Origin of the sequence: Amycolatopsis orientalis, from assembly GCF_000943515.2 — a bacterium.
Taxonomy (GTDB): Bacteria; Actinomycetota; Actinomycetes; order Mycobacteriales; family Pseudonocardiaceae; genus Amycolatopsis; species Amycolatopsis orientalis.
In genome coordinates this window covers 3,362,257-3,477,599 of record NZ_CP016174.1, presented here as the reverse complement: position 1 = coordinate 3,477,599, position 115,343 = coordinate 3,362,257, and the positions used below count along the sequence as shown (strand labels likewise).

Genomic DNA, 115,343 nt, shown 5'->3' with positions numbered 1-115,343 from the left:
TCGGCGACATGTACACCGTCGAGGAACGCGCGCGGGTGCAGGGCTATCTCGCCAGCGTGTGGGCGATCTCGTCGGTGGTCGGGCCGACGCTGGGCGGGGTGTTCGCCGAGTACCTCGACTGGCGCTGGATCTTCTTCATCAACCTGCCGCTGGGCGCGCTGGCTGCGTGGATGCTGTTCCGGAACTTCCGCGAGCGCGTCGAACGCCGGTCCCACCGCATCGACTACCCGGGCGCCACGCTGCTCACCCTCGGCTGCTCGCTGCTGATCCTCGGCCTGCTGGAGGGCGGGGTCGCCTGGGGCTGGGCGTCCGCGCCGAGCCTGGTGATCTTCGCCGCCGCCGTGCTGCTGCTGGCCGCGTTCGTGCTCGTGGAACGCAAGGCCGAGGAACCGGTTCTGCCGCTGTGGATCTTCACCAAGCGGACGTTGATCGGCGGGAACCTGGTCGCCGTCGTGGTCGGCATGCTGCTGATGGGCCTGACCTCGTATCTGCCGACCTACGCGCAAGGGGTGCTCGGCACCGGCGCGCTCGTCGCCGGATTCGCGCTGGCTGCGCTGACCGTCGGCTGGCCGATCTCCGCGTCGCTGGCGGGCCGGGTCTACATGCGGATCGGGTTCCGGGACACCGCGCTGATCGGCAGCGGGATCATCATCGCGGGCGCGGCGATCACGGTGTTCCTGGCGACGGGGACGTCGATCTGGCTGGCGGCCGCGGCCGCGTTCGTTCTGGGGATCGGGCTGGGCCTCGCGTCGAGCCCGACGCTGATCGCCGTGCAGTCGACCATCGGCTGGGAACGCCGCGGCGTCGTCACCGCGACCAACATGTTCAGCCGTTCACTGGGCAGCGCGGTCGGTGTGGCGATGTTCGGCGCGATCGCGAACGCGACCCTGGCGAACCGTTTCGCGAACCCGCCCGCCGGTGTCACGGGCCTGCCGTCCGGCGTCGACGCGACCAGCGTCGTCCTGGAAGGCCACGGTGAGCCGACGCCGACGACGACGTTCGTGCGTGACGCCCTCGCGGACGCCACGCACCACGTCTTCCTGGCGATGCTGGTGGTCGCCGTGCTCAGCGTCGGCGCGCTGCTGCTGATGCCGCGCCGGACCGAGGAACTGAAGTTCGACTAGTCCTGGGCTAGTTCTGCAGCGGGACGGCGTGCTCGGCGAAGTTCTCGACGAACCGTTCGATCGGCTCGGGCCCGGCCGGGTAGAGCACGAATTTGCTGAGCCCGGCGTCGATGTACTCGGCGACCAGGTCGCGGGCGGCGCTCCAGCTGCCCGCGATCAGCCGGGACGGGTCGGCGTCGGACCGTGCCGCGACCGAGGCCGCGAGCGCGTCCGGGATCCCGTCCTCGGCGACGATGAGGCTGATCCCGAAGTGGTCGGCCTCGACCTCGCGCTCCGCTTCGGCGGCCGCCTTCTGGATCGCCTCGCGCCCGGCGCGGGCCTCCTCCGGCGTGAGGAAACTGGCCAGCCAGCCGTCCGCGAGCCTGCCGACGCGCCGCAGCGCGCCCGGCGCCTTCCCGCCGAGCCAGAGGTCGAGCCGCTTGACCGGGCGCATGCCCAGCCCGGCACCCTCGACGCGGAAGAACTCGCCCTCGAAGGTCACTTCCTCCTGTTCCAGCAAGGCCCTGATCAGCCGCAACGACTCGTCGAACACCGCGGCGCGGCGGCCTTGCGGCACCGGGAAGAGCGACAGTTCCGCGTCGCGTGCGGGCTTCAGGCCGAAGACCGGGAGGACCCTTTTCGGCGCGAGCGCGGCGAGTGAGGCGAGCTGTTTGGCGACCAGCACCGGGTCACGGCCGGGCAGCACCATCACGCCGGTGCCGACCTTCAGCTTCGAGGTGCGGGCGAGCGCGTGCGTCAGCCCGACGACCGGGTCGATCCTGGCCGAGTACACCGCCTCGGGCAGCCAGAGCGAATCGATACCCGCCCGCTCCAGCAGGTCGACCGCGGCGCCGAACTCCTCCGCCGGCGTTCCGCTCCCCAGCCCGACGCCGAGCCGGATCTTCAGGTCCTCCGCCACACTCGCTCCCTTCCGCCGGGCCCGGACTCGGGCCGGAGTCCAGTGTTCCCACCTCGCACCGGCGTGAACAACCCCGCACAAGCATGGACTCGCCCCGCGAATTCCCCGTACATTCCGGTGTTGGGCGGGCCATTCCCGCGCGGATTGGGGGAATATCGATGGCAGGGCAGGGTCTATCCGGCTGGACGCGTTGCTTCCACCCGGCACCGGCGGCCGAGATGAGGCTCGTCGCCTTTCCGCACGCCGGCGGATCGGCGAGCGCGTACCGCGCGCTTTCGTCGCTCCTCTCCCCCGCCGTCGAGGTGCACTCCGCCCAGTACCCGGGACGCCAGGACCGCCTCGGCGAGCCGGTCATCGACGATCTGCACGTCCTCGCCGACAGGCTGGTCGACGTCGTTTCCGCGCTCCCCAAGCCTTTCGCCCTCTTCGGCCACAGCATGGGCGCCATCGTCGCGTTCGAGGTCACCCGGCGGCTCGAAGCGCGTGGCCTCGTCCCGGCGGCGCTGTTCGTCTCGGCCCGTCGCGGTCCGGACCTGTACAAGGAGAATGCGCACCACCTCGCCGACGACACCACGTTCCTCGCCGAGGTCGGCAGGCTCGGCGGCACGGCCGCGATGGTCCTCGACGACCCGGACATCCGCGCCCTCGCGTTGCCCGCGCTGCGCGGCGACTACAAGGCCGTCGAGACCTACCGCTACCGGCCCGGTCCCGACGTGTCCTGCCCGGTGGTGGCGCTCGCCGGTGACGCGGACCCGGTCCTGGACGTCCAGGATCTCGAAAACTGGCGCGAGCACACCACGGGCACCTTCGAGACGGAACTCTTCGAGGGCGGGCATTTCTACCTCGACGACAATCTGGACGCCGTCGCTGCCCGCATCCTCGGCAAGCTGACCGTCAGCCCCTGACGCCCGCTCAGGCCCAGGCGGAGAGTTCCTTGGCCAGCGCGGTCGGTCCGCCCGCGGTGCGCAGCGTCGGCGGGCCGGGCCAGCAGTCCTGGTGATCGCCGGTGCGCAGGGTCTCGGCGAAGCGGGCGACCCGGCGAGGCTGCGGCGCCACCGTCCGGCCGCCGAGGTAGCCGACGACGACGTGGTGATCGTCGCCCGTATGCGTCGCGACGGCCGCGGACCAGCCGTGCTCCTCGTGCCACAACAGGTCGACGTCGCGCTCGGGAAAACCGGGAAGCCGCCAGTTCAGCCGCATCCTGGCGGTGACCGGGCCGGTGAGGTCGGCCGTGCACGAATCCATCCGTATCCCCAAGGCCGAAGCCACGTCCTCCAGATACGCGTTCAGCCTGGTCGTCAGATCCAGACCTGCTTCCGAGGGGGCGGGGGTCGAGGTGGTCACGGTCCCTCATCTTCCTGTCATCTTGAGTTGGCGTGACAGGAATTACCCACCCGAACGCGGCTTCACACCCTCATTTCGTCACACCCCGGTTTCGGTCCGCTCAAGCCGTGGCCTCGATGACGCGAGTCAGCGCCTTGTGCAGCGCCTCCAGCTCCGAGACCTCCATCCCGAGCTTCTCCACGACGCGATACGGGATCTTTTCCGCCTCCGCCCGCAACGCGCGACCCGATTCCGTCAGCTCGACCGTCAGCAGCCGCTCGTCCTCGGCGCTGCGTTTGCGGGTGACGTAACCGATCGACTCCAGCCGCTTGAGCAACGGCGACAGCGTCGCGGGTTCGGCGCGCAGGGCGATGCTCAGGTCCTTCACCGCCTGAGGTCCCCGCTCCCACAGCGCCAGCATGACCAGGTACTGCGGATGGGTGAGCCCGTGCGGCTCCAGCAGCGGGCGGTAAATGGCGATGACACTGCGCGAAGCCACCGAGAGCGCGAAACACACCTGACGCTCCAGCGCGAGCGGGTCCTCGCCCAGGTCGATCGACTTCATCTCCGGCCCCTCCGAACTCATGCCGCCGATCCTAGCCGTGGTCTCGGCAACACTATTGATTAGTGCACTAACGATTAGTGTACTGTTTCGGTTGTCGAAGGAAGGGAGCCATCCGATGCCCCGCAAGCGCCCGGATCCGATCCGCTGGCTCTGGTACTCACTCGGCGGCAGGCTGCCCGAGCGCTACCACGACTGGATCCTCCACGACGCGACCACCGGAAGCTGGCGCTGGCGGCACGTCGCCCGCAGCACGGTGATGATCGCGCCGCTCTGCGCGGTGTGGCTGCTCCTGCCCGGCCCGCTCACGCTGCGGCTGGCGATCGTGCTGATGGCCGCGCTCGTGGCGTACTTCTACTCGATGGCCTACATGGAGGAGAGCATCGAGCACCGGCTCGCCAAGAACGGCTTCGAGCCGGGCATCGGCCGCCGGACCCGCGCCGAAGCCACCGCGATCGCCGAAGCCGACATCACCGAGCGCTATCTGGCCCGCTACCGGGATCAGGCCCCGTCCTGACGTTGTGAAAGCCACGTTCGCAACCTTCAGCGTTGCGAACGTGGCTTTCACAACCTCCTGCCGCTGAGTCAGGCGGCTCGGCGGCGGGCGAGGGCGGCTCGATGAGCCGCGCGAAGTTCGGCGGCCACCTGCTTCGGCTCCGTTCGCAGTCGGCTGGGCAGGGTTTGGAGCACCGCGATGCCCGCGGCCGCGTACCTGGCGTTTCTCGCGACTGTCGCGGCGTACTGTTGCTTGCCGAAGTGGAAGTCGTAGGAATCGATCTCCCAGGCCAGTTCGGCCGCCACGAAATAGCCGTCAGGAGTCGCGATGTACTCGCCGCTTCCGTCCCGCAGTTCGTGATTCCACCGGGGTTCGGGCAACCCGCTCATCCGCCAGACCCGCATCGCGTCGACCTCCGCGGCCGATCGGACACCGTCAGCGATCTGCCGTGAGCCGAGACGACGACATTCGTCGAGAACCGACCGGACCAAGGGCGCCAGCGGTACCCCGCCCTTGACGATCGGCTCCGGCAGCCGGATCGTCCGCTCGACGATCACGTGGCCGGAACCGCTTATCTTGTGTTCGTTCGGAATGAGCACATGGACGCGGAACGGATGGTCCGGCAAGGCCGCCAGGCCCTGCCGCCGACACGAAGCTGCTCCCGTCACCATCGCGTCCGGCCCGGCATACAGGAGCGCGGCATCGACCAACTGACGTCGCGTCGGCGTCCCGGAGTGCAGCAACACGACACCCGGCAGCAGACGTTGCCACGGCTTTCCCGGTCGGCATCGGCGATAGCAGGTCATGGAGGGGACGCCGAGTTCGCCCAGCCGTGCGACCGTGATCACGCCACCACGGCTGTGTCGATAGAGCCACTCGGGATCACGGGCCCACTCGCCGATGTTCATTTCCCGATCGTCCGCTGCTCGATCGGCCCCGCGCCAGCGTCTTCCGCCGACCCGTGGACAACTCGCCACACCAGCCCCACTGTGGACAACCCTCCAGGCGACCCTTACCGCGACCAGGCTCCATGAATCTTCACGTCTAGAGTGCGCGGTGATGAGACGCAAGCTCCGCCCGCCGCTCCCGCCCCGCCACGGGCTCGATCCCGCGAGGCTCAAGATGCCCGCCGAGGGACCGTGGACGACGTTGCGGGAGCATCTCGTCGAGCGGCTCCCCCGGGTCGCGCCCGAGCGGATCGAGGAGATGCTCCGCGAGGAGCGCATCGTCGGGCTCGACGGGCCGCTGGGTGTGGACGCGCCGTTCGTGCCGGACTCGTTCATCTGGTTCCACCGCGACCTGCCCGACGAGGTCGAAGTGCCGTTCGAGGTCTCGGTCGTCCATCGCGACGAGCACATCCTGGTCGCCGACAAACCGCATTTCCTCGCGACGATCCCGCGCGGACGGCACATCCTGCAGACCGCGCTCGTCCGCCTCCGCCGCGAACTCGGCCTCCCCACGCTCAGCCCCGCGCATCGGCTCGACCGGGTCACGGCCGGGCTCATCCTGTTCGTGATCACCCCCGAACTCCGCGGCGGTTATCAGACGATGTTCCGGGATCGCTTGGTACACAAGGAATACGAGGCGATCGCACGCTACGATCCCGCCGTCGTGCTGCCGAGGGAGATCAGCAGCCGCATCGTCAAGGAGCGCGGGGTCATCGCCGCGCAGGAGGTCGACGGGCCGCCCAACGCGGAGACCCGCGTCGAACTGATCGAGCACCGCGACGGCCTCGGCCGCTACCGCCTACTCCCCGCGACCGGCCGCACCCATCAGCTCCGGCTGCACATGAGCGGGCTCGGCTTGCCGATTCTCGGCGACGACTTCTATCCGGAGCTGACCGAGACCCCGCTCGACGATTTCACGGAACCCCTGCAGCTGCTGGCGAAGGTCCTGGAGTTCACCGATCCGGTCACCAAGGAACGGCGTCGCTTCGAAAGCCGGCGGACCCTCGAAGCGTGGACGGACCTCGACGCGTGGCGCCGAGGTCCGTGACACCGCCTCATTTCCGCCAGAACCTGATACCGCTCCAGGTCACCTTGACCGGCCCCGCGCCGCTGGCCGTGCGGTAGGCGCCGAACTTGTCGTAGTAGCTGCCGGCGCTGCTGCTCACGGTCTGCTTCAGCGACCCGTTGAGGTACACCTTGTGCGTACTCCCGACCTGATGCACGGTGTTGACCCGCACCGAGGTCCCGACGGTCGCCCCGCTGCCCAGTGTCTCCCCGCCGTGGACGGCGTAGAGCCGACCGCCGCGTTCGACCGCGAGCATGAAGTACGGCCCGGCGGTCGGTGCGTCGCGGAAGGTCTGTTTCAGGCTGATCCGGGACCCCGCCATGCTGGTGATCCGGAACGAACCCTCGAACTGCCTGGTCCCGCCGGTGTAGGTCGCGTAGCGCCGTTCCGCCCGCTGATCCCCGCTCGCGGTGGAGCAGGTCAGGGCGAAGTCGAGCCCGTCGACGGTGCCGCATCCGCGTTCCTGGACGGTGAACGACGGGTTCTCCGCCGTCCACGGCCCGGTTCCGACCTGGGCGCTCGCCGGCATCGCCGACGCCACCAGGCCGAGAACGGCCGTCGCGACCAGCCCGGCGGTCCGAAGTCGTCTTCGCATCCTGCCTCCTGCGCAGTCAGGGCGGCGGTGGTCCAGACCAGGACCAGGCTGCGACTGTACGAGCACGAACCGTCATCGGACAAGGACCGGGCAGCCCGGTGTCCCGCTGACCGGACAGCGGTTTTCTCACGCCCCGCGGTAGAACGCGCCGAGTTCCGGAGCCAGCCGTCCGGCCGGTACGTCGTGGAACTCGCCATCCAGCTGAACGTGCTTCGCGCCGGGGATCGCTTTGGCGGTCACTGCGGCGGCGATCTTCAGCCAGTCGGTGCTGCCGTTGCTGTTCACGACGAGAACGGGAATCGCGATCGACGCCAGCCGCTCCGCGGGCACCTTCGAGTCGCCCATCACGAAGGCGTCGTACACGAGCGTCGGCGCGAACGACCGGAGTTCGGCCCACATCGCCGTCGCCTTGGCCTCCTCCACCGCCGCCGCGGGTGAGCCGACGGCCGCGGTCATGAACAGCGCGGCGGCGTCGTCCCATCGGTCCGCCGCGACCAGGTCGCGCATCTCGGCGGCGTATCCCTCGGGGACTTCTTCCGCCTCGCCGCGATACGGCGCCTCGAAGACCGACAGCCGCGCCATCGGCACCCCGGACGCTGCGGCCAGCAACGCGAGGGCGCCACCGGAGGAGATGCCGTGCACGAGCACCGGTTCACCGATCGAGGCGACCACCGCGGCGAGGTCGTCGATCTCGCGCTCGACCGCGTACGGCGCGGTGTCCCCGCTCTCGCCCCGCCCCCGGCGGTCGTAGGTCACCACGGAGAACTCGGCCGCCAGCTCGGCGACCAGCGGTTCGTCACCGTGCCGGTCGTTCGCGGCACCGGCCACGACGACGACCACGGGACCCGTGCCGCGGCGTTCGAGGACGATCGGCGTTCCGTCTTCGGACCTGACTGTGTCGATCATGCGGACTATCGTGCCAGGCGCCGGAGTTGCCCTTCGTGCACGTCACTCACCCACTCCCAGCCGGGCTTGGCCGACGGGCCGATCCGCGGGTCGCCGGAAGCGCGGGCGTCCCGCAGGGCATGCACATACGCCCGATCCTGGTCGATCCTCGCGCGTATCCCGTCACCTCTGCCGACGGACCCGTGGCCGGGGACGAGGACGTCGACCTCGTCCGCCGCGCCTTCGATCAGCCGCAGTCCGACGAGGTAGTCGTCGATCGGCTTCGCGGCGCCCAGGTCCAGCATCGGCACCAGGACATCGGAAAGCATGTCACCGGCGACGAGGACCCCGCGTTCCTCGATCACCAGCGCCGCATGACCTTGGGCATGCGCGGGATGCTCGATGATCCGGACTCTGGGGCCGTCCCAGGGAACGTACTCGGTTCCGGCGGGCAGACCCGTGACGAGGCCGAACAAAGCCAACGGTGTCTCCTCGGCGATCTCCGGCGGCAGCCCCTGGGCGACGTCGGCCATCCAGCCCTCGTTCGACCGCAGTTCCTCCAGGAAAGCCGCGCACCGGGCCGTCCCGTAACGAGGCGCTTCGCCGAGTTCCGCATGCCAGAGCACGTGATCCCAATCCGGATGGGTCGAAAAACCCGCGGACACGGGCTTGCCCAGCGCGCGGAGATCGTTCGCCAGACAGGCCATCTCATCGCCGGTTGTCCCGGCGTCGACGACCAGCACGCCACTCCCGCCCTGCACCACGACGGTGTTGTTCTGGAGCAACTCGCTCTGGTGGACCAGCACATCCTCCGCGATCTGCTTCAGCATGAGGTTCCTCCCGCTTGTGGTCCGCCCATCTATACCTGCTCGAACACGCGTTCGACAAATGCCGGGAGCCGGGGTAGGTTCGGTCGCCATGACCCCCGCGCTTCAAGCCTCGCTGTTCGACGAGTGCGCCGCCCTCGGGCTCGGCTCGCTCGGCGCGCTCCGGCGCACCGAGCTGACCAGGGGTGCCTGGATCGACGTGCTCCCCGGCTGGCTCACCGGCGCGGACGAGCTGTTCACCCGGCTCGCCGAGGAGGTGCCGTGGCACGCCGAAAAACGGCAGATGTACGACCGTGTCGTCGCCGTGCCCCGGTTGCTGAGCTACTACCGCGAAGGGATGCCGCTCCCCCATCCGATCCTCACCGAAGCACGGGAGGCGCTTTCGGCGCACTACGCGGACGAGCTGGGCGAGCCGTTCGTGACCTCCGGTCTGTGCTTCTACCGGGACGGGCGCGACAGTGTCGCCTGGCACGGCGACGACACCGGCCGCTCCCGCACCGAGGACACCATGGTCGCGATCGTCTCGGTCGGCGCGGCCCGGCAGCTCGCCCTGCGCCCGCGTGGCGGGGGCGAAACGATCCGGCACGCGCTCGGCCACGGCGACCTGATCGTCATGGGCGGAAGCTGCCAGCGGACCTGGGAACACGCGATCCCCAAGACCGCCAAGCCGGTCGGGCCCAGGATCAGCATCCAGTTCCGGCCGCGGGGAGTCTCCTGATACTCAGTCCAGCAGCACGGGGAGCGCGTCGACGCCGTAGACGATCGAGACCTTCCGGAACTCCAGCGCGTCTTCTTCGATCGCCAGCCGCATCTCCGGGAAGCGGCGCACCAGCGCGGGATAGGCGGCGCGGAGTTCCATTCTGGCCAGCTCGGCGCCGATGCAGCGGTGGATGCCCCATCCGAAGGCGAGATGCGACGTCGGCTCCCGGGTCGCGTCGAACTTCTCCATGTCGTCACCGAGGACGCCGTCACGGTTCGCGACGCTGAGCGAGCACAGCACGATGTCACCCTTCGCGATCCGCACGCCGGCGACCTCCATGTCCTCCTTGGCGAAACGCGGGAAGGCCATCTGCACGACGGTCAGGTACCGCAGCAGTTCCTCGACGAACTTGTGGACGGCGTCGTCGTCACCGCGGACGGTCTCGAACAGCGAGCGGTCCTTCAGCAGCACGAGCGCGCCGAGCGCGAGCATGCTCGCCGTGGTCTCCAGCCCGCCGGTGAGCACGCCGTCGGCGAGGCCGGCCAGTTCGCGGTCGTCGATCTCGTCGCCGTGCTCCTTGATGAGCATGCCGAGCAGGCCGTCGCCCGGATTCTCGCGCTGTTTCTTGACGATGTCGTCCAAATAGGACAGTGACTCGGTGATCGCGCCGAGCGACGCGCCCGCGCCGCCGAAGAGGTCGAACCGCGCGGTGCTCAACCGCTGGAAGTCGTCACGGTCCTCGTACGGGACGCCCAAGAGCTCGCAGATCGTCAGCGACGGGATCGGCAGCGCGAAGGCCTGCCAGAGATCGACCGGCCCGTCCGCCTTCTCCATCGCGTCGAGCTGGTCGGCGATGATCTCGTCGATCCGCGGCGTGAGCCGCGCCAGCCGCCGCATGGTGAACTCCGGCGTGAGCAGCCGCCGGAGCCTGGTGTGCACCGGCGGATCGGCGAACCCGAGCCCGCCGGGGTTCTGGTCCTCGGTCACGCCCGCGTTGCCGACAAGGTTCGTGAAGTCGCTGCTGAACTCGGTCACCTTGCCGAGGACCGCCTTGGCCTCGTCATAGCCCGTGACCAGCCAGGCGTTCATGCCGAACGGCAGATCCAGCTTGCTGATCGGCGCTTCGGCGCGCAGGCGGCCCAGGTCGGCGACCGGGTCCAGACCGTCGCGTTTGAGCGGCTTCAGCGCGTTGTCCGGGAGGATCGACATCTTGGACAGGTCGAAGCCGTTTTTCTGCTGACGCGCGAGGTAACGGCGACCGATCCAGGCCAGAACGCGCGAGCGAATGCTCCCCATGGATCCCACCCTACTCCTGCCGCGTAGCGCCTGACCTGGCACAACAGGCCGCGGTCCCACTCGATTCGTCACGTTCAGGAGGTCGCGCGCGGACCGCGCGGGGTTCCCGGCCGGTGGGAGACGTCGATCACCAGCCCTCCGTGCCCACGGGCCTCGTGAGTGGCAATGACGGTTCTAACCCTCATTACCACTCACGAGCCGCTGGCCATCCGAGTCGCTCAGGAAGTCCGGGCACAGACGGCCGAAGGTGTCGCGAAGGCCCCCCTTTGCGACGCTCACCGTCGCAAAGGGGGCCTTCAGGACAGCGCCGCGGTGGCCGCCGGAGCACGTGCGTCGTGAGTGGCAAGTGTCGTTCTAACAGCACTCACCACTCACGAGGCCTGACAGCAGGCGGGCGTCGTGAGATTGTCGGACCCTACTGGGAGGATTCGGACATGTCAGCCGTGCTCATCGGACGCGACCATCCCGCGGGGGTACTCCGCGCGGAGATCGCGCGCGCCACCGAAAGCCACGGCGGGCTGGTCCTGGTCACCGGCGAGGCCGGGATCGGCAAGACCACGCTCGTCACCGGCGCCGCCGAAGAGGCGAAGCGCCTCGGCGCGCTGGTGCTCAACGGCTCCTGCTGGGACTCCGCCAGCGCACCCGGCTACTGGCCGTGGACGCAGGTGGTCCGCGGGCTGCGGCGCTCGGTCGGGCCGGGCCGCTGGGCCGCGATGGCCGACAGCGAACTGGACGTCCTGCTCGGCGAAGCCCGCGGGGACGGCGCGCCCGACGGCTTCCGCCTCTACGACGCGGTGACGAGCGTGCTGGTGTCCGCTTCCCAGGACCAGCCGGTCGTGGTGGTGCTCGACGACCTGCACTGGGCCGACACCGCGTCGCTCCGGCTGCTCGAGTTCGCCGCCCAGCACACCTGGTTCGAACGGCTGCTGCTGATCGGCACGTACCGGGACGTCGAGGTCGAGACGACCGGCCACCCGCTCCGTTCGCTGATGCTGCCGCTGCTCGCGAAGGCCACGTCGGTCACGCTCACCGGCCTCGAACCGGACGAGGTCGGCGCGCTCATGGCCAGGACGGCGGGCGCGGAACCGGACGAGGAACTGGTCGCCGAGGTCCATCGCCGCACCGGCGGCAACCCGTTCTTCGTCGAGCAGACGGCGCGGCTGTGGCACAGCGGCGGCTCCGCGGAGACGATCGCACCCGGCGTCGCCGACGCCCTGCAGCGGCGGCTTTCCCTGCTCCCCCAACCGGTTCTCGATCTGCTGACCACCGCGTCCGTGCTCGGCCGGGAATTCCACCGCAGACTGCTCGCGGTGGTGGCGCCGGCACCCGTGCCGCAGGTGGACAGGCTCCTCGACCAGGCCGTCGCGGCGCGGCTGGTCGTGGTGCGGGGGCAGGGTCGCTTCGCGTTCGCCCACGACCTCGTGCGCGAGACGTTGTACGCGAGCCTGTCCGATTCGGAGCGACAGAAGCTGCATGCCGCCGTCGTCGACGCCGTCCGCGAGCCGACGGCGTCGCCGGACCGGCTCTTCCCCGCGGATCTGGCCCGCCATGCCCTGCTCGCCGGTCAGGAACTCGATCCGGACCGGGCCGTCGGCCTGATGTTGGCCGCGGCGGCCGACGCCACCGGCCGGATGGCCGTCGAGGAGACGGCCACGCATTACCGGCGGGCGATGGAGACCGTCCGGGATCGGCGGCGCCGCGCGGTGATCGCCCTCGAACTGGGCGCGCATCTGACCCGCCACCACGACTCCGAAGAGGGCAGGCAGGTCCTCGACGCGGCCGCGGCCATCGTCCGCGAACTCGACGACGACGATCTGCTCGCCCGGCTCGCGCTGACCCTGATCCGCACCGACCACAAGGGACTGCGCGCCGGCGAGACCGCCGTGCTGCTCGCCGAGGCGCATCAGCGGCTCTGCGGACGCGCGCCAGGCGAAACCCTTTCCGCCGACCGGATGACGCAGGAACTGACAGCGCGCATCATGGTGACCGCACGCGACGATCAGGACGACTCGGCGCTGCAGTTCGGTTTGTGGGCCCGGCACGACGCGATCTCGGGCCCCGGCACCGCGGCCGAGCGGCAACGGCTCACCGACGAATTGATCGCGCTCGGCCGCCGCACCGCGAACGCGGAACTGGAGCATTTCGCGTCCTCGTTCAAATGGGTGGCGCTGCTGGAACAGGGCGACCCGCGCTATCTCGGGCAGTACCAGGACTTCGTCGCCATGGCGGACCTCGGCCGGGTGCCGAGTTCCCATCTCGCCGCCATGATCGACCAGAGCATCATCGCCACGATCCAGGGCCGGTTCGACGAAGCCGAAGCACACCTTCAGCGCGCGATCTCCGGCGACAAGAACCAGGACCAGCCGCATTTCTGCGATCTCACCCGGCTGCAGCGGTGGTCTCAATGGTGCCTGCAGGGCCGGTTCGACGACCTCGCCGTGCTGCACCGCGAGAGTACCCACGACGGCGGTCATTCCTATGGCAGGCTGCTGGAGGCGATCACCGCCGCACAGCGGGAGGACGCCGCGGAAGCCGTGCGGCTCACCGATCTCGCGGCCGAAGCGAAGCCGTACTCCCGCGACCTGGAGGCGATGTGGCTACGCTGCCGGGCGCAGACAGCGGCGGTCTCCCGCGATCCCGAACGCTGCGAGGCGGCCCGTGCGCTCCTCTCGCCCTACCAAGGGGAATGGCTGGTTTCCCTGCACGGCTGCGAGATCTCCGGCCCGGTCGATCTCTGGCTCGGCAGGCTCGATCTGGCGCAGGAGCGCTGGAACGACGCCGTGGAGAACCTGACCGGGGCCGCGCACTCGGCCGAAAGTCTGCGGGCCGCGGCCTGGGCCACCGAGGCCAAGTCCTGGCTGGCGCAGGCACTGCTCGGGCGGAACCTCGAAGACGACGCGGCCACCGCGGCGACCATCCTGTCCGAAGTGGACAGAGAAGCCGCCGCGCTCGGCATGCGACAGGTCGCGGCCAGGGCGAAGGAAACCCGCGAAGGCGCGCGGACCCCGGCGGCGCGTCCGGCCGAGTTCCGCCGCGACGAAGCCGTGTGGACCCTGTGTTTCGACGGCGTCACCGCCCGCCTGCCGGACTCGAAAGGCTTGCGGGATCTGCATTTCCTGCTCGGCAGGCCGGGTTCGGAGGTCCCGGCCGTCCGGCTGCTCGCCCCGGAAGGCGGTGAGGTCGTGGTCGCCGCCAAGAGCGTCGGCGGTGACGCCGTCCTGGACGACGAGGCGAAGGCCCGTTATCGCGCGCGGCTGGCCGAACTCGACGACCTGATCGACACCGCGACCGGACTGGGCAAAGACGCCAGGGCCGCGGCACTGGACCGGGAGCGCGACGCGCTGCTGGCGGAACTGCGGTCCGCGGCCGGGCTCGGCGGCCGCACCCGGCGCTTCGGCGACGAGGCCGAACGCGCCCGCAAGACGGTGACCGCCCGGATCCGGGACACGCTGCGCAAACTCGACGACCTCCACCCCGCGCTGGCCGCGCATCTGCGCGCGTCGGTCACCACCGGGTCGTCTTGCCGCTACGCACCACAGGACAAGGTTCCCTGGCGGCTGTGAGCCGCCAGGGAACCCCGGGTCATTTCCTGTTGTAGAGCCGCATCGTCAGCGTGCCGAAGATCGCCAGGATGGCGCCGCCCGCGATGAGCACCCAGGTGATCTCGCCGCCGTCCCAGTCGCCGTCCATCATGGACCGGACGGCGCCGACCACGTGGGTCACCGGGTTGACGTCGACGAAGGCCTGCAGCCAGCCCGGCATCGTCGCCGGGTCGACGTAGATGTTGCTGAGGAAGGTCAGCGGGAACAGCACCATCATGCTGACCCCCATCACCGACTTCTCGCTGCGCAGCAGCAGGCCGAACATCGTCCAGATCCACGAGAACGCGAACGAGAACGCCAGCAGCAGCAGGATCGCCGCGGCCACGCCGCCGAATCCGCCGCCGGGCCGGAAGCCCATGATCAGCCCGACCCCGAGGATCACCAGCGACGCGATGAGATAGCGCAGCATGTCGCCGAGCAGGTAGCCGACCATCGCCGACGGCCGCCAGATCGGCAGCGTGCGGAACCGGTCGAAGACGCCCTTCGCGATGTCGGTGTTCACCGCGACCCCGGTGTACATGGTGATCATCAGGATGCTGCTCGCCATGATGCCCGGCAGCACGAACTGCAGGTACTGCGTCGGCGAACCGGACAGCGCGCCGCCGAACAGGTAGGTGAACATCAGCGTCATCATGACCGGGAACGCGGTGACGTCGAACAACTGCTCGGGCACGTGCTTGATCTTCACCATGGCGCGCCACCCGAAGGTGATCGAGGCCGACAACGCGCTCGGGCGCCGCGGGCGGTTCTTCGCGATCAGGACGGCGGCGAGGTCTTCGGGCTTCGGTACCGCGAGGACCGGTTCGGTTTCCTTGACTGCCGTGGTGCTCAAGCTGCACTCTCCTCAGGCGTGGCGGTGCGGTCGGTGAGGGCCAGGAAGACCTCGTCGAGGCTCGGCTGGCCGAGGGAGAACGTGTCGACGACGATTCCCGCGCGGGCGAGTTCCGCCAGTGCGCGCGCGGCGTGCTCGGCGGCGCCCTGTTCGGTGCTCTCCCCCGAAAGCCGGGCGGTCAGCGCGACCGGATCCGGTTCCAGCTGCACCCGCGCCTCCAGGATCCGGTTCAGCAGTGCCTCGGCCTCGGGGCGCTGATCGGCCTCGCGCAGCCGGACGTGGACGGCGCCCGCGCCGACCGAGGCCTTCAGCTGCCCCTTGGTGCCTTCGGCGATGACCTTGCCGTGGTCGATGACCGCGATCCGGGACGCCAGCTGATCGGCCTCGTCGAGGTACTGCGTGGTCAGCAGGACGGTGGTGCCGTGCCCCACGATCGCGCGCACGATGTCCCAGACCTGGTTGCGGCTGCGGGGATCGAGCCCGGTCGTCGGCTCGTCGAGGAAGAGCACGTCCGGGGGGTTGAGGATGCTCGCGGCGATGTCGATCCGCCGCCGCATCCCGCCGGAGTAGTTCTTCACCTGCCGCCCCGCGGCTTCGGTCAGGCCGAACGCCGCCAGCAGTTCCGCCGCCCGCGCGCGGGCGGCGGGGTTGCGGTGCCCGGTCAGCCTGCCGATCAGCACCAGGTTCTCGGTCCCGGTCAGCTCCTCATCGACCGAGGCGTACTGCCCGGTCAGGCTCACCATGGACCGGACGGCGTCGGCCTCGCGGACGACGTCCTTGCCGAAGACGCGGGCCTCGCCGCCGTCGGGGCGCAGCAGGGTCGCGAGCATCTTCACCGCGGTGGTCTTGCCCGCGCCGTTCGGCCCGAGGACGCCGTACACGGTGCCCGCGGGGACTTCGAGATCGAGCCCGTCGACCGCCCGTTTCTCCCCGAACACCTTGACCAGCCCCGAGGCTTCGATGGCCAGTTCACTCATTTTCCTTGTTCCTTCCCGGATTTTTCAGCAGACGTACGGACGGGCGGCCCGTGCCTCGCGCAAGGCGAGGCCCCACCAGAGGAGTTCGTCGAGCAAGGTGGTCACGGCCTGGCCCTGCCCGTCGGAGTCGAAGGGAGTGCCGTCGCGGGCGAAGGTGCCGTCGAGGAGGTTGAAGGCGACCGTGTCCCGCATGGTCGCGGTGTGCAGCTCAGTGAAGATCGAGCGAAGCTGCTCCACGGCGTAGAGCCCCTGTGACCGGTACCCGTAGGAGACGAAGCCGACCGGTTTCGCGCGCCACTCGTCGTAGGCGCAGTCGATCGCCTGTTTGAGCGACGCCGGGAAGCTGCGGTTGTACTCGGGGGTGACGACGACGAACGCCTCCGCCGCGTCGATCCGCCCGGCGAACCGCTTCATCTCCCGCGTCGCCTGCTCCGGCAGCCCGGAAGGCAGGTCGAAGTCGACCAGGTCGAGCACGTCGAGCACGAGACCGTCCCGGTCTCCAGCACGTGCGATGAACCACTGGGCGACGGCGTCCCCCACCCGCCCTTCGCGGGTACTGCCGATGATCACCGCGACCCGCAGCGGACCGTTGCCCATGACCACCCTCCCTCGCCTCACCCCTCAGGCGCGAGAAAGCCGCCAGGCTTTCGCTAGATCGGATCTAGCGAAAGCCTGGCGGCTTCGGTCGGTGATCTCGCCTTCCGCCGCTACGCGTCCAGCGCGATCGCGATCGCGCCCAGCAGGGAGGCGTCCTGGTCGAATTTCGCCGACACCAGTTCGGGCGGGAACGGCACGGCCTGCGCCAGCCGCTCACGCAGCGCGGGCAGCAGGACGTCGGCCGAGCGCACCAGTCCCCCGCCGACGGCGATGCACTGCGGATCGAGCGCGATGGCGAGGTTCGCGACGTGCATCGACAGTTCGTCGAGCGCCGCGGTGACCAGTTCCTTCGCCTGCGCGTTCTCCCTGGCGAGGGCGAACAGCTCCCCCGCGGTGACCGGGCGGCCGAGCAGCACACTCGCCCGGCCGCCCAGCCCTCGTCCACCGACGACCTCCTCCAACGGCGCCGCTCCGCCGGCGAACCCATCGGTGTCCTGCGGCGAGCGAAGGTTGTACCCGATCTCGCCCGCGGCTCCGTTGGCGCCGGTCAGCAGCCGGCCGCCGACCAGGACCGCCGCCGCGATCCCGGTCCCCAGTGACAGGAACACCGCCGGATCGGTGCCGGCCAGCGCTCCCCATCGCCATTCCGCGAGCGCCGCCGCCTTGGCGTCGGTGCCCACTTCGATGCCGACGTCGCCGAACTCGTCCGCGACCAGTTCCCGCAGCCGCAGTTCCTCCCAGCCCGGCACGTTGGGTGCCAGCAGGATGCGGTCCTCCAGCACGATGCCGGGGCTGACGACACCGATCGCCGCGAGGCGGTCGGCGGCGCCTTCGTCGGCGAGCAGTTTCCGCGCGGCGGCGAGCGCACGGCTCACCACCTGTCCGGCGCCCGCCTGCGCGTCGGTGTCGAGCCGCCGGGTGACCAGCAGGCTCCCGGTTCTGTCCGCCAGCCCGATCGCGACCTTCGTCCCGCCGAAGTCGATCCCCAGGATCAGGTCTTCCCCCGTCACTTCCCCGTCCCCTCTGCCGCCCCCGCGAACAATTCCTGGATCCCCTTCGGCCCGAACGGCCACACGCGCTCCGCCTTCGCGTAGGCGAGGAACGCCGCCACGCCGAGCGCGATCCACCCCACCGAAAGCCCGATCGAAAGCCAGGTGGCCGAGAAGTAGATGTAGACCCAGCCGAGCAGCGCGATCACCGTCGGGATCGGGTACAGCCACTGACGGTACGGCCGGTCCAGCTCCGGCCGTCGTCGCCGCAGCACCACGATCGCCGCCACCTGGGCGAGCGACTGGACGATCACCAGCACCGTCACCGCCGCGTTGATCACCGCGGTCAGCGTGAACAGCGAGCCGATCGCGGTGATGAGGCCCATCGTCAGCACGCCGGCGGTCGGCAGGTTCAGCTTCGGGTGCAGCTTGGCGAACACCGGCAGGAACACCTTGTCGCGAGCGGCCTCGAACGGGACCCGCGAGCCGCCGAGCAGCCCGGCGAACACCGAACCGATCGCGGCGATCACGATGAACACGGTGATGACCTTGGCCGTGCCCGTGCCCCACGCCTGTTCCAGCACGGTCGAGGCGACCGACGTGGCGGTCTTCAGTTCCTCCAGCGGGACCGAGCCGAGCACTCCGAGCTGCAGCAGGAAGTACAGGCTCATGATGCCGAGGATCGAGAAGATGATCGACCGCGGCAGCGTCCGGCCGGGATCGCGGACCTCGCCGCCGAGATAGGCGCTGGTGTTGTAGCCGAGATAGTCGTAGATGGCGATGACCAGGCCCGCGCCGAGCCCGGCCCAGAACGCGCCACCGCCGAACGAGAACGCGCCCGGCGTGAAGGCGAACGCTTGCGCGCCGTCGAAACGCGTGAAGGCCGCGACGATCACCGACAGCGCGGCGAACAGCATGACCGCGAACAGGACGGTGGTCAGCTTCCCGATCTCGCCGATCCGCCGGAACAGCGCGAGCACCACGAGCGCGATGACGCCGAGCCCGATGACCTTGCCGAGTCCGGTGGTCCCGCCCTCGTCCGCCACGCCGGGGATCAGGTACCCGAGGTACTGGACGAGGCCGATGACACCGGTGGACATGATCAGCGGGATGAACAGGACCGCGCTCCAGGCGAACAGGAACGGCATGAGCCTGCCGGTGCGGAAGCCGAACGCCTCGCGCAGGTAGACGTAGGTACCGCCGGCGCCCGGGAGGGCGGCGCCGAGTTCGGCCCAGATCAGGCCGTCGGCCAGCGCGATGACCGCGCCGATGAGCCAGCCGAACATGGCCTGTGGACCGCCGAGGGTCGCCACCATCGCGGGGATGGTGACGAACGGGCCGATCCCGCACATCTGGGTCATGTTGATGGCGGTCGCCTGCAGCGGCCCGATCTTCCGCTCGAGCCCCGGCTGCGGGGGTGAACTCAAAACGCGCCTCCCTATTAGTTAGTAAAGTTTCTTAACATAATTTCCGGCGTGTCGGAAGGCCAGGCGGCGAAGTTGTCGCACGCCGGTCCACCCGGATCTGCCCGAACGGGCGGAATCCGCGAAATACGCCCGAATGGACCAAGCCGGCACGTATCAGGGGCCTGCCGTTCCGCGTCCTTATCCGAAAGGGCGTCTTCCCAGGACGGTGAGGTCCATGAAACGGCTGCTCAGCACGGCGATGGCGATCGCCGCCCTCGGATTCACGGCGGGCTGCGACGGAACCTCCGCGCCCCGGGACACGGCCCCGGCCGACATGACCACGGACAGCGGGGTGACGACGGAGATCGCGCCGACGGCGTCGTCGGATACGGCTCCGCCCGGGCCGGGCGGCGGCCGCACCCGGGAGCCCGCTCCGCCCGGCGTACCCGGGAGCCCGATCGTCTACGACCACACCCGGCTGGGCGCTTCTCCCCCGATCGCCCGTTCGGACATCGAGGGCGACATCAGGAAGGTCTGCGGGCCGAACCTGTGCGGCGTCAAGGTCGTGATCACCGGCTCCGGCGAATGCGTCAGCAGCATCACGCACTCCCCGGTCAAACCCGGCGGAACCGTCACGATCAAGGCCGTCGCGTGCAAACCCGAGGTCACCGAGGAGACCACGACCTCGGAAAGCCCGGCTTCGGCCAGCGAACAGCCCACCGAGACCACCTCCGGATGACCGCGCGGCGCGGACTGCGCAGGCCCGAGACGAAAGCACCCGAGCCCGACCCGGGTCCTCCGCAGGCACTCAAGCTCGTCGGCACCGTGCTGGCCAACACGACCCTGCTCACCGCGCTTCTCTACTTCTTCGGCCTGGTGGAGACGCAGGTGTTCTTCGCGTACTTCCGCGTGCACTACACGCTGCTGGGGCAGACCCCGGACGAGATCTTCGCGCGCGGTGTCGACGGCGTCCTCCTGCCCCTGGCGGGCACGGCGGGTTCGGTGCTCGGTTTCCTGATGCTGGCCCGCTTCCTCCGGATCCGGCTTTCCGAGGACGGCTGGGCGCGACTGCTCCGGATCGGGACCCCCGTCGCGGCCGGGCTGGGTGCGGCGTTGATCGTCGCGGCCGTGCTGATAGCGCTGGATCCGCTACCGTTCCGCCCCTATCCCGGGCTACCCGGACTCGGCTTCGCGCTCGGCGTGCTGATGGTGCTTTTCGCCTGGCGCCGCTGGGCTTCGGCGCACCGGTCGAACCTGCTGGAACTCGTACTGGGGTACCTGCTGGTCAGCATCGGGCTGTTCTGGGCCGTCAGCGACTATTCGGCCTCCGTCGGCGTCCGGCGCGGTTTCGAAGTCGCGGCACAGATCCCGACGCGGCCCGCCGCGACGATCTACAGCGCCGAAAGCCTCAACCTCACCGCGGGCGGTGTCCTGCAGGTGAAATGCGCGGACCCCGACGCCGCCTACAAATACCGGTACACCGGCCTCAGGCTGCTGTTGCAGTCCGGCGGCCAGTACGTCTTCGTTCCCTGGACGTGGCGGGCGGGGACCGACGTCGCGTTCGTCCTCCCGAAGAGCGACAAGCTGCGGCTCGAATTCGGCCCCGCCCGGTCGGTCCCACCCGCCGCCTGTTAGCGCAGGTGACGCTCCAACCATGCGGTGACCGCGTCGTCGACCACCTTCGCGATCGGCAGTTGCGGCGCCGGTGCGATACCCGGCTCTTCGGCCAGCGGATGCGCCAGCCCGGCGATCCGGTCCAGGCGGACGTCGTCCGGTGTGGCGTACTGCCCGCGCAAGGCGGAGACGAGTTCACCGGCGTCTTCGCGGAACGACGGGAAATCGTCCTCGCCGCTGACGACCAGCAGCGGAACTTGGGTTTCCCTCGCCGAAATTTCACCCGATCGTGCGACGAAGTCGAGCTGATCCGCCGCCTTGTCCGCTTCGTCGTTCCATGGATAAGGCTGCTCCAGCATGCCTTCCACCAGGCCGACCACCGAACGCGCGCGGACCGCGGGGTTGACCAGCGCCGCGGCGCGGACCGGGATCTCGCGCGTGGCCAGGATCGTCAGCGCCACGGCGCCACCCAGCGAACCACCGGCGACGGCCATCCGGGAAGTGTCGAAGCCGAAGCGTTCCCGCAGGACGGCCAGCGCGGCGGGGAACTCCAGCGCCGCCTGCCGGACGAACGGGTCGAGGTAGGCGAGCATCGCGTCACGGCGGGCCCGCTCGATGACGGCGTCCATCCCGCCGTCGACCATTCTGGCGCCGCACAACGGCATTCCGAGGTAGACGCGCCACGCCGGCACTCCCGCCAGCGGCAACGCGGCCGCGAACGCGGCGTCCGAACGGGGCGCGTCGATCATATGCCAGGCGATGACCACCGGCGCGGGGCCGCTGACCTCGGCCGATGGCGGCAAGGCGGTGAACGGTACCCCCGCGGCGGTGCCCGTGACCGGTTCTCCCACCACTGTCCTTCCTGGTGCGCTGTCGATCTCCACGATATCCAGGACGCATCGGAGGTGGACCTCGTTCCGCCACAAGCGAAACAGTATGCCCGCGAGGTCACCCCGACGCGCCGCGGAGGTGGTTGCGGACGACCGGCGGCGGCCGAATAGTGTTGCGGCCCGGCCCTTTGGAGGTGAACCGCCCGTGCCCGATGTCGATTACTACGAGGTGCTCGGCGTGGGCAAGGCCGCCTCGGCCAACGAGATCAAGACCGCCTACCGGCGCCTCGCGAAGTCCCATCACCCGGACACCGGGGGTTCCGCTCTCACGTTCCAGCTGGTCCGCGAGGCTTACGACACGCTCAGCGACCCGATGCGGCGCGCGGGCTACGACGCGGGCGGGCGCTCCGTGCGCGTGCCGGTCCGGCCGCGGCCGAGACGGCGCTTCGGCGACGAACCGGGCTACGAGCCCGCGCAGGTCGTGATCGATCCGGAAGACCTCGAATGGTGGGAATTCGCCGCGCAGGACGACCGCGTGCGGCACGGACGGCGGCGCGGCCCCGGGCATACCCCGGTCGTGGCGGCGGTCGGCGGGATGGTGCTGGTCCTGCTGCCGGTGCTGACCGGCGTCGGGTTCTCGGCGCCCACGCTGATCGTCTGGCTGATCCTGACCGCCGGAACGGCCCTGCTGGTGCAGCGGCTCGCCCGCGGCTACCTCGCCGCTTCCCGCGCCAGGACCCGGTTCGCCGCCGAATTCGGCGGGAAACGCGTCTTCGGCACCCCCGGCACCGAGACCGACGAACTCGCCGAGCGGCTCACCGCCGACCTGCTGGAGCGTTATCTGACCCGGCTGCCCGGCGCGCGGATCTTCCACGGCCTCTCCTGGCCGGACTCGGTGTTCGCCGACGTCGACCACGCGGTGCTGTGCGGCAAGCGGCTCGTGCTCATCGAATCGAAGCTGTGGCTGCCCGGGCATTACGAAACCAGTGACGACGACAGGCTGCTGCGCAACGGCCGCGCCTTCCGCGGCGGCGGCAGCAGGCTGGCCGAAAGTGTCGCCGAATACCGGCGGATCCTGCCCGGCGTCGCGTTGCGCGGCGCGATGATCGTCTACCCGAGCCGGACCGGCGAGGTCACCACGGACCTCGACGACCGCTCCCCCACGCCACCGATGACGCCGGAGCAGTTCCTGCACGAGATCGGCGGCTGGCTGGCGGCGGAGCCGTCCACTGTGGACTCGGCGACGATGCGGACCGTCCGCGACCGCGTCGTCGGCGCTCGTGAGTGGTAATGACGGTTCTCACCGTCATTACCACTCACGAGGCTTCTTGCTTACCGGACCGAGCGCTCCTTCGAGGCGCGCGCGGAGCGGGTGCAGACCTCACCGACGTCGACCGTCTGGCCGCGGTCGATGTAGACGTCCGCGAGCCCGACGAGCTTGCCCTTCGGCGACGTACAGGTCAGCTGGTACGCCTCCTTGGGGCCGTAGGTCGGCGGGATCGGCGACTGGAACGACACGCCGCCGGTCCAATCATCCACAGTGGACGGGCTCGCCTGCGCGTAGTTCACCAGCACGGCCCGGTAGTCCCCGGCGGGCGGGTCGTACAGGATCGCGTGCTCTTCCGTGGTCGAACCGTTCGCCGACGACGACACCATGTTGCCCGCAGCGTCGAAGACGTACAGGTCCCAGTCGCTGTCCTGGCTGGCCCACTTGACGTCGACGCTGAACTTCCCGTTGTCCACCTTCGGTAGCCCGTCGACGTGGAACGTGAAGCTCTCCGACGTCGGGTCGGTCGGGTAGTTCGTGTTGATCGCCGGGACCCCGGCCGGGTTGGTCACCGCGATGTTCGCCTGCGCCGGTCCCTGCGGCTCGCGGCCGTAGCGGCCCGCGACGTAGGGCCGGGTCGACGGGTTGACCGACCACGCGAACCGGCCGCCGGTCGAGGCCAGCGACGAGTTCAGGGTGTCGGTCACGTAGATCGGCGGCTTCGTCGAGCCGTCCGGCTGCACCACCGGCGAGGTCGGCGTCTGGAAGGTCTTGTGCAGCTTCAGCTGGTAGCCCTTCGGTGCCGTGCCGATCAGTGTCGAATGCGCCGCCGGGTCCGCGGTGTTGGCCAGCATGTCCACGAAGGCCTGCCGGTTACCGCCCTTGCCGGCACCCGCCGCGGGGGCGACGCCGGTGTACTCGGCGACGACACCGTCGGAGAACGGCGGGTGGAACTCGTTGGGGCCGACCTCGAACGTGAAGCCCCAGCCACCGGTGGCCCAGTACGACCAGTCCTCGGTCGAACCGGTCGTGTCGTAGAGCGCCCACGACGGCTGGCTGGTGTATCCGTTGCGCGAGGCCATCTTGTCGCCGAGCGCCTTGTACGCCGGCTCGTCGAGCGGCGGGCGGACGGCGGCGACACCCGGGACACGCAGCACCAGGTTGGAGAAGGTGTGCAGCGTGATCAGGTTGGTCACCTGGCGGTTGGACACGATCGAGCGGATGTTCTGCGTCTCGGGCTCGGAGAACGGGCCGGAGCCGCGGAACGTGTCGCTGCGCCACAGGGTCGACGCGCCGGCGCCGCCCCAGAAGCCCGCGTAGTTGCGGTTCGGGTCGGTGCCGCGTTCACGGCCGGCGGGGTTGGCCTTGCAGACGCCGGTCGCGAACTCCTTGGGCGAGTCGTTGACGTTGCAGTTCTTGCGCTTCATCTCGTAGTCGAAGCGCGAGAAGTCGCCCTTGGGCTCGGCTTCACGGGAGATTTCGAAGCCGTCGGCGTTGACGATCGGCACAATGATGTTGCGGGTCCGGCCGACCAGGCCACGGATCTCGGCGTTGCCGCCGGTGTAGCCCTTGATCAGTTCGTGGGCCCATTCCATGGCGTGCTCGCCGGCGGGCCACTCCCGGGCGTGGTGCACACCCATGGTGAAGTTGACGGGCTTGCCGTCGGCGATGTTCTTGACGTCGGTCGCGATCTCGAGGCCGACGACGTCACGGCCTTCCCAGGTCGGCTGCGGCAGGGTGAACGCCGTGACGAGCTTGGGGTTCTTGCGGGCCAGTTCCTTGACCTCGAACTGGTAGTCGTACAGGTGCCGGTAGCTGGTGCGACCGGACGGCAGGGTCGAGCCGGGCGTCTTCGCGGCGTACTCGCGGTCGGCCTTGGCGTTGTTGATCGACCTCCCCGAGAGATCGGCGTCGACCACCTTCGACTTGAAGCCGCTGTCGGCCAGCGTCTTGCGGTCGGCGTCGTTGGCGAGGACGACCTCGACGCCGGTCGCGTCGGCCTTCTCGGTGACGTCCAGGCCGAGCCGGAGGAGCTTGTCCTTGTCCTTCTTCGCCGGGGTCTCGACGCGGACCAGTTCGGCGCGCTGCGGCGCGGGCGCGGCGCCGGTCGGTGTGCCCTGCGGCGTGAGCGCCAGGAAGTCGACGCCCAGCAGCGCGTCGCGTGTCTGCCCGTCGTACCGGCAGGTCTGCACGACCAGCTTCTGGTCCTTCTTCACGAAGCCTTCGGCGAGCTCGTGGCTGCGCAACGCGGCGGACGCGGCGACCACGGCACCGGTGGCCTGGTCGAAGACCGCGAGATCCCAGTCGCCCTCGGTGCCGCCACGAGGCGCGAGCCGCGCCTGCAGCAGCCCGTCCACTGTGGACGTGAACTCTCGGCGATCGGTGCCGGACGTACCCGGCTTCTGCAACGCGGCGAAACAGGACCGCGGTACGGCCTGATTGGCCCGCACCACGTTGTCCGCGGCCCCCGCCGTCGTGGCCGACGGAAGTGCCACGAAAGCGCCGGCGAGCACCAGTGTCGCCGCCGTCCATCCCGCTCTTCGCCGGTTTGGTGAATACCCCACAGACTGACCTCCTTGGACAGTCCGGTGACCGGGTGAGGTCACCGGTAGCGAGACCCTAGACCCGAGACCCCGTCCGGGGGACCCGCCACAAGTCGCGTACACCCCTTTCGGCCCAACGATCTCACCGACCGTGCCGGAACGATCACCACCGACCGCGCCGCGGAATGGGACTTTCCTGTCGATTCCGACAGGTCGGCCTAAGAAAACCTTCAGGATCGCGTGGTTACCTTTCCACCATGACGACGCCCCAGGTCACCACGAGGTCACCGCTGGCCCTGCTGGCCGCCGTGGTCTCGGTCGCCGGCGGAGCGCTGCTGATCCTGCTGCTGCAGGTGCTTCCCGCCACCAGCGACATCAGCCCGGTCCGCCGCACCATCAGCGAATACGCGCTGAGCGAGCACAAGTGGATCTTCGACGTCGCGGTCCTGCTGGTCGCGTTCGGCTCGGCGATCGGTTTCGGCGCGCTGATCCGCCGCAAGCACCTTCCCGCCCTGTCCGCGGCCTCGCTCTTCTGCGCGCTATGGACGGTGAGCCTGGTCGTGATCGTGGCGTTCCCGAAGAACAACTGGGCGATCGGCCCGAGCACCGGCGGCACCGTGCACCGCATCGCGAGCGTCGTCGCCTTCATCGCGCTGCCACTGGCCGTGTGGTTCGCCGCGAAGGCCGTCTTCTCCACCTCCCCCGCCCGCCGTGCGGTGACGCGGGTGCTCGCGGTGGCGGCGCTGGCCTGGCTCGGCGTGATCCTCGGGGCGATCGTGGTCTCGATGAACGGCGGCAGGCCGTGGTGGCAGGCGATCCCGCTGGGGCTCGTCGAACGCGCGATGGCGCTGACCGGGCTGATCGCGCTGGCGTCACTGCTCATTCCGGCGCGCGTGGTCACCTGAGTCTCGTGAGTGGCAATGACGGTTCTAACCGTCATTACCACTCACGAGGGTAGGGGCAGGCATTCGTCGAGCAGGCCGACGATGTCGCGCCACGCTCGCCGCGCGTGCACCGGATGGTGGCCGACGCCGGGGAGCACGGTCTGCTCGACCGGCGGATGGTGGAAGGCGTGCAACGCGCCGCCGTAGACGACAAGACGCCAGTCCACGCCCGCTTCCTGCATTTCCGCGGTGAACGCCTCCCGTTGCGACGGCGGCATGATCGGATCTTCCGAACCGACCCCGGCCCACACCGGGCAGCGGATACGCGCAGCCTCGCCAGGACGGCCCGTGGTCAGTCCGTTGACCGTGCCGATCGCGCGCAGGTCGACGCCGTCGCGGCCGAGTTCCAGCGCGATCGCGCCGCCGGTTCCGTAGCCGATGGCGGCGATCCGATCGGGGTCCGTCCGCGGTTCGGCGCGCACCACATCGAGGGCCGCGTGGCCGATCTCCCGCATCCGGCCGGGGTCGGCGAGCAGCGGCATCACGTACGCCAGCATCTCCTCGGGGTCGGTGAACCAGCGTCCGCCGTTGAAGTCGAAAGCCAGCGCCACATACCCCAGTTCGGCCAACGCGTCGGCCCGCCGTCGCTGAAAATCGTTCAGCCCTGTCCCCTCGGGGCCGATCAGGACGGCGGGCCGCCGTCCGCCACCCGCCGGGAGCGCGAGATGCCCCACCATCGTCAGGCCATCGGCCGGGTACTCGACCGTGCGCGTCGCAACCGTCGTCATGAAATCGGACTTTAGCGATCGTCGGTCCCCACGAGGCCGGTGTTCACCTCGGGCGGAACACCGGCGCGGCGAGGTGACGCCAGTCACACCCACAAATGTCCCTGGGTGTCTCTACAAACCGACCGCTCAGTACGGCAGACTCGACGGCACTTCCACTCGACGACGAGGAGTCACCCGTGACCGAACACCCCTCCCGCGTAGCGATCGTCACCGGTGCCGGCCGTGGCATCGGCGCCGCCGTGGCCAAGCGGCTCGCCTCCGACGGATTCGCCGTCGGCCTGCTGGACCTCGACGAGGCGGGCGTCAAGCAGGGAGCCGAAGCGATTGTCGCCGAGGGCGGCAAGGCCGTCGGTGTCGCGCTGGACGTGGTCGACGCCGCGCAGGTCGAAGCCGCGGTGACCCGGGTGGCCGAGGAACTCGGCGCGCCGACCGTGCTGATCAACAACGCCGGCATCACCCGCGACAACCTGCTGTTCAAGATGACCGAACAGGACTGGGACTCGGTGCTGGGCGTGCACCTGAAGGGCTCGTTCCTGATGACCCGCGAGGTGCAGAAGTACCAGACGCAGGAGAAGTGGGGCCGCATCGTCAACCTGTCCAGCACCTCGGCGCTGGGCAACCGCGGGCAGGTCAACTACTCCGCGGCCAAGGCGGGCATGCAGGGCTTCACCAAGACCCTCGCCATCGAACTGGGCAAGTTCAACGTCACCGCGAACGCCATCGCCCCCGGCTTCATCGCCACCGACATGACCGCGGCGACCGCCGAACGGCTCGGCATGTCGTTCGAGGACTTCAAGGCGGCGGCCGCGTCGCAGATCCCGGTGCAGCGCGTCGGCACCCCCGACGACATCGCCAACCTCGCGTCGTTCCTGGTGAGCGACGGCGCCGGATTCATCTCCGGCCAGGTCATCTACGTCGCCGGCGGACCGAAGGACTGAGCCATGCGCGAATTCGCCTCCCTGCAGGACTTCGAGAACGCCGTCGGCGAGCACTTCGGCTACAGCGAATGGATGACGCTCACCCAGGAGCGGGTCAACCTGTTCGCCGACGCCACCGACGACCACCAGTGGATCCACGTCGACGTCGAGAAGGCCGCCGAGGGCCCGTTCGGGGCGCCGATCGCCCACGGTTTCCTGACGCTGTCGCTCATCTCGGGCTTCGTCGGGAAGATCTACCGGGTCCACGGGCTCAAGATGGGCATCAACTACGGCCTCAACAAGGTCCGCTTCCCCCAGCCGGTCAAGGTGGGCTCGAAGATCCGCGCGGGCGCCGAACTGGTCGAGGTCACCGACGTCCCCGGTGGCAAACAGGCCGTCGTGCGGTGGACGATCGAGATCGACGGCGAGCCGAAACCGGCGTGCGTCGCGGAGATGGTCGCCCGGCTCATCGCCTGAGGAAGTGACCTCCGGCACCCGGCCGGACCACCACTTCCCGACATACCGACTGGTCGGTACTGTAATCGGAAAGCCAGACGCTGGAGGCGCGATGAACCAGACCGACCTGCCGGGCCTCGACCTGGCCAGGCTCAAGGCCCACCTGGACGAGCACCGGCCGGGCCTCGTCCAGGGCGACCTGAGCGGCCGGATCGTGGAAGGGGGCCGGTCCAACCTCACCTACGTGGTGGGCGACGGCCGGTCCCGCTGGGTGGTCCGCCGCCCGCCGCTCGGGCATGTCCTGCCGACGGCGCACGACATGGGCCGCGAGTACCGGGTGATCTCCGGCCTGCACGGCACGGCGGTCCCGGTGCCGGAAACCGTGCTGCTGTGCGAGGACACCGACGTCATCGGCTCGCGGTTCTACGTGATGGAGTTCGTCGAGGGCACGCCCTTCCGCACGGACACCGAACTGGCCGCGCTCGGCCCCGCCCGGACGAAGGCCATCGCGGACGCGCTCGTCGACACCCTCGTCGATCTGCACGCCGTCGACCCGGAATCGTTGGGGCTGGGCGACTTCGGCCGTCCGGAGGGCTTCCTCGAACGCCAGTTGCGGCGCTGGAAGAAGCAGCTCGACGGCAACCGCAGCCGCGAGCTGCCCGGCGTCGACGAACTGCACGACCGGCTCGCGTCGTCGGTGCCGGAATCGGGCAGGCCGTCGATCGTCCACGGCGACTACCGGCTGGACAACGTGCTGGTGAACGCCGACGACCGGATCACCGCGGTACTGGACTGGGAGATGTCCACCCTCGGTGACCCGCTGACCGACCTGGCCCTGCTGGTGGCCTACGCCGAACGCGACAAGGTCTCGCTGCAGTTCGTGTCCAACGCCAGTTCGGCGCCGGGTTATCCGAGCAACGACGAGGTCGTCGCGCGCTACGCCGAGCGTTCGGGCCGTGATGTGTCGCGGCTGAACTGGTACGTGGGCTTCGCCTTCTTCAAACTCGCGGTGATCCTGGAAGGCATCCACCTCCGCTACAGCCAGGGCAAGACCGTCGGCGCCGGATTCGACGGCATCGGCGCGGGCGTCGTCCCGTTGATCGCGCACGGCAATGAGACTCTCAAGGAAGAGGGATAAGGATGGACTTCGCCTTCGACGCGAAAACCGAGGAACTACGGGGGAAACTCCTCGAGTTCATGGATTCGCACATCTACCCCGCCGAAGCCGTCTTCGAACGGCAACTCGCCGAACGCGACAGTGAATGGTCGCAGCCTCCGATCGTCGAAGAACTGAAGGCCGAGGCGCGCAAACGCGGTCTGTGGAACTTCTTCCTCCCCGGCGACCACGGCGCGGGGCTGACGAACCTCCAGTACGCGCCGCTCGCCGAGATCACCGGCCGCAGCCTCCGGCTCGCCCCGACCGCGCTCAACTGCGCCGCCCCGGACACCGGCAACATGGAAGTCCTCACCATGTTCGGCTCCGAGCAGCAGCAGAAGCAGTGGCTCCAGCCCCTGCTGGAGGGCGAGATCCGGTCCGCCTTCGCGATGACCGAGCCCGACGTCGCCTCCTCCGACGCGCGCAACATCGCCACCAGCATCCGCCGTGACGGCGACGAGTACGTCATCAACGGCCGTAAGTGGTACATCTCCGGCGCGATGAACCCGAACTGCAAGATCTTCATCGTGATGGGCAAGACCGATCCGGACGCGCCCGCGCACAAGCAGCAGAGCATGATCCTGGTCCCCCGCGACACCCCCGGTATGACCGTGAAACGCGGCATGCACGTGTTCGGCTACACCGACGGCGACCACGGCGGGCACGCCGAGGTGATCTTCGACGACGTCCGCGTGCCCGCCGAGAACCTCATCGCCGGTGAAGGCGACGGGTTCGCCATCGCCCAGGCCCGCCTCGGCCCCGGCCGGATCCACCATTGCATGCGCGCCATCGGGATGGCCGAACGCGCGCTGGAACTGATGTGCCGCCGGGCGCTTTCGCGTGAGACCTTCGGCAAGCCGATCGCCGAACAGGGCGTGGTGCAGGACTGGATCGCCGAGTCGCGGGTCAAGATCGAGCAGCAGCGGCTGCTGGTGCTCAAGACCGCGTGGCTGATGGACACCGTCGGGAACCAGGGCGCGCACACCGAGATCCAGGCGATCAAGATCTCCACGCCGATCACCGTCGAGTGGATCCTCGACAAGGCCGTGCAGCTGTTCGGCGCGGGCGGGGTCAGCCAGGACTTCCCGATCGCCGAGATGTGGGCGCAGGTGCGGACGCTGCGGCTGGCCGACGGCCCGGACGAGGTGCACAAGCGCTCGCTGGCGCACCGTGAACTGAAGAAGTACCGCGGGGAGGCCTCGAAGTGACCACCGTAGAGGAACTCAAGCGGCGCGTGGCCGAGCTACTGGCCGCGTATCCGCCGGAAAGCACGCCACGCCAGGACTTCCTCGACGCCCGGTTCGACGCCGGGCTCGCCTGGATCCACTTCCCCGAAGGACTCGGCGGACTCGGCGCGCCGCGTTCTCTCCAGTCCGTTGTGGACAGAGAACTCGCCGCGGCCGGCGCGCCGGACAACGACAAACGGCGCATCGGCATCGGCCTCGGCATGGCCGCGCCGACCATCCTCGCCTTCGGCACACCGGAGCAGCATCGGCGCTTTCTTCGTCCACTGTGGACCGAGCGGGAGGTGTGGTGCCAGCTGTTCAGCGAGCCCGGCGCCGGATCCGACCTCGCCGCGCTGGGCACCCGCGCGGTACGCGACGGCGACGACTGGGTGGTGACCGGGCAGAAGGTCTGGACGTCGGGCGCGCACAAGTCGCAATGGGCCATCCTGGTCACCCGCACCGATCCCGACGTGCCGAAGCACCGTGGCATGACGTACTTCCTGTGCGACATGACCGCCCCGGGGGTCGAAGTCCGGCCGCTGCGCCAGATCACCGGTGAGGCCGAGTTCAACGAGGTCTTCCTCAGCGAGGTCCGCATCCCCGACGCGCACCGCCTCGGCGCGGTCGGCGAGGGCTGGAAGGTCGCGCAGACCACGCTGATGAACGAACGGGTCGCCATCGGCGGGACCGAGTTCCCGCGCGACGGCGGGATGGTCGGTGTCGTCACGAAAACCTGGCGCGAGCGCCCGGAACTGCGGACCTCGGACCTCCACGATCGCCTGCTGAAACTGTGGGTGGAGGGCGAGAGCCTGCGCCTGGTCGCCTCGCGGCTGCGGCAGCAACTGGCCGCCGGGGCACCGGGGCCGGAGGGTTCGGCGGTCAAGGTCGCGTTCTCCGAGCTGAACCAGGCCGCGTCCGGGCTGGAGATCGAACTGCTCGGCGACGAGGGCCTGCGCTACGACGACTGGACGATGCGGCGTCCCGACGGCGTGAACTTCCTCGGCCGCGAAGCCGGCTACCGCTACCTGCGCGCGAAGGGGAACTCCATCGAGGGCGGCACCTCGGAGGTCCTGCGCAACATCATCGCCGAACGCGTGCTGGGGCTGCCGTCCGAGCCGCGGATCGACAAGGACGTCGCCTGGAAGGACCTGCCCCGATGAGCGACCTGCTGTATTCCGAGGTCGAAGAGGACCTTCGCGCGAGTGTCCGCGACCTGCTCAAGGACCGCGCCGAACCGGCGTCGCTGATCGCCAGGACCGAGACGGCGGAACCGTACGACCTGAAGCTGTGGCGCACCCTCGCCGCCGATCTCGGCGCGGCGGGCCTCGCCGTCCCGGAGGCGCTGGGCGGGCACGGCGCTTCGGCGCGTGAAGTCGCCGTCGTGATGGAGGAACTCGGGCGCAGCGTCGCCCCCGTCCCCTATCTCGGCAGTGCCGTACTGGCGACGACGGCCTTGCTGGCGACCGACACCTCGCAGCCGGAAGTGGCCGAACGACTCGGGAAGCTGGCCGGGGGCACGCTCATCGGCGCGCTGGCCGTCCCGCTGTCGACCGCACCCGGCGCCGAGTTCCCCGCGACGGTCACCGCGGCCGCGGAAGGCACGCTCAGCGGTCAGGTTCGCAGTGTCGCCGACGCCTCGGTGGCCGAACTGATCGTCGTCCCGGCGGTGGGCCCCGACGGCCCCGGGCTCTACACGGTCGACGCCGCTTCGCCGGGCGTGACGGTCACCGAGGCGATCTCGCTGGACCTGACCCGGCGCATTTCCGACGTCACGCTGGAGAACGTGGTCGCGAAGCGGGTCGCCGATCCCGCCACCGCACCGTCCGCTTTGGACACCGCGCTCGTGACCGCGGCGGGGCTGCTCGCTTCGGAACAGCTCGGGATCGCCGAATGGGCGCTGACCGAAACGGTGCGCTACCTCAAGGAGCGCTACCAGTTCGGCCGTCAGGTCGGCTCCTTCCAGTCGCTGAAGCACCGGCTGGCGAATCTGTACACGGACCTGGTCAACGCCAGGGCGACGGCCCGCTACGCCGCCGACTGCCTGGCTTCCGGTGACGACATCGCGATCGCCGTCGCGGTGGCGCAGGCGCGCAACTCCCTCATCGCCGTGCACGCCACCGAAGAGGCGATCCAGTTGCACGGCGGGATCGGCATGACCTGGGAGCACCCCGCGCATCTGTACCTGAAGCGCGCGAAGAGCGATGAGATCGCATTGGGCACTGCTGGGCGGCATCGCGCGGCCCTCGCACCACTGATCGACCTGCCCGCCTGATCCTCCCGGCGGGGTCCGCCCCGGAAAGTGTCGGACCCCGCCGGTAAAACCTGTTCGAACATCAGAGCGAACAGGGAGTCATCATGAAACTACTCGTGGCCACCTCGAAGACCCAGGGTGCGCGGGAGAACGACTTCAACCACTGCGTCGAGGGCGAACTGATCTGGATCGCCCCGTGCTGCGACGAAGGCGACACTTCGCCGGATTCCGCCTGCGGCTGCGGCCGGTCGTTCTGCGGGCTGAACTCGCACGAAGGGACGACGACGGCGCTCGTCGCCGAACTGCCCGGCTTCACCTACTCCGACTATGCCGAAGCGATGCGGTCGAGTCTGGCCGCCCAGGGGTGGCCACCGGAAGCCGCCGACGAAGTGGCGAGAGGCCTGGTGGCCTTCACCACCGGATGGGAGGTGGGAACAGTGCTCGAACGCCGCTGCGACTGGTTCGCCGAACGTCTCGTACCCGCGCCGCCAGGCTGACCACCCGGCGGGGTCACCGCGCTATTCGGGGCGCAGCGCGGCCAGCAGGAGATCGGCGTAGTGGTCGCCGATCTGGCGGGCCGAGAGCGCGCCGCCGCGCCGGTACCAGGAACCGAGGTGGTGCACCGAACCGAAGAAGAAGTCGACGATCACGTCGGCCGGTTTGTCCGCGCGGAATTCGCCGGACGCCTGGCCCTCCTCGATCAGCGTGCGGAACCGCTCGTGGTACTTGCGGCGTTCCGCGCGGACGGCCTTCTGCTTCTCCACGCTGAGCTGGTGCATGGACTGCATGAAGATCGTGTTGTCGTCGAGGTTGTCGATCGTGCTGACGACGACGTCGGAGGCGGCCGAACGCAGCCGCTCCCGCAGCGGCGCCTCGCTCGAAGCGACCTTTTCCAGTTGCTCGGTCTGCGCACGCAGCACCCGGGCGTAGATCTCGTAAAGGAGGTCGTCCTTGGAGCCGAAGTAGTGGTACATCGCGCCCTTGGTGACCCCGGCCGCCTCCACGATCTCCTGCACGGAGGTGCGGTCGAAACCCTTCTTGGCGAAGAGTTTCGTGGCGTGCGACAACAGCCGTCGCGGTACGGCGGCCTGGTCGTCGCCGCTCGCCTCGGCCGTCCCCGCCTTGCGGGTGGTCGCTCGTGTCATGGCCGGCTCCTTCTCGTGCGGACATTCAGCATACCGGCCGGTTTGTCGAGGTCCGGGGAGCGGGACAGCTGACGGTTCCGCTCCTGCTCACCGGCTCAGCCTCTGGCCCGGAGTTCGCGGCGGAGGATCTTGCCGCTCACCGTCTTCGGCAGTTCGTCCAGCACCTCGATCATCCTCGGGTACTTGTACGCGGCGAGGCGCTCCTTGCAGAACGCGACGAGATCCCCCGGATCGGGCGTGCTGCCCGGCGCCGGGCTGATGTAGGCCTTCACGGTCTCGCCGCGATAGTCGTCCGGGACGCCGACGACGGCCGCTTCGCGCACCGCCGGATGCGTGTACAGGACGTCCTCGACCTCGCGGGGCCACACCTTGAACCCGGAGGCGTTGATCATGTCCTTCTTGCGGTCGACGACGTAGACCCAGCCGCGTGGATCCATGAAGCCGATGTCGCCGGTCAGGAGCCTGCCGCCGGGCAGCGCCGCTTCGGTCGCCTCAGGCCGGTTCCAGTAGCCGGGGATCACCATCGGTCCTTCGACGGCGATCTCGCCCGCCTCGCCGAACGGCAGCTCCTCGCCGTCCTCGCCGAGGATGCGCACGACGGTGCCGGGGACGGGCAGGCCGATCGAGATCGTCCCCGACTCCTCGTCGATCGGCGCCTCCAGGCTGCCCGGCACGACGATGCAGCCGGCGGTCGTCTCGGTGAGGCCGTAGCCGTTGTGGATGTAGTGCCCGAACCGCTCGCGGAACACGTCGACGACCGCCGGCGGCAGCGCGGCCCCGCCGGAGTACAGCAGCTGGAACGACTCGAAATGCCGGCGGCCGACATCGGGCTGTGCCATCAGCGCCATGTACGCCGTCGACGGGCCGACCGTGTACGCGGGCTTGTGCTCCAGGAAGGCGTCGAGCAGGACACCGGGCTCGAACCGGTACGCGAGCGCGAGCGTGCCGCCGATGTCGATGGCGGAGGCGATTTCGCAGACCATGCCGGTGATGTGGAAGAGCGGCGCCAGGCCGAACAGCGTGGCGCCTTCACCGAGACCGCTGAAGGTGCTGAGGACGGCCGCGTTCGCGCCGAGGTTGCCATGGGTGTTCATGGCGCCCTTCGGGGTTCCGCTGGTGCCCGAGGTGTAGCTGATCAGCGCGACGTCGTCCATGCCGGGCGCGAGATCCGGTGGCGGTTCCCCGGTGGCGGCCCGCGCCACCTTGAGCAGATCGGCCGCGCCGGGAGTGGGCTCCCGGACGGACTTGCCGAACACGCGCGGGTCGTCGCGCGTCTGCAGGTCGAGTTCACTGGTGGTCAGCGCGATCTTCACGCCGCTGCCGGGGACGAGCGGCGCGACGCGGCGGTTCCACCCGCTCTGCGAGCACACGACCGCGCGCACCCCGGCGTCATCGAAGACGTGTCGCAGTTCCCGCTCGCGGTACATCGGGTTGACCGGGACGACGATCCCGCCCGCCTTCCACGCGCCGAGCAGGGCCAGCACGAACTGCGGGATGTTCTGCAGGATCAGCGCGAGCCTGTCCCCCGGGGCGAAGCCGGACGCGATCAGATGCCGCGCGATGCCGTCGGAAAGCTCGTCGACCTCGCGGTAGCTCAGCCTGCCGTCGAAATAGGCGATCGCGGTGGCGTGCGGGGAGCGCCGGACAGTCCGCCGGAAGGCCGACGGCACGGTGGTCGCCTCCGGGATTTCCGCGGCCTTCATCCGGTCGTCGTAAGCGGCAAGCCACGGCTTCGCGTCGTAAGGGCTCATGCAGGTGTCCTCCTTGACCATCCCCACACCGACCAGTCGGTACGACCGACCGTAAGAGCAGCCCCGGAACGCGTCAAGGCCTCGACGAACACCTAAGCGTCCGCTTAGTATGACTACAAGGCAAGGAGGCCCGACGTGACTCAGTCCGATGTGGACACTGTCCGATTCGCCGTCGACGGCGCCGTCGCCACGATCACCTTCGACAAACCCGGACGCGGCAACGCGATGGATCCCCAGATGCAGGTCCACTACGGAGACCTGCTGGGCAAGGCGTCGGCCGACCCCCGCGTGCGCGCCGTCGTCGTCACCGGGAGCGGGCGCTCGTTCTGCCCCGGCGCGGATCTGGGCCTGCTGGCGGACGTCTCGTCGAGCACCACGGCCCCGCCGGAGCACGAAGGCTTCCGGAACGTCCTGGCCGCCACCTATGCCGACGTGCCCGTCGTCGCGGCCATCAACGGCGGCTGCGCCGGACTCGGCTTCGTGATCGCCTGCGCCGCCGACGTCCGATTCGCCGCCGCGGGCGCGAAGTTCACCACCGCGTTCGCCCGGCGTGGCCTCATCGCCGAATACGGGATCGCGAAACTCCTTCCGGAACTCGTCGGCCGAGGCCGGGCACTCGACCTGCTACTGTCCGGCCGAACCTTCACCGCCGAACAGGCGCACGAATACGGCTTGGTCCAGGAGGTCGTCCCAGCGGAGGAACTCCCGCTGCGCGCACACGCCTACGCCACCGAACTCGCCACCTACAGCGCACCCCGCTCGATGGCGCTGATGAAACGCCAGGTCGCCCGGGAAGCCGGGCTCTCCCTGGAAGAAGCCGCACGCGAAGCCACCGCACTGATGCTCGATTCCTTCGGCCGCCCGGAACTCCCCGAAGGCCTGGCCAGCTGGGAGGAGCGCCGGGCGCCGGACTTCCCGCCGTACCAAGGGGATTCCTGACCGCGCGGATGGTTCAGCACGGCCTGAGGTCGGCCAGGGTTCGCGTCCTGGTCGCTGTCGACTGGCCCAGGAAGCCGCCCCGATGTTGGATGGACGCGTGGCAGAGCTGATCAGGGAAAGACGTTCCAGCTTGGGCAGACTGCAGGTGACCATCAGCGACATTGAGGCGCTTTTGGCCAAACTGCGCAAGGCCTATCCTGCGGAGAGCGTGGTACTCCACGCCGGAACGGCCATCGATTCTCCCGATGACCTCGTCGTCCACCTGGCATCGACGACGCGTTCGCCGTCGGCATCGAACCGCTGGTGTACCTGGTCGAAGACTGGGCAAGACCTCGCCAGTTCACCGGGCTGCCGCCACGCACCGTATTGGCACATACGGAGAGGACCTCCCGGAGTGAGCGCGTCGGGACGACGCTCTTGGTACTCGCGCAGGTATTGGCGTGGCTGGGAGTGGTTCGGAGCGACTCCACCAGAAGTACGGTTGTCTCAGCGGGATTCGGCCTATTCTCCTTGCTGCTCCTCACGTGGCTGCGGATTCACGGCACCGAAGCGGGTCGGCCATTTCACCGCTTTTGTGATCGTGCTGATCCGCATTTAGGTGGGGTTTCGAGGCACGCCTAGGCGCCCGTCCCCGACGTGGCAGGCGGGCTCCTCGGGTTCAGCGCGTATTCCGGCGAGGTGCCTGTAGCGGGTCCAGATACTGGGGTGGAATGAACTCCGGCCGCCCATCCGCCGCCATCCTGACCTGCCAGCCGGACCGCCCATGGATCACCATGTGGTGATACCGGCACAACAGGCACAGATTGCCGAGATCCGTGTCCCCGAGGCTGCCCCACGGCAGCACATGGTGGGCCTCGCAATGCTTCGGCCGCCGTCGGCACCCGGGAAACGCACAACCACGGTCCCGGACATTGAGCGCCCGGCGTTGCCCGGGGGTGACCGTCCGGGCGGCACGCCCGATGTCGAGCGGTTCACTCTCCGAGCCCAGCACTACGGGAATGATCTTGGCATCGCAGGCCAGCATCCTGGCATGGCGGGCGGTGATCCGGGTGACTCCGTCCACGCACGCGCTCCCCAATCCCGAGGACAACGTCTCCAACGGGATGGTGACCACCACGGTGGTCCGATCCCCGGACAGGGTCGGGGCTTTGTCGTTGGTCATCGCGTAATGGATCGCGTCGAACAAGGCGTCACCGTTGCGTTCGGCGGGGCCGCGCAGGTCGTGGTTGCCATCCTCGTCGACCGGTCTTCGCTGCCCCCAGGTTTCGAACAGAGCGTTGGCCCTGGCACCGAATTCCGGATCGAGGAGGCCGTTGAGCCGCCACCAGCCGTCATCGCGTTTACGCAGGAACACCTCGCGTGACGGCGGTTTGAGGTCTTCGTCTTTGGGCTCGTCGCCGTCGGGATCCAGGTGAGCCAGGAGGTCCGCGCCGGCGATGATGATCTCTCGCGGGCCCGCGTGGCGGGCGAGAGTCACCAGCGTTTGCTCCGCGCCGGAACGTTCTTCAGGGGAGATCTCGGCCGGGATCTTCTTCAGCACCTTCAGAAGCGGATCCAGCTGTTGAGGACCGAGGTCGCCCTCCGCCGCGGCGGCACCGGCGAGGGGAGCGAACGCGGCGGCCGGGGTGCCGTCGAGGTTACGGCCCTCGTTCAACGCCAGTGCCCGCGCCACGGTGTCGCGCGCCTCCTTGGGCGTGATCCGCGCCGTTTCGGCGAACCAGCCCGCGGTCGAACCGTGACCGAACAATTCCATCGGTCCCCGCGACTCGATCTCCGCCAGAAACTGCCCGACCTCCGCCAACGCCTGACGTGCCAGCGAGAGACGCTCGACCACGCCGTGCGCGAGTTCCCGCGCACCAGCACGCCACAGCTCCTGTGGTGGTTCGAGGGTTCGTCTGCCGGACACCTCTCCAGAATACCCGAAGAAATCGAACATGTGTTCGTTTTAATACTTGTGGGTGAGGCTGATTCAAAAGTCAGTAAATCGCCCGAATTCAGTTCGTCTTACCTCGCGCCTCATCGTTCCCTTGCCCGCAGGACACGCCATAGTCCGGTTCGCGCGATCTATCAGCCGTTGTTACATGGTCGAGCGATGCTTCAACCAGCTCAAACAATCCCGAGGCCTGGTACCCCGTTTCGCCAAACGAGCACCTACCACCGTGCCGAGATCATCCTCGCCTGCATCGTCCTTCATCTCCGATGAAGATGCTCAGGTCAATACACCTAAGCACTGAGCCTTTTCCAACTTGGTTGTGGCCCGGGACTGAAGGGCGCTTGAGATAAGGGGGAAGACCCCTTCAGCCCCTCCCGCCCGACGCCAGGTTGCGAGGGAGCGGGGTCGTGAGTGGTAAGTGTCGTTCTAACGACACTTACCACTCACGACTCCCCACCTCGGAACCCCAGGATGGAAAAGGCCAGGCCTGTGATCGCTAGCGAACCGGCAGCGGCAGCGTCGTGTCACGCTGGACGAATTCCCACTGCCAACCACGCGCCCGCACCAGGTCGAAGACAGCTTGCGAGTCCTCCGAGGCGTCCGGGACGAACACGTCAGGTCAAGATCGAAGAGGCTCCTGACCTGATCCCAGTGAAGATCCGACACGGGACCCCGTGATCCCGGCAGCCCAATTACATGAAGGCCCCTTCCTCACCCCAAACGCAAAGAAGGGGACCACCATGCACGCCAGTCAGGCAAGCCCCACCGAAATCACTCCCCGACGACCTGCTCCACCTTGCGCTGCAGTTTGTTCATCCCGCCGAGCCACCGGTCGGTTTGCGTGGCCCGCGCCGCGTAATACTCCGCGACCTCGGGATGCGGAAGTACCAGGAACCGCTTTTCGGCGATGGCCTCGAACAACGCGTCCGCGACCTGATCCGGCTGGATCGCCGAGGCACCCATGAGCAGTTCGCCCGCGGGGCCGGAGTTCTCCAGCATCGCCGTCCGCACGCCCTGCGGGCAGATCGCCTGCACGGTGAGGCCGCGGTGCCGATAGGTCGCCGAAAGCCATTCGGCGAAGGCGAGTGCGCCGTGTTTGGTCACCGAGTACGACGCCGAACCGAGACTGGTCAGCAATCCCGCCGCCGACACCGTCGAGATGAAGTGCCCGCGGCCACGTTCGAGCCACGGCGGCAGCAACAGCCGTGCCGCGCGGACGTGCGCCATCACGTTGACGTCCCAGATCCGCGCCCAGTCCTCCTCGGGCGCGTCGACGCCGCCCATCGGCGCGATCCCGGCGTTGGCGCAGAAGATGTCGATCTCGCCGAGGGTTTCGCGCGCCGTCTCGATCAACGACGCGACGCCCGCCTCGCTCGCGGCGTCGCCCGCGACGGCGGTGCCGCCGATCTCCTTGGCGACTTCGGCCGCGGCATCCCCGTTCAGATCGCCGACGACGACCCGGGCGCCCTCGGCGGCGAACCGGCGGGCGAGGACGGCACCGATGCCACCGCCGCCCCCGGTGACGACGACACCGGATCCGGTGAACGACCCGGTCACAGGCCACCCGCCAGTGTCACGCCGCCGTCGAGCACGATGGTCTGCCCGGTGATCCAGCCCGCCTCTTCCGACAGCAGGAACGAGACCGCGCCGGCGATGTCGGCCGGGACGCCGAGGCGCTTCATCGGGTAGGACGCCGAGACCTCTTCCTCGCGGCCTTCGTACAGCGCGGTCGCGAACTTGGTCTTCACCACGGCCGGCGCGACGGCGTTCACGCGGATCTTCGGGCCCAGTTCGAAGCCGAGTTCCTTGGTGAGCCGGATCAGCGCCGCCTTGCTGACGCCGTACATGCCGATCCCGGGTGACGCGCCGAGCCCGGCGACGGACGCGACGTTCACCACCGCGCCACCGTGCTCCCCCATCCACGCGTCCCGCGCCCGGCGGGTCCACGAAAGCGGCGCCAGCACGTTGACGGCGAAGATCTTGGCGGCGGCTTCGGGGTCGATGTCGAGCGTGGGCCCGTACACCGGGTTGATGCCGGTGTTGTTGACCAGCATGTCCAGCCGCCCGAAGGCCTCGATGGTCTTGGCCACCGCCTCGTCCTGGTGCGCGGTGTCGTCGGCCTTGCCGGGGACGGCGATGGCCACGCCGGGACCGCCCAGTTCGTTGACCGCCTCGGCCAGCGGTTCCGGCTTGCGCGCGGTGATGCACACCTTCGCGCCGCGCTCGACCAGGTCCTTGGCGATCCCGAGGCCGATACCCCGGCTCGCGCCGGTGACGATCGCGACGCGATCCTTGAACGAGTTCACTCTTCGATCTCCTCTGTAGTTCACTGGCGAGCGCGGTCACTAAGCGAGCGCTCACTTACAATGGGAAGCGCCGGAACCGGTGTCAAGCCCACCATCCGGCATGAGCCTCTGGGAGGATCTGCGGATGACCATGTCGCTGTCGGCCGAACTGTGGCCCGACGTCCAGCCGGAGACGGCACGACGGCTGATGCTGGCCGGGGTCGAATCCTTCGCACGGCGCGGCTATCACGCGACCACCACCCGGGACATCGCCTCGGCGGCGGGCATGAGCCCCGCGGCGCTGTACGTGCACTTCCCGTCCAAGGCCGCACTGCTGTTCGCGATCTCCAAATATGGCCACGAGCAGACCCTCGCACTCGTCGAAAGCGTCGTGGCGCGCGAGACCGATCCGGTCGAGCGGATCCGGCTGCTGGTCGAGGACTTCGTGGCCTGGCACGCCCGGCGGCACACCGTGGCACGGGTGGTGCAGTACGAACTCCACGCGCTGCCGGACGAGGAGTTCGAGGTCGTCGCGAAACTGCGGCGACGCATCGAGCAGGTCGTGCGGGAGGTCATCACCGAAGGCATGAACGCGGGCGTGTTCCATGTCGGCGATCCGCACACCGCCGCGCGGGCCGTGCTCTCGCTCGGCGTCGACGTCGCCCGCTGGTACACCGAGCGCGCCCGCCAGACACCGAAGCAGCTGGGCCAGGAGTACAGCGAGCTGGTGCTCCGCATGCTCGGCACGAAACTCTCCTGACCAGTATTGATCGACCTCCGTCGGCGATACCGCCACCAGAGTGACATACCAACCGGTCGGTATCGAGATTTACCCGATGAGACGTTGACCACATACTAAGCGGTTGTTAATTTGCCCGGACTGCGTCGCCGCAGCAGCGCCGAGCGAAGGGCACACCGATGGCCGACAGTGCACAGAACGCCCCCGAAACAGCCCCCGAGCCCGTCACCGAACCGACGATCACCGTGTCCCAGCGCAGAAGGGCCGCGACCGCCGCGGCCCTCGCCTCGTCCGTCGAGTGGTACGACTACTTCGTCTTCGGGATCGCGGCCGCCCTGGTCTTCGGGAAGACCTTCTTCCCCACCGCCAACGCCGCGGCCGGCGTCCTCGCCTCGTTCGCCACCTTCGCGGTCGGCTTCCTCGCCCGGCCGCTCGGCGGGATCATCGCGGGCAGCCTCGGCGACAAACGCGGGCGGAAACCCGTACTGGTCATGGCGATCGCGCTGATGGGGGCGGCGACCACGCTGATCGGCCTGCTGCCGACCTACGACACGATCGGCATCGCCGCGCCGATCATCCTGGTGCTGCTGCGGCTCGTGCAGGGTGTCGCCGTCGGTGCCCAGTGGGGCGGCGCGATGCTGCTCGCCACCGAATACGCGCCACCCGGCAAACGCGGTCTCTACGGCAGCCTGGTGCAGCTCGGCGTCCCGATCGGCGTGGTACTGGCGAACACGGTGTTCCTGATCGCCGCGCAAGTCGCGCCGCCTTCGGACTTCCTCACCTGGGCGTGGCGGATCCCGTTCCTGGTCGGCATCCTCGTGCTCGCGCTGGCCTGGTACATGCACGTCAAGATCGACGAGACGCCGGAATACCGCCGTGCCGAAGCGAAACTCGCGGCCGAGGAACGCGGCCGGGGGAAGTCGCCGCTGCGTGAGGTGCTGCGCCACCACAAGGGCACCGTCCTGCTGGCGGGCGGCTCGTTCATGGTCAACACCGCCACGTTCTACATTCTGCTCAACGGCGTCCTCGACTACGCCACCCGCCATCTGGGGATGTCGCGGACCACCGTGCTCGTCGCGACCCTGCTGATCAGCACGCTGCAACTGGCGATCATCCCGCTCTCGGCGAAGCTGTCCGACCGCATCGGCAGGCTCAAGATCTACACCTTCGGTGCGGCGGGCGGCGCGCTCTGGGCGATCCCGATGTTCCTGCTGATCGACACGGCTTCGCTGCCGCTGTTCGTGGTCGCCTCGTTCGTCGGATCGCTGTTCCTCGGCATCATGTACGGCCCGCAGGCGGCGCTCTTCGCCGAACTGTTCACCGCCGAGATGCGCTACACCGGCGCCTCGCTCGGCTACCAGATCAGCGCGGTCGTCGGCGGCGGGCTCGCACCGTTCATCATGGTGCTGCTGCTGGAATCCACCGGGACGTCGATGTCGGTTTCGCTCTACATCATCGTGCTGGCCCTGATCTCGCTCGGCTCGATCGGCCTGCTGGCCAAACGCGCGCGCCGGGCGGCGCAGTCCATTCCGGACTCAGTCGACCGACCGCGCGAAGCGGTCGGCGACCAGCCGTAGCCGCTCTTTGACCTCGTCCGGCGCCTCCTCCACCACGAAGTCGACGTCCCAATGGGCGAGGTAGTAGGGCATCACGGAGAGGTCGTTGGAGCCGACCCTGACCCGGCAGGTGTGCTCGTCGATGGCTTCGATCGTCCCGACGGTCGGGGACACGTATTCGGCGAGCGCTTCCGCCGGCGTGTTCACCCGCAGCACCATCTGGTGCGGATACGGCGAGGAGGTGATCCCGCGGGAGACGTACGCCGCGAGGTCCTCGGCGGGCGGTTCCCTCGGTGTGAACCGGAAACTGATGTCCGGGACGCCGTCGATACGGTCGACGCGGAAGGTCCGCCAGTCGTCCCGGTCGAGGTCGAACGCGACCAGGTACCACCGGCGCCCGGTGTGCACCAGGCGCAACGGCTCGATGTAGCGCTCGCTGACGTCGCCGTGGTGACTGCGGTAGCCGAACCGGAGCCGCTGGTGGTCGCGGCACGCGGACGCGATGACGGTGAGCGCCTCCGCGTCGATGACCGGGACGACGCCGCCGAGCGGGATCATGGCGGTGTTCAGCGCGGTCACCCGGTGCCGCAGCCGGGCGGGCAGCACCTGCTCCAGTTTCGCGAGCGCGCGGACCGAGGTCTCCTCGATCCCCGACACCGTCCCGTTCGCCGCCGTCCGGAGCCCGACGGCGACCGCGACGGCCTCGTCGTCGTCCAGCAGCAGCGGCGGCAGCGCGGCCCCGGCGCCGAGCCGGTAGCCGCCCGCGACACCGGGGGTGGCGTGCACCGGGTAGCCCAGTTCCCGCAGCCGCTCGACGTCGCGCCGGACCGTGCGGACGTCCACCTGCAGCCGGTCGGCCAGATCCGCGCCCGGCCAGTCGCGCCGCGCCTGCAGCAGGGAAAGCAACCTCAGCAGCCGTGCCGACGTGGCCGTGGTCATCGGTTCGCTCGCTTCATGGGAAGGAGTCTGGCAGAGATCGAGGACAGCTCCGGTCCGCGATCGGCTCGTGAGTGGTAATGACGGTTAGAACCGTCATCACCACTCACGAGACCGTAAGGTGGCCGGGTGATCGATCCCGTGCACCTGCTGTCCGTCGCCCGCGAGGAGGCCGAACTCGGCAAGGCCGAGGGCGGGGTCCCGATCGGCGCCGCGTTGTTCGACACCGACGGCGTCCTGCTCGGCCGCGGGCACAACCGCCGGGTCCAGGACGGCGACCCGTCGATGCACGCCGAGACCTCCGCGTTCCGGAACGCGGGCAGGCGGCCGCACTACCGGGACACGATCATGGTCACCACGCTGTCCCCGTGCTGGTACTGCAGCGGGCTCGTGCGCCAGTTCGGCATCGGCCGGGTGATCATCGGCGAAGCGGCGACCTTCGAGGGCGGGCATGGCTGGCTCGAGGAGAACGGCGTCGAGATCACCCTCCTCGACGACCCGGCCTGCACCGCGCTGATGACCGAGTTCATTCGGGATCATCCGGAACTGTGGTTCGAGGACATCGGGGTCCCGACAGAGCGCTAGAGCGATTCCTCGGCCTCGAAGACGACGGTCCGGTTGCGGCCCGCCGACTTCGCCGCGCGCAGCGCCTGATCCGCCGCGCCGACGAGCCGGTCGAGCGTGTCGCCGTCGGCGGGATGCGAGGAGACGCCGATCGAAACGGTCACCCCGGCGAACAGCGGGTCACCCGGCGACGTCCCACCCAATGAGACAGACGTCGACGCGATCCGCAGCCGGATGCGCTCGGCGATGGCGTGCGCGTCGAACCGGCTCGTGCCGGGGAGGAGGACGACGAACTCCTCGCCGCCGAACCGGCCGACCAGATCCGCGGCGCGGACCTCGGCGCGCAATGTGTCCGCGACGGCGCGCAGGACGTCGTCGCCGACGTGCCTGCCGTGCTCGTCGTTCAGCCGCGCGAAGCGGTCCAAATCGAGCATCAGCAGCGAAAGATCGGTGCCACCGCCGCGAAGCAGCTCGAACTGCGTGCGGGCACCGTCCAACCAGGACGACGCGGTGAGCAGCCCGGTTCCGGCGTCCGTGCCGGCGTGGCCGCGCAGGGCGCGCATCGTCCCCGCCCGGTGCAGTACCACGAGCGCCCCGGCGAGTACCACAGTGACGAACGGCCAATCCACCGCCGACCACGCGAGTAACAGTCCGAACGCGACCATTGCCGCGTCGAAGGCGAATCCCGACGGTTCCGCCCCGAATTCGGCCGCCGGGGCGGCGAGGGCGGCGTCGACGGAGAGGAACACCAGACCGGTGGCGAAGGCCAGCGCGAAGCCCTGGAAATCCCTTTCCGCTTCGGCGAACGGCGCGGCCCCGACCAGGATGGGCACCAGTGCGGCCGCGACGGCGGACAACATGGTGGCGCAGGCCGCGAAGACCTGGCGATGCGGGATCCCGCGCCGGATCCGCAACCAGCGGTACCCCGCCGAGACGACGACGAGCACGGCGGCCAGCGCAGGCGGCAGCAGCAGCGCGCCCGCGAAGATCCAGGCGGCGTCCAGGCCGGCGCCGAGCCGGGTGTCGGCGCGGGACCGCTCGACGGGACGCGAGAACTCCGAACTCAGGATCATTCCCGCCAGCAGAGCGGAAAACGGGAGCAGCGACGACGACGCGGGCGGCCGCAGCGCGAAGAGGTAGGCGGTGGCGGCCAGCGCGGCCGCGTCGATGAGAAGCAGGTACCCGATCAGGCCCCGCCTGGGTAGTTCCCACAGGCTCCAGGTCCCCAGCAGGCGCCGCGGCGCGGCGAGCCGGTCTCTTCGGCCGCGGCTTCCGGTCGCCATCAGGGAGTCCCCCACCATTTCGGCAAACTAGCCGGTAATCGCGATGCTGTCGATCCGCTTTCCGGGTCATGACCCCCTACTAAGGTCGGTCGTTCCCGCCGGGAAACCCGGTGAATTCTTGACAGTCCTCAATGGTCTAGTCCACCGTGAGTGAGCACACAGTGGCCTCCTGGTTGATACGCCGCGTCAAGACGGAGGTGCTCCACACCTGCGCGTCTCGTCACGCGCGTACCAGTTGGAGGACCTATGAAATCCCTACGACGCTGGGCGACACTGGCCACCACCGTCGGCGCCGCTCTCGCCACGGCCGTCGGCCTCGCCCCCGTCGCCTCGGCGGCCCCGGACGCGGTGCTCGCCTCGCCGTATCTGTACCAGTGGTCGGGACAGACGGACCCGATCGCCGCGATGAACGCCACCGGGGTCAAGGCCTTCACCCTCGCGTTCATCCTCTCCGACGGCGGCTGCAACCCGAAATGGGACGGCAGCCGTTCGCTCACCGGCTCCGACGCCACGATGATCGCCAACATCCGGGCCAAGGGCGGGGACGTCATCCCGTCGTTCGGCGGCTGGTCCGGCACGAAGCTGGGCTCGAAATGCGGCACCGCCACGGCACTCGCCGGCGCGTACCAGAAGGTCATCGACGCCTACAAGCTCAAGGCGATCGACCTCGACATCGAGAACACCGACGAGTTCGAGAATTACACCGTCCAGGACCGGATCCTGAACGCCATCAAGATCACGAAGCAGAAGAATCCCGGCCTGCGCGTGGTCATCACCATCCCGACCGAGGTCGGCGGCCCCAACGCGACCGGCAAACGGCTGATCAACCAGTCGAAGGTGCTCGGCGCGGGCGTCGACGCGTGGTCGGTCATGCCGTTCGACTTCTCCAGCGGTGGTGACATGGCCGGCAAGACCCGCAGTGCCGTGGACGGACTGAAGAACGTCGTGAAATCCACCTTCGGCCTGAGCGACGACGCGGCCTACCGGCGCAGCGGGCTCTCGTCGATGAACGGGAAGACCGACGTGGCAGGCGAGACCGTCAGCGTCGCCGACTTCCGCGCGATCCGCGACTACGCGGCGAGCAAACATCTCGCCCGGCTGTCGTTCTGGGCGGTGAACCGCGATTGCAACAACTGCGCGGGAATCGCACAGGGCAAGTACGACTACACCAAGATCGTGGCGGGGTACACCGGCTGACGAAAAGGCCTCGTGAGTGGGGATGACGGTTAGAACCGTCATCACCACGCACGAGCCGGTACACGTTCTTTAACGGCCACAGTCCGGGGCGGTGTTCAACGGACGTCCTCGCGACCACACGAGGTCGACCGGATGCACGGATCCGTCCGGCGCGATGGACAGGATCGGCAGCGCCTTGTCGAGCTGGTTCCCGGTCGCCTGGTCGAAGGCGACGAATCCGGTGGCGCCGGGCACCGAGGAGTTGCAGTCGATGCCGCGCAGCACGTTCGGCACCGAAACCGGATCCGCCGACACGTTCTGCACCGCCGCCTCGACCGCCGCAGCGACCGCGTCGTGTTCGATCATCGCGGCGCCGTCCCATAGTTCCCCCTTGGGGAAACCATGGGTACCGGTGAATTCGGCGATGAAGTTGTCGTAGTTCTTCTTGTACGTCGGATAGGCCGGATCGGCGGTGAACATGTCCCACTGGTCGGGATAGGCCAGCGCCGTGTAGCGGAGCCGGACGGCGATGTCCTTGTCCAGCGGCAACGGATTGCCGGCGAGGGTGCTCGCGTCGTCCCCGGTCATCACGGTGACCGAGTCGAGCCCTTCGCAGGCGCCGTCCCCGGCGAGCGCCGCCACGAGGGCGCCGAGATCGAGTCCTCGCCCGGCGAAGTAGATCAGATCGGGTTTGGCCCCGCAGATGTCGTTGTGCCATCTGCTGAACAGTCCCCGCAGATAGGCCTCGCGCGAGGTGTCGGCGAGCGGTTTGACGTCGTAGGTCTTCGTGAAGATGACAGGGACCTTCGACGCGCTCTTGAAGGCCTCGGCGAGCGTGGTCGCGTAGGTGTCCTCCTTGCTGACACCCTGGATCATCATCACGCGACGGAAGCCGTGCGCCGAGATGTACCCCGCGGCGGCGCGCGCCTCGTCGGTGTTGGTCGGGCCCACGCGGAAGAAGTTGTCGATCCGCGAGCCCTTCGGGTCGGTGTTCATGTTGTCCGCGGTGACCGTGGCGCCGATGGAGGCGATGCCGTGCTGGGACAGTTCGGCCACCAACGCCCGGCTGTTCTCCGAACTGGTGCCGATATCGGTCACCGCCACGATCCGCTGGGCGGCGGCCGCGGCGATGATCTCGTCGGCGACGACGCGCCAGTGGTCGGCGTTGCTCCCGTAGTTGGCCAGCAGGAGCTTGATCCCCGGCGGTCCGTTCTTCGGCCAGGCGGCGGTGATCGCGCCCTGGATCTCGCGCCGGACGAACAGGAACGGCTGGCTGTCGACTTTCGGATCCGGGGCGAGGTTCTCCAGCACCACGATGGTCTTGAAGTTCTCGCCCGCCGCGTCGTTGCGGGCCTTGATGAGCTTTTCCAGCGGGTCGAGCGGATCGTCGTCCCGCAACGGACCGGAATCGAGGTTCAGTCCGACGCAGACGTACGACGAGCCGACCGACTCCTCGTCCGCGTCCACCGCGCTCAGCCCGGTGCCACAGGACTCCCACGGTTTGAGTCCCACCAGCACGGCGCCCACCAGCACGACCACGACCGCGATCAGCAGCGCGCGGTGACGGTGTGCCCAGCCGCGGGGGCGCACCGGCGGGCCCGTCGCCGCGCGTTCGCGGGCACGGGACATACGGGTTCTCAACGCGTCGAGCCAGGACATGACGGTATTCCGTTCGGGTTCAGGGGAATTCGCCGCGACGGGCGAGGTCTTTGGCCGACACGAGCGCGCCGACGTCGGGACGATGCGAGGTCGTGGCCAGCGCGGCGAAGGCGTTCGCGATCACCTGGTGCTGGTCCTGCCCGCGGACCGCGAACGGGTTGGCGGCCAGCCGGCCCGCCGCGATGAGCCGGGCGACGTTGTTGCGGATCTCGGACCGGCCGGTGGGATGGAGTTCGGCGTCGACGTTGACCAGCTCGTCGTACAGCTCCGCGTGGTACCGCTCGGGCGGCAGATCGTCCGGCGCGTTCAGGACCAGTTCGAGTTTCGCGACCCACTCCGCATGCGGGATCCGGTTGAACTCGTGCTCGAAGAAGGTGACCACCTCGCTGATGTCGCCCAGCGCGAGGTTGCAGTAGGCCAGGCGCACCGGGTCCTGCGCGGTGTCCGGATCGTCGCGCAGGGCCTTGAACTGGCCGGTGTAGGTCGGCCCGTCCCCGTCCCCTCGCCGGGCCAGCGCGGACACCAGGTTCGCCGCGATCCACGGATGCAGGGCCGCCTGGTCGTCGGTCGTTCCGGCCGAGTTCTTCGCCGTCACCCACAGCGCGGTGCGCAGTTCGGTCAGGATCCGCCCGACGTGCGGCTGGGCGATCCGGCTCTGCGCGGCGTCCGGGATCAGCCAGGGCGCGGTCGCGAACGGGGCCGCGGTCACGAAATCGTCGATGTGGACGTCGTCGAGATGCTCGGTCAGCTTCAGTTCGGTCAGCCTGCGATAGCAAGGATCCTGCCCGCCACGGGGATCGGTGGTGAGCACGCCGCGGTCGCCTTCCCGCACGTCGCTCGTCCGCAACTGTCCGGCGAGCTGCTCGACCGCCGAGGGCAGTCCACCGGTCGCCCGGTGCGCGAGCCCGACCTTCGGGGTCCCCGCGCCGGAATCGAGGACGCGCGCGATCAGCCCGATCGGCTGAGCCGCGAGCCGGACCGGGTAGTAGGGCGATTCGAGCACACCAGGCCCCGGATTCGCCCAGGCGTCATACGAGGCTTCCTCGCAGTCCGCCACCGGCCGGACCGTGGGCGGCGCGCCGGACACGGGTTTCCACGGCGCCAGCCAGGCGATGCCCCAGTCGTCGTGCCATCGCCCGCTGGTGGCGATGACCAGCAGCGCGTCGTGCGCCTCGCGGTCGTTCGGATGCTGGACGGCGAAGCGTTCCCGTGCCGTGATCAGGTCGGCGAGGAATTCGGTCCCGCCGGCGTGGTCGACGTCGTCGAGCGCGATCACCCAGTTGTGCCAGTGCCTGCGCCGCGGCGAGATGTCGCAGGCGCAGGGGCTCTTCTCCTCCGGCTTGGCCATCCGTGGATGGTTCTCCCGGACGTCGCCGAGGAACGCCGCCATCAGCCACTCGGTGACCGCCTTCGCGTCACGGGCACTGCCGTGCGCGAGCCGGTTGAGTTCGAGCAGCGCGTCGAACGGCGTCCTGCCCTCGGCGTTCGGGAAGTCGGCGAGTGACCGCAGTGCCTTGCCGAGCCTCGGCCGGATGTTGCGGACCAGATGCGGGAACGTCTGGCGGAACACCGCCGCGTACGACGGCTCGACGAGACCGGTCGCCTTCGCCGTCTCGGTCAGCGTGTCGAGCACCGCGTCCATCGACGGCGTCCAGCGGATCCCGTGGAAACTGTTGATCAACACCTTCAGTTGACTCAGATCTTCGTCACGATTCCGGCCGGAAAGTTCCGCCTGAACTGCGATCAACGCAATAGTGAAACGAACGAACTGCGGTTTCGGGCGATTCCGCCATTTATTCGACAACGAGTAGGCCAGTTTCGTGAGCACGTCGATCGTGCTCGCCCGGCCGCCGTGCCCGAAATCGAATCCCGCGTGCACGACACCCCAGCCCAGGTCGCGGCGGATCGCCTCCAGCGCCGTGGTCTTCCCCGAACCGACCGGTCCGAGCAGCACCGTCACCGGCTGCGGGCGGGACGGATCCCCCGTCTCGCGGTTGATCAGCATTCTCCGGGCGAGCTGCACCGCGGGAGAATGTCGGCCCACACTCATTTTTCCTGTTCAGCCCCTAGCAGTGATCCGGAAGGGAAAGAGAGTGCGGACCATCGTAGGTACTTGATCGGGGCCGGAACACCGGAAAAGTCAGAGCAGACACGAAAGGACGAAATCCGGCATGAACTGTAATTCTTGATCGACGGTCAGCGATAGCGCCGATCACCCGAATGGCGCTACCCGCCCCATTGCGGCTGACGGCCGCCCGGATGACCACCGCGATATCCGCCGTAGTACCAGTCGCGGTACCAGTCGTAGTACCCATCGTTGTCGTGACGGCCGGCGCGCGGATCCTGCCGTTCTTCGGAAGGCGCGGGCGCCGGGGTGGGAGACGGCGTCTCCGTGCCGTGCATCGACGCGGTCAGCGGCGGCGGGGGCGCGACACTGCCACCCGACGGTCCCGACGGGACAGGCGAAGGCACCGCGTCGTCCGGGAATTCGACCGCCTGCGGGGCGATGGTCAACGACGGCGGCGGGAGCGGCGCACCGGGAATGACCTCGGCCGGATCCCCCGGGGTGAGCCACACGGCGAGCAGGCCACAGACGACGACACCGCCCGCCGAAAGCGCGGAGATCCGCCGGACCTTCCGGCTACCGGGACCGGTGGTGTCCGGAGCCCGGTGTTTCGGCCCGCGCGGCCCCCGGCGACGGGGTGCCGCACCGGCTTCCCGCATCAACTCGCTCAGGGCGTCCCCACCGTCATCGCGGCGAGCCGTGCGTGCCATCGGCACCTCCCAACCCGGTCCGTCGCGTAGCGCGACGGCCTCATCCCGGGGTGGATCCTAGGAACGCGGCAGCCGGTTGTAAACGGGTGTGGTCCACACCGGACGGACGGGGACGAGGAGATCGTCAGGCGGCGACCGTGACGGCCAGCGCCGCCTCGCCCGCCTCGGTCAGTTCGGCGGGCACGCGGCCGGTGACGGCGGAGAGGCCGGTGGACTCGGCGGGGCGGATGTAGCCGCCGTGCGCGAGGGCGTGCGCGGTCATCTGGTCACAACAGGCGAAACCGTCGATGAAGAGATCCGGCTCGCAGCTGCACGACATCTGGGCGCGGCGGGCCGCGACCGCTCGCAGCATCGCCATGGCTCGATGGGACAGTTCGACCTCTGAACCGGACACCGGACTGGACCTCTCTCGATCAGCCACCTGAATCGGCAGCACTCACACCGTGTTATCGGCCGCTGCTCCATCAGTGTTAACAAGATCTCAGACGTTGTCGGTGACTTCTCGGTTCCGTGAGTTTTCCGTGCTTTTCGCGGGCGCCAGCGTCGGTTCCAGCACCCGCGCCCACTGGGCGACGATCTGCTTGCGGCGCTTCGTGTCATCGGTCAGCAGATTCGCCAGGCCCAGCCCGCGGGCAAGATCGAGAGTGGCCTGGACCAGCTCACGAACGCCCTGGTGGGACTCGTCGACGCCGAGAAGCTCGACGGTCACCCGGTGTGCCTCCCGGCCGACCCGCGCCTCCAGGGGCACCAGGGTCGCGCGCAGCGCCTCGTCGGTCGACGCCGCGACCCACAGGTGGAGCGCGGCGCGGAACATCGGCCCGCTGTAGAGATTGAGCACCATGTCGACGGCCCGTTCGATCCGCGACCGCCCGGAGGGCAGCTCGGCCGCGCGGGAGCGCAGTTCCACGATCTGGATCTCCCCGACGTGCTCGACCGCGGCCGCGACCAGGTCCTCCCTCGTCGGGAAGTGGTGCTGCGCGGCACCGCGCGAGACCCCGGCGCGTTCGGCGATCAGCGCGACGGTGGTCCCGTTCCAGCCCAGCTCGCCGATGGTCTCGACGGCGGCCTCGACGAGCCGCCGCCGCGTGGTGCGGCTGCGTTCCTGCTGCGGTTCGCGGATCATGGCCCTGATTCCGGGGTACGGCCTTCGACCCAGAAATCGAGCTGCAGGTCTTCCTCCCGCTCACCGATGCGGTACTTCGAGAAGTCCGTGACCCCTTCGGCGGCGAGCACCTCGTCGTCGAGGTAGAAGTTCCCCGTCGCCTCGCGGCTCGGTTTGGTGAGGATCGCGTGCGCCGCGTCCGCCATGATCTCCGGCGTCCGCGACTTCGCCGCCAGTTCGCTGCCGACGACGTTGCGGATCGCCGCGGTGTCGATCGTGGTCCTCGGCCACAGCGAGTTCGCCGCGATCCCGTACTGCCGCAGTTCCGCGGCGAGCCCGACGGTCACCAGGCTCATCGAGTACTTCGCGATGCTGTACGCGAGATGCCCGGCCTGGAACCACTTCTCGTCGAGGCTGATCGGCGGCGACAGGGTCAGGATGTGCGCGTTCTCCGCCAGTTTCAGGTATGGGATGGCGAGTTTCGACAGCAGGAACGAGCCGCGTGCGTTGATGTCCTGCATCAGGTCGTAGCGCTTCATGCTGACCGATTCGGTCGGGGTCAGGTCGATCGCGCTGGCGTTGTTGAGCACGATGTCGATGCCGCCGAACTGCTCCGCGGTCCGGGCGACCGCCGCCTCGACCGAGGTGTCGTCGCGGACGTCGCCGACGATCGGCAGCGCCTGACCGCCGGCGTCCTCGATCGCCTTGGCCGCGGTGTAGAGCGTGCCCGGCAGCTTCGGATGCGGCTCGGCGGTCTTGGCCAGCAGGGCGATGTTCGCCCCGTCGCGGGCGGCGCGGACCGCGATGGCCTCGCCGATCCCGCGGCTGCCACCGGAGATGATGATCGTCTTGCCGTGGAGCGTGCTCATGGTTCGCGGCCTCTCAGTAGGACCGGGGCAGGCCGAGGCTGTGCTGGCCGACGAAGTTGAGCACCATCTCGCGGCTCACCGGCGCGATCCGGCCGAGGCGGACGGCCGTGACCAGCGTGCCCAGCCCGTATTCGCTGGCGAGGCCGTTGCCGCCGTGGGTCTGCACGGCCTGGTCGACCGCGCGGATGGCGACCTCGGCCGCGGCGTACTTCGCCATGTTCGCCGACTCGCCCGCGCCGAAATCGTCACCGGAGTCGTAGAGCGACGCCGCCTTCTGCGTCATCAGCTTGGCCAGTTCCAGCTCGATCTTGATCTCGGCCAGCGGATGCGCGAGGCCCTGGTGGGTGCCGATCGGCGCGCCCCACACCTTGCGTTCGTTGGCGTAGGAGACGGCCTTGCCCAGCGCGTAGCGGGCGATACCGAGCGAGAACGACGCGCCCATGATGCGTTCGGGGTTGAGCCCGGCGAACAGCTGCGCGATCGCCGCGTCCTCCTCACCGACCAGCGCGTCGGCGGGCAGGTGGACGTCGTCGAGGAACAGGCCGAACTGCTTCTCCGGCGAGATGATGTCCATCTCGATCTGCTTGTACTCGAAACCGGGCGCGTCGGTCGGGACGGTGAACAAGGCGGGCTTGAGCTTGCCGGTCTTCGCGTCCTCGGTGCGGCCGACGACCAGGACGGCGTCCGCCTCGTCGACGCCGGAGATGTAGACCTTCCGTCCACTGAGGACCCAGCCGTCGGCGTCACGTTTCGCGGTGGTGGTGATCTTGTGCGAGTTCGACCCGGCGTCGGGTTCGGTGATCGCGAAGACCATCCGCCGGGTGCCGTCGGCGATCCCGGGCAGCCAGCGCTTCTTCTGCTCGTCGGTGCCGAAGCGCGAGATGACCGTGCCGCAGATCGCCGGCGAGACGACCATGAGCAGCAGCGGGCAGCCCGCCGCGGCCAGTTCTTCGAGCACCGCGGCGAGATCCGCGATCCCCGCTCCCCCGCCACCGTACTCCTCCGGCAGGTTCACACCGAGGTAGCCCAGCCGCCCGGCCTCGGCCCAGAGTTCCTCGGTCTTGAGCCCGGCGCGGGCTTGTTTGGCGTAGTACTCGTGCCCGTACTTCTTGCCGAGTTCGGCGACCGCCGCCCGCAGCGCGACGCGCTCCTCGGGTTCGGTGAAGTTCATCGCGTTCATTCGTTCTCTCCTACCACCGCGAGGATCGTGCCCACTTCGACCTGTTGTCCGACGACCACCGGGAGTTCCGTCACGACGCCGTCGGCGGGCGCCGCGATCCGGTGTTCCATCTTCATCGCTTCCAGCCACAGCAACGGATCGCCGGTCTTGACGGTGTCCCCGGCCTCGACCGCGAGCCGGACGACCGTGCCCGGCATCGGCGCCACGAGCGAACCGGCAGCGAGCGCCGCGTCGGGATCGGTGTACCTCGGCACCACGCCCAGTTCGACGGTGCCTTCCGGCGAATCGACGTACACCGTGTCGCCGTACCGGGCGACGGCGAACTTCCGCCGCACCCCGGAGACCTCCAGGACCACGCCGTCGTTCCCGGCCGAAACCAGCTCCACGCCTTCGAAACCCTCGGCGCGCAGGCCGTCCCGGCCCAGACTGTAAACGACCTCGATCTCGTCGTCCCCTTGACGGAAACGTTTGCGCTGCCCTTGCGAGCGGACATTCCGCCATCCGCTCGGCAGTCGTCCCTGCACCCGGGCGGCCGAGCGGTTCGCGGCCGCGCCTGCCAGCGCGGCGGCGAGCGCGGAAATCCGTACACTGTCCACTGTGGCCAGTGGCCGGGCCAAGGTTTCGAGCCCGTGGCGATCGAAGAACGCCGTGTCGGTCTCGCCCGCGAGGAAAGCCTCGTGCCGGAGTACGTTCACCAGCAGGTCCCGGTTGGTGACCACGCCGTGGATCTCGGCACCGGCCAAGGCCCCGGCCAGAGCGCGAGCCGCGCTCCGGCGATCCGGGGCGTAGGCGATCACCTTGGCGAGCATCGGGTCGTAGTGCACGCCGACGGTCTGGCCGCTGACGAACCCGGAGTCGAGCCGGACGCCCGGACCGACTTCGAATTCCCGCTGTGCCGTGGGAACCTCGAACCGGTGCAGGGTGCCGCTCTGCGGCTGCCAGCCCGCCGACGGGTCCTCGGCGTAGAGCCGGACCTCGATCGCGTGCCCCCGTGTCTCCGGCTCCTCGATCGGCAGGTGCGCACCCTCGGCGATCCGCAGCTGCAGCGCGACGAGGTCGAGTCCGGTCGTGGCCTCGGTGACCGGATGCTCCACCTGGAGCCGGGTGTTCATCTCCAGGAAGTAGAACCGCCCGTCCGGACCGGCGAGGAACTCGACCGTGCCCGCGCCGACGTAGTCGATCGCCTGCGCCGCCTTGCGCGCGGCGTCGAACAGCGCCTCCCGCATGGGTTCGTCGACGAACGGGGACGGCGCCTCTTCGACCACCTTCTGGTGGCGGCGCTGGATCGAGCACTCCCGCTCCCCCACCGCCCACACCGTGCCGTGGGTGTCGGCGAGCACCTGGACCTCGATATGGCGCCCGGTTTCCAGGTACCGCTCGCAGAACACCGTCGGGTCGCCGAACGCCGACGCCGCTTCGGCACTGGCCCCTTCGACGGCTTCGGCGAGTTCGCCGAGCGAGCGCACGACACGCATACCGCGGCCGCCACCTCCGGCGGAGGCCTTGACCAGCAAGGGAAGGTCGGCTTCGGTGACCTCGGCCGGGTCCAATTCGGACAGGACCGGGACACCGGCTTCGGCCATCATCCGCTTGGACTCGACCTTGGAGCCCATACTCTCGATGGCCTCCGGCGGCGGCCCGATCCAGGTGAGTCCGGCGTCGAGGACGGCGCGGGCGAACGCGGCGTTTTCCGAAAGGAAACCGTAGCCGGGGTGGATCGCGTCGGCGCCGGTCTCGACGGCCGCCTTGATCAGCAGTTCGGCGCGGAGATAAGTGTCGGACGGCGCGTTCCCCGGCAGCCGGACGGCGACATCCGCCTCGGCGGTGTGCGGAGCGTCCGCGTCCGCGTCGGAGAACACCGCGACCGTCCCGATCCCGGCGTCGCGGCAGGTGCGGAACACGCGGCGCGCGATCTCCCCGCGGTTGGCGACCAGAAGTTTCTCGATCATGCCGCTCACATCCTGAAGACGCCGAAGCCTTCGGCGCCCTTCACTGGTCCATTGTGGATCACGGACAGGCTGAGCCCGAGCACCGTGCGGGTGTCGCGGGGATCGATGATCCCGTCGTCGTAGAGCATCCCGGAGAGGAACATCGGCATCGACTCCGCTTCGATCTGGCCCTCCACCATGGCGCGCATGGCCGCGTCGTGCTCCTCGTTGTAGTCCTGCCCGCGCGAAGCCGCGGCGGCACGGGCCACGATGGACAGCACGCCCGCCAGCTGCTGCGGACCCATGACCGCGGATTTCGCGCTGGGCCAGGCGAAAAGGAAGCGGGGATCGTAGGCACGGCCGCACATGCCGTAATGCCCAGCGCCGTACGAGGCGCCCATGAGCACCGACAGATGCGGGACCTTCGAATTCGACACGGCGTTGATCATCATCGCGCCGTGTTTGATGATGCCGCTCTGTTCGTACTCCTTGCCGACCATGTAGCCGGTGGTGTTGTGCAGGAAGACCAGCGGCGTGTCGATCTGGTTGGCCAGCTGGATGAACTGCGCCGCCTTCTGCGACTCCTCACCGAAGAGCACGCCTTGGGCGTTGGCGAGGATACCGACCGGGTAACCGTGGATGCTCGCCCAGCCGGTGGCGAGACTGCTGCCGTACAAGGGTTTGAACTCGTCGAAGTCGGAACCGTCGGCGACCCTGGCGATCACCTCGCGCGGGTCGAACGGCACCTTGAGGTCGGTGGGCACGATGCCGAGCAGGTCTTCGGCGGAGTACAGCGGCTCGGCGTAGTCCGGCTTCGGCGTCGGCCCCTGCTTGGTCCAGTTGAGCCGTTTGACGATGCTGCGGCCAAGCCGGATCGCGTCCTCTTCGTCCGCCGCGAGGTAGTCGGCGAGGCCGGAGGTCCGGGCGTGCATCTCGGCGCCGCCGAGCGATTCGTCGTCGGACTCCTCACCGGTGGCCATCTTGACCAGCGGGGGGCCGCCGAGGAACACCTTCGCGCGCTCCTTGACCATCACGACGTAGTCCGACATGCCGGGCAGGTACGCCCCGCCCGCGGTGGAGTTGCCGAACACCAGCGCGATCGTGGGCACCTTCGCCGCCGAAGACCGCGTGAGGTCGCGGAAGATCCGGCCGCCGGGGATGAAGATCTCCTTCTGCGTCGGCAGATCCGCGCCGCCGGACTCGACGAGGTTGATCACCGGCAGGCGGTTCTGCGCGGCGATGTCCGCGGCACGGTAGCTCTTCTTGGCCGTCCACGGATTGCTCGCGCCGCCTTTGACCGTGGGGTCGCTCGCCGAGATCATGCACTCGACGCCTTCGACCACACCGATCCCGGTGATCACACTGGCGCCCACCTGGTAGTCCGAACCCCAGGCGGCCAGCGGCGAGAGTTCCAGGAACGGCGAATCCTCGTCGAGGAGGAGTTCGATCCGCTCACGGGCGAGCAGCTTGCCGCGTTTGCGGTGCCGGGCGACGTACTTCTCGCCGCCGCCCGCGATCGCCTTGGCGTGCTCCCCGTCGATCTCGGCGAGCTTGCCGAGCATGGACTCGCGGTTGGCGGCGAACTCCTCGCTCCGCGTGTCCACGCCTGCCCTGATGGTGCTCATGCGGTGTATCCCAATCGCTTCGCGGCCAAGCCGGTGAGGATCTCGTTGGTGCCGCCGCCGATACCGAGGATGCGCACGTCACGGTAGTGACGCTCCACTTCGGACTCCCGCATGTAGCCGAGTCCGCCGTGCAGCTGCACGGCCTCGTTGACCACCCATTCGGCGGTCTCGACGGCGGTGTTCTTCGCGAAACAAGCTTCGGCGATGACCTCTTCACCCGCGACGTGCCGCTGCGCGACCTGCCTGGTGTAGCTCCGGGCGACGTCGATCTTGCGGGCCATCTCGGTGAGCTTGTGCTGTACCAGCTGACGCGAGATCAGCGGACGGCCGAACGTCTCCCGCAGACGGCACCAGTCCAGCGTCAGATCGAGCGCGCGTTGTGCGTGCGCGTACCCCTGCACGGCGAGCGAAACCCGCTCGGTGACGAACTGCGTCGCCACCTGGGCGAAACCGCTGTTCTCGGCGCCGATCAGGTTCTCGGCGGGCACGCGGACGTCCACATAGGACAATTCGGCGGTGTCCGAGCAGAGCCAGCCCATCTTCTCCAGCTTGCGGGACACGGTGAACCCGGGTGTCCCGCGTTCGACCACGATGAGCGAGAGCCCGTGGGCGCCGGATTCGCCGGTGCGGACCACGGTGGTCACGAAATCGGCGCGGCAGCCCGAGGTGATGAAGGTTTTGGCGCCGTTGATGACGTACTCGTCGCCCTCGCGCACCGCGGTGGTGCGGATCCCGGCGACGTCGGAGCCGCCGTCGGGTTCGGTGACCGCGAGCGAGCCGATCTTGGCGCCTTCCAGCGTCGGCCGGACCCAGCGTTCGATCTGCACCGGATCCCCGGCGGCCGCGATATGCGGGACGGCGATGCCGCAGGTGAACAGCGAGGCGAACAACCCACCGGATCCACCCGCGTAGTGCAGTTCCTCGGCGATGACGACGGCGTCGAGGTAGTCGCCACCCCCGCCGCCGACCTCCTCGGGGAAGCCGACACCGAGCAACCCGAGTTCCCCGGCCTTGCGGTGCAGCTCGCGCGGCAGCTCGCCCGCGCGTTCCCAGTCGTCGAGGTGCGGCAGGATCTCGGTTTCGGTGAAGCGCCGGACGGTCTTGCGCAGCTCGACGCGCTCCGGCGTGGTGAAGAGGTCGGTCACAGCAGGGCCTCCGGGATGTCGATCTCGCGGGAGCGCAACCATTCCCCGAGTGCCTTCGCCTGCGGGTCGAACCGCGCCTGCGACGCGACGCCCTCGCCGAGGATGCCTTCGACGACGAAGTTGATCGCCCGCAGGTTCGGCAGGAGATGCCGCCGGACCTCCAGCTCCGCCGTCTCCGGGAGGAGCAGCTTGAACTCGGTGACGGTGAGCCGGTGCGCGAGCCAGCGCCATGCCTCGTCCGACCGCGTCCAGACGCCGACGTTCGCGCTGCCGCCCTTGTCCCCGCTGCGGGCGCCGATCACCTTGCCCAGCGGCGCCCGGCGGATCCTGTCCTGGGTGAAGGGAGCGGGCGGTCCCGGTTCGTCCACTTCGGACAGAACCTGGGTTTCGGCGGCCTGGGCGATTTCCCGGCGCGTGCCGTCGGGGAGGACGGCGACGTGGGGGACTTCCCGCGCGTCGACGAAAGCGGCCCGGTAGACGCCGTAGGGCGAGGCCGCCGCGGGCGGGGCGGTGACATGGAAGCCGGGATAGCTCGCCAGCGCGAGTTCGATCGCCGCGCCGCTGAAGGCCCGCCCGGCGATCTCCGGATCGGCGTCCTTCACCGCGACGTGCAGCAACGCGCTCGCCCGCTGCTCGGTCTCGGCGTCCGGGTGGTCGGTCCGCGCCAAGGTCCACCGGACGTCGGCGGGCGGCCTGGCCTTGAGCGCGCCTTCGAGTTGTTCCTTGACCAGCGCGGCTTTCGCTTCGATGTCGAGTCCGGTGAGGACGAACGTCGTCTCGTTGCGGAAGCCGCCGAGACCGTTCAGACAGACCTTGAGTGTCGGCGGCGGGGGTTCGCCGGTGACGCCGCTGATCCGGACGCGGTCGGGGCCGTCCTCGGTCAGGGTCAGCGTGTCGAACCGCGCCGTGACGTCGGGGCCCGCGTACCGGGCTCCGGTGATTTCGTAGAGCAGTTGCGCGGTGACGGTTCCGGTGTTCACCACTCCGCCGGTGCCGGGGTGTTTCGTGATCACGCTGGAACCGTCGGCGGAGATCTCGGCGATGGGAAATCCCGGGACGCCGATCTCATGTTCGGTGAAGAAGGCGTAGTTGCCTCCGGTGGCCTGCGCGCCGCATTCGATCACGTGCCCGGCCACCACGGCACCGGCCAGCGCGTCGTAGTCGTCACGTGCCCAGCCGAAGTGCGCGGCGGCGGGGCCGACGATCACCGACGCGTCGGTGACCCGGCCGGTCACCACGATGTCGGCGCCGGCGTTCAGGCATTCCGCGATCCCCCACGCGCCGAGATAGGCGTTGGCGGTCAGCGTCTTCCCGAAACCGAGTTCTTCCGCACGCTGGATCAGATCGTCACCCTCGACATGCGCAACCGCGACGTCGACACCGAGTTTCCCGGCCAGTTCACGCAGCGCGTCCGCGAGCCCGGCGGGATTGAGCCCACCGGCGTTCGCGACGATCTTGACGCCCTTTTCCTTCGCCAGCGCGAGATTCTCCTCCATCTGGCGGAGGAACGTCTTGGCGTAGCCGCGGTTCGGGTCCTTCATCCGGTCGCGGCCGAGGATGAGCATGGTCAGCTCGGCCAGGTAGTCGCCGGTCAGCACGTCGAGCGGGCCACCGGCGAGCATCTCGCGGACGGCGGAGAAGCGGTCGCCGTAGAACCCGGACGCGTTGCCGATCCTGATCGGGGCCGCCGTCATGCGAACTGCCCCGGCCGCCGCCCCGCACCGGGAGGACCGGCGAAGGCCTGCGCGATCCCGAGCCATTCCTCGACGTCCTTGCCGGTGGCGACCAGGTCGGTGTCGTCGGGATGACGGCGCTGGGTGACGACGAGGCAGAAGTCGACCGCGCTCCCGGTGAGCCGCTGCCCGGCGTCCTCGGGCCCGAACGCCCAGGTGGTGCCGTCGGGCGCGGCCAGCTCGACGCGGAACTCCTCGGCGGGCGGGGCGAGCGAGTTGAGCTTGTAGGCGAAGTCGCGCGTGCGGGTCCCGAACCGGGCGATATGCCAGATCCTGGCCGTGTTCTCGTGCGGGAGACCGAGCGCGTCGAAGATGTCCTGGCCGTGGGCCCAGACCTCCATGAGCCGCGCGGTCACCATGGAGGCCGCGCTCATCGGGGGTCCGTACCAGGGGATCTTCTGGCCGTCGGGCACCGCGGCCAGCGCCTCGGCGAGTTCCGCGCGGCCCGCACGCCATTCGGCCAGCAACTCGCGGGGCGGTTTCTTCGCCCCCTCTTCGGCGCCCTTGTCGACGTAGGTCTCCCCCGTCGCGAGCAACCCTTCGATCTCGGCCTGCCAGTCGGCCTCGGAGCCGCGCGCCGCGATCAGCGCCTTCCTGTCCGTCCAGGCCAGATGGGCTATCTGATGGGCGATCGTCCAGCCTTCGGCCGGGGTCTGCCGCGCCCAGTCCGACGCGGGCAGTTCCGCCACCACGTCGTCGATGGCCTGTGATTCCGCCGCGAGATCCCCAAGGATCACGCCAAGGTCAGCCATGCCCGCCTCCTCGCGTCCTCCCCAGGCTGGCACCCACGCCCGAAAAAAGCAAGCACGCCTGATTGTTTTACTCGCCCACCCGGCCGCTCGCTCGCCCCCTCCGCGTTCAGTCCTCTGGATGCGCGGACAGCCCTACGCATCCAGAGGACTGAACGCGTAGGGCTGAGCACGTCACTGGCCCGGGCGGCACCGTCCTGAAGGCCCCCTGCCTGGGCCCAGACCTCGCGTGGGTCGTGAGTGGCAAGTGCCGTTAGAACGACACTTGCCACTCACGACCCACGCGACCCACCCGGAACGGGCGGCTTCAGCCATCGTGTCCGTCTTACGTCACTGGCCCGGGCGGCTGAACTCTTCGATCAGCACCGGGTACTGCTCCCCGCCGTGCCCGGCGGCGATCGCGCGATCGGCCATCGCCTTCAGCAGCTTCGGCAGTTCGGCGTTGACGCCGAGCGCCTCGCTCTCCTCGACCAGATGCGCCATCGCCCGCGCGTCGGTCTCCAAGGCCGACACCTCCGCGGGGAACGCGCCCGCGTCGACCTGCTCGGCGTACCCGGGCAGCCAGCCGGCGACGCCGACGGCGATCTGTTGCGCGAAGGGCGCGTACGTCGCGGCGTCGATGCCCGCCGTCTTGAGCATCGCGGTGCCCTGGAGCCACGCGTTCAGAATGCTCCACATCATGGCCAGACCGGCGACGTCGTAGAGGGAAGCCAGCCCCGGATCCTCGCCGAGATGGCTGATCGTGCCGAGCGCGCCGATCTCGAAGTCCGGCCGCGGCCCGCTGAGCAGGATCACCGCCTCGTCGGTCCCGATCGCCGACGGGACGGCCATGATCGCGCCGTCCAAGTACCGGGCACCCTGTTTTTCGGCCCAGGTGGCCGTTTCCCGGGCCTGGGCGGAGTCACCCGAGGTCAGGTTGAGCAGGGTGGTGCCCGCCAGCTCGGCGCCGCCGAGCAGTTCGCGGACAGCCGGATAGTCGGTGAGGCACAGGATCGTCACACCGCCCGAACCGAGCGCGTCGCCGATCGTGGGCGCGAGCCGGGCGCCGTCGGCCACGAGCGCGTCCGCTTTGGCGGCGGTCCGGTTCCACACGGTCGTGGGATGCCCGGCCGTCAGGAACGCGCGGGCGAGCGCGGTGCCCATGAGACCGAGGCCGATGATCGATACCGGGGTTTTCGCGTCGTCTGTCATGGCACGATCGTCAACGTTGATACCGGTATGAAGGTCAAGTGGGGAAAACGATGAAGATCGGTGAACTGAGTCACCGGACGGGCGTCAACGCCCATCAGTTGCGCTACTACGAGGCCCAAGGTCTCCTGGAGGCGGACCGCGCCACGAACGGCTACCGCGAGTACGACGAGAGCGCCTTGCTGCGGGTCAAGCAGATCCGCCACCTGCTCGCCGCCGGCCTGTCGTCCGAGGACATCGCGTACCTCCTGCCCTGCGCGATCGGCGAGGAGCCCGAACTGATCGGCTGTCCCGAACTGCTGGCCGCGATGCGAGAGCGCCTCGGACGCCTGGACGAGCAGATGGCCAAGCTGGCGCGTTCGCGTGACGCGCTGGCCGAATACATCGTCGTGGCCGAGCGTGTCGGCGGCGAAAGCTATCCGCCGTTCGACGGTGCTGCCGCATGAGCGACGCACAGGAAGCGATCCGGCTCAGGGAGCACGGCACCGACGAGGCCCGCCTGCGGCTGATCGAACTGACGGAACAGCACCCGCGGGACGCCGTGATCGCCTACCAGACGGCGTGGGCACACGATTCTGCCGGCCTGGAGGCCGAAGCCGCCCCCTTCTACGAAAGGGCACTGACGGGCGAAGGGTTGTCCATAGAGGACAGACACGGCGTGTTCCTCGGACTCGGCAGCACGTATCGCGTACTCGGCCGCTACGACGAAGCGCTCAAAACCCTGCGCCGTGGCCTGGACGAGTTCCCGGACGACGCGGCACTGAGGACGTTCCTCGCGATGGCGCTCTACAACGTCGGCGAAGCACGCGAGGCCGCGGGAACGCTGCTGAAGGTGCTCGCCGCGACCAGCGCCGACGCCGGGGTCCAGCGGTACCGGCGGGCGGTCGAGTACTACGCCGACCACCTGGACGACGTCGAATGAAGCCTTATTGACATCTTGTCAACACACTCGGGTTGGCTTACCTTCACGTCATGAGCGCGTACGCCGAAATCACCTACGAGGTCGCCGATCGCGTCGCGACGGTCACGCTCGACCGGCCAGAAGCCCGCAACGGCTACACCATCCGCATGGCCGACGAACTCGGCGACGCGATGGACCGGGCCGACCGCGACGAAGACGTCCGGGTGGTGATCCTGACCGGCAACGGCAAGGACTTCTCGGTGGGCGCCGACCTCTCCCAGGGCGGTTTCGACTTCGACCCGGAGACCGGCCCGGACGCGGCCTGGCAGGAGCCGGCGGGACGCTGCTCGAAGCGGATCTTCACGATGAACAAACCGGTGATCGCGGCCCTGCGGGGCGCGGCCGTCGGCGGCGGCATCACGATCACGCTGTCGTGCGACTACCGGCTGGCGTCCACCGATTCCCGGTTCGGGTTCGTGTTCGTCCGCCGCGGGATCTACCCCGAAGGCGCGTCCGCGTGGTTCCTGCCCCGGCTGGTCGGGATGGGCACGGCACTCGATTGGATGATCAGCGGCCGGGTCTTCGGCGCCGAGGAGGCGAAGAGCGCCGGACTGGTCCACAGTGTTCACGAGCCGGGGGAAGTACTCGGCAAGGCCCGCGAACTGGCTCACGAGATAGCCACGAGCACGGCACCCGTGTCGGTCGCGGTGACCCGCCAGCTGCTGTACCGGATGGCGAGCGCCGCGTCGCCGTTCCCCGTGCACGAACTGGACTCACGGCTGATCGGCGGCCTGGGCGCCAGCCCGGACGCCGTCGAGGGGGGCATGTCCTTCCTTCAGAAACGACCACCGGAGTTCTCCATGCGTGTCGACACCGACCAGCCCGCCTACCTGCCGTGGCGGAACGCGTGACCGCCTATCCCCCGGAACCGTGGAACCTGGCGGGCCAGGCGTACCTGTCGGTCTGGCGTGTCCCGGTGAGCGAACTTCCCGACCTGCCCGACGGTGCGGAGCCGGTCGTGGTCGGCGGCCGCGCCCAGGTCTTCACGGCCTGGATCGACTACCAGGAGCCCGGTCAGCTCCAGTACCACGAGCTACTGGCGACGGTGGCCGTCCGCGGCACACGTCTCTCCAGTTCCATCACCGACATCTGGGTCGACAGCGAGGTCTCGCTCGCCGGCGGGCGCGCGCTGTGGGGCATCCCGAAGGACCTCGCCGCGCTCGACTTCACCCACGGACGGACCTTCACCGCCTCGGCGGCCACTCACGAGGACTGGATCGCGACGGCCGCCTTCACCGCCCGCCCGAGCCTTCCGGTGAAGCTGCCCGCCGCCTTCGACGTCGTCCAGATGCTGGACGGCCGTCTCAAACGCAGCCCCGTCCGTGCGACGGCGCGGCCGCGTCCGGCGGCCGCCGACTGGAAGATCAACGAGGCCGGTCCACTCGGCTTCCTGGCCGGTCAGCGGCCCGTCCTGAGCGCCGGCCTGCGTGATTTCACGATCGTTTTCGGCGGCTGACCAGCCGCTGAGCGTGATCGTCTAACCCGGCAGGGTGAGCCAGCGACACGCCACCCATTGGGGCACGTGCAGCCTCCGACCCCTACATGTAGTCTCTGGGAACCGACATCGCCCAGCGACGGGGAGACCGCTCGGGAGCGGTTGTCGGACAGCTTGGTGAACCCGCAGCGCACGGCCTCGTGAGGCCTTGTGGTGCTTCAACGCGCCCTTTTCAAGAGACACAGTTTTTCGAGAGACACAGTTGGAGTGACGCATGTCAGTGGAAACCGGTCAGCGGCCGCCTTCGTCTTCGGACACGACGCCCGCGACCGTGCGAGTCATCCGGCGGGACGGCAGCGTGTCCCCCTTCGACGCGAACAAGATCTCGGTCGCCGTGACCAAGGCCTTCCTCGCCGTCGAGGGCGGTGACGCGGCCGCTTCGTCGCGGATCCACCACCTGGTCAAGGAACTGACCGAGCAGATCGAGACCACCCTGCTCCGCCACGCCGGTCCGGAGACCGCGCTGCACATCGAGCAGATCCAGGACATCGTCGAACTCGCGCTGATGCGCGGCGAGCACCACAAGGTCGCCCGCGCCTACGTCCTGTACCGCGATGAGCGGGCGAAGGCCCGCGAGGCCGAGAAGCCCGCCTCCTCCGACGTCGCCATCAGCGTCAAGGCGGCCGACGGCACGCTCCGCCCGCTCGACTGGGCCCGCGTCTCGCACGTGGTCGGCGAGGCCGTCGCCGGTCTCGAGGACGTCTCGGCCGAGCCGGTGCTGGCCGAGGCCAAGCGCAACCTCTACGACGGCATCAGCGCCGACGAACTCGCCCTCGCCCAGATCATGGCCGCGCGCGTGCTCGTCGAGCAGGAGCCGAACTACTCCTACGTCAGCGCCCGGCTGCTGGCGGACAAGCTCCGCGGCGAGGCGCTCAGCTACCTCGCGGGCGTTCCGCAGCAGGCCAGCCAGGACGAGATGACCGCGCGGTACCCGCAGTACTTCCGGGACTACCTCAAGCGCGCCATCGAGCTGGAGCTGGTCAACCCCGAGCTGCAGACCTTCGATCTGGACAAGATCACCTCGGCCATCCGCGCCGAACGTGACCTCGACTTCGGCTTCCTCGGCCTGCAGACGCTGTACGACCGGTACTTCCAGCACCACAACGGCATCCGTTTCGAGCTGCCGCAGGCGTTCTTCATGCGCGTCGCGATGGGGCTGGCGATCCGCGAGGACAACCGCGAAGACCGCGCCATCGAGTTCTACGAACTGCTGTCGTCGTTCCACTTCATGGCGTCCACCCCGACGCTGTTCAACTCGGGCACCACCCGCCCGCAGCTGTCGTCCTGCTTCCTGACCACCGTGGACGACGACCTGGACTCGATCTTCCAGGCGTACAAGAACAACGCGCTGCTGGCGAAGTACTCGGGCGGGCTCGGCAACGACTGGACCCCGGTCCGCGGCCTCGGCGCGCACATCAAGGGCACCAACGGCCAGTCGCAGGGCGTCGTGCCGTTCCTCAAGATCGCCAACGACACCGCCGTCGCGGTGAACCAGGGAGGCAAGCGCAAGGGCGCGGCCTGCGCGTACCTCGAGACCTGGCACGTGGACATCGAGGAATTCCTCGACCTGCGCAAGAACACCGGTGACGACCGTCGTCGTACGCACGACATGAACACCGCGAACTGGGTGCCGGACGAGTTCCTCCGCCGCGTCGAGGCCGACGCGCAGTGGACCCTGTTCTCGCCGAACGAGACCCCGGATCTGCACGACCTCTACGGCACCGCCTTCGCCGAGCGCTACCGCGAGTACGAGGCCGCCGCCGAACGCGGCGAGATGAAGGTGTTCCGCAAGGTCCGTGCGGTCGACCTGTGGCGCCGCATGCTGACCATGCTGTTCGAGACCGGCCACCCGTGGATCACCTTCAAGGACCCGTGCAACCTGCGTTCGCCGCAGCAGCACGTGGGTGTCGTGCACTCGTCCAACCTGTGCACCGAAATCACCCTGAACACCACCACCGACGAGGTCGCGGTCTGCAACCTCGGTTCGGTGAACCTGCTCAAGCACGTCACCCCCGAGGGCCTCGACACGAAGCGCCTCGAGAAGACCGTGCGCACCGCGGTCCGCATGCTCGACAACGTGATCGACATCAACTTCTACACGATCCCGGAGGCGCGCCGCTCCAACCTGCGCCACCGCCCGATCGGGCTGGGCCTGATGGGCTTCCAGGACGCGCTGTTCGAGATCGGCGTGCCGCTGTCCTCGGACGAGGCCGTCCAGTTCGCGGACACCAGCATGGAGCACATCAGCTACTACGCGATCTCGGCTTCGACCGACCTCGCCGAGGAGCGCGGCCAGTACCAGACGTTCGAGGGTTCCTTGTGGAGCAAGGGAATCCTGCCGATCGACTCGCTGCAGCTGTTGATCGACGCCCGGCAGGGCGACGCGCTCGACGTCGACACCTCGTCCACTTTGGACTGGGCGCCGCTGCGTGAGCGGGTCAAGACCGTCGGCATGCGCAACTCCAACGTGATGGCGATCGCGCCGACCGCGACGATCTCCAACATCTGCGGGGTCGGGCAGTCGATCGAGCCGCTGTTCCAGAACCTGTTCGTCAAGTCGAACATGTCCGGCGACTTCACCGTGGTGAACCCGCACCTGGTCCGCTCGCTCAAGGAGCGCGGGCTGTGGGACGAGGTCATGGTGTCGGACCTGAAGTACTTCGACGGCAGCCTCGGCCAGATCGACCGCGTGCCCGACGACCTGAAGGCGCTGTACGCCACCGCTTTCGAGATCGAGTCGAAGTGGCTGGTGGACGCCGGTTCGCGGCGCCAGAAGTGGATCGACCAGGCGCAGTCGCTGAACCTGTACATCGCGGCGCCCAGCGGCCGCAAGCTCGACGAGCTGTACCGCTACGCCTGGCACAAGGGCCTCAAGACCACGTACTACCTGCGGGCGCGGTCCGCGACGCACGTGGAGAAGAGCACCCTGCGCGGTACCGACGGCAAGCTGAACGCGGTCTCGGCCACCCCGGCCCCGGCCACACCTTCGGCACCCAAGCCCGCCGCCGCTCCGGCGCCCGCCGCTCCGTCGGCTTCCGCCGCGGTCTCGCCGTCGCCCGCCGCCGCGGTCCCGGCCGTGCCGGTGACCGCTCCGGCACCGGCCGCCAAGCCGGAGCCCAAGGAGATGCCGAAGGTCTCGGACGTCGACTTCGTCGCCACCGACGGCGCGGCCTGCCGCATCGACGACCCCGACTGCGAAGCCTGCCAGTGACCGCCCGGTCGTGAATGGCGATTCGTGTTCTAACCCGAATCGCCACTCACGACCCACCCGACCACCTCGTGAAGTGAGCCTTGATGACCACCTTTGACGCTTCCGCCGACGCCACCGGCCTCGGCGAGATCGAAGTCGGCGCCGCCCGGATCAACGTCGACGACAAGCGGATGATCAACGCCCGCGCCGACGTCAACCAGCTGCTCCCGATGAAGTACACCTGGGCCTGGGAGAAGTACCTCGCCGGCTGCAACAACCACTGGATGCCGACCGAGGTCGCCATGCAGGCCGACATCGCGCTGTGGAAGTCGCCCGACGGCCTCACCGAGGACGAGCGCACCATGCTCAAGCGCAACCTCGGCTTCTTCGCCACCGCGGAATCGCTGGTGGCCAACAACATCGTGCTCGCGGTGTACCGCCAGATCACCAACCCCGAATGCCGCCAGTACCTGCTGCGCCAGGCCTTCGAGGAGGCCGTGCACACGCACACCTTCCAGTACATCTGCGAAAGCCTCGGCCTGGTCGAGGGCGAGCTGTTCAACATGTACCGCGAGGTCCCGTCCATCTCGGACAAGGACGCGTGGGCGCTGAAGTACACGCAGAACCTGGAGAACCCGGACTTCGAGACCGGCACCCCCGAGGCCGACCAGAACTTCCTGCGGGACCTGGTCGCGTTCTACGTGATCTTCGAAGGCATGTGGTTCTACACCGGCTTCGCGCAGATCCTCTCGCTCGGCCGCCGGAACAAGATGATCGGTATCGCCGAGCAGTACCAGTACATCCTGCGCGACGAGTCGATCCACCTGAACTTCGGCATCGACTGCATCAACCAGATCAAGATCGAGAACCCGCACCTGTGGACCGAGGAGTTCCAGGCGGAGATCCGGACGATGCTGACCGAGGCGTGCGAGCTCGAGGTCGCCTACGCCCGCGACACCATGCCGCGCGGCATGCTCGGGCTCTCGGCCGAGCTGATCGAGCAGTACATGCACTTCATCACCGACCGGCGGGCGCAGCAGATCGGCCTCGCGCCGATCTTCGGCGAGACGGAGAACCCGTTCCCGTGGATGTCGGAGGCGATGGACCTCAAGAAGGAGAAGAACTTCTTCGAGACCCGCGTCATCGAGTACCAGTCCGGTGGCGCCCTCGACTGGGACTGATCACCTGAGCTGACGAGAAGGCCCGCCCCGCGCACTCGCACGGGGCGGGCCTTTTCGTGTCCGCCTGCGAGGCTGAAGGCCGGGCCGTGAAGGACTCCTTGAGGGACTCAGAGTTCCTCAAAGTTCCCCTCACTCGCCCCGGGCGGCCGTCACGAGCCTCAGCAGCAGCACCAGTCACAACGGCTGCGCGTGAAGGCCCCCTTCCCTCGGCTGAGCCGAGGGAAGGGGGCCTTCACGCGCAGCCAGTACATGCCGCAGCCCACCCCTCACCGGCAGCCTCCAGCCGGGAAGTCCGTGTTCGCCACCGCGGCCGTCCGGTTCATCACATGTCCAGCGGAGGGGTAGCGGGCCTGAGTACGCTCCACAGTGCTACTGGTTCGCCCGGCCTCCCAGGCCGGTCGAGGTAACAGGGAACCCGGTGGGAATCCGGGACTGCCCCGCAGCGGTATGTGGGAACGAAAGCCGTCACCGTGCGAGACACGGTAAAGCACTGGGTCATGGCGACCCGGGAAGCGACGGCCGGTAGGAGCGAGCGTTTCGCCCACGAGTCCGAAGACCTGCCCGTGGTACGCGCGCCGACGGCGTGCGTGAGTCCGGGCCTCGTGGGATGGGCGCGACCGAACAGCGGTCACTCCTGCGCGCGCTCCGGGCTCTGACGACAAGCTCGCGAGGAGAGAGCTGTGACCGAAATCGGCACCACTGTGCTGGGCTACCCCCGGATCGGACCGGACCGGGAACTCAAACGCGCACTCGAACGCTACTGGGCGGGCAAGATCGACGAGGCCGCGCTCCTGGAGACCGGCCGTGCGCTGCGCACGCGGACCTGGCGGGACCTCAAGGACGCCGGACTGGATTCCGTCCCCTCCAACACCTTCTCCCACTACGACCAGGTGCTCGACACCGCCGAGCTGTTCGGCGCGCTGCCGGAACGCTTCACCGACCTCGGCCTCTCGCCGCTCGATACCTACTTCGCCGCCGCGCGCGGGGTGCAGGACGCCCCGGCGCTGGAGATGACGAAGTGGTTCGACACCAACTATCACTACATCGTCCCCGAACTCGGACCTGACACGAAGTTCGTCCTCAGCGGCACCAAGCCGCTCGACGAGTACCGCGAGTCCCGCGCGATCGGCGTCGAGACACGGCCGGTGCTGGTGGGGCCGGTGACCTTCCTGCTGCTCGCCAAGGCCGCCGAGAGCGCCCCGGAGGGCTTTCGCCCGCTGGAGCTGCTCGACAATCTCGTCGACGGCTACATCGAGCTGCTGCGGCGCCTGCACGACGAAGGCGTCGAGTGGGTTCAGTTCGACGAACCCGCCTTCGCGGCCGATCGCACCGAGCAGGAACTCAACGCCCTCATCCGCGCCTATCACCGGCTCGCGAAGGCGACGGCGCGGCCGAAGATCCTGGTCGCGGGCTATTTCGGCGGCCTCGGCCGTGGGCTGGGCGTGCTCGCCCGCTCCCCGATCGACGCGATCGCCGTCGACCTCGTCACCGACGAGTCCTTTGTGGACGCTATCGCGGCCGAACCCGCCTTGCGCGACAAGGAGGTCCTGGCCGGGGTCGTGGACGGGCGCAACGTCTGGCGCACCGACCCCGCCCGCGCGCTCAGCCGGGCGGCGACACTGCTCGGCACCGCGAAATCGGTCAGCGTCTCGACGTCGTGCTCGCTGCTGCACGTGCCTTACGACGTCGAACGCGAGACCGGGCTCCATCCGCGTCTGAAGAGCTGGCTCGCCTTCGCGAAGCAGAAGGTCGACGAGGTCGTCCTGCTCGGCCGGGCGCTGAAGGAGGAGGGCGTCGACCTTTCCGCCGCCCGTGCCGCCGCCGCGGACCGGGCCACGGCGGCCGACCTGGCCGACGCCGGGGTGCGCGCCCGGCTGGAGGCACTGCGGCCCGAGGACACCGTCCGCTCCCCCTACCCGCGGCGGGCGGCCGCCCAGCAGGCCGCGCTGGAGCTGCCGCCGCTGCCGAGTACGACGATCGGCTCGTTCCCGCAGACCATCGAGGTCCGCAAGGCACGCGCGGCGCACAAGGCGGGTTCGCTGGACGACGCGGGTTACGAGGCCGCGATGAAGGCGGAGATCGAGCGGGTCGTCCGGCTGCAGGAGTACCTCGGCCTGGACGTGCTGGTGCACGGCGAACCCGAGCGCAACGACATGGTGCAGTACTTCGCCGAGCGGCTGGCCGGGTTCGCCGCCACCGACTTCGGCTGGGTGCAGTCCTACGGTTCCCGCTGTGTCCGGCCGCCGATCCTGTACGGCGACGTCTCGCGGCCCGAACCGATGACCGTCGCTTGGGCGCGCTATGCGCAGAGCCTGACCGCGAAGCCGGTCAAGGGGATGCTGACGGGGCCGGTGACGATCCTGGCGTGGTCGTTCGTCCGCGACGACCAGCCGCTGGGCGAGACCGCCCGCCAGGTCGCGCTGGCCATCCGCGACGAGGTGCACGATCTGCAGGAAGCCGGGATCCGCGTGATCCAGGTGGATGAGCCGGCGCTGCGGGAACTGCTCCCCCTGCGGGCCGCGGCGCACGAGGCGTACTTCGCCTGGGCGGTCTCGTCGTTCCGGCTCGCGACGTCCGGGATCGACGACGCGACGCAGATCCACACGCATATGTGCTATTCGGAGTTCGGCGACGTGGTGAAGGCGATCGACGCGCTCGACGCCGACGTCACCAGCATCGAGGCCGCCCGGTCGAAGATGGAGGTCGTCACCGATCTCGGCGCGGCGGGCTTCGGTCGCGGTGTCGGGCCGGGCGTGTACGACATCCACTCGCCGCGCGTTCCCGCTGTCGACGAGGTCGGCGGGCTGCTGCGGACCGCCGTCGGCGCCGTGCCCGCCGAGCGGATCTGGGTCAACCCGGACTGCGGGCTGAAGACCCGCGGCTACGCCGAGGTCGAGCCCGCCCTGCGGAACCTGGTCGAGGCGGCCCGCCTGGTCCGCTCCGAACTGGCCTGACCTTCCGTGCCTGACGTTCCGTGAAGGCCTCCTTGTGGGACCCAGAGTCCCTCAAGGAGGCCTTCACGGACTTCCTTCGAGGTATTGTCAGGACGTCAATAAGGATGCGATGGTGGGGCGGCAGCCGATCTCAGCGGGGAGATGGTCACCATGGCGAACACGGTCGAAAGGGTCACCGGGGCGCTGCGCGAGCGGGTTCCGCCGCTCACCTCGATCCCCTTGCCACGTTCGGTCGACGAGCGCTGGCTCGGCGCGACCTGGCCGGTCCGCGAACTCGCGCCCGCCCCGCCGGGCCTCAAGCCGGTCCTCGGCGACGAAGGCCCGCCCGTCATCGGGCACGCACTGGACTTCATGCGGTTCGGCATCGAATTCGGCCTCAAACGCCACGAAACCTACGGCCCGGTGTCGTGGATGGGCGCGTTCGGCCGCCGCATCGTCGCCCTCTCCGGCCCGGAGGCCACCCAGATCGCGTTGGTGAACAAGGACAAGGCCTTCTCCCAGGAGGGCTGGAAGTTCTTCATCGAGCAGTTCTTCGACCGCGGCCTGATGCTGCTCGACTTCGGCGAGCACCACCTGCACCGCCGGATCATGCAGGCGGCGTTCACCCGGCAACGGCTCACCGGCTACGTCGACCAGATGGGACCGGCGCTGCGCGAGGGCGTCGCGGCCTGGGCGGACAAGCCGAACCCGCGGATCTACTGGTCCCTCAAGCAACTCACGCTCGACGTCGCGACGCGCGTGTTCATGGGCATGCGGTCCGGCGACGACTCGGCCGCGATCAACCGCGCGTTCGTGAACTCCGTGCGCGCGGGCACGGCCATCGTGCGCTTCCCCGTGCCCGGCGGCCGCTGGGCGGCGGGTCTGCACGGCCGCAAGGTACTCGAACGCTACTTTTCGGCGAACCTGCCCGCGAAACGGCGAAGCGACGGCGACGACCTCTTCACCGCGTTGTGCCACGCCACCACCGAAGACGGTGACCGCTTCACCGACGCCGACGTCGTCAACCACATGATCTTCCTGATGATGGCCGCGCACGACACCTCGACCATCACCAGCGCCGCCGCGGTCTACCACCTCGCCAAGAACCCGGACTGGCAGGAACGCGCGCGCCAGGAGTCCCTCGCGCTCGGCGACGACGTGCCGGACATCGAGGCGCTGGAGACCCTGACGACGCTGGACCTGGTCATCAAGGAATCCCTGCGCCTGGTCGCCCCGGTACCTTCGCTGGCGAGGAAAACCGTGAAGGACACCGAAGTCCTCGGGCATTTCATTCCCGAAGGGACACTGGTCGGGGTCTCCCCCACCGTCAACCATTTCTCACCGGAGCACTGGACCGACCCGATGCGCTTCGATCCGGACCGCTTCGGCGAGGAACGCCGCGAGGACAAGTCGCACCGCTACGCGTGGATGCCGTTCGGCGGCGGCGCGCACAAGTGCATCGGCCTGCATTTCGGCACGTTCGAGGTGAAGGCGCTGCTGCACGAGATGCTGCGGGCGTATCGCTGGTCGGTCCCCGGGGACTACACCGCCCGCTGGGACTACGTCTCGCTGCCCGTTCCCGCGGACGGCCTGCCGATCCGGCTCGCGCCGCGCTGAATCCCGGCGAACGGGACAACACGAACGAGTACTCTTGGTAACTTCCGGTCACCACTCGTGTAGTAGTCATCACCCTTTCAGCCGGTAGACACCCCGGATCGCGCGTGATGCCGTGGCACTATTCCCGGTCGGCTCATACCTAGTGTGGGTCCCTGAGCCCGGACACCCTGTCTGAGCTGGCCATTAACCGCGCATGAAGAGGTGAAGTGTGCCTGAGCCTGGTGCCACGCCAGGGTTGGTGGACGTCGCTCGGAGATGGGCCGCGACGCTCGCTGACACTAAAGGAGTATCGCTTCCCCAAGAGCAACTCGAACAGCTCCTGCTCGGCGTCGCCCAGGACGCCGTGCGGAGCGAGCCTGACCACCAGGCCGCCGTCTTGCGCTTCACCAAGCTCTATTCCGCCTCCCCCGTCGGGATCGCGCTCGCCGACGCCGACGGCGAGATCGTCGAGGCCAACGAGGCGCTCGGCAAGCTGCTCGGCTGCTCTCCCACCTCCCTGCGCGGGCGGGCCATTCCCGACCTCGGGTCCGCCGACCACGACGTCGCCCGGCTGCGGAACGGGCTGTCCCAGCTCAGGGAACTCGGACGGCAGACCCAGCAGGAGCGCCTGCTGCTCAAGCACAGCGAGGAAGGCACCCTGTGGGTCGACGTGACCCTGACCGACCTCCCCGGTGACCGGCCCGGCTCGTCCTATCCGGTGCTGATGGTCGCCGACGCCAACGAGATCCACCTGCTGCAGGAACGACTGCGGCACCAGAACGTGCACGACCCGCTGACCGGCCTGCCGAACGCCACCGCGTTCGGCAACGCGCTCGAAACCGCGCTGGCCGGTTCCGGCGGCGATCAGGTCGCGCTCGTCTATCTCGACGTCGACGGCTTCAAGGTGATCAACGACGGGCTCGGCGCCGGTGTCGGCGACCAGGTGCTGCGCGGCGTCGCGAACAAGCTCAAGAGCGTGTTCACCGGCAGGCACGGCGGTTCCGTCGCACGGCTGTCCGGTGACGGGTTCGCCATCCTGCTGCGCGGCGAGTTCTCGCCGACCCAGGTGATCGGCCTGGTCGAGCAGGCGCTGGAGGAACTGGCCGAGCCCATCTACGTCGGCGGGCACGGCATCGGGGTCAGCGCGAGCGCCGGCATCGTCGTCCGGCCGGTCGCCGAAAGCAGGCAGGAAGACCTGCTCCGGGCCGCGGAGATCGCCCTGCACCGGGCCAAGGAGGCGGGCAAGGCGCAGTGGATGCTGTTCGATCCCGAACTCGACGCGCGCGACCGCGGCCGCTACCAGCTCGGCGCCGTCATCGCGGGCGCGCTCGAGAACGGCGAGTTCTCGCTGATCTACCAGCCGACGGTGAAACTCGCGAACCCGGATCAGCTGGCCGCGGTCAACGCCGGGCTGCGGTGGAACCATCCGGAGAAGGGCGAACTGGACTCCGACGAGTTCTATCCCCTGGCGCAGATCACCGGGATGACCATCCCGCTCGGCCGGTGGCTGCTGGCCGAATCGCTCGCCGCCACCGCGCGCTGGCGGAACCGGTTCGGCGACGCCGCCCCGGACGTCTGCGTACGGCTGCCGAACCGGCTGGCGATCGACCCCGATCTGGTCCTGCTGGTGAAGGAACAGCTCGACCGCCACAACCTGCCCGCGCAGGCACTGCGGCTCTGCACGGACCGCGAATCCGTCCTCGACCCGCGATGCGGCGAGGTGCTGGACTCCTTCGCCGTGCTGGCCGATCTGGGCGCCCAGCTGGTGCTGACCATCTCCGGTTCGGCCGATCTGGAACTCATCCCGCAGCACCGGCTGCCGGTCCGCCACGTGATCCTCTCCGGCGCGGTGGTCGACGCGCTGGCCGACCGTGAGGACGAGGCCGACGTACGGCACCTGTGCCAGCTGGTCGCGCGTGCCAAGGAACTGAAGCTGCGCATCGGCGCGGAAGGCGTCCGCAGTCACGAACAGGCCGAGCGGCTGCGACGATACGGCGTACTCGCCGCACGCGGCCCGTTCGTCGCCGACTCCGCGACCGGGGACGAGGTCGACGAGCTCATCGAACGGCACGCCCACTGACGTGACAGGATCCGTCCATGGACCAAGGTGACATCGCCCCGGACTTCACGCTGCCCGACGACAAGGGCGAGGAGCGCACGCTGTCGGACTTCCTCTCGTCCGGCCCCGTCGTGCTGTTCTTCTCCCCCGCCGCGATGACCAGCGGCTGCACCGCGGAAAGCTGCCACTTCCGCGACCTCGCCGCGGAATTCGCCGAAGTCGGCGCACACCGCGTCGGGATCAGCCCGGACGCCGTCGCCAAACAGCAGGAGTTCTCGGCCAAGCACGGCTTCGACTACCCGCTGCTGTCCGATGTGGACGGTGTGGTGGCCAGGCAGTTCGGCGTCTGGCGGAAGTTCAGCCCGCTGCACGCCAAACGGCACACGTTCGTCATCGACACCGACCGCAAGGTGCTCGAAGTGATCAAGAGCGAACTGAAGTTCACTGTGCACGCGGACAAGGCGCTGGCGGCCTTGCGTGAGCGCAAGACCGCTGAGGGTTAAGGCAAAGGCGTCAGGTCCGTGAAGGCCTCCTTCCCTACTCTCAAGGTAGGGAAGGAGGCCTTCACGGACCTTCTTGGTCTGCGGAGTTCGCCGCCATCCTTAAGGACGCTTGAGCCGCCAGATCCGGTTGACGCCCGTGCAGGCGGGGGCGAGCGGCGGTTCGACGGTCTCGGCGCCGGTCATCGTGAACCCCAGCCGCGCGGGCACGGCGCCGCTCGCGACGTTCTTCTCGTCGTGCCGGATCAGCACCTCCGCCGCGCCAAGGCGGAAGGCCTCGGCGATCAGCAACCGGGCGGCCCTCGTCGCGACGCCCCGGCCGGTGTGGTGGCGGCTCAGCCAGTAGCCGATCTCGATCCCGTCCGGCTGGACGATCATGCCCGTGCCGCCGGCGACCTCACCTCCGGCGACGATCGCGAAATCGTAGGTCTTGCCCTCGGCCCAGTTCCGCGCGGTGGTTTCGAGGAACTCGGCGGCCTCCTCGGTGCCGTAGCCGTTCGAGGCCCAGATCAGCCAGGCGCCGATGTGCGCGGCGGAATCCCCCGCGACGGCGGCCAACGTGTCGAGCTGCTCGGGCGCCCAGCGGCGCAGGACGATGACGTCGTCGGTGAGGGTCTCGGCTGGCGCTTCCATCGCCTCATGGTGACCTAGAGCATCGAGGAACGCCTCCGTTTTTCGCGCGCGGCGGGTGGTGGGTTCCGGGGGTCGTGAGTGCTAAGTGTCGTTAGAACGTCACTTACCACTCACGACCCCCGGAACCCAAGACGACCCGCGCGCGCAATGAAGGGCCCTTTCCTCTCATCGCACGCGGCGAAGGGCGCTTTCCTCACATGCGATGCGGGGAAAGCGCCCTTCAGCCCCGAGGCACGACCAAGCTGAAAGTCGCGAGTGTCTTTTACCCTTCCACAAGGCTGAAGGGCCTTGATCCGGAGCAGCCCCTCAGGACCCGCGACACACGTCGAGTGTGGAGGATTCGGGACGTTCAACGTCCCCAATCCTCCACCCTCGCCGACCCCACTGGAAGATCAGGTGAGGATCGCGCTGTCCGGGATGTCCGTGTCGTTCTTCAGCGCGTCGAACAGCAGCTTCGACTTCGTCTTGTCCCAGTTCTCCGCCGACCCGTTGGTCACCGGCACCGTCGTGGTGACCACACCGCCCGACGAGATCCCGCGCATGGCCAGCGCCAGCCCCACCAGGTTGTGCACGTGGTCGCCGGAATCCATCGTCAGCGCGTCGGGCGCGGTCGACAGCAGCGGGAACAGCGAGAACGGGTTCAGCAGCGTGCCGGGGCTGCCGATCTCGCTGACCAGCGCGCCGATGAACTTCCGCTGGTTGGCGACGCGGTCGAGGTCCGATCGCGGGGTGGCCGCGCTGTGCCGCATGCGGACGAAGCCGAGTGCCTGCGGGCCCTGGAGCTCCTGGCAGCCCGGCGCGATCTTGATCCCGGTGAGGGTGTCCTCCATCGGCTTCTCGACGCACATGTGGACCCCGCCGATGGCGTCGACGATCTTGGCGAACCCGCCGAAGCCGATCTCGGCGTAGTGGTCGATGCGCAGGCCGGTGGCGCCTTCGACGGTCTGCGCGAGCAGCGTCGGGCCGCCGATCGAGAACGCGGCGTTGATCTTGTTCGTACCGTGGCCGGGGATCTTCACCTGGGAGTCACGCGGCAGGCTCAGCAGCGTCGGCTTGGTGCTGTTGTCCGGGATGTGCGCGACCATGATGGTGTCGGTCCGCCTGCCACCGCCGGCGGCCTTGCTGTCGCCGGTGACCAGTTTCTCCTGCTCCTCCGGCGTCAGCCCGTCCCGGCTGTCGGAGCCCACGATCAGCCAGTTGGTGCCCTCGGCCGCGGCGGGGCGGCCGGCGTAGTCGGCCAGCGCGTCGACGCGGTTGATGGAGAACTCCAGGTACACCCAGACGCCGGCCAGGAACAGCACGAACACGGTCAGCAACGTGAGCAGCACCCGGCCGAAGCCCCAGCGACGACGACGACGCGGTGGGCGCGCCTCGCCGCCCGGACGGCCGGGAGGGGGCTGCGGCGGCCCTGAACGGCGCGGTGGCGGGCCACCGGGGCGCTCCCCGCCCCTGTGGCCCATCGGCGCCGTCCGTTCGTCGTACGGGCTGCTCCCCCGGCCCGGCAGCGGCATCATCTGCGCGGGCTGGTGCTGCCGGGGGCGGCCGGACGGCGGCCGTTGTGGCGGCATCCGTCGCCCTCGGTCGTCGCCTCCATACGTCATGCCGAATCACCCGTCCCGATTTCGCGTGTGGGGCCCAGTCAACCGCAGACCCTAGGTGAAAGACGTCCGGCACCCCGCATCGGTTGGGTGGCGTTCACCGCCCGTTGTCGGCGAATCCGAACTGGTGGACCTTCAGATACCCCGAACGGAACCCCGCTTCGGAGTACGCCAGGTAGAACTCCCACATCCGTTTGAACACGTCGTCGAAACCGAGTTCGGTGATTTCGTCCCACCGCTGGGTGAACTTCTCCCGCCACAGTCGCAATGTGCGGGCGTAGTCCTGGCCGAACTCGCGCACCCCCTGCAGTTTCAGCCGGGTGTGCTCCAGCATGCCCTGTTCGACCGAGGTGGTCGACGGGATGAGCCCGCCGGGGAAGATGTACTTGTGCATCCAGGTGTACGAACGGGCCGCGGCGCGCATGCGTTCGTGGTCCATGGTGATGGCCTGGAGCCCGAACCGGCCGCCCGGCTTCAGCCGCTTTCCGATGGTCTCGAAGAACGTGGGCCAGTAGGACTCGCCGACGGCCTCGATCATCTCGACGCTGACCACGGCGTCGTACTCGCCGGTGGAGTCGCGGTAGTCGCAGAGCCGGACGTCGACCCGGTCGGCGAAACCCGCCGCCGCGATCCGTTCGGTCGCCAGCGCGGCCTGTTCCCGGGAAATGGTCAGTGACGTGACCCGTGCCCCGCGCGCGGCCGCCCGGATCGAGAGTTCACCCCATCCGGTCCCGATTTCGAGCACCGTACTGCCCTCGCGGACCCCGGCGTAGTCGAGGACGCTGTCGATCTTGCGGTGCTGCGCGGTGGTGAGGTCGTCGCCCGGGCCGAACAACGCCGACGAGTACATCATCGACGGGTCCAGGAAGGCGCCGAACAGCTCGTTGGAGAGGTCGTAGTGGCGATGGATGTTCGCCCGCGACCCCTCGATGGTGTTCTCCTCCTCCGCGGGGTGGCCGCGATCGACGAACCGGCGGAACCGTTGCAGCAGTGGCGGGATGAGCGTCGCCATCCGCTCCGCGAACGGGGTCAGCACTTCGGCGAGCGCGTCGCTCGTCCAGTCGCCGACCATGTAGGCCTCGCCGAAGCCGATCTTCGCGTCCACGCCGAGGCGGTGGAAGAAGGCGGCGGGGCGGTTGAGCCGCATCTCGGGCGCGTCCGGACCGCCCGCGCCGAGATGTGAGCCGTCGGGCATGCGCACGCGGACGTTCAGCGGACGGATCGCCTGCCGGAACAACTGCTCGGCGATCCGCGCCCGTAACGGGGAATGCGGTGGCGTGGCCAATCCCGGCCACCGGGTCTCGTCGGGGACGGGCAGGCCGGACGGACCCGCCGCCCGATCGACGCTCGAGGTGGACATAGGTGCTCCCTCCCACCCGGTCAGACCGGGATCCGCAGCCGCTCGGAGCTCGGCCGGTTCCAGGCCGAGCTCACCGTTTCGTCAGTTCCCCCCGCTTCGATCAGCTCGAGGGTGAAAGCCCGGACGAGCCGGTTCCACACTCGAGACCGTCGCAGCATCGCGTGCCCCTCGCCGTCGATTTCGAATCGCGCGGACCGCGATGTCACCTTTTCGGCGCGTTCCGCGAAAGCGTGGGAGGCCACCGGATCGGTCATCCGGTCCTTGGTCCCGTGCACGATGACCACGGCGCGGCCTTCGACGGCCCCGATCGGTTCACCCGGCGGTGTCCACGGCGCCAGCGCGCAGACCCCGACGACGGCGGGATCGTCCGCGACGCGCAGCGCCACCCGTCCCCCCATCGAGTGGCCGACGAGGATCACCGGCACCCCGGGATGGTCCGCGCGGATCCGGTCCAGTGCCCAACGCGCGTCCGCGAGCGCGTCGGTGCCCGTGTCATTCCAGCCGTAGACCCGGTTGCGCAGGAGCCGGACCTCGACCCCGTGCCCCCGGGCCGCCCGGTGGACGTCCTTCGCCAGCGGCACCATCCGCTGGTACGCCAGCCGCCACGGCGCCACGCCGGCATGGCTGTGCTCGGCACCGCCGTGCAGCACCAGCACCACGGCTTTCGCCCGGCCACGCGCTCGCCAAGTCCGCACCGCGGGATCAGCCTCGCTCACCCTGGACCCTCCAGTCTCCGAAACCCGGCCGCAGCGATCGGGTCAACCTCGATCATGACCCGATGTATTCCACTTCGGCCATTGGTCCACGCGATACATTCGTCGCTGACCTCCAGACGGAAGGGCGGATGTGGTGAGCACCACCGAACGTTATGCAGACGTCGCCGAACGGCTCGCGGAAGCCGAACGGGGTAACGCGGAGCAGATCCGGGAAGCGGCCGAGCTGGTACTGGGGGTCATCCGGGCCGACGCGCTGGTGTTCACCGCCGGCGCGGGGCATTCGCTGGCCGCGGTCGCCGAGACCTTCTACCGCGCCGGCGGCCTCGCCTGTGTGTATCCGGTGTACCACCCCGAACTCCTGCCGCTGCACGGCGCGCAGCACAGCACCAGGACCGAACGCCGTTCCGGGCTGGCCGAAGAGGTACTGGCCGAGCGCGCGCCGGGACCCGACGATCTGCTGGTGGTGTTCTCGACCTCGGGCGTCAACCCGTACCCGGTCGAGCTGGCCGCCGGGGCGCGGGCACGCGGGGCGTCGGTCATCGCGGTGAGTTCGGCCGCGTCCGTGGCCGCGGCGCCGAAGCGCTCGGCGACGACGCTGATCGAAGAAGCGAGCATCGTGCTCGACTCCCACGTCCGCCCCGGCGACTCGAGCTACCCGCCGGACGCGCCGCGGACCGCGCCACTGTCCACAGTGATCAACGCGTTCCTGTGGAACCTCGTCCTCGCCGAGGTCGTGGACCTCGGTGCGGCGCGAGGCGTCGAGATCCCGCTGTGGCGCAGCTCCAACGTGGACGGTGGCGACGAGGCCAACGCCGCGCTGCTGGCCAAGTACGGCCCCCGCGTCCCCGCACTGCGGTAGGCACGCGGCGCCCTCCCTTTCCCCGCACCCGTAGCGTCGGCTCCCATGACCGGCTCGTGGTGGTGGGACCTGGTGATCGGCGTGGGCGCCGCCCTGCTGCTGACGTGGGTCGTCCTGGTCGTCGTGCTGGCCATCGTCCGGCCCCGCGGCGGCTTGCTGCGCGAGGCCCTGCGGCTGCTGCCGGACGTACTGCGCCTGGTCCGGCGCCTCGCGGCCGACAAGTCCTTGCCGCGCGGGGTGCGGATCCGGCTGGGCCTGCTGCTCGCCTACCTCGCCCTGCCGCTCGACGTGATCCCGGACTTCATCCCGGTGCTGGGCTACGCGGATGACGCGATCATCGTCACCGCGGTCCTGCGCGGGGTGGTGCGCCGCGCCGGTCTGGACGCCGTCCGCGCGCACTGGCCGGGGACCGACGACGGCTTCGCGGTCGTCGTCCGGCTCACCGGCCTGGACCGCCCGGCGCGGTGAGCATCGGCCCGGACGCTCGTGAGTGGTGATGACGGTTAGAACCGTCATCACCACTCACGACCGGGGTCACGCGGCCGCGGGTTCCTCCGAGAACTGCGTCAAATACAGCGTCGCGTAGCGCCCGTCCAGCGCCAGGAGTTCCTCGTGCGTTCCCCGCTCGACGATCTCCCCGTGTTCGACGACCAGGATCTGGTCCGCCGCCCGCACGGTCGACAGCCGGTGCGCGATGACCAGCGCGGTCCGCCCGTCCAGCGCGTCGGTCAAGGCCTCACCGACGGCCGCCTCCGACTGCGAGTCCAGATGCGCCGTCGCCTCGTCGAGGACCACGACCCGCGGCTGCGCCAGCAGGAGCCGGGCGATGGTCAGCCGCTGCCGTTCGCCACCGGAGAGCCGGTAGCCCCGCTCCCCCACCACGGTTTCCAGCCCGTCCGGCAGTTCCCGGATCAGTTCGGCCAGCCGTGCGCGCTCCAGCGCCGACCAGATCTCGTCGTCGGTGACACCGGGCCGCGCGTATTCGAGGTTGGCCCGGATCGTCTCGTGGAAGAGGTGCCCGTCCTGGGTCACCACCCCGACGGTTTCCCGCAGCGAGGCGAAACTCAGCTCGCGAACGTCCACATCGGACAATCGGACCGAGCCGGCGTCGACGTCGTAGAGCCGCGGCAGCAGCGAGGCGATCGTCGACTTGCCCGCGCCGGAAGAGCCGACCAGCGCCACCATCTGCCCCGGTTCGGCACGGAAGCTGATGCCGTGCAGCACCTCCTCACCGCCCCGGTGGTCCAAAGTGGACACATCCTCCAGCGACGCCAGCGAGTACCGGTCCGCCGCGGGGTACCCGAACCGCACATCGGAGAACTCCACCGAAACCGGGCCTTCGGGCAGCGCCCGCGGGGCGGGCTTCTCCTCGATCATCGGCTTGAGGTCGAGCACCTCGAAGACCCGCTCGAACGACACCAGCGCCGTCATCACGTCCACCCGGACGTTCGCCAGCGCGGTCAGCGGCGAGTACAGCCTGGTCAGCAGCAACGCCAGCGCCACGACGGTGCCCGGCGCGAGCGCCCCGGTCAGCGCGAGGTAGCCGCCGAGGCCGTAGACCAGGGCCTGCGCGAGCGCGGAAACGGTGGTGAGGCTGGTCAGGAACCAGCGCGTCAGCATCGCCGTCCGCACCCCGATGTCGCGCACCCGTCCGGCCCGCGCACCGAAGTCCCCCACTTCCCGGTCCGGATCGCCGAAGAGCTTCACCAGTGTCGCGCCGGGAGCGGAGAACCGTTCGGTCATCTGTGTGGTCATCGACGCGTTGAGCTGCCCGGCCTCCCGCTGCAGCGTGGCCATCCGCCTGCCGAGCCGCCGCGTCGGCAGGATGAACACCGGCAGCAGCACCAGCGCCAGCAGGGTGACCTGCCAGGACAGCGTCATCATGACCACCAGCGACAGGGCCAGCTGGATCACGTTGGTGACCAGACCGGACAGTGTCGCGGTGAAGGTGCGCTGCGCGCCGATGACGTCGTTGTTGAGCCTGCTCACCAGCGCGCCGGTGCGGGTCCGGGTGAAGAACGCGATCGGCATCCGCTGCACATGCCGGTACACCGCGACCCGCAGGTCGAGGATGATCCCCTCACCGATCCTCGACGACTGCGCCCGTTCCGCCAGCCCGAGTCCGGCGTCGATCAGCGCGAGCGCGGCGATCACCACGGCCAGCCACACCACCAGCGCGGTGTCGTGCCCGCCGACGATCGCGTCGACCACCTTCCCGGCCAGTACCGGCGTGCTCACCGCCAGCACCGCCGAGACGACGGTGAGCACCAGGAATATCAGCAGCCTCCGCCAATGCGGCCTGGCGAACCGCGCGACACGGCGGAGCGTCCCCTTGTGCAGCCCCTTCGGAACGTCGGCCGACTTCATCGCCGAGCTCATCAGCGACCACGTGTTGTCCATGGGATCCTTCTCCTCGCCCCCACGCAAACCTCGACATTGGTCGAGATTCTTTCCGGATATAACCAGCACCAACACCGCAGCACACCGGATGCTTCCCGGTTTCCGCGTCCTCTTTCCGGCGGACGTGGCCGCGTCGGTAGCCTGAGCCGGTGACCAAGGACCCGGACCGGCGACGACTGACCATAGACCTGGTCTTCTACACGGGCTGCCTCGTCTTCGCCGTGGTGAACACGGCCGTGGCGGAGTTCTACGGCTATCGCGTGTGGGCGAATTTCGCGGTGGCGGGGTACGGGCTCGCCGTGGTCCACACCAGCTGGCTGGCGATCGCTGCCCGGCATGGCGCGCGGCCGTCCGGCGTACTCGGCTCGCGGTGGATCGGTATCGGCGCGATCGGGCTGTTCGCGATGATCCTTCCATTGGGAATGCTCGTCATTCGCCGTCTGACCGGAGTGGACTGGCTGATCACGCCGAACTCCTGGGCCGCCCAGCCCGAGGTCTGGGTCATCGAACGGTCCGCGAAACTCCTTCTGGAGAACGGAACCCCGTACGTCGACGTCACCGCGCTCGGCCGCGCGGCGGAAGTAAACGATTACACGCCATACGGTCCGGTGATGACCGTCTTCGGGCTGCCGCGCGCGCTGCTGGGCGGCGGACCGGTGGCCGACGCCCTCACCGACGCGCGCTGGATGTTCGCGCTGGCGGCCGTCGCCTGTGTACTGCTGACGCTGCGGCTGCTGAAGTGGCCGAAAATCCCGGTGAGCGCCGCGCAACTCGCCCTCGCCTGCCCGCTGACCGCGCTGACCTGGGCCGTCGCCGGTCCGGATCTGGCCATCGCCGGGCTGCTCGTGCTGTCCTTCGCGCTGGCGACGAGCGGCCGCGCGCTCGTCTCGGGCCTGGTGCTGGCCTTGGTGATCAGCGCGAAACTGATCGTCGCGCCCGCGGCGGTGGTGCTGGGTGTCCTGCTGCTCACGCGGCGTGGTCCTCGCGCACTGGGCGGATTCGCCGCGGCACTCGTGGTGACGACCCTGGTCCTGCATGTACCGGTCTATCTCGTGGACCCGAAAGCGTTCGTCGAGCACGTCTTCCGGTTCCCGCTGGGACTGGGCGTGCTCAAGTCACCGGCGGCGAGCCCGCTGCCCGGTCACCTCATCGCCTCGCTCGGCCCCGTCGGAACCGCGTTTTCCTTCGCCCTGCTCGGGATCGCGGCCGTCGCCGTCCTGGTCTGGTTGGTGCGCCGGCCCCCCGCGACCGGTTCGGACGCGCTTCTGCGCATGGCCGTCGGGCTCGGCGCGTTGATCCTGCTCACCCCGGCGACGAGGTACGGCTACCTGGTGTACCCGCTGATCCTGCTCGGTGCCAGGCTGGTGTTCGCCGCCGGTGAATCCTCGGAAACAGCGGTCCCGGAGAAGGGAACTGCGCCCCCCGCGCAGCAGTCCGCTACTTCTTCGTGACTACTTCTTCTTGACCCTGGTGGCACCACCACGGCCCCGCAGCTGAACGCCGGACTCCGAGAGGACCCGGTGCACGAAGCCGTACGAGCGGCCCGTGGACTCCGCGAGGGCGCGGATGCTCGAACCCTTCTCGTATTTCTTCTTGAGGTCAGCGGCCAGCTTGTCACGCGTGTTGCCGGTGATCCGCGCGCCTTTCTTGAGATCAGCCACGTCGATCGCCTTCCCGCCGAGAGTGTTCTGGGCCACATAACGGCCCCTGTCGCCGCAATGATCGAACACTGAGCGCCGGAATGCCAGACGACGAGCGCAAAACTGCTGAAACCGCGATCACATTGGGCCATTTCAGTGGCCGGATGGCATCGATCAAGCACCCGAACGGACGCAGACCTCACGCAAGCTGGACAAGTTCCAGATAATCGGCGGACCAATGGTCCTCGGTTCCGTCCGGCAGCAGGATCACGCGTTCCGGCTCCAGCGCCTCGACCGCGCCCGGATCGTGCGTCACCAGGACGACGGCTCCGGCGAAACTGCGCAAGGCGTCCAGGACCTGGGCACGGCTGGCCGGGTCCAGGTTGTTCGTCGGCTCGTCGAGCAGCAAAACGTTGGCAGCGCTGGACACCAGTCCGGCGAGCGCGAGCCTTGTCTTCTCACCGCCGGAGAGGGTGCCGGCGGGCTGATCGAGCTGCTCCCCGGTGAAGAGGAACGAACCGAGCAGGTTCCGCAACTCCTGCGCGCCGGTGTCCGGCGCGAGGTGACGGATATTTTCCCACACGGACGCATCATGGTCGAGCGTTTCATGCTCCTGTGCGTAATAGCCCAAACGCAATCCGTGACCCGGAATGGTCTCGCCGGTATCCGGAGTTTCCATTCCGCCGAGCAGCCGGAGCAAAGTCGTCTTTCCCGCGCCGTTCAATCCCAGTACGACGACCTTCGAACCGCGATCGATCGCGAGGTCCACGCCGGTGAAGATCTCGAGCGAGCCGTAGGACTTCGAAAGCCCTTCCGCGGTGAGCGGCGTCCGGCCGCACGGAGCGGGTTCGGGGAACTTGATCCGGGCGACCTTGTCGGCCTGCCGGGTCTCGTCGAGCGAGGCGAGCATCTGCTCGGCGCGGCGCGCCATGTTCTTGGCGGCCACCGCCTTCGTCGCCTTGGCGCCGAGTTTCGCGGCCTGCTGCTGGAGCGCGGACGCCTTCTTCTCGGCGTTCGCGCGCTCGCGGCGGCGGCGCTTCTCGTCGGTGGCGCGCGCGTCGAGATAGCGCTGCCAGCCCATGTTGTACAGGTCGAGCTCGCCGCGGGTCGCGTCGAGGAACCACACCTTGTTGACCACGTCCGCGAGCAGTTCGACGTCGTGGCTGATCACCACGAGACCGCCGTCGTGCTGCTTCAGGAACCCGCGCAGCCAGTTGATGGAGTCGGCGTCGAGGTGGTTGGTGGGCTCGTCGAGCAGCAGGATCGTCTCGGATTTGCCGCCCGCGCCCGCCTCGGCGGCGGCGAACAGGATGCGGGCCAGCTCCACGCGGCGGCGCTGACCACCGGAGAGCGTCTGGAGCGTCTGCGCGAGCACGCGGTCGGCGAGGCCGAGGTTGGAACAGATCCGCGCCGCCTCGCTCTCGGCGGCGTAACCACCGAGGGACGCGAAGCGCTCTTCGAGACGGCTGTAGCGGTTGACCGCCTTGTCGCGTTCCTTCTCGTCCACGAGTTCCGACATCGCGGTCTGCGCCTTTTCCATGTTGCGCAGCAACGTGTCGAGACCGCGCGCGGAGAGCACGCGATCCTTCGCGGTGACGGACAGGTCGCCTTCACGCGGGTCCTGCGGCAGGTAGCCGAGCTCGCCGCTGCGGCGGACCTCGCCGGCGTACGGCTCGCCCTCCCCCGCCAGCACCTTGAGCGAGGTGGTCTTGCCGGCGCCGTTGCGGCCGACCAGGCCGATGCGGTCGCCCTGCTGGATGCGGACGTTGGTGTTGTCGAGCAGAATGCGCGAACCAGCGCGCAGCTGCAGGCCAGAGGCCGTGATCACGGGAACTCCCGGTACAGGGGGTGGATGAGTGGACAGCTTCGACCCGCCGGCCGATGGCCGGCGGGGAGCTCACTCCAAGAGGATGTCCACGCGATCAGTGTACGGGCCGCTGTCGAGCGGTTTTATCCGACCGTGCCCGACGTCACGGCCCGGACAGGGTGATTTCGACCGCGATGGCGCGTTCGGCCGCGTCATCGAGCACCGTGCGCCGGGGCTCGGCGATGTCGAGGACGCGGGGCTCCGCGCGGGCGAACAACGGGGTCAGCCGCCGGTTCTCGCGCAGTGTTTCCAAGGCCCGGCGGTCACCGCCGAGCACGACAGCGTCCACTTCGGACAGTTGCGGCACGAGTACCTCGAACGCGTCCTCGGCGGCGGAACGGAGTGCGGTGCGCGCCTGTCCTTCCCTGCGCCGGGCGAAGCGCTGTTGTGACCAGCCGCCCGCCGCCGACCGGCCTTGCACGAGATGCCGGTCGGTCCTGGACTGGACCACCACTCCCCCGCGCGCGATCCCGACGCTGTGCCCGCCGCGGCGGACCAGCAGGAGCGCGATCCGGCGGGAGATCAGCGCGTGGTCGACGAGCGGGGCGATGGCGAGTCCGTCCACGGTCACGGCTTCGACCGGAAGCGGTCCGAAGGGGACCTTCGCCACGGCGACGACGCCGTTGTCCGCGGTGACCGTGACGGTGTCCGGCGTGATCCGCGTCGAGCGGATGCCGCCGTTGCGCACGGCGAACCGGGCATACCAGCCTTCGAGGCGGTCCGGGGCGACCTCGACCGCCCGGCCGCCGCCCGCCACCTGCCGCTCCCTCGCCATGTGCTCAAGGTACGTGCTTGCCCCAGCCTGGGGGCCGTGAAGGCCTCCTTGAGGGACCCAGAGTCCCTCAAGGAGGCCTTCACGGACTTCACTAAAGGACTAGACCGGCTTCACCGGCCCGCGGCCGACGGACTTGCCGACACCGGCGGGCCGCTCCGCCACACCGGGCTGAACGAAACCGTTGATGTGCAAGGAAACCGAGCGGAGCGAACCGGTGTCGCCCCCGGCGACGTCCATCGCGGTGAACGTCCAGGTGCCGTCGGCGGCCGCACCGGAGGTCAGGCCACCGAGGGCCTGCGCCGGCTTGTAGGTACCGGTGAACGGCGCGTTCGACGCCGTCACCGAACTGAACGCAGTGGCCGCGTTGTCGGCGAAGACGACCTGGCACAGGTTGTTGCCCGAAGCGCCGTTGCGCTGGAACACGGTCGCCTTGGCGCCCGAGGGCGCGGTCAGCGTGCCGACCAGGTCACCGACGTAGGAGTGGTTGATGCCCACCGTTTCCGACGTCTGGTCGGTGTTGCACGTGGCCCCGTCCACCGAGAACGTCAGTTTCGACGCGCGCCCGACACCGCTCACCGCGATCGGCACGGTCACGCCGGTCGGGTCGCTGTCCGGGATCGCCACCGGGGCACCGGCGTAGGCGAAGTTCCGCGTCACCGGCGACGGAGTGCCGACCGGCAGCGAGAACGTCGACGTGGTCGGCGAGAACGAGCCCGCGAACGTCACCCGGGCGTTCAGCACCACCGGCACGCCCAGTTCCTGGGTGGCGGGAACGGTGATGGTGAAGTCGTTGACCCCGGTCTGGCCGGGGCTGATCGTGCCGTACGACTTCGCCCGCGGCGCCACCGTGACGCCGGGGGTCGGGCTGGTGAGCACGACGCTGGTCGAGGTCGCCGTGCCGTCGCCCCGGTTGGTCACCGGCAGGGTCACCTTGGCCGTGTCGCCCGGGTCGAGCGCGGAACCGCCGTCGGCCGGGGTGACCGTCGGCCGGCCCGCGGTCGCGAGCGGCTGCGGGCTGGCACCGGTGTAGGCGAGGACCTTGTCGGCGAGGATGACACCGGCGCCGCTGGGGTTGTCCCGGCCCGGGGTCAGGATGTCGACGGCGGTGTTGATCAGCGCCGCGCGCACCTCGGCCGGGGGCAGCCCCGGGTTGCCCGAGAGCACCAGGCCCGCGATCGCGGCGGCGTGCGGCGCGGCGGCCGACGTGCCGTAGAACGTGGTGAAGCCGGTGACGCTGGTGGAGACGCCGTCGGCCGCGGTGATGTCCGGCTTGGCGCGGACCTCACCACCGGTCCCGGACACGTTCCCCGGGGTGATCGGGGTGCCGTCGGCCTGGTAGAACATCCGCCGCGGTCCGTCCGAAGTGAACCGTTCGACCTTGGACGCCGCGCTGAACGCGCCGGGGAACGGACCGGCCGGGTTGGCCGGGTCGTTCGGTTCGAGGGCCCGCGGGAACGCCTTGGCCGCCGGTGCCGCCGCGACGCTGAACGCGTCCCGCGCGGCGGAATGCCCGACGGTCACGCCGGGGGTGGTGTAGGCCTTGAGGCCGTCGGCCGAATCGGAGAAGCGGCCACGCAGCGCGGACAGCGACAGGTAGCGGCCCTCGCCGGAGAACTTGACGATGGCCAGCCGCAGCCCGGCGCCGCCCGTGGTGTCCACCCGCTCGTACGGGTCCTGGGTGCCGGTCTGGTTGTCCTGGCTGAAGTCGACGACGTTGCCCGCCGCGTTCAGCAGGTACAGGTCGTAGTCGTTGACCGAGCGGCCCAGCGGGTCCGACCAGAACAGCGTGACCGGCACACCGGGCGACGCGCTCGACATCGGCTGGAAGATCTGGTTGCCCGCGGCACCGGCGAAGTTGTGCGCGACACCGGCGAACTTGCCGACGCCCTTGCCGGAATCGACGAAGTCGCCTTCCCAGTGGCCCGAGGTGCCGTTGGCGACGTTGCCCTCGTTACCGGCCGAGGAGAAGTACAGCGCGCCGTCGGCGGTCACGTCATTCACGGCCTGGGCGATGATCCAGTCCTGGAACGGGGATTCCTTGAAGTACAGGACGTCGTCGACGATGATGTCGCAGCTCGCGTCGAAGCGCAGTTTCCGGATGTTGTCGGCGAAACTGGCGTCGGAGTTGAACGCGCTGGCGAAACCGAGCGACGCGTTCGGCGCGAGATCGTGGATGATCTCGAGCATCGCGGTGCCCTCGTCGCCGTCGCCCTCCTGGCCGGGGATGACGTCGACGCCTGCCGGGAGTTCGCCGCGGGCCTGCGAGGTCGCGAGCGAGTCGACGCCGTCGGACAGCGCGCAGATCTTGGTGCCGACGCCGGTGACGCCGAACTGCTGGCGCGCGGTGTCGGCGTTGTGGGCGCGGTCGCCTTCGCTGTTCACCGGTCCGGCGGCGATCCCGGGCTGTCCCTTGGCCTCGATCGCCTTCTTCAGCTCGTCCGCGATCCGGACGGCCTTCTCCTCCTTGGTCTCCCGATCCCCCTGCTTGCCCGCGGTAGCGGGTTCGGCGAGCTGACGGGCGGTGAACGCCTCGTTGGCGGTTTCGACCTTCTTGACGTCGGCGCGGCCGGCGATCGCGGAGAGCGCGTTCAGCGGTACCTCGGCGCGGACGCTGCCGTAGCGGGCCGAGACCGCGCGAATCCCCGCACCGGATTCACGCAGGCTCTTGAGGAGTTCTTCCGAGACCTGGCCCCGGATGTCCACGAGTACGGTGCCGGCCGCGGAGACCATCGCCCCAGACCCCAGTGCGGGAACCGCGGAGGCCGACATGCGCTGTGCGCGGATCTTCTGTTCGACGAGCAACCTGCTGTCCACTTTGGACTCAGTGATGCTCTGGCTCTTCTTGACCGACTGCAGGGCCTCGATCTGCCGGACGGTGTTCTCCGAGAACACGTCCGGGGCCTGGCCGGGCTCGGCCGCCGCGACGGGCGGGCCGACCAGGCCGAGCGCGGTGACGAGGGCCGCGGTGCCCGCGGTCAGGATCGTTCTTCTTCTCCTGCTAGAACGGGTTGGACGCACGTGCGCCTCCGATTCTTAGGCGCGTGCCCCGACTCACGCTGACCGACGCCGGCGATCACCGGCTGGATCAAGCTAAGTACCGGGCGTGCACCGGCGGCAGGAGCCGTTCGAGTGACTTCGGAAAGGGATTTTCCGTTCATGGCCGCAGCTCGTAGGCCGTTCAGCGTAATTCTCGTGAGTGGCAGTAACGGTTAGAACCGTCATTACCACTCACGAGGCCTAACGCTCAAAGTACGAACGAGTCCGACCAGGGCTGCGAAGCACGACCGGACAAACCGTCCAGAAGCGTCACAGCCTGCTTGTCGGTCAGCGACGCCACGAAGTCGACCACCGCGCGCCCACGCGCCAGCCCGCGTACGGCGTCCGCACCGGTGACCGGTTCCCCGGTCGCCCCGATGAGCAGTTCCGGCGACGTCCGCGCGAGCGCGGAGAACTCCGACTGCGCCAGTTCCACCAGATCGTGCAGCCGTCGCGGCAGCCGGTAGAACTCGTCGCGGTCGAGCAGCCACGCGTCGAGCGCGTCGACCAGCGTGGTCACCAGGCTCGCCTGCCCGCGTTGGTGCAGCGCCAGTTCGGGGCGCAGCAGGACGAACCGGCGGTGCACGAACTTCAGCACCTGGACCTCGTGCCATTGCGCGGGCCGCAGCGTGAGATGCCCCGTCCGGGCCGACGGCGAAGCCACCACCTGGACGCCGTCGACGAGCCGCGCGGTCCATTTCGCGGAGAAGGCGGCGGTGGCCTGCTCCGCCTCGATGGATCCGTCGAAACCGGTGGCCAGCAGACCGTCGACGAGTTCGGCGCGGACGCGGGCGATGGCGCTGGTGAAGGCGTCGTCGTCGACGATCCAGCCGTCCTTGGCGTGCATCCGGCGGCGCAGGCGCTCCAGCGAACGGCCGGGCAGCCGCCGTTCGGCGGTCAGCGTCGCGTCGTCCAGGGCGGCCAGTTCCAGCGCGTGGTCGACCCAGCCGGTGAACTCGGCGGCGACCGGCGCGTGCTGCAGGACCCCGATCCGGTGGAAGTCCTGGAGATCGTGGATGGCGTAGGCGATGTCGTCGGCGGTGTCCATCACGGACGCTTCGACGGTCTGCTGCCAGGGTTCGATCCGGCCCTCGAACGGCGCCCGCGCCTGGACGAAGTCGTCGAGTTCGGTGCTGTAGGCGGAGAACTTGCTCGCGCCGGTGCCGGGGGCGTCGGCCGGTTCGGCGGCGCCGCGCGGCTGGACGGCCATCGACGTCGGATGCGGATCGGGCACGTGCAGCCGCGCCCACGGATACTTCAGTACCGCGGCGCGCACGGCCGTGGTGAGGTCGAGCCCGGAGGCGGACGGGCCGCGCACGTCGGTCGTGGTGATGATCCGGAACGACTGCGCGTTGCCCTCGAAGCCGTCGGCGAGGCCGAACCGGTGCCGGGCGATGCGGTCCAGGGTCTGCTCGCCCAGATGACCGAACGGCGGATGCCCCAGATCGTGCGCGAGCGCGGCCGCCTCGGCGACGTCCGGGTCGCAGCCGCCCAGTTTCGCGGCGAGTTCGGCGGAGTCGCTGGTGGAGTTGATCCGCTCGGCGATCGCGCGGGCGACCTGCGCGACCTTGAGGCTGTGCGTGAGCCGGTTGTGCAGCAGCCCGGCGCCCCCGGCGCTGACCACCTGGGTCACCCCGCCGAGGCGGGCGAAGAACGGCGACGCCGCGATGCGGTCTCTGTCGATCCGGAACGGACTCGTGGCGAGATCGCTGAACCCGGCGCTCGCGCTCTCGGGTTCGCGCCGCCACGTCCTCGGATCCGTCTGTTCCATGCGTCACACCGTATCCGTCGCGGCGGCATGATGAGATGCCCAGGTGGCGGACGTGGTGATCGCGGGCGGCGGCCCGGCGGGGCGCGCGCTGGCGCGTGCCTGCGCGCGACGCGGCCTGGCGACGACCCTGATCGACCCCGCGCCGGAGAAGCGCTGGCGGGCGACCTACGGGCTGTGGGCCGACGAACTGCCGTCACTGCCCGAAAGCGCCGTGGCCTGCACTCCTTCGACGACGCTCGCCTTTGGCACCGGGCCGCACGTCCTCGAACGCCAGTACCTCGTGCTGGACAACGCCGGTCTGCGCGAGTGGCTGACCGGTGGCTACGACGTCGTCCCGGGGACGGTGTCCGGTGTGGACCACGGACGGCAGGGCTCCTCGGTGCGGCTCGAGGACGGCCGGGTCCTCGCGACCGGCCTGTACTTCGACGCCACCGGTGCCCGGCCGCGGGGCGATCGGTACGAACAGACGGCCTTCGGCGCCGTCCTCCCCGCCGAGGACGCGCTGCGGCTGGTGGACAGCCCGGACACCGCGGTGTTCATGGACTGGCGGGCGGCCGAGTCCGGGTTCCTGTACGTGCTGCCGCTCGGCGACGGCACGGTCCTGGTCGAGGAGACCTCGCTGGCCCGCAAGCCCGGCCTGCCGCTGGGGCTGCTGGCGGCCCGGCTGCGGGCGCGGCTGGCGGCCGCCGGGCTGGCTCCCCGAGGTCGCGAGGAACGCGTCCGGATCGTGCTCGACGCGCCGGTACCCCGGCGCGGCCGGACGGTGCCGTTCGGCGCGGCCGGCGGACTGGTGCATCCGGCGACCGGGTACAGCGTGGCGACGTCGATGCGGCTCGCGGAGCCTGTCGCCGACGCGGTCGCCCGGACCTGGGAGCGAGGGCCCGCCGAGGCCGCGGCCGCCGCGCACCGGGCGCTCTGGCCCTCCTCGGCCCGCGCCGTCCACGGCCTGCGGCGGCATGGGCTGCGGGCCCTCTGCGGGATGCCGCCGGAGCTGGTCCCGGCGTTCTTCGAGCTGTTCTTCTCACTCCCGGCCGGGCTGCAACGAGCGTTCACGTCGGGTCGCGAAGACCTGCCAGGTACCGCCGAAGCGATGACGGTACTTTTCCGGATGGCGCCTTGGTCGGTGAGAAAACACCTGATCGGGTGGCATGGGCCCCACGGATTGCTCCGTTCCGGGTAACCCCGGTGCCTTCCCGATGAACATCAGTTGACACGTGTTTCGTTTCGGACCGTCACCAGCGAACATGCGATTGTGACGTTGCAGATCGCGGTCCGCTTCGCTTACCAGCCGTTGTACAGCCTGCACACCGGTGGCGTCGTCGCGTTCGAAGCACTGGCGCGGCCGGGACGCGGCACCGCGCACGAACTGCTCGCCGACGCGCGGCGCAGCGGCAAGCTGGCCGAGGTCGACATCGGCCTGGCCGCCGAAGCCGTGCGCCAGCAGAAAGACCAGCAGAACACCCTCCCCCTGCACCTGAACCTGTCCGCCAGGACCGTGGCCGCGCCGCCGCCGGAGTTCGACCCGCTCACCGACGCGCTCGGCCTGGCAGGCCGCCGGACCAGGGACGTCGTGCTGGAGATCGGGCCGCCGTTTTCCCAGGTCCCCGCCGACCAGCTGCTCACCGGGATGCGGCGGCTCACCGACCTCGGCTTCCGGCTCGCGCTCGACGGCCTCGGCCGCGGCGACCTCCCGCTCACGCTGCTCGCCTCCGCGCCGATCGACCTGGTGAAACTGGACCGCAGCGTGCTGCGCGGCCTGCCGCACGATCCGGCCGCCGTCGCGGTGGTCGAGGCGGTGCTGCACTTCGCGTCGCGCACCGACAACCGGCTGGTCGCGACCGGCCTCGAAACCACCGAGCAGCTGGAGTCCGCGCGGCGGCTCGGCGTGCGGATCGCGCAGGGCAACCTGCTCGCCCCGCCGGACGGCAACCACGCGCCGCTGCCCGCCCCGGACGCGCCGGGCCCGTTCATCCCCGGGACCGCCCGCGCCCGCCGCGTCGGCGACTTCCTGCGGCCCGCGACCACGCTGCCGGAGGACGCCACCTGCGACGACGTCCGCGAGGTGCTGGCCGCGGCCGACGGGCCCAGCGGCGTCGTCGGCATCGACGACCGGCACCGTCCACAGTGGTCGGTCGACCGGACGCGGTTCCTGGTCTCGGTGACCGGGATGTACGGCCACGCCCTGCACGCCAAGCGGCCCGCGTCGCGGCTCGCCGACGCCCCGCACACCATCCACGCCGACGCCAGCGCGCTCGAATTCCTGGAACTGGTCACCGACGCGGACTGGAGCCGCACCGGTGACGACGTCGTGGTGGTCGACGACCGCGGCCGCTGCCTCGGTGTGGTGCTGGTGACCGAGGTCGTCCGCGGCGTGGCGGAGGCGAAGGTCGAGGAGGCCGTGTCGCTGAGCCCGCTGACGCGGCTGCCCGGCAGCGACGCCGTCGCCAGGGACGTCGACCGCCGGATCAACGCGCGGGAGCCGTTCGTCGCGGCCTGGCTGGACGTCGACTCGTTCAAGACGGTGAACGACACCGCCGGGTTCGCCGCGGGCGACGACCTGATCCGCACCCTCGGCCGGACGCTCACCGATCTGGAGTCCCGGCTGCGGCGGATGCGCGTCAGTCATGTCGGCGGGGACGATTTCCTGATCGCCTGCGACGTCGACGAGATCGGCACGGTCGCCGCCGCGCTGCTGGACACCCCGTGGTCGGCCGACGGGATGCCGGTGACGGTGTCGCTCGCGACCCTGGTGTGCGGCAACGGCGCGATCCGGTCCTACAAGGACGCTTCCCGGCTCTTGGCGCCGTTGAAGAAGCGCGCCAAGGAGGTGCCGGGGTCCAGCTGGGTGCTCGGGCGGCCGGGTTCGGACCACGTCGAGGTGCTGCGCGGGATCACCACCCGGCGCCTGCCCGCCCAGCGCGCCGCCGCCGGCTTCTGACCCACGCGTTTCGTCCTCTGGATGCGGTACTTGCACGCGCACCTACCGCATCCAGAGGACGAAACGCGGGAGGTTCAGAGGTCGTAGGCAGCCAGGTAAGCGGAGAAGCGCTCGTCGACCTCGCCTTCGGTGAGGCCGAAGTCCGCGAGGTCGTACCGGTGCTGGGGTTTCCTCGCCCCGGAACGGCTTTCCGCGTGCAAGGTGGTCATCGCGTCCCGCGCCCCGTCGGACAACGGCAGGCCGAAATGCCGGTAGACCCCGGCGACCGTCCCGATCGGATCGGCGACGAAATCCTCGTACCGGACATCGCAGAACCGCGCCGGGTCGTGCCTTTTCCGCGCTTCTAGCGCCCTTTCCGCGCCCCGCGCCCACAGATCCAGCTGACTCCGCCCGATCACCTCGCCCCGGAAGACGTCGGACCAGCCGTCGGAGGCTTGCTCGTTCAGGCTGCAGACCGACGCGATGATCGTGCTCGGCGCGCGGTGGGTCTGCACGATCAGCGCGTCCGGGTACACCTCCAGCAGCGCGTCGAGCGCGAACAGATGGCTCGGGTTCTTGAGCACCCAGCGGCGCCCGGCGTCGGGCAGCCCGATCAGCTGCAGGTTGCGCCGGTGCCTGCGGTAGGCGTCGGTCCAGCTCTGCCCGTCCAGCCAGCGCGAGTACGACGGCACGTGCGCGAGGCATTCGTAGGACACCGACTTCAACGACTGCCTCAGCAGCTGCCAGCATTCCTCGACCTGATCCGCGGACATGTGGTGCAGGCCCATGAACTCGGGATGTTCGACGTGGTGTTTCTCGTAGCCCGCCTGGATCCCTTGGAAGACCGGGTTCTCCGTCCACGTCGCGCGCGGTGGCCGCGGCTGCGGCACCTCGGTCAGCCAGACTTCCAGTCCCTGGTGCGCCGGATCCTCGGTGAGCAGCCGGTGCAGTGCCGTGGTCCCGGTGCGCGGCAGGCCGGTGACGAAGATCGGCCGCTCGATGGGGACCTCGGCGTACTCCGGATTCTGCTTCCACGAAGCTTCACTCAACGACCTCGCCACCAGGGCGCCGCGCAGGAACGCGCGATGGATCTTGTTGCCATACGGGGTCAAACCCGCCTCCGCGGCGTACGAATCCAGCAGTACGCGGAGCCCTTCCAGATGGTCTTCGCCACCGAAGTCGTCCAACCCGGTGAGTTTCGCCGCGGACGCGTGCAGATCCTCCACGGTGCCGACGTTTTCCCGCCCTGGCAACATGTTCTCCCCTTCAGTGGTGATATTCACCGGCATTGACGTCGAGGCACTGCCCGGTGACGCACCGGGCCAGCGACGAGACCAGGAAAACGACGGTGTCGGCGATCTCGTCCGGCTCCGGCAGGCGGCGCAGATCGATCGTCTCCGCCGTCTCGGCGTACACCTGCTCCGGCGGCACGCCGCGTTCCTTGGCCAGATAGGCGAAATACCACTTGAGCGAATCCGCCCAGATGTACCCGGGCGCCACGGAATTGACCCGGATCCCGCGCGGGCCGAGTTCCGAGGCGAGGCTCTGCGCGAGCGCGAGCAGGCTCGCCTTCGCCATCTTGTACGCGCCGAACGTCCGCCGCGAATGCCGCAGTACGGCCGAATTGATCATCACCACCGAGCCGCCGCTCTCTTCGAGCGACGGCGTGAACAGCCGCGTGAGCCGGAGCGCGGCGAGCACGTTGGTCTCGAAGCCCGCGCGGACGGCGTCGAGGTCGACGTCGGCCAGGTCCATGATCGGCGGGATGGCGAAGGCGTTGTTCACCAAGGCGTCCACCCGGCCGAACGCCTTCAACGCGGTCTCGGCGAGGTTCGTGGCCGCGGTGTCGTCGGTGATGTCGGTGGGCACGGTGACCGCGCGGCGGCCGAGCGCGTCGATTTCCTTGGCGACCTCGGCGAGCCGCGATTCGGTGCGGGCGGCGAGGACGACGTCGGCGCCCGCCGCGGCACAGCGTATGGCGATGGACCGGCCGAGTCCCGGGCCGATCCCGGAGACCACGATCACCTTGTCCCGCAAGAGATCCGTCATCCCAGCATCCTCGCCGCGACGGCGGTCTGACGGGCCGCGATCCGCTCCGCCCACTCCTGTGGGCTCACGCGTGCCTCGTCGTGGAACGGCAGCCTGTCGGCGAGTTCACCGAACTTGACGACCTCGACCTCGGGACCGTCGGCGGCGTCCAGCGCACGGGAAAGGCGCTGCCAGCGGATCTGGACGTACCCGCGATCGTGCCCGGTGCGTTCGAGCCAGTTGGCCAGGCCGGGATCGCGTTCGCTGATCACGAACCGGATCTTGCCGTCCGGGTCGACCCGCGCCTGATCGGCGGTGAGGCTGGTCTGGTGATTGATGTAGTCCAGCGAGAGGTACCAGATGCTGCCGAGCTGGATGCCCTGGTACGGCGCGTCCGACCGCGGCACCGTGACGATCATGACCTCCTCGTCACCGAGTTCGTAGTGCCCGGCCGAGGAGTACTGCGTGGTCAGGCCGCCCGGCGTCGGCCGCGGTTCGGTCATCGTGTTCACGGGCAGGTTCAGGTAGAACCACTTCGGGAAGGCGAGGAAGGTGCGCAGCCTGCTCAGCAGGATCTTGCCGGTGACGCCGTAGCGTTTGGCCAGCACGTCGCGCGTGAGTGGCGCGGGGGCGCCGCCCGCCGTGTCGGCGCACTGGATCTGGATGGTGCCGCGGCGTTCGGTGGCCCAGTCGCTGTAGACCTCGCGCACCACGAGCATCGACGAGCCGGGGCCGAGGACGAAATAGTTGGGGCCGGGATCGGGTTTCGCCGGTCCGAAGCGGAGTTCGAACGAACCGTCCTCGGCGATCTCGATCTCGCGGTCGTCGAAGGCGGCGAGGCTGTCCGGGACCTCGACGGGTGAGTAGTCGCCGTTGAGGACCTGGAAACTGACGTCGGCCGTGCTCCCCCGCGTCCCGGTGACGACGTACTCGCGGTCCTCGCGGATGTTCGCGTTGAAGTACAGCGTGTCCGGGTTGTCCAGGCCCATCTTCGTGTACGGGCCGGTGGACTGGGTGAAGTACGGATAGTCCCGTTCGTAGGCCCACGCCATCTGCAGTGAGGCGCGGATACTGCCGGCGAGGTAGTCGTACCCCTCGACCAGATCCTGTTCGGTGCGGATGTGCGGCGCCTCGGCGATGACCTTCTCGGCTTCGACGATCGCGTCGGCGAACGGTTGAGTGAGCACCGGCGACTCCTCATGCTGGTACAAATACGTACCGACTTGGTACGTTCTACCCGCGATCAGACTAGAACGCGTTCTAAGGATGGGTCAATGACCGTGACTCGGCGCTCCCCGCCCACCGAGCGGGTCGTGCGATTGCTCGACTTCTTCGCCGCGCATCCCGGCCGGCGTTTCGGCCTGTCGGAACTCGCGCGCGAACTGGACCTGGCCAAACCGACCTGCCTCGGCATCGTGACCGAACTGGCCGCGGGCGGCTACCTGGTCCGGGACGCGGGCCCGGTCACCTACCGGCTCGGACCGGCGATGATCGCCGCGGGCCGCGTCGCGGGCGAGGGCTTCGGCGCGAGTGAGGTCGCGCTGCGGCATCTGCGGGAACTGAGCGAGCGCTACGGCGCCACGTGCACCGCGTCGGCCGTGGCCGGCGACCGGATCTTGATGCTGCAGAGCGCCGGGCCCGGACGGGTCAAACTCGGCGAGACCTACCCGTTCGCGCCACCGGTCGGCCTGATGTACGTGCTGTGGGATTCCGACGCGGCGTTCGACGCGTGGCTCGCCAAACCCCCGGCGGTACCGGTGCGGCTGGACGAAGCGCACCTGCGTCGCGTCGTCGCCGAATGCCGCGAACACGGCTATCTGGTGGAAAGCCTGACCACGGCCGGGCGACGGCTCTACTCACTGATGGCCGGCGTCGGCGCGGAGGAACTGCCGCCGGAAGTGCGGGGTTTGGTGGGAGAACTCGTCTCGAGCCTCGGCGAGCGCGTCTACCTCGGAGCCGATCTGGAACCACGCCGCAAGCACGCGGTGAGCCTGCTCGCCGCGCCGACCTTCGACGCCGCCGGGCGGCAGGAGCTGGTGCTCACGCTGTCGGTGGGCGAGCCGATCACCGGTGCGGAGATCGCCCGGCGGGGCGCCGCACTGGTCGCCGCCGCCGACGCCGTCACCGCCGAATCAGGCGGCCGCCGCCCCCGCGTTTAGTCCTCACCGCGTTTCGTCCTCTGGATGCGGTGGTTGCGCGGGCAAGGACCGAGTGGCGACAAAGTCGAGGTAGGACGATTCTGGACCCTGACCGGGCTCTCTTTGCGCCTGACTTGCCCGAGGGTGGCGGTTCAGCGATGCCGGGATCGACGATGAAGGAATCGGGACACTCAACGTCCCGATTCCTTCATCGTCGCGACCTCACCACACCCCGACCGGAACCGACCCGCACTTGACTGTCCATAAGGGACACTTTCCGCGATCGTGGCGCCCGTTTCAGGTGGTTCGCACGGTATCGGGAGGGGTCGTTAGTGGTAAAGAGCCTTCTATAGAAGGTAAGCCCTAAACGCAGGTCAGGACCACCGGTTGGCGGTGAGCTTGAAGCTCGGCAGGTCGTCCATCGACATCATCGACTCGTACAGCCGGTCGTACTGGGTCGAGGCGACCAGCCAGGCGCCGTCCACGCGCCGGTAGGTGTCCTCGTAGAACGCCGCGCCCTCGATCACCACCCGGTGTTCGGGCACGATCACCTTGTCCCGCATGAGCCAGCTGCCCCGCGCGGTGTCGCCGTCGATGTCGATCTCCGGCTGCCCGGCGAAGTGCACCGTCGTGACACCGGGCCCGACGGCGTTGCGCATGAACTCGATGATCGCGTCGCGACCCTCGAAGTCCAGCGGCTTGCCGTACGACGGCGTGCCGTAACGCGCGTGCGCGTCGGTGGTCAGGGTCTCGCCCATCTCGTCCCACAGCTTCAGGTCGAGGCACCGGAGGTAGCGGGCTTTGAGGCGTCGGATCTCTTCGAGTGCGACCAAGTCCATGCCGACAGCGTCCTCCTCCCCTTGACCAAGCACAAGAACTTGTTCTACTTTTCTGATCTCCAACCACGGAGGTCCCGATGGTGTCCCCGGCATACGAGCTCACCCATATCGAAGCACTCGAAGCCGAAGCCGTGCACATCTTCCGCGAGGTCGCGGCGACGTTCGAACGGCCGGTACTGCTGTTCTCCGGCGGCAAGGACTCGATGGTGATGCTCCATGTCGCGACCAAGGCGTTCTGGCCGTCACCGCCGCCGTTCCCGGTGATGCACGTCGACACCGGGCACAACTTCGACGAGGTCATCGAGTTCCGGGACCGCACCGTCGAGACCTACGGCCTCCGCCTCGTCGTCACCAGTGTCCAGGACGACATCGACGCAGGCCGCGTCGTCGAAGACCCCAAGGCCGGCCGGAACCGGCTCCAGACCGCCGCCCTGCTGCGGGCGATCCGCGAGCACGCGTTCGACGCCGTCTTCGGTGGCGCGCGGCGCGACGAAGAAAAGGCACGCGCGAAGGAACGGGTGTTCAGCTTCCGCGACGAGTTCGGCCAGTGGGATCCGCGCAATCAGCGGCCGGAACTCTGGGATCTCTACAACGGCAGGCACCGCAAGGGCGAGCACATCCGCGTCTTCCCGCTGTCGAACTGGACCGAACTCGACATCTGGCAGTACATCGAGGCCGAGGGGATCGATCTGCCGTCGATCTACTATTCGCATCGGCGGCCGGTCATCCAGCGGGACGGGATGCTGCTCGCCCATACCCGGTTCCTCACCCTCGGCGAGGACGAAAACCCTTACGAGGCAACGGTTCGATTCCGCACCGTCGGCGACGCGACCTGCACCGGCTGCGTCGAGTCGACGGCCTCGTCGCCGGGTGAGGTGGTCGCCGAAGTCGCCACCACCCGGCTCACCGAACGCGGCGCCACCCGCGCCGACGACCGGATCTCGGAGGCGGGCATGGAAGACCGGAAGAAGGAAGGCTACTTCTGATGGGCGCTTCGCAGCTTGTCCGGATCGCCACCGCGGGCAGTGTCGACGACGGGAAGTCCACCCTGATCGGACGGCTGCTCTTCGACGCGAAGACGGTGTTCACCGACCAGCTCGAAGCCATCGAACGCACCAGCCGCGCCCGCGGCGAGGCGTACCCGAACCTCGCGCTGCTGACCGACGGCCTGCGCGCGGAACGGGAGCAGGGCATCACGATCGACGTCGCCCATCGATATTTCGCCACGCCCCAACGGAAATTCATCATCGCCGACACACCGGGACACGTGCAGTACACCCGGAACATGGTCACCGGGGCGTCCACCGCGGACCTCGCGCTGATCCTGATCGACGCCCGCAAGGGTGTACTCGAACAGTCGCGGCGGCACGCCTTCCTCGCGAGCCTGCTCGGGATCCCACATCTGGTGCTGTGCGTCAACAAGATGGACCTCGTCGACTGGTCGCAGGAACGCTTCGAAGAGATCCGCGAGGACTTCCGCCGCTTCGCCATGAAGCTGCAGGTGCACGACCTCACCTTCGTCCCGATGTCGGCCCTGCACGGCGACAACGTCGTCCACCGCGGCGCCAGTATGCCTTGGTACGAAGGGACTTCCCTGCTGCATCATCTCGAACAGGTGCATGTGGCCTCGGATCGCAACCTCGTCGACGCGCGGTTCCCGGTGCAGTATGTGATCCGGGAGCACAGCCGGGATTTCCGCGGTTATGCCGGCACCGTCGCGGGCGGGGTGTTCAAACCCGGTGACGAGGTCACCGTGCTGCCGTCCGGGTTCACCACGACGGTGCGCGCGATCTGGGGCCCGGGTGGCACCACGATCACCGAAGCCTTCGCTTCGCAGGCCGTCACGATCGAACTCGCCGACGACCTCGACCTCGGCCGCGGCGACCTGATCTGCCGCCCCGGCAACCGTCCGCACACCGGCCGGGACGTCGACGCGATGGTGTGCTGGTTCGCCGAGCAGAGCACTTTGAAAGCCGGCGCGACCTACCTTGTACGGCACACCACCAGCGAAACCAAGGCCGAAATCCGCAGCCTCGACTACCGGCTCGACGTCACCACCCTGCATCGCGACGAGACCGCGAAAGCGTTGTCCCTCAACGAGATCGGCCGGATACGGCTGCGCGCACGGCGGCCGCTGCTGTTCGACTCGTACCGCCGCAACCGGTCCACCGGCGGTTTCCTGCTCGTGGACGAGCAGTCCGGGGCGACGGTCGCGGCGGGCATGATCACCGGTCCGAGTGTGACGGCGTCGAACGTCGTCTGGCACACCGCCGCGGTCACCAGGGCGGAACGCGCGACCCGCGGGCTCACCGTCTGGCTCACCGGGCTTTCCGCGTCCGGGAAGTCGAGCGTGGCCGTCGAACTGGAGCGACGGCTGGTCGCCTCCGGCAGGCCCGCGTATCTGCTGGACGGCGACAATCTGCGGCACGGGCTGAACGGGAACCTCGGTTTCAGCCCGGCGGACCGCGCCGAGAACGTCCGGCGCGTCGCGGAGGTCGCGAAACTGTTCGCCGACGCCGGTGTGGTGTCGGTGGTCTCGCTGATCAGCCCGTACCAGGCCGATCGCGAACTCGCCCGCGCCGCGCACGAGGCGGCCGGGCTGCCGTTCCTCGAAGTCTTCGTCGACACCCCGCTGGAGGTCTGCGAAGACCGCGACCCCAAGGGGATGTACGCGAAGGCGAGGGCGGGCGAGATCAGCGGGTTCACCGGGGTGGACGCCCCCTACGAACGGCCGCAGTCACCGGATCTGGTGCTGACCCCGGAAAACGGGGATCCGGCCGCGATGGCCTCGCTGATCCTCGCCCTCCTCGACTGAGAATCAGCCGCCGTTGGAGGCCCGGTACGGAGCGGTCGCGTAGGTGCGGGCCGTGGCCGTGGTCAGCTTCTCGACCGAACGGAACATCGTCTTCCCGAGCTTCGCCCGCGCCTTCAGCGCCGGATGCGTCGCGGCGTAGTCGTCCTTGTTCACCGCCGGGTCGCCCGCGAACTCGCCGGAGGCGAACAGTGCATAGGTGAGAATCGGCTTGCCGTCCGCGCTGAACATCACCCCGGCCTCGTTGCGGCCGTCTTTGAACCAGCCCGCCTTCGTGGCGACCCGCAGCCTCTCCGCCGAGGTCAGGTCGAGCCGCACACCGTCGGTGAAGGCGCTGAGCGAACGCAGGATGTTCAGCAGGTACTCGGTGGACTTCGCCGAAAGCAGCGTCCCGCCGACCAGTTTCCGGAGCAGCGTGTGCGTCTCGGCCGGAGTGGTCTTGCCGAGGAAGAACCGGTTCGGGTTCGCCACCGGCACCACCTGGGTGTGCACGAATCCCTTGCCGCGCAGGATCTCGTTGACCTCCGCGGACGGGCACACCAGCCCGCACAGGCGCACGGCGGTGTTGTCGGACAGCGTGAGCAGCGCGGCCATCGCGTGCCCGAGGGTCACCGAACTCGGGTACGCGCCGTCGAGTCCGAAGATGCCGTCGGTGTCCTTGATGACGATGTCGGCCGTGACCTCGACGCGCTGGTCCAAAGTGAGCAGTCCGCGGTCGATCTTGTCGAGCACCGCGGAGGCGACGGCGATCTTGTTGACGCTGTAGGCCTCGACGACCTCGTCGGCCCGCTCGGCGACGGCGGGCATCAGGTTCCCGGCGGCGTCCGCGACACTGACGTACGACGACCAGGTTCCGCCCGCCTTGGCGGTTTCCCTGGCGTAGACCTGAGCGATCCGGCGGGCGGCGGCCGAAGCATCGGCGGCGGCCGTGTCCGATTCGGACTCTTCGACGGCGTGAGCGACTTGCGTCGTCCCGAGCACAGCACCCGCGGCGGCGACCGTGCCCAGCCCCAGCAGGCGACGACGATTGACGTTGGTATCCACTTCGGAACCCTACCGCGTTCAGCCGGCCGGGGTGACGAATCCGGTGTCGTAGGCCTTGATGACCGCCTGCGTCCGGTCCCTCGCGCCGAGTTTCGCGAGAATGTTCCCGACATGCGTCTTCACCGTCTGCACGCCGAGATACAGCTCCGCGGCGATCTCCACATTGGACAGTCCACCCGCCATCAGCCGCAGCACCTCGCGTTCGCGTTCGGTGAGCCCGGCGCCGGCGAGGCCGTCCTGCGGGCCTCGTTTCGCCTGCAGCGCGGCCAGCCGCCGGATCGCGGCCGGGAACAGCAGGGACTCCCCCGCCGCCACGGTCCGGATCGCCGCGACGATCTCCTCGGGCCGGGTCCGCTTCAGCAGGAACCCGCTCGCGCCCGCGAGCAGGGCGTCGTAGACGTAGTCGTCGTTTTCGAAGGTGGTCACCACGACCACCTTCGGCGGATTGTCCAGAGTGGACATCAGATGGGTGGTCGCCCGTATCCCGTCGATCGAGGGCATCCGGACGTCCATCAGGACGACGTCAGGCCGGAATCGCGAGACCAGGCCCGGCACCTCCGCGCCGTCGGCCGCCTCGCCCACGACCTCCAGATCCGGTTCGGCGGCGACGATCGCCCGCAGCCCGGCGCGGATGAGCTGTTCGTCGTCGACCAGCAGCACGCCGATGCTCATCGCCGGTTCCCCCATGGCACCGCCACCTCGACCTTCCACAGTCCGTCCGCGCGGCCCGCCGTGATCGTGCCGCCCAGCACGTCCACCCGTTCCGCCATACCCCGCAGCCCCCGGCCGCCCCCGTCCCGTGACGGCGGTGCGGCACCGAGCGGGTTGGTCACCCGCAGCCGCACCAGGTCCGGCCCGACGTCGACGAGCACCGTCACCGGAACCTTACCGGCGTGCCGCAGCGCGTTCGTCAGGCATTCCTGCAGGATGCGGTAGGCCTCGCGGGAGACGACCGGCGGCACCGACGACGGTTCGCCGCGGACCTCGGCCGACACCTCCGCGCCCGCCAGCCGGGTCGCCTCGATCAGCGACGGCAGCTCTCCCAGCCCGGACTGCGGCGTCCTCGACGACGTCTCCTCCCGCAGCAGTCCGAGTACGTGGTCGAGATCGTCGAGCGCGGCGCGGGCGGAGTCCTCGATCGCGGTGAGCGCCTGCTCGGTGAAGTCGGGATCGGCTCGCAGGGTCCGGCGCGCGGCCCCGGCCTGGATGGTCACGACGCTGAGCGCGTGCCCCACCGAGTCGTGCAGCTCACGGGCGAGCCGGTTGCGTTCGGCGAGCTGTTCGGTGCGCTTCTCCAGTTCGGCGATCCGTTCGGCGGCCGAGACGCCCAGCAGGCTCCGGGCACAGCGGGTCAGCGCCGCACCGGCCATCCAGACGCCGTATGCCAGCGCCACGAGACCGAGCAGGAACACCGCCGGGATCCACGCGCTCGCCCAGCCTTCGGGCACCACGATCGGGTTCTCGGTGGACAGCGCGATCCGGCCGGTGAACGGCGCCGCGACCGTGAACCCGAAGGCCACCGGGACGATCAGGCTGAGCAGGCTGACCACGCAGCCGGTCCCGACGTGCAGCAGGAACATCGCGCTCGACCGCAGCCGGACCGGCCAGCTTCCCGCGGGCCCGAAGGTCGCTCCCGGCACCGGGTCGTCCAGCAGTTCCCGCACGGCCGCGCCCTCCAGCACCCGGACGGCGGGAGGAACGACGACGCGATCATCACCAGGGCCACGACGACCAGCCCGATGACCACCCCGTACTCCATCGTCGTGGTGAGCGGCAGCAGCGAGGGCACGACGACGACGGCGAAGAGCAGATACGGCACGCTCAGGGCACCGCCGAGGATGAAGTACACCCACCGGCGGTAGGTCGCCCGATCCGTGAGCGGGCCGAAGACTCGCATGCGTTTTCCCTCGTGAGTGGTGATGACGGTTCTAACCGTCTTTACCACTCACGAGGGTCTCCGCGATCTCCCGCGCCAGAGTGACCCGGTGCGAGTCCCCGTCGATGCCGGTATGCGCCACGGCGCCCTCCAGCAGCAGGAAGAGCTGCTCCGCGAGCCGCTCCGGATCGGCGGCGTGCGGCGCGTCCTCGCGGAGGAGTTCGGCGAACTTCGCCCGCACCGCGGCCTTGTGCCGCCGGATCACGTCGAGCCCGGGATGCCCGGGGGCCAGTTCGGCGGCCGCGTTCAGGAACGCGCAGCCCCGATCACTCCCGAGCCCGGGATGGTCGATGTAGGCGTCGAAGACCACGAGGGCGCGGGGCGGTGAGGCTTCGGCCAGCCGCGCTTCGAGATACGCCCACCAGACGTCATGACGCCGCCGTAGATAAGCGACCGTGAGCTCCGTCTTCGATCCGAAGCACGCGTACAACGTCTTCTTCGTGACGCCGGCGGCCTCGGCCACGGCCGCGACGCCCACCGCGTTCAGGCCCTCCCGATAGAAGAGCTTGCTCGCGGCACTTAGGACACGCTCTCCGGCGGGGGTCAGCATGCTTCGACTATACCGATCGGTTGACCTGAGCGTGAAATGCGGGAACACTCCGTGGGTATACCGATCGGTATACATCTGGAGGAGCACTGATGGTTTCTTCGTACAAACGCGAGCTGACCCTCACCGCGGCGGGGTTGTCGCTGATCGCGGTCTCGTACGGACTCGCGAGGTACGCGTACGGCCTCTTCGCTCCGGCCCTCCGGGCGGAGTTCGACCTCGACGGCGGCACGCTCGGCACCATCGCGGCGGGCAGCTACGTCGCGTACTGCCTCGCCGTGATCGCCTCGACCGCCGTCACGGCCCGCTGGGGCGCGCGGACGGGCGCGCTCGCCGCCGGGACGGCCGCGACCGCGGGGACCGCCCTGATCGCGGCCGCCCCGAACGCCGCCTTCCTCGCTGTGGGCGTCGTCCTGGCCGGAGCCAGCACCGGCCTGGCCTCCCCTTCGCTCGCCGATGCGGTCTCACGCGTCGTCCGCGCGAACCGCCGCGACCGTGCCCAGTCCGTGGTGAACGCCGGGACCGGACTCGGTGTGCTCGTCTCCGGACCGGTCTCGCTGCTCGCCGTCGGCGACTGGCGGCTGGCTTGGTGGGCCTTCGCCGCGGCCTCCGCGCTGGTGACCGCGTGGATCGCCCGCGTCGTGCCGCCGGTCAGGGAGCGCCGCGAGGGCGGGCTGCCGGTGCCGCTGTTCCCGCCGTCCACCAGGCGGCTGCTGCCCGCCGCCGCGACGCTGGGCCTGGCCAGCGCGGCGATCTGGACGTTCGGCCGCGACATCGCCGTGAGCGTCGGCGGGCTCGGCGAGACCGAGTCGACCGTGGTGTGGATCGTGCTCGGCGCTGTCGGCCTGGCCGGCGCGTTCACCGCCGAGCTGACCTCACGGGCGGGCTGCGCCGGGCCTGGTCGGCGGGGATGATCCTGTTCGCCGCCGCCACGGCGCTCTTCGCCCTCGCCACGCGCTCCTCCCGGCGCTGATCATCGCGGCGGCGCTCTTCGGGGCCGTCTACATCGGACTGACCGGGGTGCTGATCCTGTGGGGTACCAGGGCCTATCCGGGCTCACCCGCGTTCGGCGTCGGCGTGGCCTTCCTCATGCTGGCGCTCGGCCAGGCCGCCGGGGCCCCGCTGATCGGCTTCCTCGGCGACCTCACCGATCTCCGCGCCGGATTCCTCGCGGCGGCCGCCATGGCCGTCCTCGGCCTCCTGTTCGCGCCCCGGGAGGCGAGGGCGACCTACAACTTCGGGCTCCGTTCCCTCTCAAGGGTGAGTTCCGTCCCGCCGGAGCGGGAATCCCGGGCGGGCCGCGCGTGATGTCCTCATCGGCATGAACCTGCTGCTCGGCCTGCTCAGCCTGCCCGCCTACGCGCTCATGCTGTGGCCGCTCGTGGTCGCCGCCCGTCGCGTGCTCGGTGTGCGGATCGGCGTGCTCCGCGCGTTGTGCGCCGCCGGCTTCGGCTGGCTCGTCGCGGGTGGCATCCTCAGCGCGTTCCCACGGCCGATCTACGCAGGGGGCGCCTTCGCCGGACTGGTCATCCCGGTGGCGGGCGGCGCCTTCCTGGCGACGCTGATCTTCCTGTTCGTCGCGGAGTTCGTCCTGCCGTCGGGTTCCGGACCAGGGGTGGTCGGCAGGATCCGGTCGCTGCGCCGTCGCGCGGCGCGGACGCGGCGCTACTCGCAGATCACCCGGATCGCGGTCAAACACGGCCTCGGCCGTTACCTCACCGGCCGTCGTGAACCCGGCCTCGCCCAGGTCCGGCACGCCAAACTGGCGCGATCGCTGCGACGCGCGCTGGAGGAGGGCGGCGTGACCTTCGTGAAGCTCGGCCAGCTGCTCTCGACGCGGCCGGATCTGCTCCCGCCGGTGTTCATCGACGAACTCGGCAAACTCCAGGACCAGGTCGCCTTCGCCGATGCCGACGAGGTCGCGACGGTGCTGCGGGAGGAACTGGGCGGGAATCCGGACGAGATCTTCGCCGAGTTCGATCCGGAGCCGATCGCGGCCGCGTCGATCGCGCAGGTCTACCGGGCGAAACTGCGCGACGGGCGGGAAGTGGTCGTCAAGGTGCAGCGGCCCGGTGTGCAGACGCTCGTCGAGCGGGACCTCGACATCGTCCGCCGCGTTGCCGCCGCACTGGACCAACGAGCGGGTTGGGCCCGTTCCCTCGGCGTCGTCGACCTCGCCGAAGGCTTCGCCGACGCGCTGGTCGAGGAACTCGATTTCCGCACCGAGGCCAGGAACATCGAAGCCGTCGCCGCCGCCTACCCCGGTGACGAGGTCGCTCTGCCGTCCGTCCACAAAGAACTGTCCACCGAGCGCGTGCTGGTGATGCGGCGCCTCGACGGCAAGCCGCTCGCCGCCGCCCGGGAACAGGTCCGATGGCGAAGCGAGCCGAACTCGCGCGCTCGATGCTGAGGTGCGTGCTCGGCCAGGTGATGGGCAGCGGCGTCTTCCACGCCGACCCGCATCCCGGCAACGTCCTGCTCCTCACCGACGGCAGGCTGGGCTTGCTCGACTTCGGCTCCGTCGGACGGCTCGACTCCGGGCTGCGCGCCGGGCTGCGGAACCTGCTCCTCGCCCTCGACCGCGGCGACCCGGCCGCGTTGCGCGACGGCCTGCTGGAGATCGTCGACCGGCCGGACGAGATCGAGGAGCGACGGCTGGAGCGGGCGCTGGGTGCCTTGGTGGCCAAGCACTTCAACCACGGGCAGGCCCCGGATCTGGACATGTTCACCGACCTGTTCCGGGTGATCGCCGACTTCCGGCTCAGCGTGCCGCCGCCGATCGCCGCGGTGTTCCGCGCACTGGCCACTTTGGAGGGAACGCTGGCCGCACTGGCGCCGGGGTTCAACATCGTCGTCGAATCCCGCGCCTACGCCGCCGAGCAGGTGGGTGCCGGATTGCGACCGGAATCTCTGCGCTCCACCGCCACCCACGAGCTGCTGGCGCTCCTGCCGGTGCTGCGCCGCCTGCCCCGCCGTGTCGACCGGATCGGCGCCGCGCTGGAACAGGGCAGGCTTTCGGTCAACGTCCGGCTGTTCTCCGACGAACGCGACCGCGACGTGGTCACCGGACTGGTGCACGAACTCCTGCTGGCGTTCGTCGGCGCGGCGACCGGGCTGATGGCCGTACTGTTGCTGAGCAGTACGACCGGCCCGGAGATGCTGCCGGCGTCACCCTGCACCAGATGTTCGGCTACAACCTGCTGGTGATCAGTGCCCTGGTGGGACTGCGGGCTGCTCTTCGTCGTTTTCCGGCGGAGCGGACAACGCTCACAATCGCCCCGATGACACCGAGCACGACGAGCCCGATCCCGGCGAACATGAGGTACCGCGAGGTACGGAATCCGTGTCGGACACCGGATCGCGGGAAGTCCGGCCTCGACGAACGCTGTGGTCTGCGGGAAGGGTTCCGCGCTGAGAATGCTCCCCAGGCCGACGACGATCCCGCGTACCTTCGACAGGGGAACGGCGCCCTGGCCCGGCATGTCCGCGAAGAGCCGCGAGTCGGCGGAATTGTTCCGCTGATCGCCCGCCAGGTACAAAGATCCCGGGGGCACCCGGACGTCGAACGGCCGGTACTCCTTGCGCCCGTACCCGTTGTCGTCATCGGTGTACGGCTCTTTGACCGGCTTCCCGTTGACGGTGATCAGGTTGTCGGGCGAGCAGCAGACCACCTGATCACCGCCGACACCGATCACCCGCTGGATGGCCAGCCTTCTTGGGCCGACGTCCCGGGTAGGCGCTCAGATCCATCAGGACCACCGCACCCCGCGGGATCTCCGGCACGTCGGCCCAGCGGTAGAGCACGACCGAGCCGCGCGGGACCGTGGAAGCCATCGCGCCATCGGAGAAGTTCGTCATCCGGTAGCCCATCAGGGTCCAGAAACCGTATCCCCCGGTGCCCACGCCGACGATCGCCACCAGGATCATCACGAGCAGGAGCGGGGAGAATCTTCGCTTCGGTCCGGGTCTGTCGGCGGGCGGAGCGGGGAAGTCCGTTTCGGTCACAGCGCACGATAGCGCCGTCGGCCGACACTTTCCGGCGAACGCTCAACCCCGGGGCGCGTACATGACGACGCCAACGCCCGCCAGGCAGATCAGCACGCCGATGACGTCGTAGCGGTCCGGCCGGTAGCCGTCGGCGACCATCCCCACGCGAGCGAACCCGCGACGAACACTCACCGTACGCGGCGAGGATGCGGCCGAAGTTCGCGTCGGGCTGCAGTGTCGCGACGAAGCCGTAGAGGCCCAGCGCGACGACGCCCGCCCCGATCCAGAGGTAGCCGCGGTGCTCACGGACGCCCTGCCAGATCAGCCACGCGCCGCCGATCTCCAGCAGGGCGGCGAGCGCGAACAGCGCGATGGACCGGAGATCACCCTCGGAGCTTAACGAGGGGCGCGATGCGGCGACTCCCGAGCTCAGGTGGTCGTGAGTGGTAAGTGCCGTTAGAACGACACTTACCACTCACGACCACCCCGGCCCACGCCTCGCGCGCCATGGAGAGCTGAAGGCCCCCTTCCCCGCATCTCATGCGAGGAAGGGGCCTTCACGCGCCGCCGTTGCGACTGGTGGTGCTCCTGAGGCTCGTGGTGCGTTTTTCGGTCCGTGAAGGCCTCCTTGAGGGACCCAGGGTCCCTCAAGGAGGCCTTCACGGACCGGGCGCTAACCGCCCCAAAACATGCACGACGAAACGCGGTATAGGCCGTTATACAAACGTTGAAGCGCGTGAAGGCCCCCTTCCCTCGGCTGAGCCGAGGGAAGGGGGCCTTCACGCGCAAAAAGCGAGGGTCAGACGGTGAACCCGAGGGCCCGCAGCTGTTCGCGGCCGTCCTCGGTGATCTTCTCCGGGCCCCACGGCGGCATCCAGACCCAGTTGATCCGGAAGTCCTTGACCAGCCCGGTTCCCCGCCGACGAGCGCGGCGCGGTCTGGTCCTCGATGACGTCGGTCAGCGGGCAGGCCGCGGACGTCAGGGTCATGTCGATGGTGGCGGTGTTGTCCGCCTCGACGCGGATGTCGTAGACCAGGCCGAGGTCGACGACGTTGATGCCCAGCTCCGGGTCGACGACGTCGCGCATCGCCTCTTCGAGGTCCTCCACCTTCGCCAGGTCGGCGGCGTCGGGGGCGGCGGTGGTCTCGGCGTCGAGGTCGGCGGCTGTGCGCCCCTCGCGGGTTTCGGTCTGCTGTTCGGTCATGCCGTCTCAACTCCGTTGGTCGTGCGGGCGACGGCGTCCTTGAACGCCATCCATCCGAGCAGGGCGCATTTCACGCGGGCCGGGTACTTGGCCACGCCGGCGAAGGCGATGCCGTCCTCCAGCACTTCTCGTCGTCCGGCTCGATCTGACCCTTGCCCTGCATCAGCTCGACGAAGGCGTCCATGGTGGTGAACGCCTCCTCCACGGTGTGCCCGACGACGAGATCCGTCAAGACCGACGTGGACGCCTGGCTGATCGAGCAGCCTTGGCCCTCGTAGGAGACGTCGGCGACCTTCCCGCCGTCGACCTTCACCCGCAGCGTCACCTCGTCGCCACAGGTCGGGTTGACCTGGAACGATTCGGCGTCGAACGGTTCGCGCAGGCCGCGGCCGTGCGGGTTCTTGTAGTGGTCCAGGATGATCTCCTGGTACATGCTTTCGAGGTTCATCAGGCCACCCCGAAGAACTTCTGCGCCTCGCGCACCCCGTCCACCAGCGCGTCCACTTCGGACATCGTGTTGTAGACGTAGAACGACGCGCGCACGGTCGCCGGGACCGAGCAGGCCCGGTGCAGCGGCCACGCGCAGTGGTGCCCGACGCGGACGGCGATACCGAGACTGTCCAGCACCTGACCCGAGTCGTGCGGGTGCACGCCGTCGATGACGAACGACACCAGCCCGCCGCGGTCGGTCATGTCGGTGGGGCCGATGATCCGGACGCCGGGGATCTCGCCGAGCCCGGCGAGCGCCGCCTCGGTGAGCCGGTGCTCGTGCGCGGCGACCCGGTCCATGCCGATCGCCGACAGGTAGTCGGCGGCCGCGCCGAGGCCGACGGCCTGCGACGTCATCGGGGTGCCCGCCTCGAACCGCTGCGGCGGCGCGGCGAAGGTGGTCTGCTCCATCCGGACCAGCTCGATCATCGAGCCGCCGGTCAGGAACGGCGGCATCGCTTCGAGCAGCTCGCGCCGTCCATAAAGGACACCGATACCGTACGGGCCGACCATCTTGTGCCCGGCGAAAGCGGCGAAGTCGACGTCCAGGTCGTGAAGATCGACCGGGAAGTGGGGAACCGACTGGCAGGCGTCCAGTACGACCAGCGCGCCGACCTTGTGCGCCTTCTCCGTCAGGAGCTTGACCGGGTTGATCGTGCCGAGCACGTTGGACTGGTGCGTGAACGCGAGCACCTTGGTCCGCTCGGTGATCAGTTCGTCCACATTGGACAGGTCGAGGCGGCCGTCGGGGGGGTGACGGAGAACCACTTCAGCGTCGCGCCGGTGCGCTGGCAGAGCTGCTGCCACGGCCAGGTTCGCGTGGTGCTCCATCTCGGTGATGACGATCTCGTCGCCGGGGCCGATCTTGAACCGCTCGGCCCGGGACCGGCCGTGGCGGCGTTGCTCATCGCGTAGGCGACGAGGTTGATGCCCTCGGTGGCGTTCTTGGTGAACACCAGCTCGTGCGGGAGGCGCCGACGAACTCCGCGATCCGCACGCGGGCGGATTCGTAGGCGTCGGTCGCCTCCTCGCGAGTGCGCGCCGCGGTGCACCGCGGCGTTCGAAGTCTCGAGGAACCGGCGCTCGGCTTCGAGGCACCTGCGCCGGTTTCTGCGACGTCGCACCGGAATCCAGATACACCAAGGGTTTCCCGTCCCGCACCGTGCGGGTCAGGATGGGGAAGTCGGCCCTGATGGCCGCTACGTCCAGCGGTACAGCAGAGTTAGCCGTGGTGGTGGTCATCGGGCCAACTCCTCTCGGTGTAGTCGTGAGGTTCCAGGATCAGACTGCGGCGGTCTCGGTGGAGCCCGCGTACTTGACGTACCCGCTCTCCTCCAGCTCGTCCGCGAGTTCACGGCCGCCGGACGCGACGATCTTGCCGCCGGCGAAGACGTGCACGAAGTCGGGCGTGATGTGCCGCAGGATCCGCGTGTAGTGCGTGATCAGCATGACGCCGGCGTCGTTGTTGGCCTTGAACTCGTTGACGCCCTCGGACACGACGCGCAGCGCGTCGACGT

Annotated in this window: 97 protein-coding genes, 7 pseudogenes and 1 riboswitch (2 of these 105 only partly in view); of the genes and pseudogenes, 43 read left to right on the top strand and 61 right to left on the bottom strand. The window is 69.1% G+C overall.

Annotation, left to right across the window (positions count from 1 at the left end):
• Positions 1-1,124, top strand: partial view of an MDR family MFS transporter gene (locus SD37_RS15610; protein WP_044850260.1) — the 3' portion only. 397 nt of this gene lie to the left of the window's left edge; only the last 1,124 of its 1,521 coding nucleotides appear in the window; its start codon lies beyond the left edge, outside the window; its stop codon occupies positions 1,122-1,124.
• A 7-nt stretch (positions 1,125-1,131) separates the two neighbouring features.
• Here the strand turns inward: SD37_RS15610 and SD37_RS15605 are convergent, their stop codons facing one another.
• Positions 1,132-2,022 (bottom strand): TIGR03854 family LLM class F420-dependent oxidoreductase, encoded by an 891-nt coding sequence (locus SD37_RS15605; protein WP_083254973.1) that lies wholly within the window; start codon positions 2,020-2,022, stop codon positions 1,132-1,134.
• Between the two features lie 158 nt (positions 2,023-2,180).
• Here SD37_RS15605 and SD37_RS15600 point away from each other — a divergent pair, with 158 nt between their 5' ends.
• Complete coding sequence (locus tag SD37_RS15600; protein WP_201788885.1) at positions 2,181-2,927, top strand: thioesterase II family protein; 747 nt, start codon at positions 2,181-2,183, stop codon at positions 2,925-2,927.
• A gap of 7 nt (positions 2,928-2,934) precedes the next feature.
• On the opposite strand, the gene SD37_RS15595 is transcribed toward SD37_RS15600, so the two are convergent.
• Both SD37_RS15595 and SD37_RS15590 read right to left on the bottom strand, forming a co-directional pair.
• On the bottom strand, positions 2,935-3,366 hold the full coding sequence (locus SD37_RS15595; RefSeq protein WP_037306357.1) for a DUF6292 family protein: 432 nt from the start codon (positions 3,364-3,366) through the stop codon (positions 2,935-2,937).
• Between the two features lie 100 nt (positions 3,367-3,466).
• Positions 3,467-3,910: a MarR family winged helix-turn-helix transcriptional regulator gene (locus SD37_RS15590; protein WP_044850262.1), complete on the bottom strand. Its 444-nt coding sequence runs from the start codon at positions 3,908-3,910 to the stop codon at positions 3,467-3,469.
• Between the two features lie 115 nt (positions 3,911-4,025).
• On the opposite strand from SD37_RS15590, the gene SD37_RS15585 reads away from it, so the two are divergent.
• Entirely contained in the window at positions 4,026-4,424 is a 399-nt protein-coding gene (locus SD37_RS15585) for a DUF5313 domain-containing protein (protein WP_044850263.1), read from the top strand.
• Positions 4,425-4,492: 68 nt separating this feature from the next.
• On the opposite strand, the gene SD37_RS43105 is transcribed toward SD37_RS15585, so the two are convergent.
• Positions 4,493-5,311, bottom strand: a complete 819-nt coding sequence (locus tag SD37_RS43105; RefSeq protein ID WP_044850264.1) for a hypothetical protein — start codon at positions 5,309-5,311, stop codon at positions 4,493-4,495.
• Between the two features lie 151 nt (positions 5,312-5,462).
• Between SD37_RS43105 and SD37_RS15575 the strand changes: the two genes are divergently transcribed.
• On the top strand, positions 5,463-6,398 hold the full coding sequence (locus SD37_RS15575) for a pseudouridine synthase (protein WP_044850265.1): 936 nt from the start codon (positions 5,463-5,465) through the stop codon (positions 6,396-6,398).
• 7 nt (positions 6,399-6,405) lie between these two features.
• Here SD37_RS15575 and SD37_RS15570 read toward each other — a convergent pair whose 3' ends face one another.
• From SD37_RS15570 to SD37_RS15560, 3 genes are all read right to left on the bottom strand, one after another.
• Positions 6,406-7,011 (bottom strand): hypothetical protein, encoded by a 606-nt coding sequence (locus SD37_RS15570; RefSeq protein WP_044850266.1) that lies wholly within the window; start codon positions 7,009-7,011, stop codon positions 6,406-6,408.
• A gap of 126 nt (positions 7,012-7,137) precedes the next feature.
• On the bottom strand, positions 7,138-7,917 hold the full coding sequence (locus SD37_RS15565; RefSeq protein ID WP_044850267.1) for an alpha/beta fold hydrolase: 780 nt from the start codon (positions 7,915-7,917) through the stop codon (positions 7,138-7,140).
• A gap of 5 nt (positions 7,918-7,922) precedes the next feature.
• Positions 7,923-8,726 (bottom strand): MBL fold metallo-hydrolase, encoded by an 804-nt coding sequence (locus SD37_RS15560; RefSeq protein WP_044850268.1) that lies wholly within the window; start codon positions 8,724-8,726, stop codon positions 7,923-7,925.
• 88 nt (positions 8,727-8,814) lie between these two features.
• Here SD37_RS15560 and SD37_RS15555 point away from each other — a divergent pair, with 88 nt between their 5' ends.
• On the top strand, positions 8,815-9,441 hold the full coding sequence (locus SD37_RS15555) for an alpha-ketoglutarate-dependent dioxygenase AlkB (protein ID WP_044850269.1): 627 nt from the start codon (positions 8,815-8,817) through the stop codon (positions 9,439-9,441).
• A 3-nt stretch (positions 9,442-9,444) separates the two neighbouring features.
• Here SD37_RS15555 and SD37_RS15550 read toward each other — a convergent pair whose 3' ends face one another.
• Entirely contained in the window at positions 9,445-10,719 is a 1,275-nt protein-coding gene (locus SD37_RS15550; protein ID WP_044850270.1) for a cytochrome P450, read from the bottom strand.
• A gap of 434 nt (positions 10,720-11,153) precedes the next feature.
• On the opposite strand from SD37_RS15550, the gene SD37_RS15545 reads away from it, so the two are divergent.
• Positions 11,154-14,282, top strand: coding sequence for an ATP-binding protein (locus tag SD37_RS15545; protein WP_044850271.1), 3,129 nt, complete (start codon positions 11,154-11,156; stop codon positions 14,280-14,282).
• Positions 14,283-14,301: 19 nt separating this feature from the next.
• Here the strand turns inward: SD37_RS15545 and SD37_RS15540 are convergent, their stop codons facing one another.
• From SD37_RS15540 to SD37_RS15520, 5 genes are all read right to left on the bottom strand, one after another.
• Positions 14,302-15,153 (bottom strand): ABC transporter permease, encoded by an 852-nt coding sequence (locus tag SD37_RS15540; RefSeq protein WP_044850272.1) that lies wholly within the window; start codon positions 15,151-15,153, stop codon positions 14,302-14,304.
• Positions 15,150-16,130: an ATP-binding cassette domain-containing protein gene (locus tag SD37_RS15535; RefSeq protein ID WP_065912841.1), complete on the bottom strand. Its 981-nt coding sequence runs from the start codon at positions 16,128-16,130 to the stop codon at positions 15,150-15,152. Before SD37_RS15535 ends, SD37_RS15540 begins: the two co-directional genes overlap by 4 nt.
• A 24-nt stretch (positions 16,131-16,154) precedes the next feature.
• Positions 16,155-16,727 (bottom strand): NADPH-dependent FMN reductase, encoded by a 573-nt coding sequence (locus SD37_RS15530; RefSeq protein ID WP_044850274.1) that lies wholly within the window; start codon positions 16,725-16,727, stop codon positions 16,155-16,157.
• A gap of 110 nt (positions 16,728-16,837) precedes the next feature.
• The gene (locus SD37_RS15525) at positions 16,838-17,737 is read right to left on the bottom strand and encodes an ROK family protein (protein WP_044850275.1); all 900 of its coding nucleotides are present in this window, start codon (positions 17,735-17,737) and stop codon (positions 16,838-16,840) included.
• Positions 17,734-19,143, bottom strand: a complete 1,410-nt coding sequence (locus SD37_RS15520) for an APC family permease (protein WP_044850276.1) — start codon at positions 19,141-19,143, stop codon at positions 17,734-17,736. Before SD37_RS15520 ends, SD37_RS15525 begins: the two co-directional genes overlap by 4 nt.
• A 214-nt stretch (positions 19,144-19,357) precedes the next feature.
• Here SD37_RS15520 and SD37_RS15515 point away from each other — a divergent pair, with 214 nt between their 5' ends.
• A complete protein-coding gene (locus tag SD37_RS15515) occupies positions 19,358-19,861 on the top strand; it encodes a hypothetical protein (protein WP_044850277.1) in 504 nt (167 codons plus the stop codon).
• The gene (locus tag SD37_RS15510) at positions 19,858-20,757 is read left to right on the top strand and encodes a hypothetical protein (RefSeq protein ID WP_044850278.1); all 900 of its coding nucleotides are present in this window, start codon (positions 19,858-19,860) and stop codon (positions 20,755-20,757) included. Before SD37_RS15515 ends, SD37_RS15510 begins: the two co-directional genes overlap by 4 nt.
• On the opposite strand, the gene SD37_RS15505 is transcribed toward SD37_RS15510, so the two are convergent.
• Positions 20,754-21,587 (bottom strand): alpha/beta hydrolase family protein, encoded by an 834-nt coding sequence (locus tag SD37_RS15505; protein ID WP_236725378.1) that lies wholly within the window; start codon positions 21,585-21,587, stop codon positions 20,754-20,756. The two genes, SD37_RS15510 and SD37_RS15505, sit on opposite strands and share 4 nt — an antisense overlap.
• Positions 21,588-21,771: 184 nt before the next feature.
• Between SD37_RS15505 and SD37_RS15500 the strand changes: the two genes are divergently transcribed.
• Positions 21,772-22,857: a J domain-containing protein gene (locus SD37_RS15500; protein ID WP_044850280.1), complete on the top strand. Its 1,086-nt coding sequence runs from the start codon at positions 21,772-21,774 to the stop codon at positions 22,855-22,857.
• Between the two features lie 41 nt (positions 22,858-22,898).
• Here SD37_RS15500 and SD37_RS15495 read toward each other — a convergent pair whose 3' ends face one another.
• Complete coding sequence (locus SD37_RS15495) at positions 22,899-25,397, bottom strand: M14 family zinc carboxypeptidase (protein ID WP_236725377.1); 2,499 nt, start codon at positions 25,395-25,397, stop codon at positions 22,899-22,901.
• A 236-nt stretch (positions 25,398-25,633) separates the two neighbouring features.
• On the opposite strand from SD37_RS15495, the gene SD37_RS15490 reads away from it, so the two are divergent.
• Positions 25,634-26,281 carry a DUF998 domain-containing protein gene (locus SD37_RS15490; RefSeq protein ID WP_044850282.1) on the top strand — a complete coding sequence of 216 codons (648 nt, stop codon included), beginning with the start codon at positions 25,634-25,636 and terminating at the stop codon, positions 26,279-26,281.
• Between the two features lie 41 nt (positions 26,282-26,322).
• Here the strand turns inward: SD37_RS15490 and SD37_RS15485 are convergent, their stop codons facing one another.
• Positions 26,323-27,048 carry a dienelactone hydrolase family protein gene (locus SD37_RS15485; RefSeq protein WP_044850283.1) on the bottom strand — a complete coding sequence of 242 codons (726 nt, stop codon included), beginning with the start codon at positions 27,046-27,048 and terminating at the stop codon, positions 26,323-26,325.
• 176 nt (positions 27,049-27,224) lie between these two features.
• Here SD37_RS15485 and fabG point away from each other — a divergent pair, with 176 nt between their 5' ends.
• From fabG to SD37_RS15450, 7 genes are all read left to right on the top strand, one after another.
• Positions 27,225-27,986 carry a 3-oxoacyl-ACP reductase FabG gene (gene fabG / locus SD37_RS15480; RefSeq protein WP_044850284.1) on the top strand — a complete coding sequence of 254 codons (762 nt, stop codon included), beginning with the start codon at positions 27,225-27,227 and terminating at the stop codon, positions 27,984-27,986.
• A 3-nt stretch (positions 27,987-27,989) separates the two neighbouring features.
• Entirely contained in the window at positions 27,990-28,442 is a 453-nt protein-coding gene (locus SD37_RS15475; protein WP_044850285.1) for a MaoC family dehydratase, read from the top strand.
• 91 nt (positions 28,443-28,533) lie between these two features.
• Positions 28,534-29,559, top strand: a complete 1,026-nt coding sequence (locus SD37_RS15470; RefSeq protein WP_044850286.1) for a phosphotransferase family protein — start codon at positions 28,534-28,536, stop codon at positions 29,557-29,559.
• A gap of 2 nt (positions 29,560-29,561) precedes the next feature.
• Positions 29,562-30,785, top strand: coding sequence for an acyl-CoA dehydrogenase family protein (locus SD37_RS15465; RefSeq protein WP_044850287.1), 1,224 nt, complete (start codon positions 29,562-29,564; stop codon positions 30,783-30,785).
• On the top strand, positions 30,782-31,963 hold the full coding sequence (locus SD37_RS15460; RefSeq protein ID WP_044850288.1) for an acyl-CoA dehydrogenase family protein: 1,182 nt from the start codon (positions 30,782-30,784) through the stop codon (positions 31,961-31,963). The genes SD37_RS15465 and SD37_RS15460 overlap by 4 nt, the downstream gene beginning before the upstream one ends.
• Positions 31,960-33,075, top strand: coding sequence for an acyl-CoA dehydrogenase family protein (locus SD37_RS15455; RefSeq protein WP_044850289.1), 1,116 nt, complete (start codon positions 31,960-31,962; stop codon positions 33,073-33,075). The genes SD37_RS15460 and SD37_RS15455 overlap by 4 nt, the downstream gene beginning before the upstream one ends.
• An 83-nt stretch (positions 33,076-33,158) precedes the next feature.
• Positions 33,159-33,551, top strand: a complete 393-nt coding sequence (locus SD37_RS15450; RefSeq protein WP_052674823.1) for a DUF7715 family protein — start codon at positions 33,159-33,161, stop codon at positions 33,549-33,551.
• Between the two features lie 21 nt (positions 33,552-33,572).
• On the opposite strand, the gene SD37_RS15445 is transcribed toward SD37_RS15450, so the two are convergent.
• On the bottom strand, positions 33,573-34,199 hold the full coding sequence (locus tag SD37_RS15445) for a TetR/AcrR family transcriptional regulator (RefSeq protein ID WP_044850291.1): 627 nt from the start codon (positions 34,197-34,199) through the stop codon (positions 33,573-33,575).
• A gap of 95 nt (positions 34,200-34,294) precedes the next feature.
• Positions 34,295-35,950 carry an AMP-binding protein gene (locus SD37_RS15440; RefSeq protein ID WP_044850517.1) on the bottom strand — a complete coding sequence of 552 codons (1,656 nt, stop codon included), beginning with the start codon at positions 35,948-35,950 and terminating at the stop codon, positions 34,295-34,297.
• Positions 35,951-36,085: 135 nt separating this feature from the next.
• Between SD37_RS15440 and SD37_RS15435 the strand changes: the two genes are divergently transcribed.
• Complete coding sequence (locus SD37_RS15435; protein WP_044850292.1) at positions 36,086-36,889, top strand: enoyl-CoA hydratase-related protein; 804 nt, start codon at positions 36,086-36,088, stop codon at positions 36,887-36,889.
• Between the two features lie 658 nt (positions 36,890-37,547).
• On the opposite strand, the gene SD37_RS15425 is transcribed toward SD37_RS15435, so the two are convergent.
• The 3 genes from SD37_RS15425 to SD37_RS15415 all read right to left on the bottom strand — a co-directional run bounded on the left by SD37_RS15425 (position 37,548) and on the right by SD37_RS15415 (position 41,128).
• A complete protein-coding gene (locus SD37_RS15425; RefSeq protein ID WP_044850518.1) occupies positions 37,548-38,795 on the bottom strand; it encodes an HNH endonuclease signature motif containing protein in 1,248 nt (415 codons plus the stop codon).
• 798 nt (positions 38,796-39,593) lie between these two features.
• Positions 39,594-40,379 (bottom strand): SDR family oxidoreductase, encoded by a 786-nt coding sequence (locus SD37_RS15420; protein ID WP_044850294.1) that lies wholly within the window; start codon positions 40,377-40,379, stop codon positions 39,594-39,596.
• The gene (locus SD37_RS15415; RefSeq protein ID WP_037321120.1) at positions 40,376-41,128 is read right to left on the bottom strand and encodes an SDR family oxidoreductase; all 753 of its coding nucleotides are present in this window, start codon (positions 41,126-41,128) and stop codon (positions 40,376-40,378) included. Before SD37_RS15415 ends, SD37_RS15420 begins: the two co-directional genes overlap by 4 nt.
• Before the next feature lie 124 nt (positions 41,129-41,252).
• On the opposite strand from SD37_RS15415, the gene SD37_RS15410 reads away from it, so the two are divergent.
• Both SD37_RS15410 and SD37_RS15405 read left to right on the top strand, forming a co-directional pair.
• Positions 41,253-41,867 carry a TetR/AcrR family transcriptional regulator gene (locus tag SD37_RS15410; protein WP_044850519.1) on the top strand — a complete coding sequence of 205 codons (615 nt, stop codon included), beginning with the start codon at positions 41,253-41,255 and terminating at the stop codon, positions 41,865-41,867.
• Between the two features lie 158 nt (positions 41,868-42,025).
• A complete protein-coding gene (locus tag SD37_RS15405) occupies positions 42,026-43,423 on the top strand; it encodes an MFS transporter (protein ID WP_083254970.1) in 1,398 nt (465 codons plus the stop codon).
• Here SD37_RS15405 and SD37_RS15400 read toward each other — a convergent pair.
• Positions 43,382-44,341: a helix-turn-helix transcriptional regulator gene (locus SD37_RS15400; protein WP_044850295.1), complete on the bottom strand. Its 960-nt coding sequence runs from the start codon at positions 44,339-44,341 to the stop codon at positions 43,382-43,384. The genes SD37_RS15405 and SD37_RS15400 overlap by 42 nt on opposite strands.
• Positions 44,342-44,467: 126 nt before the next feature.
• Between SD37_RS15400 and SD37_RS15395 the strand changes: the two genes are divergently transcribed.
• Positions 44,468-44,923, top strand: coding sequence for a nucleoside deaminase (locus SD37_RS15395; protein ID WP_044850296.1), 456 nt, complete (start codon positions 44,468-44,470; stop codon positions 44,921-44,923).
• Here the strand turns inward: SD37_RS15395 and SD37_RS15390 are convergent.
• Positions 44,920-46,203: a GGDEF domain-containing protein gene (locus SD37_RS15390; protein WP_052674824.1), complete on the bottom strand. Its 1,284-nt coding sequence runs from the start codon at positions 46,201-46,203 to the stop codon at positions 44,920-44,922. The genes SD37_RS15395 and SD37_RS15390 overlap by 4 nt on opposite strands.
• A gap of 228 nt (positions 46,204-46,431) precedes the next feature.
• Between SD37_RS15390 and SD37_RS15385 the strand changes: the two genes are divergently transcribed.
• On the top strand, positions 46,432-47,382 hold the full coding sequence (locus tag SD37_RS15385) for a chitinase (RefSeq protein ID WP_044850297.1): 951 nt from the start codon (positions 46,432-46,434) through the stop codon (positions 47,380-47,382).
• A 69-nt stretch (positions 47,383-47,451) separates the two neighbouring features.
• Here SD37_RS15385 and SD37_RS15380 read toward each other — a convergent pair whose 3' ends face one another.
• The 13 genes from SD37_RS15380 to SD37_RS15320 all read right to left on the bottom strand — a co-directional run bounded on the left by SD37_RS15380 (position 47,452) and on the right by SD37_RS15320 (position 63,317).
• Positions 47,452-49,020 carry an ABC transporter substrate-binding protein gene (locus SD37_RS15380; RefSeq protein WP_236725376.1) on the bottom strand — a complete coding sequence of 523 codons (1,569 nt, stop codon included), beginning with the start codon at positions 49,018-49,020 and terminating at the stop codon, positions 47,452-47,454.
• A 19-nt stretch (positions 49,021-49,039) separates the two neighbouring features.
• Positions 49,040-51,043 (bottom strand): CobW-like GTP-binding protein, encoded by a 2,004-nt coding sequence (locus tag SD37_RS15375; RefSeq protein ID WP_236725375.1) that lies wholly within the window; start codon positions 51,041-51,043, stop codon positions 49,040-49,042.
• Positions 51,044-51,246: 203 nt separating this feature from the next.
• Positions 51,247-51,795 carry a hypothetical protein gene (locus tag SD37_RS15370; protein ID WP_236725374.1) on the bottom strand — a complete coding sequence of 183 codons (549 nt, stop codon included), beginning with the start codon at positions 51,793-51,795 and terminating at the stop codon, positions 51,247-51,249.
• A gap of 124 nt (positions 51,796-51,919) precedes the next feature.
• On the bottom strand, positions 51,920-52,189 hold the full coding sequence (locus SD37_RS15365) for a hypothetical protein (RefSeq protein WP_145926633.1): 270 nt from the start codon (positions 52,187-52,189) through the stop codon (positions 51,920-51,922).
• A gap of 87 nt (positions 52,190-52,276) precedes the next feature.
• Entirely contained in the window at positions 52,277-52,918 is a 642-nt protein-coding gene (locus tag SD37_RS15360) for a TetR/AcrR family transcriptional regulator (RefSeq protein WP_044850301.1), read from the bottom strand.
• Complete coding sequence (locus SD37_RS15355; protein WP_044850302.1) at positions 52,915-53,766, bottom strand: SDR family oxidoreductase; 852 nt, start codon at positions 53,764-53,766, stop codon at positions 52,915-52,917. The genes SD37_RS15360 and SD37_RS15355 overlap by 4 nt, the downstream gene beginning before the upstream one ends.
• A 13-nt stretch (positions 53,767-53,779) precedes the next feature.
• The gene (locus SD37_RS15350; RefSeq protein WP_083254969.1) at positions 53,780-54,946 is read right to left on the bottom strand and encodes an acyl-CoA dehydrogenase family protein; all 1,167 of its coding nucleotides are present in this window, start codon (positions 54,944-54,946) and stop codon (positions 53,780-53,782) included.
• Positions 54,943-56,895, bottom strand: coding sequence for an ATP-binding protein (locus SD37_RS15345; protein ID WP_044850524.1), 1,953 nt, complete (start codon positions 56,893-56,895; stop codon positions 54,943-54,945). Before SD37_RS15345 ends, SD37_RS15350 begins: the two co-directional genes overlap by 4 nt.
• Before the next feature lie 5 nt (positions 56,896-56,900).
• Positions 56,901-58,499, bottom strand: coding sequence for an acyl-CoA carboxylase subunit beta (locus SD37_RS15340; RefSeq protein WP_044850303.1), 1,599 nt, complete (start codon positions 58,497-58,499; stop codon positions 56,901-56,903).
• Positions 58,496-59,644 carry an acyl-CoA dehydrogenase family protein gene (locus tag SD37_RS15335; protein ID WP_044850304.1) on the bottom strand — a complete coding sequence of 383 codons (1,149 nt, stop codon included), beginning with the start codon at positions 59,642-59,644 and terminating at the stop codon, positions 58,496-58,498. Before SD37_RS15335 ends, SD37_RS15340 begins: the two co-directional genes overlap by 4 nt.
• Complete coding sequence (locus tag SD37_RS15330) at positions 59,641-61,338, bottom strand: acyclic terpene utilization AtuA family protein (RefSeq protein ID WP_044850305.1); 1,698 nt, start codon at positions 61,336-61,338, stop codon at positions 59,641-59,643. The genes SD37_RS15335 and SD37_RS15330 overlap by 4 nt, the downstream gene beginning before the upstream one ends.
• The gene (locus tag SD37_RS15325) at positions 61,335-62,129 is read right to left on the bottom strand and encodes a TIGR03084 family metal-binding protein (RefSeq protein ID WP_044850306.1); all 795 of its coding nucleotides are present in this window, start codon (positions 62,127-62,129) and stop codon (positions 61,335-61,337) included. Before SD37_RS15325 ends, SD37_RS15330 begins: the two co-directional genes overlap by 4 nt.
• A 327-nt stretch (positions 62,130-62,456) precedes the next feature.
• Entirely contained in the window at positions 62,457-63,317 is an 861-nt protein-coding gene (locus tag SD37_RS15320) for an NAD(P)-dependent oxidoreductase (RefSeq protein ID WP_044850307.1), read from the bottom strand.
• Between the two features lie 50 nt (positions 63,318-63,367).
• Between SD37_RS15320 and SD37_RS15315 the strand changes: the two genes are divergently transcribed.
• The 10 genes from SD37_RS15315 (at position 63,368) to SD37_RS15270 (ending at position 77,232) form a co-directional block, all read left to right on the top strand.
• The gene (locus tag SD37_RS15315) at positions 63,368-63,760 is read left to right on the top strand and encodes a MerR family transcriptional regulator (RefSeq protein WP_044850308.1); all 393 of its coding nucleotides are present in this window, start codon (positions 63,368-63,370) and stop codon (positions 63,758-63,760) included.
• Positions 63,757-64,236, top strand: a complete 480-nt coding sequence (locus SD37_RS15310; protein WP_044850309.1) for a tetratricopeptide repeat protein — start codon at positions 63,757-63,759, stop codon at positions 64,234-64,236. The genes SD37_RS15315 and SD37_RS15310 overlap by 4 nt, the downstream gene beginning before the upstream one ends.
• A 50-nt stretch (positions 64,237-64,286) precedes the next feature.
• A complete protein-coding gene (locus tag SD37_RS15305; RefSeq protein ID WP_065913092.1) occupies positions 64,287-65,126 on the top strand; it encodes an enoyl-CoA hydratase-related protein in 840 nt (279 codons plus the stop codon).
• Positions 65,123-65,731 carry an acetoacetate decarboxylase family protein gene (locus SD37_RS15300; RefSeq protein ID WP_044850525.1) on the top strand — a complete coding sequence of 203 codons (609 nt, stop codon included), beginning with the start codon at positions 65,123-65,125 and terminating at the stop codon, positions 65,729-65,731. Before SD37_RS15305 ends, SD37_RS15300 begins: the two co-directional genes overlap by 4 nt.
• 253 nt (positions 65,732-65,984) lie before the next feature.
• Positions 65,985-68,981 carry a ribonucleoside-diphosphate reductase subunit alpha gene (locus tag SD37_RS15295; protein ID WP_044850311.1) on the top strand — a complete coding sequence of 999 codons (2,997 nt, stop codon included), beginning with the start codon at positions 65,985-65,987 and terminating at the stop codon, positions 68,979-68,981.
• An 83-nt stretch (positions 68,982-69,064) separates the two neighbouring features.
• Positions 69,065-70,141, top strand: coding sequence for a ribonucleotide-diphosphate reductase subunit beta (locus tag SD37_RS15290; protein ID WP_037344090.1), 1,077 nt, complete (start codon positions 69,065-69,067; stop codon positions 70,139-70,141).
• Between the two features lie 356 nt (positions 70,142-70,497).
• Positions 70,498-70,720: riboswitch (cobalamin riboswitch) on the top strand.
• Between the two features lie 101 nt (positions 70,721-70,821).
• On the top strand, positions 70,822-73,095 hold the full coding sequence (gene metE / locus SD37_RS15285; RefSeq protein ID WP_044850312.1) for a 5-methyltetrahydropteroyltriglutamate--homocysteine S-methyltransferase: 2,274 nt from the start codon (positions 70,822-70,824) through the stop codon (positions 73,093-73,095).
• Between the two features lie 141 nt (positions 73,096-73,236).
• Entirely contained in the window at positions 73,237-74,691 is a 1,455-nt protein-coding gene (locus tag SD37_RS15280; RefSeq protein WP_044850313.1) for a cytochrome P450, read from the top strand.
• A 208-nt stretch (positions 74,692-74,899) separates the two neighbouring features.
• The gene (locus SD37_RS15275; protein WP_236725373.1) at positions 74,900-76,750 is read left to right on the top strand and encodes a putative bifunctional diguanylate cyclase/phosphodiesterase; all 1,851 of its coding nucleotides are present in this window, start codon (positions 74,900-74,902) and stop codon (positions 76,748-76,750) included.
• A gap of 17 nt (positions 76,751-76,767) precedes the next feature.
• Positions 76,768-77,232, top strand: coding sequence for a peroxiredoxin (locus SD37_RS15270; protein WP_065912840.1), 465 nt, complete (start codon positions 76,768-76,770; stop codon positions 77,230-77,232).
• A gap of 99 nt (positions 77,233-77,331) precedes the next feature.
• On the opposite strand, the gene SD37_RS15265 is transcribed toward SD37_RS15270, so the two are convergent.
• From SD37_RS15265 to SD37_RS15250, 4 genes are all read right to left on the bottom strand, one after another.
• Positions 77,332-77,862 carry a GNAT family N-acetyltransferase gene (locus SD37_RS15265; protein ID WP_044850315.1) on the bottom strand — a complete coding sequence of 177 codons (531 nt, stop codon included), beginning with the start codon at positions 77,860-77,862 and terminating at the stop codon, positions 77,332-77,334.
• Positions 77,863-78,254: 392 nt separating this feature from the next.
• Positions 78,255-79,430: an LCP family protein gene (locus SD37_RS15260; RefSeq protein WP_236725372.1), complete on the bottom strand. Its 1,176-nt coding sequence runs from the start codon at positions 79,428-79,430 to the stop codon at positions 78,255-78,257.
• 127 nt (positions 79,431-79,557) lie between these two features.
• Positions 79,558-80,820, bottom strand: coding sequence for an SAM-dependent methyltransferase (locus SD37_RS15255; protein WP_044850317.1), 1,263 nt, complete (start codon positions 80,818-80,820; stop codon positions 79,558-79,560).
• A 20-nt stretch (positions 80,821-80,840) separates the two neighbouring features.
• Positions 80,841-81,536, bottom strand: a complete 696-nt coding sequence (locus SD37_RS15250; RefSeq protein ID WP_044850318.1) for an alpha/beta hydrolase — start codon at positions 81,534-81,536, stop codon at positions 80,841-80,843.
• Between the two features lie 130 nt (positions 81,537-81,666).
• Between SD37_RS15250 and SD37_RS15245 the strand changes: the two genes are divergently transcribed.
• Positions 81,667-82,395, top strand: a complete 729-nt coding sequence (locus SD37_RS15245; protein WP_044850319.1) for a sugar isomerase domain-containing protein — start codon at positions 81,667-81,669, stop codon at positions 82,393-82,395.
• A gap of 45 nt (positions 82,396-82,440) precedes the next feature.
• A complete protein-coding gene (locus SD37_RS15240; protein WP_044850320.1) occupies positions 82,441-82,863 on the top strand; it encodes a YkvA family protein in 423 nt (140 codons plus the stop codon).
• A gap of 66 nt (positions 82,864-82,929) precedes the next feature.
• Here the strand turns inward: SD37_RS15240 and SD37_RS15235 are convergent, their stop codons facing one another.
• Positions 82,930-84,795 (bottom strand): ABC transporter ATP-binding protein, encoded by a 1,866-nt coding sequence (locus SD37_RS15235; RefSeq protein ID WP_044850321.1) that lies wholly within the window; start codon positions 84,793-84,795, stop codon positions 82,930-82,932.
• Positions 84,796-84,944: 149 nt separating this feature from the next.
• Here SD37_RS15235 and SD37_RS15230 point away from each other — a divergent pair, with 149 nt between their 5' ends.
• Entirely contained in the window at positions 84,945-86,246 is a 1,302-nt protein-coding gene (locus SD37_RS15230) for a glycosyltransferase family 87 protein (RefSeq protein ID WP_044850322.1), read from the top strand.
• Here SD37_RS15230 and SD37_RS15225 read toward each other — a convergent pair whose 3' ends face one another.
• The 5 genes from SD37_RS15225 to SD37_RS15205 form a co-directional block, all read right to left on the bottom strand.
• Positions 86,247-86,456, bottom strand: coding sequence for a helix-turn-helix domain-containing protein (locus SD37_RS15225; RefSeq protein ID WP_003071237.1), 210 nt, complete (start codon positions 86,454-86,456; stop codon positions 86,247-86,249). It abuts the gene before it with no gap.
• Between the two features lie 178 nt (positions 86,457-86,634).
• Complete coding sequence (locus tag SD37_RS15220; protein WP_037321059.1) at positions 86,635-88,263, bottom strand: ABC-F family ATP-binding cassette domain-containing protein; 1,629 nt, start codon at positions 88,261-88,263, stop codon at positions 86,635-86,637.
• Positions 88,264-88,405: 142 nt separating this feature from the next.
• Positions 88,406-89,077: an acVLRF1 family peptidyl-tRNA hydrolase gene (locus tag SD37_RS15215; protein ID WP_044850323.1), complete on the bottom strand. Its 672-nt coding sequence runs from the start codon at positions 89,075-89,077 to the stop codon at positions 88,406-88,408.
• Between the two features lie 99 nt (positions 89,078-89,176).
• Positions 89,177-92,059 carry a S8 family serine peptidase gene (locus SD37_RS15210; protein WP_044850526.1) on the bottom strand — a complete coding sequence of 961 codons (2,883 nt, stop codon included), beginning with the start codon at positions 92,057-92,059 and terminating at the stop codon, positions 89,177-89,179.
• 262 nt (positions 92,060-92,321) lie between these two features.
• Positions 92,322-93,884, bottom strand: coding sequence for a deoxyguanosinetriphosphate triphosphohydrolase family protein (locus SD37_RS15205; protein WP_044850324.1), 1,563 nt, complete (start codon positions 93,882-93,884; stop codon positions 92,322-92,324).
• Positions 93,885-93,927: 43 nt separating this feature from the next.
• On the opposite strand from SD37_RS15205, the gene SD37_RS15200 reads away from it, so the two are divergent.
• Positions 93,928-95,064, top strand: a complete 1,137-nt coding sequence (locus tag SD37_RS15200; RefSeq protein ID WP_065912839.1) for a lycopene cyclase family protein — start codon at positions 93,928-93,930, stop codon at positions 95,062-95,064.
• A 72-nt stretch (positions 95,065-95,136) separates the two neighbouring features.
• Positions 95,137-96,822: a GGDEF domain-containing protein gene (locus tag SD37_RS15195; protein WP_044850326.1), complete on the top strand. Its 1,686-nt coding sequence runs from the start codon at positions 95,137-95,139 to the stop codon at positions 96,820-96,822.
• A 74-nt stretch (positions 96,823-96,896) separates the two neighbouring features.
• Here the strand turns inward: SD37_RS15195 and SD37_RS15190 are convergent, their stop codons facing one another.
• Genes SD37_RS15190 through SD37_RS15180 form a run of 3 tightly spaced genes read right to left on the bottom strand, consistent with a single transcriptional unit; the run spans position 96,897 to position 100,016 of the window.
• Complete coding sequence (locus SD37_RS15190) at positions 96,897-98,057, bottom strand: sulfotransferase family protein (RefSeq protein ID WP_044850327.1); 1,161 nt, start codon at positions 98,055-98,057, stop codon at positions 96,897-96,899.
• A gap of 10 nt (positions 98,058-98,067) precedes the next feature.
• Positions 98,068-98,850, bottom strand: coding sequence for an SDR family oxidoreductase (locus tag SD37_RS15185; protein ID WP_044850328.1), 783 nt, complete (start codon positions 98,848-98,850; stop codon positions 98,068-98,070).
• Positions 98,847-100,016 carry a DUF1214 domain-containing protein gene (locus SD37_RS15180; protein WP_044850527.1) on the bottom strand — a complete coding sequence of 390 codons (1,170 nt, stop codon included), beginning with the start codon at positions 100,014-100,016 and terminating at the stop codon, positions 98,847-98,849. The genes SD37_RS15185 and SD37_RS15180 overlap by 4 nt, the downstream gene beginning before the upstream one ends.
• Positions 100,017-100,103: 87 nt before the next feature.
• Between SD37_RS15180 and SD37_RS15175 the strand changes: the two genes are divergently transcribed.
• Positions 100,104-100,988, top strand: coding sequence for a helix-turn-helix domain-containing protein (locus tag SD37_RS15175; protein ID WP_044850329.1), 885 nt, complete (start codon positions 100,104-100,106; stop codon positions 100,986-100,988).
• 353 nt (positions 100,989-101,341) lie between these two features.
• Here the strand turns inward: SD37_RS15175 and SD37_RS15170 are convergent, their stop codons facing one another.
• The gene (locus tag SD37_RS15170; protein ID WP_044850330.1) at positions 101,342-101,806 is read right to left on the bottom strand and encodes a nuclear transport factor 2 family protein; all 465 of its coding nucleotides are present in this window, start codon (positions 101,804-101,806) and stop codon (positions 101,342-101,344) included.
• 77 nt (positions 101,807-101,883) lie between these two features.
• Between SD37_RS15170 and cysD the strand changes: the two genes are divergently transcribed.
• Positions 101,884-102,792 carry a sulfate adenylyltransferase subunit CysD gene (gene cysD, locus SD37_RS15165; protein WP_044850331.1) on the top strand — a complete coding sequence of 303 codons (909 nt, stop codon included), beginning with the start codon at positions 101,884-101,886 and terminating at the stop codon, positions 102,790-102,792.
• Positions 102,792-104,621 (top strand): adenylyl-sulfate kinase, encoded by a 1,830-nt coding sequence (gene cysC / locus SD37_RS15160; protein ID WP_044850332.1) that lies wholly within the window; start codon positions 102,792-102,794, stop codon positions 104,619-104,621. The genes cysD and cysC overlap by 1 nt, the downstream gene beginning before the upstream one ends.
• A gap of 3 nt (positions 104,622-104,624) precedes the next feature.
• On the opposite strand, the gene SD37_RS15155 is transcribed toward cysC, so the two are convergent.
• The 4 genes and pseudogenes from SD37_RS15155 to SD37_RS15140 all read right to left on the bottom strand — a co-directional run bounded on the left by SD37_RS15155 (position 104,625) and on the right by SD37_RS15140 (position 108,148).
• Positions 104,625-105,662: a serine hydrolase gene (locus SD37_RS15155; RefSeq protein WP_145926631.1), complete on the bottom strand. Its 1,038-nt coding sequence runs from the start codon at positions 105,660-105,662 to the stop codon at positions 104,625-104,627.
• Between the two features lie 18 nt (positions 105,663-105,680).
• On the bottom strand, positions 105,681-106,349 hold the full coding sequence (locus tag SD37_RS15150; RefSeq protein ID WP_472239641.1) for a response regulator: 669 nt from the start codon (positions 106,347-106,349) through the stop codon (positions 105,681-105,683).
• Positions 106,331-107,559 (bottom strand): annotated as a pseudogene (locus SD37_RS15145) (sensor histidine kinase). The gene SD37_RS15150 and the pseudogene SD37_RS15145 overlap by 19 nt, the downstream one beginning before the upstream one ends.
• 31 nt (positions 107,560-107,590) lie before the next feature.
• Complete coding sequence (locus SD37_RS15140) at positions 107,591-108,148, bottom strand: TetR/AcrR family transcriptional regulator (RefSeq protein WP_044850334.1); 558 nt, start codon at positions 108,146-108,148, stop codon at positions 107,591-107,593.
• Positions 108,149-108,237: 89 nt separating this feature from the next.
• Between SD37_RS15140 and SD37_RS15135 the strand changes: the two genes are divergently transcribed.
• From SD37_RS15135 to SD37_RS15130, 3 genes and pseudogenes are all read left to right on the top strand, one after another.
• Positions 108,238-109,059 carry an MFS transporter gene (locus SD37_RS15135; protein ID WP_236725371.1) on the top strand — a complete coding sequence of 274 codons (822 nt, stop codon included), beginning with the start codon at positions 108,238-108,240 and terminating at the stop codon, positions 109,057-109,059.
• Positions 109,060-109,165: 106 nt separating this feature from the next.
• Positions 109,166-109,453, top strand: a complete 288-nt coding sequence (locus tag SD37_RS43750; RefSeq protein ID WP_236725370.1) for a hypothetical protein — start codon at positions 109,166-109,168, stop codon at positions 109,451-109,453.
• A 13-nt stretch (positions 109,454-109,466) separates the two neighbouring features.
• Positions 109,467-111,430: pseudogene (locus SD37_RS15130) on the top strand (ABC1 kinase family protein).
• 206 nt (positions 111,431-111,636) lie between these two features.
• Here the strand turns inward: SD37_RS15130 and SD37_RS44295 are convergent.
• The 7 genes and pseudogenes from SD37_RS44295 to sufC form a co-directional block, all read right to left on the bottom strand.
• A pseudogene (locus SD37_RS44295) lies at positions 111,637-111,816 on the bottom strand (S26 family signal peptidase); the annotation flags it as partial.
• Positions 111,817-111,820: 4 nt separating this feature from the next.
• Positions 111,821-112,150, bottom strand: coding sequence for a flagellar basal body-associated FliL family protein (locus SD37_RS15125; RefSeq protein WP_065912838.1), 330 nt, complete (start codon positions 112,148-112,150; stop codon positions 111,821-111,823).
• 42 nt (positions 112,151-112,192) lie between these two features.
• Positions 112,193-112,565, bottom strand: a pseudogene (locus SD37_RS15120) (YnfA family protein).
• Positions 112,566-112,931: 366 nt separating this feature from the next.
• A pseudogene (locus SD37_RS15115) lies at positions 112,932-113,337 on the bottom strand (metal-sulfur cluster assembly factor).
• Positions 113,334-113,785 (bottom strand): annotated as a pseudogene (gene sufU / locus SD37_RS15110) (Fe-S cluster assembly sulfur transfer protein SufU). The pseudogenes SD37_RS15115 and sufU overlap by 4 nt, the downstream one beginning before the upstream one ends.
• Positions 113,785-114,878: pseudogene (locus SD37_RS15105) on the bottom strand (aminotransferase class V-fold PLP-dependent enzyme). Before SD37_RS15105 ends, sufU begins: the two co-directional pseudogenes overlap by 1 nt.
• 229 nt (positions 114,879-115,107) lie before the next feature.
• Positions 115,108-115,343: the end of a Fe-S cluster assembly ATPase SufC gene (gene sufC / locus SD37_RS15100; protein ID WP_044850339.1), read on the bottom strand. The gene runs 535 nt beyond the window's last position; 236 of the gene's 771 nt are visible here — the last part of the coding sequence; the start codon falls outside the window, past its right edge; its stop codon occupies positions 115,108-115,110.

Excerpts from the sequence above, each read along its gene's own strand:
- SD37_RS15600 (WP_201788885.1), top strand. The coding sequence starts at position 2,181 with ATGGCAGGGCAGGGTCTATCCGGCTGGACGCGTTGCTTCCACCCGGCA.
- SD37_RS15590 (WP_044850262.1), bottom strand. The coding sequence starts at position 3,910 with ATGAAGTCGATCGACCTGGGCGAGGACCCGCTCGCGCTGGAGCGTCAG.
- SD37_RS15585 (WP_044850263.1), top strand. The coding sequence starts at position 4,026 with ATGCCCCGCAAGCGCCCGGATCCGATCCGCTGGCTCTGGTACTCACTC.
- SD37_RS43105 (WP_044850264.1), bottom strand. The coding sequence starts at position 5,311 with ATGAACATCGGCGAGTGGGCCCGTGATCCCGAGTGGCTCTATCGACAC.
- SD37_RS15575 (WP_044850265.1), top strand. The coding sequence starts at position 5,463 with ATGAGACGCAAGCTCCGCCCGCCGCTCCCGCCCCGCCACGGGCTCGAT.
- SD37_RS15570 (WP_044850266.1), bottom strand. The coding sequence starts at position 7,011 with ATGCGAAGACGACTTCGGACCGCCGGGCTGGTCGCGACGGCCGTTCTC.
- SD37_RS15565 (WP_044850267.1), bottom strand. The coding sequence starts at position 7,917 with ATGATCGACACAGTCAGGTCCGAAGACGGAACGCCGATCGTCCTCGAA.
- SD37_RS15560 (WP_044850268.1), bottom strand. The coding sequence starts at position 8,726 with ATGCTGAAGCAGATCGCGGAGGATGTGCTGGTCCACCAGAGCGAGTTG.
- SD37_RS15555 (WP_044850269.1), top strand. The coding sequence starts at position 8,815 with ATGACCCCCGCGCTTCAAGCCTCGCTGTTCGACGAGTGCGCCGCCCTC.
- SD37_RS15550 (WP_044850270.1), bottom strand. The coding sequence starts at position 10,719 with ATGGGGAGCATTCGCTCGCGCGTTCTGGCCTGGATCGGTCGCCGTTAC.
- SD37_RS15545 (WP_044850271.1), top strand. The coding sequence starts at position 11,154 with ATGTCAGCCGTGCTCATCGGACGCGACCATCCCGCGGGGGTACTCCGC.
- SD37_RS15535 (WP_065912841.1), bottom strand. The coding sequence starts at position 16,130 with ATGAGTGAACTGGCCATCGAAGCCTCGGGGCTGGTCAAGGTGTTCGGG.
- SD37_RS15530 (WP_044850274.1), bottom strand. The coding sequence starts at position 16,727 with ATGGGCAACGGTCCGCTGCGGGTCGCGGTGATCATCGGCAGTACCCGC.
- SD37_RS15515 (WP_044850277.1), top strand. The coding sequence starts at position 19,358 with ATGAAACGGCTGCTCAGCACGGCGATGGCGATCGCCGCCCTCGGATTC.
- SD37_RS15510 (WP_044850278.1), top strand. The coding sequence starts at position 19,858 with ATGACCGCGCGGCGCGGACTGCGCAGGCCCGAGACGAAAGCACCCGAG.
- SD37_RS15490 (WP_044850282.1), top strand. The coding sequence starts at position 25,634 with ATGACGACGCCCCAGGTCACCACGAGGTCACCGCTGGCCCTGCTGGCC.
- SD37_RS15485 (WP_044850283.1), bottom strand. The coding sequence starts at position 27,048 with ATGACGACGGTTGCGACGCGCACGGTCGAGTACCCGGCCGATGGCCTG.
- SD37_RS15475 (WP_044850285.1), top strand. The coding sequence starts at position 27,990 with ATGCGCGAATTCGCCTCCCTGCAGGACTTCGAGAACGCCGTCGGCGAG.
- SD37_RS15470 (WP_044850286.1), top strand. The coding sequence starts at position 28,534 with ATGAACCAGACCGACCTGCCGGGCCTCGACCTGGCCAGGCTCAAGGCC.
- SD37_RS15465 (WP_044850287.1), top strand. The coding sequence starts at position 29,562 with ATGGACTTCGCCTTCGACGCGAAAACCGAGGAACTACGGGGGAAACTC.
- SD37_RS15455 (WP_044850289.1), top strand. The coding sequence starts at position 31,960 with ATGAGCGACCTGCTGTATTCCGAGGTCGAAGAGGACCTTCGCGCGAGT.
- SD37_RS15450 (WP_052674823.1), top strand. The coding sequence starts at position 33,159 with ATGAAACTACTCGTGGCCACCTCGAAGACCCAGGGTGCGCGGGAGAAC.
- SD37_RS15445 (WP_044850291.1), bottom strand. The coding sequence starts at position 34,199 with ATGACACGAGCGACCACCCGCAAGGCGGGGACGGCCGAGGCGAGCGGC.
- SD37_RS15440 (WP_044850517.1), bottom strand. The coding sequence starts at position 35,950 with ATGAGCCCTTACGACGCGAAGCCGTGGCTTGCCGCTTACGACGACCGG.
- SD37_RS15410 (WP_044850519.1), top strand. The coding sequence starts at position 41,253 with ATGACCATGTCGCTGTCGGCCGAACTGTGGCCCGACGTCCAGCCGGAG.
- SD37_RS15405 (WP_083254970.1), top strand. The coding sequence starts at position 42,026 with ATGGCCGACAGTGCACAGAACGCCCCCGAAACAGCCCCCGAGCCCGTC.
- SD37_RS15400 (WP_044850295.1), bottom strand. The coding sequence starts at position 44,341 with ATGACCACGGCCACGTCGGCACGGCTGCTGAGGTTGCTTTCCCTGCTG.
- SD37_RS15390 (WP_052674824.1), bottom strand. The coding sequence starts at position 46,203 with ATGGTGGGGGACTCCCTGATGGCGACCGGAAGCCGCGGCCGAAGAGAC.
- SD37_RS15385 (WP_044850297.1), top strand. The coding sequence starts at position 46,432 with ATGAAATCCCTACGACGCTGGGCGACACTGGCCACCACCGTCGGCGCC.
- SD37_RS15380 (WP_236725376.1), bottom strand. The coding sequence starts at position 49,020 with ATGTCCTGGCTCGACGCGTTGAGAACCCGTATGTCCCGTGCCCGCGAA.
- SD37_RS15370 (WP_236725374.1), bottom strand. The coding sequence starts at position 51,795 with ATGGCACGCACGGCTCGCCGCGATGACGGTGGGGACGCCCTGAGCGAG.
- SD37_RS15360 (WP_044850301.1), bottom strand. The coding sequence starts at position 52,918 with ATGATCCGCGAACCGCAGCAGGAACGCAGCCGCACCACGCGGCGGCGG.
- SD37_RS15355 (WP_044850302.1), bottom strand. The coding sequence starts at position 53,766 with ATGAGCACGCTCCACGGCAAGACGATCATCATCTCCGGTGGCAGCCGC.
- SD37_RS15350 (WP_083254969.1), bottom strand. The coding sequence starts at position 54,946 with ATGAACGCGATGAACTTCACCGAACCCGAGGAGCGCGTCGCGCTGCGG.
- SD37_RS15345 (WP_044850524.1), bottom strand. The coding sequence starts at position 56,895 with ATGATCGAGAAACTTCTGGTCGCCAACCGCGGGGAGATCGCGCGCCGC.
- SD37_RS15340 (WP_044850303.1), bottom strand. The coding sequence starts at position 58,499 with ATGAGCACCATCAGGGCAGGCGTGGACACGCGGAGCGAGGAGTTCGCC.
- SD37_RS15330 (WP_044850305.1), bottom strand. The coding sequence starts at position 61,338 with ATGACGGCGGCCCCGATCAGGATCGGCAACGCGTCCGGGTTCTACGGC.
- SD37_RS15325 (WP_044850306.1), bottom strand. The coding sequence starts at position 62,129 with ATGGCTGACCTTGGCGTGATCCTTGGGGATCTCGCGGCGGAATCACAG.
- SD37_RS15320 (WP_044850307.1), bottom strand. The coding sequence starts at position 63,317 with ATGACAGACGACGCGAAAACCCCGGTATCGATCATCGGCCTCGGTCTC.
- SD37_RS15315 (WP_044850308.1), top strand. The coding sequence starts at position 63,368 with ATGAAGATCGGTGAACTGAGTCACCGGACGGGCGTCAACGCCCATCAG.
- SD37_RS15310 (WP_044850309.1), top strand. The coding sequence starts at position 63,757 with ATGAGCGACGCACAGGAAGCGATCCGGCTCAGGGAGCACGGCACCGAC.
- SD37_RS15305 (WP_065913092.1), top strand. The coding sequence starts at position 64,287 with ATGAGCGCGTACGCCGAAATCACCTACGAGGTCGCCGATCGCGTCGCG.
- SD37_RS15295 (WP_044850311.1), top strand. The coding sequence starts at position 65,985 with ATGTCAGTGGAAACCGGTCAGCGGCCGCCTTCGTCTTCGGACACGACG.
- SD37_RS15290 (WP_037344090.1), top strand. The coding sequence starts at position 69,065 with ATGACCACCTTTGACGCTTCCGCCGACGCCACCGGCCTCGGCGAGATC.
- SD37_RS15280 (WP_044850313.1), top strand. The coding sequence starts at position 73,237 with ATGGTCACCATGGCGAACACGGTCGAAAGGGTCACCGGGGCGCTGCGC.
- SD37_RS15270 (WP_065912840.1), top strand. The coding sequence starts at position 76,768 with ATGGACCAAGGTGACATCGCCCCGGACTTCACGCTGCCCGACGACAAG.
- SD37_RS15265 (WP_044850315.1), bottom strand. The coding sequence starts at position 77,862 with ATGGAAGCGCCAGCCGAGACCCTCACCGACGACGTCATCGTCCTGCGC.
- SD37_RS15260 (WP_236725372.1), bottom strand. The coding sequence starts at position 79,430 with ATGCCGCCACAACGGCCGCCGTCCGGCCGCCCCCGGCAGCACCAGCCC.
- SD37_RS15255 (WP_044850317.1), bottom strand. The coding sequence starts at position 80,820 with ATGTCCACCTCGAGCGTCGATCGGGCGGCGGGTCCGTCCGGCCTGCCC.
- SD37_RS15240 (WP_044850320.1), top strand. The coding sequence starts at position 82,441 with ATGACCGGCTCGTGGTGGTGGGACCTGGTGATCGGCGTGGGCGCCGCC.
- SD37_RS15235 (WP_044850321.1), bottom strand. The coding sequence starts at position 84,795 with ATGGACAACACGTGGTCGCTGATGAGCTCGGCGATGAAGTCGGCCGAC.
- SD37_RS15215 (WP_044850323.1), bottom strand. The coding sequence starts at position 89,077 with ATGGCGAGGGAGCGGCAGGTGGCGGGCGGCGGCCGGGCGGTCGAGGTC.
- SD37_RS15205 (WP_044850324.1), bottom strand. The coding sequence starts at position 93,884 with ATGGAACAGACGGATCCGAGGACGTGGCGGCGCGAACCCGAGAGCGCG.
- SD37_RS15190 (WP_044850327.1), bottom strand. The coding sequence starts at position 98,057 with ATGTTGCCAGGGCGGGAAAACGTCGGCACCGTGGAGGATCTGCACGCG.
- SD37_RS15185 (WP_044850328.1), bottom strand. The coding sequence starts at position 98,850 with ATGACGGATCTCTTGCGGGACAAGGTGATCGTGGTCTCCGGGATCGGC.
- SD37_RS15175 (WP_044850329.1), top strand. The coding sequence starts at position 100,104 with ATGACCGTGACTCGGCGCTCCCCGCCCACCGAGCGGGTCGTGCGATTG.
- SD37_RS15170 (WP_044850330.1), bottom strand. The coding sequence starts at position 101,806 with ATGGACTTGGTCGCACTCGAAGAGATCCGACGCCTCAAAGCCCGCTAC.
- cysD (WP_044850331.1), top strand. The coding sequence starts at position 101,884 with ATGGTGTCCCCGGCATACGAGCTCACCCATATCGAAGCACTCGAAGCC.
- cysC (WP_044850332.1), top strand. The coding sequence starts at position 102,792 with ATGGGCGCTTCGCAGCTTGTCCGGATCGCCACCGCGGGCAGTGTCGAC.
- SD37_RS15150 (WP_472239641.1), bottom strand. The coding sequence starts at position 106,349 with ATGGGGGAACCGGCGATGAGCATCGGCGTGCTGCTGGTCGACGACGAA.
- SD37_RS15140 (WP_044850334.1), bottom strand. The coding sequence starts at position 108,148 with ATGCTGACCCCCGCCGGAGAGCGTGTCCTAAGTGCCGCGAGCAAGCTC.
- SD37_RS15135 (WP_236725371.1), top strand. The coding sequence starts at position 108,238 with ATGGTTTCTTCGTACAAACGCGAGCTGACCCTCACCGCGGCGGGGTTG.